Origin of the sequence: Legionella busanensis (assembly GCF_900461525.1) — a bacterium.
Taxonomy (GTDB): Bacteria; Pseudomonadota; Gammaproteobacteria; order Legionellales; family Legionellaceae; genus Legionella_C; species Legionella_C busanensis.
On record NZ_UGOD01000001.1, the window covers coordinates 230,685 to 337,500 of the forward strand.

A 106,816-nucleotide genomic window follows, 5' to 3' on the forward strand; every position below is an offset into this window, starting at 1 on the left:
GCCTCCCTTGAGCGCTTGCGACAAATGACAACACTTGTGGTGGATAAAACAGGCACCTTGACCAAAGGTCACCCTGTCTTAACAAAGATTATCCCCATTGGGACTTGGCAAGAAGAAACCTTGTTAAGGCTTGCCGCATCCTTAGAGCACCATAGCGAACATCCGTTAGCAAAAGCCATTCGAAGTGAAGCCCGGGCACGAAAACTGTCTTTTATTGACGCCACTGACTTTATGGCCGTCACCGGCAAAGGCGCTCAGGCGCAAATCAAGGGGCAGACGGTTGCCATTGGCAATCGACACTGGTTATCGGTTAAGCTAGATGATGTGCCTAAAGAGGCTTTAAACGCACAAAAAGAAGGTGCAACACTTTTATATTTAGCCGTAGACAAGCAATTGGCAGGCGTGTTTATTGTCACTGACCCTGTCAAAGACACAAGTTGCAAGGCAGTCGCATCACTCAGGAAGAAAGGCATTGAGGTGATTATGCTTACAGGTGATAACGAGATAACAGCGAACGCGGTGGCTAAACAAGTCGGCATTCAAAACGTGATTGCCGAAGTGCTTCCGGATGAAAAAAGTAAACTGATTGGCCAGTTACAGCAAGAGGGGAAGATAGTCGCTATGGCAGGCGATGGGGTTAATGATGCAATAGCGTTGGCAAAAGCCGATATTGGACTTGCCATGGGCACCGGAAGTGACGTGGCAATTGAAAGTGCTGGCATGACGCTCCTTACAGGTGACTTAAGTCAGCTTGTAGTGGCTTATGAGTTATCGCAACAAACGGTCAAAAATATCCATCAAAATCTTTTCTTTGCCTTTATTTATAATGCGCTTGGCGTGCCCATAGCTGCAGGGGTGCTCTATCCTGTCCTAGGTTTACTCCTAAATCCCATGCTTGCAGGGGCTGCCATGGCGTTAAGTTCAGTGTCTGTGATTATTAATGCACTTCGTCTTCGCAAACACTTAACGTAAATAAGAGGTAACAGAGGCTTAAAATTTCTCATTTTGAGTTTAACAGGGATGAATGAATGTTTAAAACGAGTCGCAGGTTTAAGTTAAGATTGCTTCTTATGGCTTGGGGATTAACTCTTTGTTCAGCAATGGCTTATGCAGAGCCACCTCTAGGCTTAACTGAGCTAAATCGATTAGCGCTTTCGCAAAATAAAGACTTACGAGCGGCGCGTTTTACCATTGCGATGGCCAAGGGTCGCCTCATTCAAGCAGGGCTTTGGCCTAACCCAAGCTTGGAGCTAACCAATACGGATGACCGATTTTTTAAAGATGAGGGGGAGTATACTCGCAGTGTACTCATCAATCAGCCACTACCTGTTTCAGGTCGCCTTGCCAGGCAAAAAGCCCTTGCTTGCATTGAGCTAGCACGTGCGCAAGCTGAGCTTCGCGAAACAGCAAGGCAGGTTAGCGCAAAAGTAGCCACAGCTTTCTATGCGTTGGTTGTGGCTGAAAACCGCATGCAGCAATTAAATTATTTGCGCCGCCTGAATCAAGTGCTAGTGCGTGTGAGCCATAATCGTTATCATGCGGCGGAAATTTCAGAGCTTGATGATAATGCAGCGCGCATGGAGTATGCGCGAATTGAGCAAGACCAAGCCCTTTTAAAAAGCCAATTAGTTAGCCAATATGCGACCTTAAATCAGCTTATTGGTAGAAAACCGACCTCGCCTTTACGGATAAAAAAAGCCATTCTACTGCCAACGGCACAACCTAAGTTAGCTGACTTGATTAATAAAGCGCTTCGATACCGCCCAGATAGACAGAGTCTTCTCTTGGCAGTCAAGCTTGCAGAAGCTCAAAGAAATTTAGCGCTTGCGGAGCGTTTTGCCGATTGGACACTAGGGGTTGGGGTAGAAAAAGATAAAATTGTAGTTGAGGGCGCACCACCGCAGGAAGCAGATAAGGCATTAACGGTTTCTTTATCTGTGCCGCTCCCCCTTTTTAATGGTAATCAAGGACGGGTTTTGGAAGCGGGTGCAACAAAAACACAAGCACTCATGGCAATGAATGCGCTTAACCTTGCGATTGAAACAGAAGTTGTCAGCAGTTTTAGTCAAGTGAACGTGCTTAAAAGTAGTCTTTTGCACACCAAGGCGACTTCACTTCGCTTAGGGCTTGCTAATGTGAAACTTGCTCGGGACGCCTACCAAAAGGGTCAAATGTCACTGCTTAATGTGTTACAAGTTCAACGCCAACAAAACGATTTACAAACGGCTTATTTAACAACGGTAGAAAAATACTTTCAATCGTATGTGGCGTTATGTACGGCAATTGGCGTAAGTAGTGGTAGTGATTTTTGCGCTTACTTAGCTTCTGCAAAGGAATGTACAAAATGATAAATGGACACGTGGTTTTGCGATATTTTAGCCTTATCCTTTTTACAGGCGCTTTTTTTTATACCGCTCTTCTTTTAGCGCATGGTGAAGAAATTGAGGTCGATACCGCAGGGCCTGCTCAATCGGTCACGTTGACCTCTAAACAATCAACCCTGCTTGGCATTCGCGTGGCTGAAGTAAGCCAGCGTCCTATGGCAGAATTTTTGACGCTAAATGGTCAAGTTCAGGTGCTACCTAATCTTCAGGCCGATGTAAGTGTGCGAATTAGCGGCGCTGTCACCGATATTGTGGTTAATTTAGGGGATAAAGTAACCAAAGGGCAAACGTTAGCTACCGTGCAATCCCGCTTAATAGGAGACCCACCACCCAGTGTTGCTGTTAAAGCCCCGATGACAGGTATTATTGATGCACGTAATGTGAATCTTGGCCAAGCGGTAGAGCCAAATACCGTGCTCTTTCATATCAGCAACCGCGAACAGCTATTGATAGTAGCTCAAGTCTATGAGGAAGACTTAGGACAAGTCAAAGTAGGTCAGGCTGTTCAAATACATGCATTAAGCTACCCAAAAGAGACTTTCCTTGGCAAAGTTATCCTTATTGAGCCTAATTTAGATCCCATCACTCGCAGTATTAATGTCCGAATTAGCCTAACAAATAAGAACGATTTATTAAAACCAGGCATGTTTGTGCGTGCCAAGGTCGTGTTGCGTTTTACAAAAGCTGCGCTAGTTGTTCCTAATAACGCGTTACTTGAAGCAGAAAATGAAACGTTTGTTTTTGTAAAGTCAGGTACGCACTATGAGCGAACTCAGGTTAGCCTAGGCGCAAGCGATGATAAATACACCGAAATTAAAGCAGGTTTAGTGCCGGGTGATGAAGTGGTGATACAAGGGGCTCGCCAATTATACACATTATCCATCAGTGGCGGTGGGAAGCCTAAATCTGGTCATGAGGAGTCCCATTAATGTTTACCCACTTAATCGCTTGGTCACTTCATAATCGCTTTTTAGTGCTCGCTTTAACCCTTGTCCTTTGCTTATTAGGGGGGTATAACTTAAAACAGATGCCGCTTGATGTTTTTCCTGAGTTTGCGCCACCCCAGGTGGTTGTGCAAACCGAAGCACCTGGCATGGCCACTCAGGATGTAGAAACGTTAATTACCTATCCTTTAGAAAGTGCTATTAATGGCACCCCCGGGGTGGCTGCTGTGCGCTCTAGAACGTCTGTCGGTTTGTCCACCATTACGGTCGTGTTTGATGATAAAACGGATATTTTTAGGAATCGACAGTTAGTCAATGAGCGTATACAACAAGTCAGCAGCAGGCTTCCACCCGGCATTAATCCACCTGTCATGCTTCCTGTTATTTCCGCTGTAGGGTGGCTTGTGAAATATGCCTTAATCAGTGATACACTAAGCCCTGAAGCATTGCGCACGCTTTCAGATTGGACAATTAGACCACGACTCCTTGCTTTAGGTGGCGTGGCATCAGTGGTTTCCATCGGTGGTGAAGTTAAACAATATCAAGTACGATTACTTCCTGAGCGACTTCTTGCATATCGCATTACCATTGAGGATGTCCGCCAAGCGTTAACCACAGCCAATCAAAATGTCCCCGGCGCCTTTGTCCATCAAGCAGGCACTGAATTTGTGGTGGCAACACGTGGACGCATACAATCCCTTGAAGACATTAAAAAAACGCTCATTACGACCCGAAAGGGCATACCTATTACGGTAGGCAATGTTGCCAATGTCACCTTTGGTGGTGAGATAAAGCGTGGTGATGGTGCTTTTAATACCAAATCTGCCGTGATTGGCACAGTTTCCAAAGCCTATGGTGCAGACACGGTCACGACAACGGCTAAAGTGGAGCAGACACTAGAGAGTATTAGAAAGGCGCTTCCGCCTGGTGTTGAATTAAAAACAGCCGTCTTTCGGCAAGCGAATTTTATTGAATCGGCAATTTATAATTTAACGCGAGCCCTTCTTGAAGGCGCACTTATTGTCATCGTTGTCCTTTTTGTTTTCTTGATGAACTGGCGGGCCTCTTTCATTACGTTTTTATCGATGCCCCTGTCTTTTATCATTGGTTTATTGGTTTTGCACTATTTCGGTATTGGCATTAATACCATGACCTTAGGCGGCATGGCCATTGCCATTGGGGAGGTGGTTGATGATGCAATTATCACGGTGGAAAACGTCGTACACCGCTTAAGAGTTAATCGTGAGGCATTTTATCCTCAACCTGCTATGGCTGTGGTTTTTGAAGCCGTACTTGAAATTAGAAGCTCTGTTGTTTATGCCACAATTATTGTTTGTTTGGTCTTTTTACCTATTTTCTTTTTATCAGGGATTGCAGAGCGTATTTTTAGCCCACTTGCTATTGCCTACATTGCATCCGTCTTAGGCTCTCTTGTCGTGTCTATTACCATGGTACCTGCACTTTGTTATCTCTTATTGGTTCGCCATCAAGAAAAAATAAATGATAAAGCACTTAACCTACATGCCCTATCCGAGCATAGGTCTTCGGCTACCTTAGAGCAATCAAATACGCAATCAGTTGAGTCGGAAACTCGCTTTGTCCTATGGCTAAAAAGTCATTTCTTAACCATTTTGCATTGGTCTTTGGCCCATAGTAAAACCGTAATCATGCTAGCTTTGGCAGCATTTCTCTTTACGTTGTCTTTGCTGCCTTTTTTTGGTACGTCCTTTTTGCCTGAGTTTCATGAAGGTAATTTTATTGTGACCATGAGTACCTTGCCTGGTACCACGCTTGAGGAGTCCATGCGCCTAGGTCGGCAAGTGCAAACTATGTTATTGCGCTATCCGCAAGTGATTTCCATTGCTCAACGCGCAGGGCGCAGTGAGCTTGATGAAGATGCGCTGCCGCCTAATGTCAGTGAATTTGATGTGCGACTTGATTTTGATAAAGACCGCACCATGCTTCCTGATGAATTATTAGGGAAAATTCGTGCCGATTTAGCCAATCTTCCGGGAGCCGTGTTTAACGTTGGGCAATTTATTGCCCATCGCATGGATGAGGTCTTGTCGGGTGTGCGCGCGCAAGTGGCGGTCAAAGTGTTTGGCGATAATTTAACGACTTTAAACGAGTTGGGCCAAACCCTTGAAGCCTTGTTAAAAACGATTCCAGGGGTGGTCGATGTCAATAAAGAGCAGCAAATTAAAGTGCCACAATTGGTTATTAAAATTGACCGGGAACGCGCGGCTCGCTATGGGGTTAATGTTGGACAAATTTCAGAAGACGTACAAGTCCTTCTTAATGGGGTGACGGTATCAAGCGTTTTAGAAGGGCAACAAACGTTTGACTTATTTCTGCGGATGGATAAAACAGGTCGCGACAGTATAAAAGACATCAAAAACATGCTTATTGATGCTCATGATGAGGCAAAAGGAGGAAGCGCTCAAATTCCTTTGCGTGCAGTTGCTGATATCACATTAGAGCCGCAACCCTTTTCCATTAACCGTGAGAATGCCGGACGTTTGCTGGTGGTTTCTTTTAATGTACAAGGCCGTGATTTAGGCAGTGTAATAGAAGATGTAAAAAGTAAAGTTGGGCAACAACTCAAACTGCCAGCAGGCTACTTTATCCAATACGGCGGTCAGTTTGAAAGTCAGCAACACGCCTCTAATGTCATTTTAATCTTTAGCATTTTAGTGATATTTATTATGCTTATTTTGCTTCATAAAGCATTTGGCACTTTTAGAGAAGCGCTTCTTGTGATGTTTAATCTTCCACTGGCTTTAATCGGGGGGGTGATTTCACTTTACTTAGTCAGTGGTGAGATGAGTATTGCGGCGATGATTGGCTTTATTACTCTATTTGGGATTGCAGCGCGCAATGGCATTATTTTAGTGAGTCACTACAATCAGCTCCACCTACAAGGTAAAACCCGCGAGCAAGTGGTTATTGACGGCACGCTAGATAGACTTGTCCCTGTTTTAATGACAGCAGCAACCACCGCCTTAGGGCTCTTTCCCTTACTGTGGGGCTCACCTGCAGGCAAGGAGTTAGAGCGCCCTTTAGCGCAAGTGTTGTTAGGTGGTTTATTAAGCTCAACACTCCTTAATATGGTTGTTGTTCCTACCGTCTATAATCTGCTCGAAAAAAGGCGAGAGCGAAAAAAATCTTTAGAGCCCACACCATCAGGAGAAGCAACATGAAACGAAATCGATTAAAATCTAATTTTTCTAGCTATGTAAGCCTTATTCTTGGCCTTTTTATTTGGGGCCCCTCCTTAGCACTTTTTGCAGGAACTAGTGAGACGCCTAAAGTAGCAATACCTAAGACGATACCTGCTATTTGGAAGGCTATTGATGCGCATGGCGCTTCAATCAATCAAGCCATAAAAGACAATAAGCTTACCTCAATTCATGACCATGCCTTTGCTATTCGTGATTTAACCCACGCCTTACCACCTTTAAGTGAACGCTTATCAGAAGAGCAAAGACAAACGGTGCAAGATACCTTGGGTTTCGTAAATCAATTAGCGACTCGTCTTGATAAAACAGGCGATGCTAATGACAAAGAAGGCACTGTTGCCAATTGGACTAAATTACAAAAACTCTTAAGCCAGTTGCGTGCCTTTTATAAAGATGATGTTCGTTAAGGATTAATGGATAAGGATTAATGGATTATGAAATTATTTATTGTTTTAAGCGCCACCCTACTCAGTACGGCGGCCTTAAACCCATTGTTTGCAGCGCCAAGCGCTTCACCTAATCAGGCCAAAGCACCTGTTGTGCTTCTGATTAAGAAAAAGACGCTTGATGTTAATGGCAAGACGGCAGATGTGTTTCGCATTGAACAACCTGATGGGACATGGGGTTATCGCGGGATTAAAGGGCAGATGTTTGAAGCAGTGGTTAAAAATCAAACTGACAAGCCTACTGTATTACATTGGCATGGTTTAGTTGTGCCTAATAATCAAGATGGCGTGCCTTATGTCACCCAAAAACCCATTTTGCCTGGTGGTGAATACCATTATCGTTTTAAACTTAAGCAATCAGGCACCTATTGGATGCATTCACATCATGACTTACAAGTTCAACAATTTTTATCAGCCCCTTTAATTATTGAAGACCCTGCCGAAACCGTAAACAGCAAAGAGGTCATTTTTTTCATAGGTGACTTTAGTTATAAAAAACCTGAAGTGATTTTTGCTGAATTAAAAAAGGGGCAAATGACACACATGCATCATCAAGGCGCGATGGCTATGCCTATGAAACCATCCGCCCCTGATTTAGTTGACGTAGCTTATGATGCTTTTTTAACCAATTATCGAACCTTAAAAAATCCTGAGGTTGTTAGAGTTAAGCCCGGCGAAAACATTCGGCTGCGCTTTATTGCAGGCTCTGCCATGACTAACTTCTTTTTAAACACAGGGCAGCTTAAAGGAAAAGCCATTGCCCTTGATGGCGAGCTGATTAAACCTGTAAACGCTAATCAGTTTCAGCTGGCAGTAGGCCAGCGCCTTGATGTGATGGTCACTATTCCTGCTGGCGAAAATGCTTACCCCATTCTTGCACAAGGGGAGGGGACAACCCTGCAAACAGGGCTTATTTTAGCAACACCAAAAGCGTCTATTCCCTTACTTAAAGAACAAGCATCTAGGCAGGCAGGGGCGCTCAATTACGACCAAGAATTTCAGTTTAAAGCCCTAAAGCCTTTAGCGCAAAAAACGCCAGGGCAGAGGTTAACTGTCAATCTAGAAGGCGATATGATGCGTTATGTTTGGACGATTAATAATCAGAAGTGGCCTGAAATTAAACCATTGAAGGTTGATGAAAATAAACGTGTGGAAATGATCTTTAACAATAAAACTATGATGGCTCATCCCATGCACTTACATGGCCATGTGTTTGAAGTAACCGAAATTGATGGTAAAAAAATCAACGAAGGTCTTTTGCATGATACGGTTTTAGTATTACCAAATTCAAGTGTGAAAGTCGTATTTGATACGGATAATCCAGGTAACTGGATGATGCATTGCCATATGCTTTATCATCAAGAAAATGGCATGATGACTATTGTTAGTTATGCAGGTGTTAAGGCGCCTATTTTAACCATGCAACACTAAATGTATTCTGGGATAGCTACCTAAGACCTCTAAGTTTCCCATTTAAATGAAGTCTTGTTATCAAGGTAGTCTAAGCAGACGAGGGAACTTAAATAAAAAGGAGTGTTAATTAAATGAAAAGAATCGTTTACGGTGCTCTACCTGTTATATTGCTTGCTCTAGTTAGTTGCAGCAATAATGCAGCGCTACTGCCTGAAGCACAACAAGTTACTGTTGCTCAATCAGGTGCGGCAATTAAACATTGTAAAAACTTAGGCAAGATAATGGCTTCAGATGTAAATGGTGTAAGTCAAGCTTATCAGTCGCATGAGCATTTATATCAAGATGAAGTAAATATGCTAAAAAATAAAACAGCCGAGTTAGGTGGTAATACGTTATTAATTACTAAGGACAAAGCAACGTATACGGGCAACCCCCAAACACATTCAGTTGACACTCATAGTTTAGAAGGTATGGCTTACGAGTGCAGGCGATAAAAGAAAACAATGAAAGTGGTTGCTTTAAATGCTAAATGTTTTTGTACTTTTGTTTGCTGACATTAGATGAATATTTTATATCTAACCTGAATTCTAAACGCCATTGTCATAAATACAATGGCGCTTAACATTTAAATTAAGAAGCCATCCTTTCACATTCTTCTGCACATTGATAGCACGCTTCTGCACAGCGCTTGCAATGTTCCATGTGCTCATGTTTGCTGCACTCATCACCACAAGCGCGACAAATTTGAGCGCATAAACGGCAAACCTCTTTCGCAAACCCAGAGCCTCTCGCCATCATTTCTACAGCCATTGCACAAATTGCTGCGCAATCGTGGTCAAGCGCTATGCACTGAGCCATCTCTTTGCAATTATCTTCTTGGCTGCACGCAGCTGCACAATGCTCGCATTCTAATGCGCAAGCCTGACATGCTTTAATGCATGCTTCATACTGTTGGTGTGACATGTCATTCTCCTTACTTTAAGGGTTAATGAGACATATGATTATCAGTAGATTGTCCTTTAGACTTATCGTTTGCTTGCTCACTAGATTGCTCGCTTGATTGTTCATTGCCATACCATTGCGAACGCCATGCCTTTAATTGCTCAATTTCTTTTTGCTGGGTGTCAATAATTTTTTGTGCCATGTCTTTAATTTCGGGATGTATTGCATTGTTTAATGCATCTTTTGCCATCATAATGGCTGCTTCATGATGAGGAATCATTAAATCAATAAAGCGCTTATCATATTGATTGTCTTTTTTACCTAATTTATCCATCATCATTTTATCCATCATGGATTGGCATTGTGACATTGGGCCTGACTTGCAAGGACAATTATCTTCAGCCAAGCTAATAGTAGGAATAACCATTGAAAGCGCAAGAGAACTTGCAATCAGTGTTTTCTTAAGCATAAACGCTCCTTGTTTATTTTTAAATTAAAGTCTTTTTAAAAATAGACCCTATCTACGAAATATAAAAGGCTATTTCCTTGACTCATTAACTGTTTTTAAATAATCAATCATTTTCAGGGTGTCGTTTTTTGTCAACGGCTTAGGAAGAACTAACACTTTTTTCTCACCAGGTTTAATCACTGTTTTTGCTTGAGAAGAAGCTAAATAAATAACCTGGGATTCCTTGTTAAGAGGCGAGCTCTTCTTAAACTCATCAATTAAGTAGACTTCCTTTAAATCGATGTCCATTAAAATAAAGTCATAGTGTTTCATGCTGACTCGGTCTTGTGCTGATTCAAGATTCCAGGCCATGTCTAAATGATAATCCAAAGCAGTAAAATGCCAACGCATGATAACACGTGCAGATAAAGATGAATCTATGACTAAAAAAGATAACAATTTGGCCACTGATTGCTCTCAAAATATTAACTGTATCTTCTGTGGTAAGTGAAGCTAAAGTCCTATCAATAGCTATATTTTATAAGTGTAAGCGTTTTCTCAGATTAAATCTAAATTTGAATTTTAAATTCAGATTTAAAAGATGCCTATTCTAACCTTTTAGCGCAAAATAAACATGAGGTTAGACTTTTGGTTTTCTAAAAATAGCTGTTAAAATTAATTTTCAATTCTAGAGAGACAACATGGCAGAGAACTTACTATACTTACCCAGCTTTTCAGTAACCACATCTATTAATTCAGTTTGTTTATACATGCTTTTTCTCCATATTAGATTTTACCCATATAGGTGTGATCACTCCCTTGATTTGCCCTCTGTGAATAGGTCCGTAGTATCGACCGTCAAAAGACCATTCATTTTGGCTGGTCATAGTCATCACTTCATTTTCTTTTAGGTGATAATTTATAGGACGCCATTGGGGCAGCGTCCGATTCATACCATCGTTTAACTTTGGTTGTGAAAAAGGAATAAGTGTTTGATTTACAAAAACTCCTTCAGAAGTAACTGAGATTATATCATTAGATATGCCCACTACTTTTTTCATTAAATATCCATAGCCACCACAATAAAGCCCCTGATCTATATAACCTCTATTCATTGCCAAATTAAAAGCTTTCCTGTCATCAGGACAAAAAATCACATAAGCATTTTTAATGTTTTCAGCGTTTGTAATGCGATACAGACCGATAGGGATAGATCCAGTAAGGTTTACTCGAAGTCCCATAGCTGCCAAAAGAAACCCTATAAAAATAAAACTCATCAGGAAAATAGCAATAATGACCGACAGCTTTTTCATAGTTTGATTATCTCCTCCTCACTTAAACGAAGGCGCAAAAGATCCGAGTGTTTTGGCGCTTCGATGGAGGCTCGTACTATAAAGGTAGGATCTTTGAAATAAAGGGGCTGTTTGCCATAAATAGCAGGAAAGCCCGCTGCATAAATGACCATATCACCAGCTTCAACAATAAATCCATTGGCGTCCTTCTTAGGCCCGGGCATGCGCAGACACTCATCAACTGTTAAAAGGGGTCGAGATACCTCCTGAACAGTTTTGGACATTTGTGTTAAAAATGTTGAAAATCGTTTGCCGCTGGTAGTGATATGTTCTTTAACAATAGTCGTTTGGCCAGTTAATTTGGAGAGGTGCTCTGCTGTTTCTACCCTGTTAGGAGGATAAGCATTTTGAATATGACAGTTAGATGTAATTGTTTCATCAGGTCCATAGCCATTCTCACGGCTTTTAAGCTGATTAATATCCTGGCAAATTAGATAGAACTTTAAGCCATAACCAGCAACAAAAGCCAAGGATTCCTGAAGAATATCGAGCTTTCCAAGACTTGGAAATTCATCAATCATACAAAGCAGCCGATGCTTATAATTTTTTTTAGCTCTAATATAAGAAAACCCATTATTATCAGGCACGCGCTCAAATTCCATTTTATCAGCCAGAAGCCGTACCACCATGTTGATCATTACTCGAACCAGCGGCTGTAGTCTTACCTTGTCATTAGGCTGAGTTACAATATAAAGACTTACTGGACTTTCATGATTCATTAGATCTCTAATGCAAAAATCCGAGGCCGATACATTATAAGCCACCACAGGATCACGGTATAAAGCCAGATAAGATTTCAAAGTTGATAAAACGGAGCCAGCCTCTTCTTCAGGCCGGTCTATCATATCGCGGGCAGAAGCACTGATGACAGGATGCGTTTTACCCTCAATATGCGGATATTGTGTCATTTCAATTAGCAAATCAGCAATATTAATATTAGGATCAACCAGCATCTTATCAATATTAGGAAATGTAGCGGGTTCGCCCTGACTTTTCAATTTGTAAATTGCATGCAGAATAAAACCAACTAAAAGCGCTTGCGAGGTTTTCTGCCAATGAGTTAAAAGGCCTTTACCGTCAGGATCAATCACAAGTGTTGCAAGATTTTGTACATCACCCACTTCGGATTCCGTGCCAACTCTGATTTCATCAAGTGGATTCCAACGAGCGCCACCTTTTAGTGTTGCGGGTTCAAAACGAATGACTTTATTAAAGGCATGCTTTTGTCGCCAGCCAGCGGTCATTGCCCAAAGTTCACCTTTTAAGTCTGTAATGACGCAAGACTGTTTCCAGGATAAAAGCGTGGGAATAACAAGTCCTACCCCTTTACCTGAACGTGTCGGTGCATACGTTAAAACATGCTCAGGCCCATTATGGCGCAAATAATGAATTTCTCCCCGCTCATCTTCAAAAGCCCCAACATAGACGCCTTCATCATGTCCAATTAGGCTGGCATTTTTTAAATCCTCTATGTTGGCCCATCTAGCTGAGCCATGTAGGTACTCGCTAACACTCTCCTTTTTAAAATACTTACTAACTAACACAACGATCATTAACAATACACAGCCACTCATAACCATCATGCCAGAGGCTGCATTAAAATAATTAGGATAATATTGATGAAACTTCCTATCCCACCAAAACACCTGCCAAGGCATATAAATGTGAGACAATGAAAAACCCAGGCCATTAGCATAATGAAACTGATGCGCTATAAATTGAGTACCTATTTGCATGCTAATTAAAAGTGAGCCCAGCACTAAGGAGGCAAGAGGGCTGTTTGTTCTGCTATGATTTTTTTTTCCTACTTGAGGGCCAATGGCTTTATTGGGCTGGCTTGGACTCATTGTGTCCCTCCCGATGCCTTTCGATTAACAAACTGGCTAACTTCGTCCAAGGTTTCATCACCTCGGCTAAAGCTTCCTTCTGGAGCACCCATCGATACGACAGTTTGCGAGTCTGTCTCTTGAGATTCAGATGCTAATTTGCCAGCCTTACTTTGGATTGCATCAGCTATCTTTCCGCCAGCCGTATCAGCGATTCTATTTGTAAATGACGCTTTTATGCTGCCACTTTTCTCACGGGCAACATCCATAGCACCAGATGCTAAATGTGAGCTAAAAGAGCCAGCAAATTTGGATGCTTGGCCCAGAGCCGCTGCTAAGCCGCCAGTTTTTGAACTTGAATTAACACTGGCAACAGAGCCTGTATCGCTTGAGCTAAGCGTTTGACCCGCAGCCTTAAAAGCGGCATGAAGCGCAGACAATCCACCAGCACTTTGCATCATGGCAGCACTTGTTGCTCCTGTCATAGCAGCGCCAGCAATACTAGCAGCGCCCATTGCGCCTCCAATACCAATACCGCTGCCACCCGAGCCACCACCTAATATAATGCCTGATAGAGCCGGTGGAATTTTATTAATGAGAACCAGCAGAAGTACGGCAACCACCAGCATGACAAACATTTCTTTCAGCATGATATTGGATGACATTGCCGCATAGTATTGATCTACAAAGGACTTTCCGATGCCAATAATCAAAATCATGGCAAATGCCTGTAATGCAATACCTAATACTGTTTTGTAGTAGTTAATCGCAATGCCTTGCGTCCAACGTCCGCCGCCAAAACCTAATAAAATGATGCCGCCATACGTTAAAATCCAGGCCGTAATTAGAATAATGAGCATATTAATACTGACTAATGCCAATATAATCAAAATAAGTCCCGCAACAATCAATCCCACAGTAGTAGCGGCTGGAGACCAGATTGATGAGCTGTCAATGGCTTTTGAGACAATATCAAAACCCACATCCACAATATCAGAAGGCGAGACATGTTCATTCATACCAGAGGCTTTTGCCGCAAGCTGGCGCATGGAATCGATGATAGCTGTTGCAAGTGCAGGCCCATTATCTAAAATCCAATAGAAAAATCCGATTACCATAAAAAAACGTATGGTTTCTGCCATAAATTCTTGAATATCTGCTTTACGCAACGCCATAAGACCATAAGTCCATACCATACTAATTAAGGCCAGCGACCAAAAAAGATAACGGGCATAGCTCAAAATAGTTTGGCTCCACATAGAAGATGTATTAGCAAAACGATATAAAATGTTATCCAGCAAATCTCTACTATCCATACGGCTTTCTGCATGGCTGCATGCTGAGAAGGCGACTAAACAGAATAGAATTAAATAAAGGGTTGTCTTTCTATACATGGTATTACCACTTCTTTCCTGAGCTTTTAGAATAATTTCCACCTCTGAAACACGCATCTCCGATTGCTTGGAGCTCTTCTTTTGTACGGTCTTCTCTGCTGCTATCACAGGTTAATGAGGCTAGATTCTCTACCTTACTTCTTGATTTAGTATCAGCCGTGTCACAGCCTGAAAGTAAACAAATTAATATCAAAAGAGGTATGCTTAAAATTTTCATTTTTTGTCCTTAAGGTTATAGTGAGTTACCATTTTTTACCTGAACTTTTATGGTAAGTACCCGCCCTAAATTGCGTATCCCCTGCAGCCTGTATAGCTTCTTTATTTGTGCTAGCGGCATCTTTTACTGCCTGCGCATTTTGTTGCGCCAATAGTAGGCCTCTTATTTGAAGTAATTGATGAGATTGGTTGCTGGCTAATTGAGAAGCTGCCTGGAGTGTTTGTTTCTGGCCAACGGCACTTTGTGCTTGAGATTGTAAAATACGTAGTTTTGCTGAATCCGTTTTTAAGCTCTGTTGTTGCTTATCAATACCTTTGAGCATGGCATCATTGGCACGCTTCTCGGCAACAGAGGCACTTAGTCTACTTTGATTAATTTTCTTAAGTTCTTCAGGTGAACACTGACCATGACCATTAAAGCAAGACGTTTTTTGGTAATATTCTTGGCTTTGAAAACGATCCAAATAGCCTTGCAGACTGCCTGCCTCCTGCTTGTAATAGTCAATTGTATTCGTTGCTTCAAGCAGGTTGTTAATGACAGCATTAGCATTATCCCATTGAAACGACGTTAATGATTTGGTGTTCTCCAACATATTATGATATTGCTGAAGCTGATTTTTATATTGATCAATTTGAGTTTTATACTCTCTAATCTGATTCACAATCATTTTCCCATTTTGAATCCAGTTCGCGATGTCAAACACAGGCGCACCACCTGCCATGATAGTTGACGACCAGAGATAAACAAGCATGATTCTAAATTTCATCCTATTCCTCTTTATTAATAAGCAAATGGCCTATAGGGTTGTTTGAAGGTTAAATCTTTCACAACAATGATATTAAAACGGTAACCCGGGCGAACGTTAATCGTGGGCGAGATATTCAGATTTTTAGAAACCAATTGCGATGTCACTTCACCTAACTGCTGTCCTAATGCCTGGCTTAAAACGCTGCCTGCAGTTGGTTGGCTGTAGCCAAACTGATTAGGCTGATTTAGATTCTGGCTGTAAGTGATACCCGCAACAATGCCGGACATCAGAAGCGCTGAGCCATAAATTCTTGCATAATGATGATTAACTTGATCACGAAATCCGGCAAGTCCTGCACTGTCGGCGCCCGGCATAGAGCCGATATCGAATGCTTTGCCGTCAGGAAACACCAATCGTTGCCAAGCCACTAATACTGAATTTTGGCCAAAACTCACCTCATTGGAATAAATACCCACTATCTTTGTTCCTTGAGGAATTAAAAGATATTTACCTGAAGCGGTGTCATAAACGTTTTGGGAAACCTGGCCGATAATTTGCCCTGGCAGTTCAGAGGTAATACCACTCATCATGACGCCTGGGATGACGCTACCTGCTCTCAGTTCATATCGGCTATTTGGGTTTTCAAGCTTTGAATTTAAATGCCAGCGCGCTTCATCTTCTTTCCCACCTAATGTGTGTGGCATCGGTTTAGTGTTTCTGCCTTGTAACAACAGAAGTTGCTCTTTAAATGCAAGTGATTTATCCGACTCGAAGGTGACATCAGGAGTGCTTAGGGATGTTTTTATAGTTTCCCGGTTATTAAGCCGTTGGTTATCCACCATAATCATTGTTTTCGCTTTGACTGCTTCTTCAAAGGCTTGTGTTTTTTCCTGGCGAATACGCTCTATTTCAGCATCAGGGATATCTTGATTAACGATCTCTTGCTTTCGAGGTAAGTTTTCTTGTCCAGGTACGGGCAGATAAACCTCTTGATTGGTTGTTACGTCATCTTGTGGCGGTATCACAGCAACTTGGTGATTTCCTATCACATCATAAGCCAAAGTCATGGTGCTTTTTCTAAGATTTTTAACCTTGGCCATCTGAACTGGATGTTCTTGTGCCATGGCTCTTTTATTGGCAACGAGCGCTATTAATATGACAAAAACAGTCAAAATACCCACAGCAATAAGCAGTGGCACATTATTGACGCGCTTTACACCGATTGGCTTAAGCTTTTGCGGTGAGTAGTCCTTTGATAGCAATTGAGTATCTTGGTCCATCTGTTTTACTCCTTATGAGACCATGCGCTGACAGGGAGAAGTTTTTTGTTTGTTTGAGCATAAACCTTACTGAGCGTCTGTGAGCCGATATAAAGGCTGGTTCGATAAAGGTTGCGTGGCTCAATTTCATCAACCACATAGAACAAATTGGCTTTCTGCTTTGGACAATTCGTTTCAATCACGCCATACCCTTTCTTTCGCAGTTCGTACATTAGGTTCATGCCGAAGGCGTCCTTTACCTTTTGATTAATACAAAACGTATGTTGAGCAGGCGGATAGACCTGTCTTAATTGAGCTACCGCGTCTTGCGCCAGATAAGCATCTCGACTTTGAGAAACGGGTGTAAAATTCCCATAACGTATGCCAGTACAACTTGAAAGCATCACAGCAAGCCATAAAATACATAATTGCCTCATCATGCGCACCTCGTAATGGTAATTTTTTCTTGTGCTCGTCCACTTCCAACAACTAGGATGGCCTTATCAAAAACGCTATCAACGATGTAGCGGCAACCTTGCAGACGATAATTCACCATGACGGTTTCTGATTTTTGGAATAAGCCACGGCTCCTTAAAACCAATAACGCAGGCGCTTCGCTTTGAGCGATAGCGCGAGGCATCTCAATAATGGTTTTTACGCCATTGTTATAAACTCGAACTGGCTTAAATCGTGCCTTGCCATCAATTCGGTAGTTAAAGTTAAGACTGCCGAAGTACTCATTGATTTCTGGCAAGGTATTCTCTTTGCGTCTTTCTGCCTGAATTTGCTGAATTAAACGCCATTTCGCTTTTGCATCGTCAGGATAAATAAAAGAGACGTAAGGCATAAATTCAGAGCGATCTGACTTTAATCTAAAATGATAGGTTCTTCTGTCTGTGGTCACGACTAATGAAGAATCAAGATCAACATCTTTAGGCTTAATGAGTAGATGGATTTGTTGAGTGGCGCCTGCGCCGGTAATAGATGGCTCGATGATAAAGCGTGGATCGCCCACATTAATATCATTCAACTGCTCGCCTGATTGCAGAGCAATATCACAAACCTGCAAAGGGGCACAGACCACTCTGATTTGTCCTGAGCCATAAATAAAACTTACCGAGCCATCGGAAGAAGCGAAGGGTTTACTGGTTTTATCTCCCTTTTGCCAACGCGCTGCAATGTCTAAAGCCTGTTTTTCTTGGTGTGTGAGCTTGGGATCGCTATCAGAAAAATAACGATTCGCAAGTTCCTTATTATCTAGAGCAAAACTGGCCAAGGGCATCAGTAGACAAAATGAGAGCATTCTTTTTTTCATGTGTTTTCTCCATGCTTTAATTCATATGACCAGTTAAAATCGCGAACATAAATTAAGTGAGGGTTCTTCAAAATAGACGCATTAGAAACATCATTCAGTTCGTTATCTTGATACATCGTGAGCATGGCTTTCATCTTGTAAGGCTTTTCTTTAAGCGTTCCGTCGCGATTTCTCACCGTTTCAACCCAATCAACCTGCCAAGTTTCATCAGACTCCTTAAGCACTGAGCGAATTTCAATACTGACAAGCTCATGCCTTGCTCTTTCAAACGGATTAGATTGTTGTTTATCGTTATAAAAATCCTGAACTTTGGCGAGTGCTGCATCATTAGAATTTAAATAGGAATAAACTTGAAAGATGGCTTTCTTTTGTAGTTCGCTATCAACGCTAACCATGCGAATACTTTCAATGAAGTGGGCCGCTGCTGCTCGATAGTCATCTATACTGACTGGCCCAACCCTATCCGCACGCGTGACTGACAAGGTATTGCCATTAGCATCTTGTTGAAAAACTAAGGGAATAAATTTAGATTGGCTACCAATGGATATCAGTCCGCCAACAGCAGCTAGCGCCACTAAAAGGCTACTTAAACCCACTAGTTGCCAAACCTGTAGCGATTTCATCAAGCCTGCCGTATGAACGTTCCATGCTCTTTTAGCGTTGAGATAGGGATTATCAGTTAACGCTTCGTTCTTCCCTTGAGGTTTTGGAGTATTAGTCAGTTGTTTTATTTTTTTCATGCTGCTTCTCCGTACTGTTTCATCTGGACTCCCTTTTCTGAGAGCCAGTGGGATACCCATTCGTCACCATATTTCGATTCGAGCTGCTTCATACGTTCAATAGAGTCAGGATCAGTCGCCCCTACAAAAGCGAGTGCCATAGGGCCTAAAGCAAGTTGATAAAGCCGTTGTCCTTTTTCGCTGACATAATAGTAATCACGTTTAGGTTGAGCCGATGCAATAATGTCAATTTGACGTGGATTTAAGCCCATACGTTCATAAATCACACGCGTTTCAGGATCGCTTGCATACAAATTGGGTAGAAAGATTTTGGTAGCTGTTGATTCAACAATAATATCTAAAATGCCAGAACTCGCTGCATGTGATAAATGTTGTGTTGCCATAAAAACCACACAATTTTTCTTAGCCATGGAATCAAGCCACTCAGCAATCTTGTTTTTAAAGACAGGGTGCGCGAGCATCAGCCATGCCTCATCCAGTAAGATGAGTGTTGGACGCCCATCGAGTGACGTTTCAATACGCCGAAACAAATAAAGCAACACAGGAAGGGCGAATTTTTCGCCCAAACTCATTAAGTGCTCAATCTCGAAAGTCATAAATGAAGACAAGCTCAAGCCATCACGTTCAGCATCTAATAAATGACCCATCAAGCCATCAATCGTATACTGCTTCAGGGCCTCTCGAATGGATTCATCCTGAATGGTCATAACAAATTCTGATAACGTTTTAGAGCCACTTTGATGCATGCTGATAATGGCGTGAGCGATTTCATTGCGCTGAATAGGTGTGGTATCTAAACCATTTAATGTCAAAATTGTATCAATCCACTCCATAGCCCAAGCTCTGTCTGCCTGGGTATCTAAAAACTGTAAAGGAGCAAAGGAAAGGCGTGAATCTTTATCAGCAATCGTGTAATGCTCGCCGCCCGTCGCTTTGCAGGTTGGATACATAGACAGACCCTTATCAAAAGAATAAATACGAGCATCTTTGTAACGACGCCAGGATAATGCAATTAAGCCAAGGTGAGTGGATTTGCCAGAGCGGGTGGGGCCAAACATAATGCCATGGCCTAAGTCTCTAACATGAAGATTTAGGCGAAATGGCGCATTACCGCCGGTGAGGCAATGCATTAAAGGTGGTGATGAGGGTGGAAAAAGGGGGCAGGGCGCACTATTTTCACCTGTCCATATGCTAGAAGTTGGCAATAAATCTGCTAAATTCATGGTGTTAATCAAAGGCCGCCTGATATTTTCGACACCATGGCCAGGTAGGCTGCCTATAAAGGCATCCATGGTATTAATGGTTTCTGTTCGTGCTGTAAAGCCCAGCGCATTAATGTTTTTCTCAATAAAGAGCGCCGCTCTTTCAACTTTTGCCCGATCCTCATCCATTAATACAACCACTGAGGTGTAATATCCTTGGCCCACCAGCCCTGAATTAGTTTCAGCAATGGCTGCTTGCGCATCTTTCACCATGTCCATCGCATCTTCATCAATAATGCCTGAATTGGTATTAAAGAGCTGATCGAAAAAGCCTCTAACTTTTTGTTTCCATTTTTTGCGAAATTTAGTGTAGTGCGCTATTGCCTCATGCGTATCCATAAAGATAAAGCGAGAATTCCAGCGATATTCAACAGGAAGTTGGGTTAGCGCTGTTAAAATACCCGGATAAGACTCCATAGGAAAACCTTCAATGGCCACGCATTGAATAAATTTTCGACCAAGCTTTGGGATAATGCCTGTAATTAATTCTTGCCCTCCTATCATGGCATCGAGATAGATAGGATTTTTAGATAAATTAACGGGATGATTTAGTCCCGTAATGCAGAATTGTAAATATCTTAAAAAATGGTCGTGCACGACAACGTTACCTTCATTATCAACAAACTTTTCAGCCTTAAGTCTTTCCAAATGAAGGGCTGAACTCATGCGTGATTCAAAATTTCGGCAGGCCTGCTTAAACTCTTCAATGAGCTGATTCGTTTTTGCTTTCTGACTTAAATGCTCGCCTGAATCATCAAACATCAACTCAACAAAACGCTTTTGTGCCAGTACCGGCGGATACCATGTTAACGTGATAACAAAATAGCCTTCATATAAGGTCCCTACACCTTCAAATAGTTGCCTTCTTTCTTCATCAACTGCCATTGATATGGTATCGGGAAAGTAAGAATAGCCACGCTCACTGTAACCAGGAGCAGCACGTCTGATTGCATCCACATGAATCATCCAGCCATTGCCCATGACAGACAACGCTTGGTTGATGCGAAAGGCCATCATTTCACGTGCCTTATCCGTTATATTGGCAATATCCTCACCTTGATAAAGCCAGGCCGCCATAAATGAGCCGTTTTTACCGATAATGACGCCATCATCGACAACTGAGGCATAGTTAAGTAAATCAACCAGTCCCGCTGCATGGCTTCGATACTGTTTGATAGAGGATTTACGGCTTTTCCTACGAACTTCCCAAAACAAAGTACCTAACAGGACAAGTCCCCCGATGCTGATTAAAAAAGTAATTAATTCAATCATGCATAACCTCGTTTATTGTTTCTAAAAGGGGTTGAACGAGCAGGATAATAGGCCTGATAACGTCTTTGTCTTAAATAAATTGCTCTCATATATGCATCAGATTTAGCCATGATTCTTAAGCCCTTCAATGATGCAAACCACAGTAAAATACCCGCGACCGCTGCTAGCCAGTCTTGGGCCGCAAAGACCAAAATGGCGGATAATAATCCTGAGAACATAACCAACTCACGGTCTCCGCCCATAAACAAGCTGGGACGGTTACCGCATCTATGTATAGGGATAGTACGAAGAGTCATACTCTCGATTCCGTTACAATCTTCTCAGCAGAAGGCTTTGAAATTTCTGCCCCTTTGCCAGTAATGGCTGTTAGCGTGTTTTCTGCGGCAACTAAGAATGAAAGCACCAACACAAAAAAAACTAAGGAGCGCATAAAGCCATTCATCTCACCACCAAAAATAAGTGTGGCGCCAGCAGCGACCAACCCAATAATCGCAGCGGAAAAAGCAAAAGGGCCTGTCACTGATTTTTGTATTTTGGTTAGCCATGAGTCGAAGGGAAGGCCGCCACCTGCATTGGTTGCGCATGCAGGATGAGTCATTAACAGTAGCAATAAAAACACTGTTCCTAGCAACCATAAGCTCTTAGAATTGAAGTTAATTACGTGATTCATTCATTCTCCTTAAACAAGTTTTTCAATATTGTAATGACCATTTTTGTAGCCATTTATGGATATGATTTCTTCTACTCGGCGTCCTATGGGGGTCCTGGCGATATACACTACACAATGAACCGCTTCAGCAATTAAAGGTTCGATTTCAGCAGGAGCCGCAGGATTTCGAGTGATAAGAGATTTCAAGCGATAAAGTCCGGAAAGCGCGCTATTAGCATGCAAGGTAGCAGCGCCACCTTCATGGCCAGTATTCCATGCATCAAGTAAATCAAGCGCTTCACTACCTCGAACTTCACCAACGAGAATTCGATCTGGCCGCATTCTAAGTGTGGTTTTCAAAAGTTGGGTCATACTGACATTCAAAGTAGTGTGGTATTGAACAAAATTCTTAGCCCTACATTGGATCTCGCCTGTATCCTCAATAATAAAAACGCGTTCATTAGGAAAATTAATAACCATTTCATTGATAATGGCGTTTACTAATGTAGTTTTACCTGAACCAGTGCCTCCAACGATTAAGATGTTTTGATGTGCAACGACTGCTTCCTTAAGTAATGCATGTTGCGCTTTTGTCATAATTGCCGATTGTACATAGTCATCTAGGCTGAAAACCGCTATGGCCTTTTTACGAATCGCAAAAGTCGGTTTTGAAACCACTGGTGGTAATTGTCCTGCAAACCGAGAGCCATCCAGAGGTAGCTCTCCTTCCAAAATCGGATTAAAACGTGTTACTTCTTTACCATGAAAACCTGCAATTGTTTTGATGATGGATTCTGCACGAGCTTCACTAACACTACCTATGCAGCGCATCGTCTCGCCAAGTCGTTCCTGCCAAAGCCTACCATCAGCATTCAGCATGATTTCAACAGTTTTGGGATCATTTAATGCTTGTTCAATCACATTTCCTAAATCGCGCCTTAGCTTTTCACGAGCTCTGTCTTTAACTGTTATTCCTTGTTCTTCTGATGCTTTCATAGGCTTATTTCCTAAATCTTATAGCTAATCACTGATGGCTTTCAGCCGCTCTGCCGTGTTTGAATTTACTGATTAAACGCTCAACAATGCTTTCTTTATTTGAAGGGTGATCATTGAACCAATTATCCTTCTGCCGCTCCCGATAAATCCGCCTTTGAATTTCATCACGGTGAACTGGAATTGACTGAGGTGCATCAAAAGCGAGTCTAACCTCACCGTTACGATATCCAACCACCGTACAGTAGACATCTTCACTAATCACAACTGACTCTCCGACTTTTCTTGTTAAAATCAACATGCTGTTTCTCCTTTTGTTATAAATGGGCACAAGGCCTGATTTCTCTTTAATCTTGAGCCGCAGAACAATTGAAGTTTTTATCGTTAGCGAGTTTGAGATTGGCCAAACGTGCACTCGCTAATTTGCGCATAAAAATTTGTTTGCCATCGACATCAACATGAGGGGGAGCTTGAATACCTACTACGATGCTGCCTTCATGCTCAAACAAAATTTTGATTTTGATTTGACCTTTATTAATTAAAATTTGCTCGCCAACGCGACGGGTTAAAACGATCATGTGCTTTCTCCTATAGTTTCATGTTTAACTGTTGTTTTATTTTCGCGAGATTAAATGCCGCCACCTCTAAATTACGTGGACGCTCTTTTTCTACCCGCCTAATAAAGTTATGTCTGCGTTTAATATCACGGCACATATCAACAAACTGGGGTAAAGTGGGTGGGAATTCGCGATTAGTACGACACTCTTTAATTGCAAGCTCAAAAGTCCTGTCATCAATTTCGCAGAGTGCTTCTTGCCACTGTTGCTTCATAAATTTAATAAAATTTTCCTCTTTTAATTGGTTGCGCCAGAGTTGCCCATAAAAAGCGCCGAACTGTAAAAATAACCTATTAATACGTTTCGCGTTCATTGGCACGCCTTGCGAAGCTGATGACATTGCTGGCTTCATCTTCGCCGTTTTTTCCAGATTCATCTTCACTGCCGGAACCGCAGCTGCTCCAGAGCGGGTCGTAAGCGGTAGGTTGTGTATGACTTGTTTCATAATTTGCATTTTTAATGTCCTGAGAATAGTGTGTTAACTCATCAGCCCAGCATTGCTGTGCCAGCCAATTTGCTGGGTTTTTCCAATTTGGTACCCAAAGGCCTTGTGCTTTTTGTTGTTGGATAAAATTAATTTGTGCTTGTAGTGCTGAAAGGATCTGCTCAATCAACTCATCCGAAGGGTTAATCTCTTGAAAAACTTTCCAAGCATATTGTTGGGATTTTTTGATAGGATAAAGTTCCCAAAAACGTGAGAATTGCTTAAATAAAAAAATATAATAATTATTATATTGAGGTATGGCGGCTTTTGCGGTTTTTGGTGTGGCGGAATGAATCGAATTGTTGTCGAAAACCCTTATTTCTTCTGCGCTATCTCCATTAATTGGGGTGGCGGTTTGGTGTGGCGGTTTAATGGCTAGTTTATTTTGAACAGACTTATACACTTCCACCAACATGCATTTAAAAATAAGATTTTTCTCAGTGCAAAGTGATTCTAAAAGACCTGCTTTTACTAGTCCTCTAAGTGCGCGTCGTAATTGATCTTTACTAGGGCTACCACTTTGAATGCCAGGATGAGGTTCAATATAAAGAATTTCAGAGATAGATTGGTAACTGACTCCTCGTTTTACCCCTACGATACCAGTTTCATAATCCACATAAGGACGCAATCCCTGCAAGTAGACTAAACGTTGTAGAAAAGGCAGCCCATTCAATGCTGATAATTCCTTATTGTTAATTGTTAAATAATCCATTGCACATCCGTTTTTTAATTCGCCAAATTTCTAATATTGTGATATCTTTTTTAATATTCTTGTCGTTTTAACACAATACGTGCAAAATAATATTGAATTTAACACATATAGAAATATAGTCAATTTATTTTTCCATAATGAGAGAAAATAATAAAAATGAATATAAAAGAAAAAATTGGCCAGAGAATTATGGAAGAGCGGAAAGCTAAAGGCTTAACTAGAAAAGCTTTAGCTGAACTCACAGATGATCTTAAGCAGTCACGTATTAATAATTGGGAGCATGGGGCAAGAACCCCGGGGCCGGAGGAAATTAGGCAATTAGCCAAGGTACTTGAAGTTGAGCCTGCATATCTTATGTGCTTAACAGATATTAAGCATATACAGATACCTAAAACACATGTTGGTGCTTTAATTCCTTTATTAAAGAAAGAAAAGATTTCTCAAGTTAAAAGGTATATTGATGATTTAAAAGATCAAGAAGGGCAGGTTGATCAAGAATTTATTCCAATTAGTAACAAATTAGCTGAAACGGTAGGAAAGTATGCTTTTGCATTGCAGGTGTTTGATGAAAGCATGGAACCAGAGTTAAAGATTGGAGATATTTTGATTGTGGACCCAGATGTAGAACCGAAACCAGGTAATTTCGTTGTGGCTCAACTTGATGGTGAAGAAATTTTTATCCGGCGTTTTAAGCAATTAACAACCTTTAAATCTTTAAGCAGATTTGAGTTATTAGCAATTAATATGCATTGGGCAACAATACAAATAACAGAAGAGATCCCATGTAGGATATTAGGTACAGTAGTCAATTTGAATAGATCATTAATCTAGATTTATCAGTGTCTAAATAAGGTATACCTTAATTGGACATCAGAATAATAAGCAAATCACTGTCAGAAAAATATGGTTTCACTATTTACTGACATTTTTAGTAGAAAGTCATGGAATTCAACCTGACAAATTAATTGGATTAATATGCTTGGAAAAAAATTAGGTTATGTTCGTGTTAGTAGTTTTGATCAAAACCCTGAGCGGCAATTAGAAGGCTTACAGTTAGATAAATTATTTATAGACAAGGCTTCAGGCAAAGATACCAATCGTCCGCAACTTGAAGCGCTTATCGCTTATGCTCGTGATGGTGATACAGTTTATGTCCATAGCATGGATAGACTTGCTAGAAATCTTATTGATTTAAGAAAGCTAGTGAATCAATTTACAAAGAGTGAAGTTAAGGTTGAATTTATCAAGGAAAAATTAACCTTTAGTAGCGATAATTCTCCAATGGCTATTTTGTTACTTTCTGTTATGGGTGCTTTTGCAGAGTTTGAAAGGGCATTGATTAAGGAAAGGCAGCGTGAGGGCATTGAACTGGCTAAAAAGCGTGGTGCTTACGCTGGACGAAAAAAAGTGCTTACGGCTGACCAAGCCCTTAGCCTTAGAGAAAGGATAAAAGCAGGGGAGAAAAAAGTAGCGCTTGCTCGGGAACTAGGTATCAGTAGAGAAACTCTTTACCAGTATCTAAGATTAGGAAACTCTTAATATGATTTGGGAGGAGCTTAAAGAAATAGGGCAAATAGAAGTTGATGGTGAATGCTTTTCTTTGATCCATTTAAGAGATAAAAAATATAATTTTCTTATTGAAAGTCAACCTGGTTATTCGGAACTATCATTTGATCTCCTGGTGCAATATAGCAGCCACTGTGTAAGTTATGGTCAAAAGCATAATGAAGAGAGTATAACAGCTCATCTCTTTGATCATCGAAACAACCCTCGGTCATTTTGTAAACACCGCTATAACCTTTCTCAGCAGTTACCAGAAATCTTTAATAATATTTTAACTAAAGTCTTTTATTTCACAGGGCATGATAATTGGCTTTTAATAGAAATCATTGATGAAAATGGCTTAAAGTCAGATTATGAAATATTTTTCAGACTGCATCGAGAAACTGGAAGGTTTTTACGCCTTTACGTTGAAAGCGCTTATATTCGAACAGAAGAGGGCTTGATTAGGAAGCCTAAGCATTTTGCAAGGCAAGAAAAAGTTAAGGCTAAAACATTATTTTCTAAGAAGCTTAGAAACGAGTCCATACGCAAACCACCGGTGCGAAGATAAAAAAGAAAAACCCCAATTAAGGGGTTCTTCTCTCGGGTATTCTTGGTTATCTCAGCACGGCTGAGACCGACAAGTCGGCGATTGATGAACACCATTTCTAATAGAAATAGCCCCGTACATATTCATCTATGTATAATTTTAATACTAAACATGAGATTTGTAAATATTTTATTTAGTTCTAAACTGTCTTTACATAAAATGTTGTCTCTAAAATTGAATCATCAACAATAATAAGAATTAAAACACCACAATTAGGGTAATCCAAATATACTGTTTACGCCTAAGTGAAGTGGTTCATTAGTTTGAGTTATTACTTTAATAGCTAAAGATTGCAGCTGGCTGGAAAACATTGCTTTGATCTTTTTCTAAATTGATGAGGGAAAATTAGATATGAATAAAGCAGAAAGCTACGGTAGTATTGGAGATAAAATTACTGATACAGCTGGGTAAGCAATTAATATACAAGTGAAAGCTGAGTTGATACGTCAAATTGTAGCGTGTATTAAAAAATAATTGGAAGCAAATCGAAGTGACCCGGTATTGCGAAATTATACAGCTTTATTTAAGTGATATGCTAGGTGGGTGGAACTCTCGGTTTTCATTAGATACAGTGGTAAATATTGCAGCCACTATAAGTCAACGGGTTCATATTTAATTAGAAGCTGCTTAACCTATGACATTTGAATTATAAAATTTGAACATGATGTTGGGTAATAATAATGGTCAAAAAATATGAAATTAAAATTGTATTCGACACTAGTGGCCTACATACCAAAGTAGCCCATGATCTTTTTAATAAAGCAATTTTTGAATTAATACAAAGGGAATCAAATAGAACAGATATAAGTTTAACTTGGTTTTTTCCAAGAGTCGTAATCCAAGAAAGGCAGTATCAAATGCAAAAAGTTGCAGATGATTTGCTTCCTTCGCTTGATAAAATTGAAATTCTACTTGGACATAAGTTAAATATAACTAGTGATATATTAGCACACCGAGTGGAAGAAACTATCGTTAAACAGCTTAAAGATAGTAAAATTCAAGTAATTGAATTAGATCATTCCATAATTAATCTTAAAACAATTATTGAAAATGCTTGTTTTCGGCGTTTACCTTTTTCAAAAGGTAAAGAAGAGAAAGGCTTTCGAGATGCCATGATTGCCGAATCTTTTTTCCAGTTGGTTAACAACTCACCTAAATCTTCTACATCATGTAAATTGGTTTTTTTTACTAATGATACTGAATTAAAACAGTATATAGAAAACCAATTAACTGGTAATAAAAATATAATTGTGTTGTCAAGCGTTGAAGAAATTGAGGGATTAATAAATACTTTAGCTTCTGAAATTGATGAAGATACGATAAAGAGGTATCAAGATTTAGCAGCTGCTTATTTTTTTAATCAGGAAAAAAAAGAGGGCAAATATTTCTCTGAAAAAATACAAAATAAAATTGAAAATGAATTTAGTTCTGAACTAAATAAATGCCCTGAAGGATTAAATATACAGCGACAAAATAAAATTTGGCTCATTTCTACTCCTCAATTTATTCAGAAAGAAAGGACACGATTAAGTTGGGTTTCACGTATCGAGGTAGAATTTGAGCTTTATGAGTATTTATCTGAAAAGTTAGGCTTATTAGAAAATAGTAATAAATTTGATAGGCTTAAGGACTTATCTAATAGTTTGTTTTCAATTGATAAAAACATTAAAATTTTAAATCAAACAGGTTTATTTAGTGGCAATTTACCAAGCAAAAAAATTATTTCCAATGGCAAATCAATTTTTGATGTTAGGTGGAGTGTAACCTTAGGGGCTAAAAATAATTATAAAAATTTTGTTATCGATGAGATAAATTTTATAGATACAGTATTTAATGAATAAGTATTTCTGAAGTAATAATTTCCCCTGAAAATAAGTTAAATTTAATTTAAAATTTAGCGGCACCAAATCGGCACCATTTGCAGACAATTTCAGACCATGAAAGACAACTTGATGTACTTAAAGAAAATGCATTAGCCTAGAATTGGGGTGGTTTTTCATGGTATTTGATTGTATTTCATGAGTAAGGTAAAGACAGTGGTAGCGGGTTCAATTCCCGCCGCCTCCACCATAATTAATTGATTTATAATACAAATAAATCTTTTATTAAAGTGACATTTGCTATTAATAATCAATATAAGTTTAAATTTATCAAGACATCACTTCATCTTTCTGCTTTCTATAGTATTGTCTTGTTTTTATCCTCTATTAAATCAAACGGCTCCTATATAAAAGCCCTCAAAAACGCGCAGCCTAAATCTTCATTGCAAGAATATTGCTTTAAGTAATTTAGGCATTTCTGGGTTTAAATTGCTCTTTATACAGCAACTTTAACTGTTAAATAGAGTTCATTTGCTGATAAAGAACCTGACCAATTGGGAATGGTTTCGGTCATAATCGGTGCACCTGTAGATGCGCTCAATCGGGTAATTAAATTATCATTAGATACAAAAGTTCCTGCATTAAAGTAACGGTATCCAATATCAAAACTGAATCTATTTTTTTTGAACTCAAGCCCCGCATTTAATTGCCAAGCAAAAGATGCGCGGGTTTTATCTTGCATTACAGAAGTCACGCCTGAGTTAGTATCTAAAACAGTATGAAAATTACTTATTGTGTTATATGAAACGCCGATTCCGCCACCAATTACAGGTTGAATCAGGCCAAAATTTCCTATTTCATAAGCAAGTATGTCAGACCACTCTTGTCCATAAAGGGTACCATTAAACATGATGGAATTACTATTTAAGTCAAAATACCTTGTTCTATCACCAAAGGGATTGGGATTATTTGATGATTGGAATCTCTGATGTTTTCTATAAGTATAAATTCCACGAAAGGAATAACTAATATCAACAGAGACTAAAGGGTTAATCATATAACCAATCCCTGCTGTATAGATAGGCACAGTACCTAAAGAACTATCGTAGCCATCTGGCGATGGGTTCCAATGATTTGGATCCGTAACAATGTTAGAGGTATTAGACCAACTGACACCTGATCCAAATTCTAAGAACCAGGGCATGCAAGATAAATCAGGGCAAGGTTTTATTTCTCCCATTGTTCCAGCAAATGAAACATTAAAGGCGGTTGCCAAAGCAGCGTAACTCAGAATTCTAATTCTCGCCATTTGTATCCTTATAGTTTGTTATTTATGACCGTTATTATGATATAACCAATAATCGTTTATAGTTAATGGTTATAAAAAACTATATTACAAAAAAAATAGTTAACCCTGTAAATTAAGGCGTTTATTTATAAGCGTTTATATACAAAACCTTACTTAAACAAAGCAAAACTTATCAAACGGTAACTCTCTATTTTTCTAGCCTCTATATTACTAAACTTTAATTACGGCTGTATCGAAATTACATCGCCTGAGACCTTCTTTGATCTATATTACTTTTTTCAAGTGCTTCAATTTCTATTAGTGGAATCTTTGATATGTCTTTTTGTTGCACATCAAATTTCTCTTGAATAACATCCATTTATATGGTTAATTTTTTATCTCCCATTATTTTGGATGTCAGCTGTAAAGTACTTAAATCCTCTAATACTTCATCCAATTTATCCTTAGAGAAATTTTCTTCGATTTGTTTTATTTTGTAAATTAATCTTATAGAAATAGCTTTTCAGGTAGTCTGGCTAGGGATAGCTATGAATTATTTAAATGCGATTAAAGGTAATTAGGCCATTAATTTAAAGTGGATTTAGTAAGATATTTAATTAAACGATGTGAAACCTATTGGCTATATAGAAGCTTCAATAAGGTAGCCTTATATCAAATTTTGCTAAAGTATGTAATGCTTTGGGGAAATGTTCGGGATGCCAATGATAATAATCTTGGTTCTCTTCACCTTTAGGCGTATCTATTAAATGTGAATTCCCTGGTTGATATTCTCCGACATGGCCTGTTTCAGCAGAGTAAACTAAAGGCCAAGTCATTAGTTTACTTGGAGCAGGATTATTATTTAAATGCACCTCAGTTGAAGTAAACGCTTTAAAGTTTGCTAATGCTTGTTGCCGCCTTTGTTCTGCATATAGCTCAGGATAAATGACGCATTGCGGATTATTTTTAACAAAGTCTTCTCCAAGCGTTACCCGGTAGTTATGGGCCCGTTGTGCAATTATTTGTTCTTGACATGCTACCTCATATCCTTGCTCAGGCCGGTTAATAACCGCGATTTCACTATCGCCACCTTGGCCACGCATACTCCGCTCATTAGCATTGGCACTACCACAAATCATTAAATGATTATCGACAGTTAAAAATTTAGAATGCACATAAATCGGACTGCGTTGGGCTGCATCTATGAGTTCACTTCTTGGTACACCCATCTTAGATGCCAATTGATTATACTCTTCTGTTGGGCCATACCATTGGGCTAAAAAATTAAAAGAGATAAAATGCCACCAAGGCTTATCTGTTCGTTTTTCAATTTCATTCATCATCCATTTTATAGTTAGCCATTGTAGTGTTCTTATAGAATCTACATCTAATTTACCTGGGGCACTAGTCGTGACGTTAGGCAGCATGGGTAAAGTGACAAAAACATGAAATGGCGTGTTTGCTTTAAATCGTTCCAAGATTTTATCTACTAATGCTTGAGGAATAGGATTAAAAGTGGCATGTTCTGGTTTTGCGTGGATTCCGGGCCCGCCTATTAAGTATTGTGTTTCTAGTTCAATAGAGTGTTTTGCCTCGGCAATAGCGTTTTTATAACCTAAAGCAATACTTCGCTCATAAGGTTTAGGCGCTGTCCAAAAATTACCATGAGAAGTTGCCATAGTAGAGCGTAAAAGCTGTGAATGCCATAACGCTTCAGGTTTGCGAAGCTCTGTGTAATTGAGTAGTTGAGTATGGCCTAGATTGCGACAGAAACGCTCTAAGCTGTGATAATGATGTTTATCTTTTGTTCTTTTATTCCAAAACTTTAATCTGCCATTATTGGCATTTTGCCAAGCTGAAACAAAATCGTTAAATATATCTGCAACCACAGGCCCAATGACCTGTTGATGGACATCCCGCCAGCCATAAGCATTAGGTGTCCTTTGCGTTGTATGCTTGGCATCATCCATGCGATCACGCGCAAGGTCTAAACCGCCATAAAAGGCTGTTAGTTTTCTTTTTTTGCTACCATTTTTATGTGTAAATTCTGCATCGGTAATGACTGCTTTTGAATGATGAGTATTGAAGTTATAAGTATGATTAACTGCTCGAAATTGTAAATTAGGAAGATCAGCTAACCCATTTTTAAGGCCCTTCACTCTTGCTAGCGCATCTAAATAGGCAATAGAATCATGATGGTAAGTTAATTTGTTATCCCAAAATTGGGCCCATACTTTAATAGCAATAACTAAGTTAGGATTGTCAATCGCTTTCTGAATTAATATTTTTCCTAAAGTAAAGGGTGAGGATTCATGCTCTGCTATTGTTTTAAGCTTTGGTTGTAAATAGTCAAGGTGCAGATTGATTTCCCATCCTTCTATACAAATTACATATTTTGCATTTTGAATACTTCTAACAATAGCCGGGAAAGCACCTTTAAGTTGCTCTTTAGGTACAGACATATCTTCATAAGCATTTAAAAAATGGATAACTTGATTTTCTGATCGGGCTGGCGCATGAGCACGTTTAATTTCTGGTACCGTCAAGCGCTTATATTTGATATGATTAAATTGTTGATAATTAACATAATAATGATTATTTGCTTGTATTTTTTGAAATTTTTTCACGAATTGTTGATAGTATCCCTCAATAATTGCTCGAGATTCTAGGTTAGATGTATTCTCCATCTGTTTTTTTAAATCTTCTATAAAGGCTTTTATTAATAAAAAAAGCTGATGGCTGTCTAGGGGATTACTAGAGGAAACAACAAATAATTGTTTATGATTTTTTATCAAATCGCCAAAGAGTTTATTATCACGATTGGCATTAATGGTGTCTTTTATTTTAGTTAACAGATGCATACAATCTGTTTGAAGTTTATCTTCTAAAATAACTATTAATTTGTTGAGCGCAGAATTAATATTTTTTTCTTTTTCGGGTAGAAAGCGTGTTATTTTTTCTCGAGTAAAAGTAATAAATTGTTCTATAGCCAGCTTGACTTTATTTAAATAAATTCGCAGGTGGCTGAAACGTGGGTTTAAAAGACTTTGTATTTGCCGAATTTGTTTGTGAAACTCTTTAATTTCTTCATCAGAAAAACGATCTCTATGAGCTAAAAATATAATTTCTAAATTAGCTAGAGTTTGAAATAATTCTTTTTTCTTAAAATCAATTAAGGTATTCAATTGATCTAGTATAGTATGAAGGACTTTACATTTATCTGCGTGCATCTTACTCTTTTTATGACCTATCTTTTGTAAGTGCACTTTTATTCTTTGTTGAAATCCTAATAACTCAAAAATTGTTAACTCAGTTTCTGCCTTCTCAAGCTCAGTTAAAATAGCTCGTGTTTGACTAAACCAGCCTTTATAAGCATTTTTAGCTAATAATGTATCTTCATTATCAGCAAGGCTTAAGTTTGCATTTAACCTAATTTTTGCAATATTAGCTTGAACAGGGCGTATTTTGACTGAAAAAAAATTGTGTGAATACATCAGTTATTTCGCTACAATAAAGAAAATTTTATCGGCTTCTATTCCGTTCTAAAATTAAATAAATATCAAATAAATTATTTTAATAATTAAAAAAATCTGGCTTATTATAACAATATATCTCTAAAGAGCAATTTTAGGGATAAAATAGAGCAAATAGTATAAAGATCTTGAGCTTTTAGTTAATTTAGAATTTAGATTATATTTTGAGGGATGTAGGTATGTATTTCAGATAAACGATAGGGGTAGTGTTTTTATACCTAGTCTAAAAAGTATAAGAGGAAGTATTAGATGATGTGTTGTTCGATGTTGCATACTGAAGCTCACCCAAATTATTATACTTTAATAATAAATCTTTGATTTCAATTAAAGAAGCACTATCGTTTATCCCTAACTCTCCTTCTTTATCCTCAATGATAGTACGAATATCTATAATGAGCTTACTATCAAATAATTGAGTTTCTTTTAATTTTTGTAACATTTGTTCACTAACATTGAGCCAGCTAATTGCGGCAGAAAGCTCTGGATGTAATTCCGATGAATGAGCTTTCCAACGGTATTTATCTCTAAGGGTACCTGAATGCCAATAAAGAGAATGACCAGTTCCACTTTGCTTAATAATTTTAGCTAAATCAATTTCTCTTGTCTCTTCCTTATAATATGAAATTTTCACATCTGAAGGCATAGCAGCTGCAAGACGAATAATTTTATTTTCAAGATCCTTTTTATAATTAATAAATAAAGAATTTAGGTGATTTAAATTATCTAATCTATCTTTAATTTTAAGGTAGTAAGGCACTTGAGTATGGCTGACAGTACCGAAGCCTCGCCCATGATGCTCAGCCAAAACTTTAAGAAAAGTATGTAATTCTTCTTGTGAATAACTATCTCTATCTTCTCTATTTAAAGTGGTTTCTCCTAAAACATTAGCGTCAAACTGTTTTTTTAATAGGCTCATAATGGTTGACCATGTTTTAGTATTACCATAATTGTTAAATCGCCACCAGGCTTGCTCTTCTCTAAGATAAGCATATTTTCCATTTTTTTCATTAATAAGAGTTATCAATTTTAATAGAGTTTTATTCGAACTAATTTTAGGTATGATTTTATTTAGACACTCTCGTGCATGTGCTTTTTTCTGAGCTAAATTTAAGTCATGTGCTTCACCAATAGCATCTAATTGGCTAAAGATAATATCTGGGCCATATTTATTGTAGTCGATTATGGTAGTATCTGAAAATTTAGCGTGGCCCCAATTCACCTTGTTTAAATTAGCATCAGTAAAATCTGCCCCGCTAAGATCAGCGCCTATTAGATTTGCGTTACTTAAATCAGAGCCCTGTAAATAAGTATTTGTTAAATTTGCACCTTCAAAGTTAGTAAAGGAGAGAGAACAATCTACAAGTATTGCATGACTAAGATTAGCTTGAGTAAATTTGCAATTTTGCATAGAAGATCGGTGAAATACTAAATATTGTAGATTTTTTTTTGTATAATCCTGTTTAGGATTAACTTCTGTACTTACATTTAATAGCTCAATATTACGGCTAAGAATTGTAAGAAGCTCTTGGTACAGGGCTTGTTCACTTTGCCTGTAAAGGTAAGTAGCTAGATTTCCTAAACAAGTAATTTTTTTTCTAATAATTTCCAATTTTAGAAGTTTTTCTAGAACTTCAAAGTTAATATTATATGTATTTTTTGGAAAATTTTTCATGTAATGAGTTAGTTTTTTTTCTGCTTCTTCTTTTAATGTTCTTTCTGAATCCTGTCTGGTTTCTCTTACAATTTTTAAAATTGATTGAAGTTTAGCAGTAATTATTTTTCTATGGTCTTCCCTAATTTTATCAATAGCTTCAGGAGTAGAAGTAAAGTTTATACAATCTTCAAGTTTCTCATTTTGAAAAGAGACATCAACAACTACGCTATCAACTTTTTTACCCAGTTTACTATAAAATTCAATACGGAGTTTGTCATGGCCTTTGCGCCACGCTTGAATAATAGCTTCTTGCAATGATTTAGTGTTATCTATACCTAATATAAACTTAATTACGGGATATGCCATAATAGGCTCTGATTTACTTTAATGCTAATTAACCTACATTTTTATTAATTATACAATAATTGAACATATAATTCACTCTATATATTTAATCCAATTTTTTTTAATTGTTTATAAAGTTTTTAATTAGAGTAGTAAACTTTATATCTACAATGACTAGGAAGTAATAAACTAAAAATAATTAATTAAATGCAGACTAAAAACATCATCTTCTTAAGAAAACCTTAAGTTTTCTCCGTTAAGGTAGCTTTCAGCAAAAAATTCGCCTCTCTAAACGCCAACCTCAAATGCAAGGGATTCAAATAGTTCCATTAATAATAAAATTAGGAGTAGCTATGAGAAAAAAACCAAGCATTTTAGCGATTATGTCACTAGTAAGCCTATTGCCTATAACAGCAAGCGCTTCTGATAGTGATACCGCGTATAAATTTGATGGCTTATCATTCAATGCAGCATTAGGGCATTTATCTGGCGAAGCGCATGAATATGTGTATGAGGCAAACAAAAATAAAAAGATAAGCCAGTTAGATTGGCGAATAGATAGCGCATTAATAGCGAAAGGTGAGTTAAATTATGACGTAAAGCCTTGGCTTAGCATTAATGGCAAAGGTTGGGCAACATTGGCCAAAGGTAGTGGCTTTATGGATGATTATGATTGGTTAAATAATTATCAATCGAATTGGACGCATTGGTCTTATCATGACAATACGCATCTTAATAATGCTAATGGCATTGATGTTAGTTTACAAACTTGGTTGCTTAATAAGCCGAGCTACAAACTAGGCCTACTTGGTGGTTATGAAAAAACCTCATTTAGCTTGAGAGCGAAAGGTGGCTGTTTTATATATGACAATGCTCGCCAAATTGGTTGTTTTGAAGATAATGAGCCTGGAATAGGTTACCGACAAAAATTTAAGACGCCTTATGTAGGATTAGCAGGAAAATATGCAATAAACAATTTTGAATTAAATTTATTAATGAAGTTAAGTAATTGGGTAAAATCCGAAGATAGAGATGAGCATTATTCGCGTGATTTAACCTTTAAAGAGTGGGGAACTAAGGCCAAATATCACTCACTTACCTTAAATGCAGGTTATTATTTTACTAAGAATGCTAAGGTTTTTGCTGAAGCCTCTTATGCCAATTATGGCAATACTAAAGCAGATACAGAAATTAAGAATAATAGTTCGGGAAGGCGTTCATATATTCCTAATTCAGCTGGTCTAGATAATAAAAACTACATATTTGCAATTGGTGTACAATATATTATGTAATGAAGTAAAGATTTTCTATTCCTACTGCGGTTTAACCGCAGTAGGAATAGAAAGAAAAGAAACTCAAAATATCAATTTCTTCATTTAGGTTTCAATTCCGTCTTTTTTCCAAGCTATCCAACAGAATCCTTTATTTATATTACTAATGATGTAATTAGTACTGGCAAGAATATGTCTAATGGTTAAATTGGGCTTAGTAATGATTTTATCAACTGTATTTTAACTAAAGAAAATACAAATCGACCATTTGGTACTGATTTAACCTTAAAATAAAATCAAAAGAGCTTTAATATTCCGTTTTAGGGCCTTGAAAGCGTCAAATGAAGAAAAGAAGACTATCCATTTAATAATACTTTATACATTTTTACATGATCAAAAATTTGTACCTAGTGGATCTGGTTTTGATTAAGTGAAATTTATATCTTAATATTAATAAATATTTATGAGCTTAAGGATGAGAGTATATGAAAAAACTTAGTCTAATTATTACAGTAATGTTTCTCTTTTCTCCTATATCCTTTGCAAATGACACAAAATATGTTGCTTGTGATGCAATTGCTAAGGCATGCAGAGCTGCTAATTTCAAAAATAAAGATAAAAAATTCTGGCAAGATTGCATGAAACCTTTACTTTTGGGGAAAAAAGTCGATGGTGTAAGTATCGAAGTTACGCAAGTTAGCGCCTGTCGGGAGAAAAAAATTGCTGAGCTTCAGCAAGAACTAAAAGAATTTCAAGAGGTTAAATAATATTATTAAGCTTTAATAAATCAACTATCTATTTATTAATCAATACTTTAATTCTTAAAAATTAAGGTAAAACTCTTATTGCTATATTCTTAAGTAGCCTTGATGTAGCAGAGCGTAATTAAGGTTTACTAATACCTACTAAGGTTACCCTATAATTCATTCTATTAGTATTAAACGATTTGTTTATAGCCAATTATTTATATAATTTACATCTCCTTTGTTATCTTCAAGCTAATGAATCTACTAATTTTTGGCTTTTTAAAGTACAAAAATGAATTAATTTGTTTATTTATCGAGCTATTAATCTATACTTAAAAATACTGATGTGTTTTGGAGGCTGTTTGTGGATCTTTATGATGCTGACTTTTATAGCATAATAAGGATGTTATTTTTTTTCATGATGATTGGGTTATTTATTATATTAGAAGTTTTTATTCCATTGCATAGTTTGGGAAAAGAAGGAGGACAAAAACGACGCCTATTAAACTGGGGGGTGGGTATGCTAAGTGCTGTGATTGCTATTCCTCTTAGCACCCTTTCTGCCGCTTTATTCTGTGAACAATATAATTTTGGCCTTTTTCATTATTTTACAGTTCCCCTATGGCTAGGTTTCATCTTATGGTTTTTAATTAATGACTTAGTTTATTATTCTTACCATAGGTTAGCTCATGCTCATCGATTTTTTTGGTATTTTCATAAAGTTCATCATTCAGATAAATCATTAAATACTACAACGGCTATACGTTTTCACCCTCTTGAATATCTTGCTGTTAATTTTATTAAAATTAGTGCAATTTTTATATTCGGACCGTACTTTATAATTATCTTTTTCTGTGATGTTATTCAGGCCGTAATTATGTTATGGGCACATTCGAATCTTAAAATTAATAAGACAGTAGAGCGCTATCTAAGCTTATTTATTGTTACGCCCAGATATCATGTACTTCATCACCTTGAAGATCCAAATGCTAAAAATTTTGCAACTGTTCTTACTATTTGGGATCGATTGACCAAAGGTAAGGTAGACCCTATTTTTGAAGAGGAAAAGATCAATAACTTAAAGTTAGGATTAGGTCCAGATAAGTGTTACGACAACCTTACCAGTATGCTCTTGTTAGATAGGCTAATAGAGGCAATAAAAAAAACCAATTTTGCTCATTTTAAATATAGTCTATTAACAATTACGATTATGATTGGATTTTGGATTTTAGCGCTTTTTTATCCTTCAGTAACGCAAGGGATGCTTGGTATTAATGTATGGTGGTCCTTACTTTATCTAGTCTTAGCTTGTCATTTTACAATGATTGTTGTCTCTATCTATTTACATAGAAGCGAAACTCATCGTGCAGTAAGATTTCATCTTATTATACGCCATATTTTTAGGTTTTGGCTTTGGCTTGCAACGGGTACCAACCGCAGTGAATGGGTTGCTGTACATCGAGCGCATCATCAGGCGCCAGATACCGACAAAGATCCACATAGCCCGGCTATCTATGGCTTAAAAACGTTATTTACATCAGGATTTGAACTTTATCATAAAGCCAAATCTGAGCAAGTAGTCGAGAAGTATGGAATTATTAGCGATAATGATTATTTAGAGAAACATTGGTATAGTAAATATTCAATAATAGGGCCAATCATTTTATTAGTGATTGAAATACTCCTAGTTGGTATATGGGCTATTCCTTTGTGGACACTACAAATGATTCTACAAATTATGTTTCAAGCCAGTATTATTAATGGCCTAGGCCACTACTTAGGTTATCGTAACTTTGAAACTAAAGATAAGTCACATAATATTACCAGTTTTGGGTTATTAATTGCTGGTGAAGAGTTGCATAACAATCATCATCAGTATCCCGCTTCGGCTAAGTTTTCATTTTATTCTAATGAAGTGGATATAGGATGGATTTATATTCTTTTGCTTAAAAAGCTAGGTCTCGCACGTATTAAACTAAAGCCCCTGGCTAAAGCAAATCTAGAGTTCAAAAAGTATCGGCTAAAAGAAGAATAATATTATTTAAGCAATCAAAATAAACCTGCTCGTGACTTTTTTCCAAATAGCGCATCTATTAGCTCTTTGTTTAATTATTATGGCGTTATTTATAGCAATCAATTCTTTGTTCAAGCATCATCCTATCGCATTTCTTTTAATGGTTAAATTAGATGATCAAATTGTGATTTTAATGTTTATTATGTATTAGCTATGTGATAAGTTTGGCTAAAAGTTTTTACTAAGAAAAACGTATGCCAAAAATTACTTCTCACATAAAAAAATATGATCGCTCTCAAGCGGAAAACGTTTTCTATCAGGATAATGAGCAACCGTTTGGTTATTTTGAAATTCAAAATTCAAGGTATCGTGGCGAACAAGAAGATGCTTTGGCTTGGGAAACGTTAGAGAATGCTGTAGATACATTAACACCAGAAGAAATTGGTAAGAGGCTATGGACAACTTATCGCAATTTAGATGAACAATTTTTACAGAATGATTGTGGTGATGGCACAACAGCAGCAACGACTATTTATGATGGAAAAGGGAACTTAATTACCGCACTATTAGCAGACGCAGCATCTTTTGCAGCGGTTTATGACAATAATAATCAACTTTTAGGGGTTGTTAGATTAAACTCAGTAATACATAAGGCAAAGGTCCCTATTGAAAAAAAACGTATTGAAGATGCTGGCGGCAGAGTTTATTTTGATCGAGTGGGTGGCCAACTGGCTGTTTCAAGAGGCATTGGTGATAAATACTTTAAAGAAATTGGTGTTTGCTCTGAGGCAACAATTGATATTACTAGTATCAATACACTTGCAAAAACTTTTCAAGTTAGTCCAAATGCAATAAGAAAAGTACAAATTATTAATACCTGTGATGGTTTTACCGATGGTGCAAATGTTCAAACAAAAAAAGGACATGAGGAGTTTCTACTCGAGGCTTTGAAAGAAATTTCAGAAGCAAATGATAAGTTACCTGAAACAGAAATAGCTAAAGCTTTAGTGACTAAAGCAAAAGAAGCTGGCTCTACCGATAATATTACTGTTGCTATCCAAACAATTACATCCAATACACCGGCTTTGCTTCTTGGTGTTTATGATGGTCATGGTGGTTCCGAAGCCTCAATTTATGTCGCGGAAAATATAGGTGAGGAGTTTAGAAAACAATGTGAGCTTACGTCAGAAGTTTACCAGAATCAGACACTTAGTACTGATAAAAATAGCGTGGTTTATAATAGAGATCATGCAAATAAACAAAATACAGAACACCAAAAGAATGATCTCCCTACAACGACTGAGCTCAATCTTGAGGTACAGAGTTCGGATGGCTTAACGTCTAAGGAAGAAAAACGAGAAGAAAAAGATTTGCCTTTTCCTCAGATAAATATTCAGGTTCCTAACCTTAATGATATAAATACGAAGGCTACAGAACAAGACTTAGATGAAGAGATAAATGCTGGGGTGGAAAATTCTGATAACCAAGAAGAGTTTGGGTTAATCATTAATCAACTTGCAGAGGCCACCAAAAAATATCAAGCAAGTTTATCGCTAAAAAACCGAGAAATTCATGCAATAATTGCAAAGCTTCTTAGCACCTTAGATAATTCAGAAAAAAATCAAAATACTATAAAAAGGTATTTTGAGCTGCTTAATGCAAAAGAGCCAGGCAAACAATTTACCAATATTGAGATTATTCAAAATAATAAAGATATACCGACAAAACGCTTTATTTCTGGGGTTGCAATTATTGTAGCTACTTTAGCGACTGGCATTATCCCAGGCCTTGCTGTCATGGGTATCGTCTATGCTTTAACTGGTAAATCACTCTTTAATTTATTTAAAACAAATAGTGAGCTTTTTAAATCTGATTTAGCTCAGATTAAAAAGGAGCATCATTTACAAGAAGAACCAAGCCAGGGCGGTACCCTTCAGCCCTAAATTTAAATAACTAGCTCTATTATAAGGAAAAATTTAAAATTTTCGCCTTCTTATATTAAGCCCATTCTAAAAAATTGAGTTAGGCCTTTAAAAATTGAACTTTTAAAATTCTATAAAATGCAAAAAATAAAAATAACTTTTGATGAGCAAGAAGTAAATCAGACCGCTAAGGAAATTGGTGAGAATTTAAGAAAATTTAATGAATCTAAGATAGGACCTTTTGAATTTAAGCCCTTTACTCTTTACCTTGCCGATGAAAAAGACAATATTAGTGCAGGTATTAAAGGTGAAATATTTGAACAAGTTTGTATGGTACAAATGGCATGGGTTACTGAAAAGGAGCGGCATAAAGGTTTAGGTCAAAAATTATTTAAAAAATTAGAAGAAGTTGCTCACAATTATGACTGTGAATTTATCCAACTTGATACTGCTCAATTTCAAGCAAAACCTTTTTATGAAAAATTAGGCTATCGTATCGTAGCTACGCTACCAAGAAATTTTAAAAGCTATACAACTTACATAATGAGAAAATATTTAAAATACACTTAGTTTTGAATAAATATCAACGAGTAAGAGTTAATTTTTATTATTCAATCCTGAGGTATTGGCAATCAGGTTATTAGAGAAATTAACCTAATAGGTGTTATCTATATCGTTTTACTAAACTCAATTTTAAGCTTTTTCTTCGATAAAATTTTTTATATTTAATAAATATGGGTAAAATTACCCATATTAATTTTGGCTAAGATTATTTAAAATCGCGACTTGATTGAAAATAAACCAGTTGTGAGGTTTTCAAGGTATTAGCGATGAAGTTTTATAATAATCTTGAGTCATTCTTATTCGCTTATGAGCTCGGGTCATTCTCCAAAGCGGGTAAAAAATTAAATATTACACAAGCGGCTGTGTCAACTCAAATAAAAAATTTGGAAATTTATTTAGGTAAGACACTTTTTATACGTGAAGGTAAATATATTAAGCCTACGTTTGCTGCTAAAAAATTAGCTGTTTTAGTTTCTGAACCTTTTTATAAATTAAGGGGCGCTATCGATAGCTTTTCCAAATATACCAATACACGAGAAGGTATAATAAAAATAGGTTGCATCAATGAATTTGCTCAAAAGATTTTAACCCCTAAAATAGGTATCTGCCTTGAGCATGAAATTAAACTTAGAGTAAATTATATTAATAACAATCAAGAAGTAATTGATGCATTGCAAGATAATTTAATAGATTTTGGAATTACGTCAGTTAAATTTGATTATCCTAATCTCAAATTTATTAAATTATTTGATGATGAATTAATTTTTGTTGGAACTGAGCGTTGGAAAAATTACTTAGATCAAACAAATGTGGCTTCATTTGTTTCTAGCCTTCATTCATTACGCTGGCTTGCTTATAATAACGATTTGCCATTCATCAAAAAGTATATAGATTCTATTTTAGATACAGTACAATTTATTGAACCCTATCTTACTTTTACTGATTTTAATGTGTTGATTGATCTAGTTGCGCGTGGTTATGGAGTGGCTTGTTTGCCAAAAACATATGTCCAGTCTTATATCGACAATCAATCAGTTATTCAAATGCATTTTCCTAAAAATCCGCCTCGATACACAGTTTATCTAGTATATAAAGCAGGTAGTTTGCTAAATAAACGAATGAAATTTTTCAAAGAGCTTTGCGATAAGATGTCTGTAAAAAATTTAATAGGCGTATATTAGAGTGTGCTACAAGCCTACAATGAAATAACGTGTTAGGGAAATTTTCAATCAATAACCAGAAGCTAATTTAAGAATAAGCTGGTTTTTTGATTTACAATCATATTTTTCCCGTAAGTTTTCAAAGTGTCTTTCTACGGTACGTCTTGAAATTCCAAGGAGAGATGCGGTCTCATCCGAAGTTTTTCCCCGTATATGCCACCATAATACTTCTTTTTCTCTTAGCGTTAAATGAGTGTTGTGATGAAAGCTTTTTTTATTAAAAGGAATGGCAAGAGTAATCGATTCTTTAATAAAGGCTGTACTCATGAGTTGCATAAACTCAAGTTGATTTGCAATTGAAAGTTTAGGCAAAAGAGGGCGGATTGAAGCTAATTGACTATCAAAATAGTTATTAAATTTAGACAACATATCAAGGTTGTTTAAATAAATATGATTTATATCTGGCTTATCTAAGGGCGCATCAAAGCAGTAGAATTTTAATACTTTATCCTTACTATTAAGAATCTCAAGTATGCGAAATGAATGGCCGAAATTAAAATCTTGCAACAATTTACCGGCATCCTTATAAGTTTCCTGCTCATTTTGCGGATAAGTATCTAAAAGATAGAACCCTTTTTTAGGATAAGATTTTAAAATATTTAGAGGTTTATTCTTAATAATGCCCTGTAAAATACATTGATGTAAGTATTCATCATGACTGTCTAACCAAAAATAATTACCTGTTTCATCCGCTTCAATGTAACTAAAATGATTAATTCCTATCGCTTTAAATAATACGGCGCATGTGTTTTTTACAAAATTAGTGTAATTAAGTAGGCGCAAAGGTTCATTTTCTAAGTTGATATGCATTTTTAAATAAAATAATTAAAATCAAATTAATTATATTGATTAAATATATTACATTAAATAAATATAATATTCAATATTTATACAACTACTTAGCCCGTAATTCTTTAATTATGTTATCTATTAACAATTTTTTAAGGATATAAATAAATTTAGGGGTATAGAAATTTTTCGTTAATAACAAATTGTTACTCTTCCTGTTAGTAACAAAGAGCATTTATAGTAATAAAATTAATAAAAATTAAAGCAAGAAATAATAAGAATAAAACAACAATAATAACAATTATTGTCTCAAGGGTTACTTATAAAAATAAAAATGGTTAGTAAAATCGAAAAGGAAATTTTTAATAAAAATAAAACAATAAAAATAAGTAATAAGAATAAAACAATAAGAAAAAGAGATAGGGATGTTATTTACTAAAATATGATTTTATGGATTTAAGGTTGCTTATTTAATCAATAAAAATAATAAAGATTAAAGAAAAATTAAAAAAAATAAAATATGGATGTTCTAAATAGGTTAAATTTATATCCCTATTTATTGACTCTTTAAACGAAAAGAAGAAAAACTAATAAAAACAATAAAGACTGCACTTTAAAGATAAGAATAAAACAAGGAAGTTATTCCTTTTTAATCCAAAATTAATTAAGGCAAAATATTTGGCTAAAAGGTTACAACTTGAATACATAATTTAAGCTTGTTATTATTTGTTTAAGCTGTAATAAAATCTTTATCAATGTCCTTAAAAATTGATTTAAACCATCCAATCTTTTTACTAAAGAATAGAGTCTGCGAAGTTAGTAAAAATTTTTTAAATATATTTGGTTTTAATTATTTTCAGTATTTACGTTGTTTTGCTGATGGTTCTATAAATTGCCTCGTTACAGATACAAACTTATTTGAATATTTTCAGAAAATTGAAAATGAGCCTGTTGTTTTTTCATCTTTTGGTAATGAACATATAAAATCTCATTCATATTGGTTTTTCTGGGATGAAGAGCTACCAAGTATGCCGGTGGAGATTGCTCGAGAAAAATATAATTTCCATAATGGGATTACGTTGGTGAGGCGTAACAAAAATTATTACGACATGATTGCTGTAACGCTTCCTTATGAGCACCCAAATCCGGGTGCATTTTACCTCAATAAATTAAAAGCCATAGAACAATTTATTTTTGATTTTGAATTACAAAATAAAGAATTAATAACGTTATTGAATAAAAATCCTTTAAGCCTTCCTACCGCTTATCGCGATGTGAATTACAAAGATATTTGCTTGCATCAAGATCGAATTACAGTAGAAGGAAAAACTAAATCGACCTATATCACTACCCAAGAATTAACTTGCTTAAGGTTATGGTTACAAGGAGCAACACATAAACAGATTGCCAGGTGTCTCGATCTGTCACATCGAACCGTTGAGACTTATTTAGTGAGGATTAAACAAAGGACAGAATTTTCCTCCTGGTCTGAAATAGAACGTATGTTATATTCTTGTTCTGCTGTTTAGAAGATTTGCTAGATGTAGGTATTTATAACGGACAGACAAAATAATTATATCTATTAAACTCTGCAAAAAGTAAAATTAATTTTGGAGAGTTTGATGAAATTAGCTAAACCTGCCCAACATCTATTTGAACAATTTTGCGAAGGTTATGCCATGCGTGATTTATCTTTTACACTTAGCCTTTTTACAAAAGAAGCTAATGTTTGGGGATCAGGTCTTGACGAATATCGAGTAGGATCAAAGGAAATTGAAGAACAATTAACGAGAGATTGGAGCCAGTCGGAGAGCTCTAAAATAGAAGTCGTACGTTTTGTACCGACACCTGATAATGCTTTGTGGGCTGCGGCAGTTTGTAATGCCCGAATTATAGTTGCTAATAAGAATTATTTATTTGAACATTTACGAGGTACTTTAATTATTGAGCAAGATGAAGGTATTTGGAAAATAGCACACATGCATGCCTCTTTCCCTGACTACAGAAATGTAGAGAATAACTCTTTCCCAATTAATTAACTTTGATTCAATTAGCAAGATAAATTACCACCTGCCTTTACGCACAACCTTTTTTGCATAGATAAGGAATGTCTTTCCCGCGTAGGCGGGAATCCATGCAGAAATTAGCTTCAGTGCTCATTGATGGATAGATCCCCGCCTACGCGGGGATGACAAAAGTGTTTGTAGTAGATGTAAAAGAATTTATAGAGGATAACATAGACATACTTTTGTTATATTTATTTCTCAAACACATAGAATGGATTCCCACCTGCCTTTACGCACAACCTTTTTTGCATGGATAAGGAATGTCTTTCCCGCGTAGGCGGGAATCCATGCAGAAATTAGCTTCAGTGCTCATTGATGGATAGATCCCCGCCTACGCGGGGATGACAAAAGTGTTTGTAGTAGATGTAAAAGAATTTATAGAGGATAACATAGACATACTTTTGTTATATTTATTTCTCAAACACATAGAATGGATTCTCACCTGCTTTTACGCACAACCTTTTTTGCATGGATAAGGAATGTCTTTCCCGCGTAGGCGGGAATCCATGCAGAAATTAGCCTCAGTGCTCATTGATGGGTAGATCCCCGCCTACGTGGGGATGACAAAAGTGTTTGTAGTAGATGTAAAAGAATTTATAGAGGATAACATAGACATACTTTTATTATATTTATTTCTCAAACACATAGAATGGATTCTCACCTGCTTTTACGCACAACCTTTTTTGCATAGACAAGGAATGTCTTTCCCGCGTAGGCGGGAATCCATGCAGAAATTAGCTTCAGTGCTGATTGATGGATAGATCCTCGCCTACGCGGAGATGACAAAAGTATTTGTGCGGATGAAATTGTTTTGCAAACTAGCCTATTTCTTTTGTTATTTCCTGTAGACAGAAAGCTATTTTATAGTTAACTCTAAACTAGGCGTGGAGTTTGGGCTATTACCAAATTTAATTGAGCATTTTCCATTAAATTGAAGTATTCTTTCCTTTATTTTTATGTTTAAACAAATAAACAAAGTTAAGGTTATATAATAGTTATTTTTATGAAAAATTCAGAATCTAGTGATTGCTACTTTATTTTTGGTTTCGGCTATACCGCCAAGTTTTTAGCAAAAGAGTTAATTAAGCGCAATTTCAAAGTCATTGGAACTACCCGTGATAAGCAAAAATTTTTAACTTATGATACACAGCCAAACTATTCTCTTATTAATTATCAATTTGATGAAGTCTCAGCTTATTTAAAAGAAGCAACTCATCTTCTGATAAGCATTCCTCCAGTTCCAATGGTAGGTGATCCTGTATTGTCTGATTTTAATAATTTAATTAAAGACAATAGGCATCATTTAAAATGGCTAGGTTATTTATCCTCAACCAGTGTGTACGGTGATCATCAAGGTGATTGGGTAGATGAAGAATCAGTCTGCTTAGCGAAAGATACTCAAAGCACTTTAAGGTTAAATACTGAGAAAGCCTGGACGGCTTTTGCAAAGCAATATCAGCTACCACTACATATCTTTAGATTGGCCGGAATTTATGGACCAGGTAGAAATGCCATAAGTCGTATCAAGGCCGGAAAAAAATTAAGTATTTATAAAAGTGGGCAATTTTTTTCTAGAATCCATGTCTCTGATATTGTATCAGTCTTACTAGCGTCATTAGAGTATCCTAAATCTTATTCAATTTATAATGTTGCTGATGATGAGCCAACTGCATCTCATATTATTGACGCGTATGCTTGTAATTTGTTAAAGCAATCACCTTTGCCCCTTATCAATTATGAAGAAGCGAATCTCTCACCTTTTGAAAGACATTTTTACACCAATAATCGTCGAGTAGCTAACGCTAAAATTAAAAATGAATTAAAAATTAAACTTAAGTACCCAACCTATCAAGAAGGACTCCAGCAGTTAATTACAGATAATTATTAAAATAGAAATCTTATTAAGAGTAGAGCATTTATTATAATATCTTCGAGCTAGTCTAGTTTATCAATTACTTAAATACTCTCTATTTAAGTATAAAATTAATGCTAATAATAAACTATACATTAATCCTATTAATAAGGCGCAGGAAAAAAAAGTATCTGGAATTAGCGCCACTAACACTGTAATTAAGCAAATCACAATGATCTTCATTAAGCTTAGAAGTGAGGTTGCATCTATAATAAATAAATTAAAATTTTTAAATCCACGAGCAATAAAGTTAGGGTATAAAACACCTAATCCTAAAGAAGAAATAGCCATAGGTATAACAAAAGCTAAAATTGACTTAGCAGTAAACCAGCTGGCAATTAAAAAATTTACTGTACCCAGTAGACTTATTATTAAGCCAATGTAAATCAAGTTTTTTGGTAAATATTTAACAAGCAGTATACTATTAAAGAGAGAACCTAAACTAAATAATAAACTTATTAAAGCTCCTATCCAGCCAAAGAGCCTAGTAGATACACCTAACTGTAGCTGTAAGATAAAAGAACTCATAATCAAATAACATACAATAATGCTTACACAAATAATGGCATATATCATATGCATCATATAATATTTATTTTTTAGTAGAATTTTCATCTTTTTAAAAAAAACCTTTTTTTCTTTTTTGGGAGCGATAGTAATGTCTGGTAAAAACCTATAGCTAGATAATAAAAGTAAAAAAGCTAATATAAATAAAAATATAAAATTGCTTTGCCAACCATAAAGCTCCTGTAAGTATCCACCTAAAATTGGGGCTATAACATTAGCAGTTGTTAAAAAAAACACAGTATAAGAAACGAATATTCCTAATTTATTGGAAGGCAGAAGAAGATGAATAAGTGCAATGATAATTGCTATAGAACCAAACCCCGCACCTATCCCCTGTAAAAACCTCAAAGTTAGAAAATAAGTTATATTAGTTGAAAAGATAATTAAAAGAGTAGATAGTAAAAATATACTATTACAAATTAAAAAAGTATGACGATAATTTATTCCTCTATTAGTCCATCCATTTAAGAAAATAGAAAATCCAAATCCTAACATAAAATAAAAATAACTCAGCTGAATAGTATCACTGATAGTATTAAAAAATTGGATTAAAGCAGGCATAGAAGGAATATAAATATCCATTGCAAACTGGGCAATCAATCCATTGGCAATAGCAAATATAATTAATTTATTTGGTGCTGATATAGTAATAGACATTTTAATTTTTATCTTAAGTATTAATAAATTATTTCCTAATAATAACAACAACTTGTCCGGGTTCACTGATAAAGTTATTATTTATTCTGTGCTTAATTTGTTTCAATTCCCATAATAAATAGTGATTTTCCTGTAATTGAGTTATATATTGCTGTTGTATTTTGAAAAATTCTTCTATATTTAGCTCATTAATAAAAAGCTCATAATAGACTTCAATGCCAGAAATTTCATGAGTGATGGCATTAATGATTTCACCTGCACTAAGCCCTTCACGATGAAAATAACCTAGGCTCTGATGTAGCTTTTTACACCAGGCAGCTAACGACGCGCTAAGTTGTTGGGAATAAATAGTTTTATCATACCAAGGGTCAACTACAATTACGCCATATTTAGCGACCCTTAGAGCTTCTGCCAAAGCATCTTCTGGGTTAGGTATATGATGTAGAGAATTAGCGACTAAAACCCAACTAAAATTATCATTCGCATAAGTTAAAAGTCTGGCATCGCCTATTTCAACACTAATATTTGCTTGACGTAATTTCTCTACATAAGGCTCATAAAGATCAATACCATAAACTTTCATAAAATATTTATTTTTTAAATAGATTAATTTTTTGCCATCACCACAACCTACTTCAAGTAAGGAATGAGCTTTTGGTTTTAAATTTATTATTCTTTCAACAAGTTTCTTTTCAAGGGTTGATAGTTTTGGAAAAGACATTTTTGCTCTCCAAGTTAAGTGAGTGTAAAAACGCCGCGCCAAATTCAGTTAATTTAGCATGTTTTAAAAGGATTTCTTCACCCTGTTTAAATTTAATATGATATGCATTTAAACGGTCCTGATAAAAATAAGGCAAGTCTCGAATGGGTCGATTCGAATAATTTTCATGATGGCCACTATGTTTAATATCTATTAAATAATCTTCTGCTAATCTATACATGACAATTAATCTAAAAAAGACAAAATGTGCATGAAAAATTCCCTTTAAAGGTCGTAATACATTTCGTGCTGGAGAATGATATAGTTCAGTAGAATTTAGAATTATTGGGTCTATGGTCATCAATAAATTTAGAAACACATGAGATGTTTCATGGATTATACTGTCAAAAAAATATAAAAATTGTTGTTCTTCAGAATCAAGCAATTTATAGCGAAGGATAATCATGCCAAAATACTTTAAACTCGTTGCTGCTGTAGCAAAAAAAATTCCTTTCGATATATGTAATACTGCGAGTATTTCTTGAATTTCGTTATACAATTTTTTATTTGTTTTCTTAATAACACTAAATACTTTAGCTATTTGTTTTTTAGCTAAATCATATTCAGTAGTTGAAAGTTGCTCAAATGTTTCAATTTTATTAGATACAGACCGAACATAATTTAGTTGGTTCTCTATAATTGGGTTATTTTGATCATTATCAATCAGAAATTCTTGTATATAAAAATTATCAATACTGAATTCATTTAATAAATGACAGAGATTATCAACTTCATCCTTCTTTTGGCCATAAAGAGCTTCTAAAACAGAGTAGTAATAAAAATACAGCATAGGAGAGAAATGTTTATTAACATCTAAACTGTTTATCTTTTTTAAAAGCAAATTGAAATTTGCGTTAAGTCCCTTCTCTGCGGCAAGAATAAGCTCCAAAAAACTTTTCCTTGTTCGTTTTCTAAGGTAACAATGCATAACCTTTATATGGGTTTTGCCCATAAAAGGTTGCATTGGAAGTGTGTATAATAATTTTTGGTTAATAGTCATATGTTATTCCTGTAAGAATTATACAACTGTAACCAAGTTTAATTTTAACTATAGCTCGCTCATATCTTATGCAGGCGCTTGTACTGTAGGTATTTTATCTGCGCCGTCTTTGACAGTATTAGAGGGAACTTTAAATGCCGAACGTTGCTCTGACAATGATTCATTAAGCCTTTTCTTAGACTCACCTTGGTTATGCTTTGCTCTTTTATTCATAATAAACCCCTAAAAAGATAAAACAAATAAGCAGAACTTAATCTACTTAATTATGATTATAGACTATGAGTTTTCTTAAGGTTTAGTTAGCGAAATTAATTTCAGAACCACTATCTTTAATATTTTCATAACTACTTGAATTTAAATTAGTAATAAAGAATAAATAATTAAAATTTAACTAAGAGGAGATTAAATGAATAACACTGAGCTATAGCAATATATAGCTCAATGTTAATAATTAAATAAGTAAAAATAGCCTAATATTATTTTAAATATTATGTAATAAATAGCTACCTAATTTGTGGCGTTAATTGAGTACTTTGCTCTTCTTTTTCAGGCCAAACCCGCTTAAAAAAATTAAACGAATATTGCCGACTGTCAGGTTGTATAGAGTTACATGCATTAGGGCAGGTCGGTACTAATAAATGTGAGAGAACAGTATGGCCATTTGCTGTATCTGCATTTTTATATTTTTCTGCAGAGACATAAAATTTATGAGATTTAGGATTATCCTGTAGCCATTCCTCTTCAATAGGAGAAAGTACCTCACCTTGTTGCTTTTTCGCCTTTAATGCTTTTGTTTTTTCTTTTACTAATGCATAAATTGATGCTTTGTTATAAGGCACTAATTTATCATCTGCAAAACGTTTGCCCTGCTTATCTTTTTTAGAGCGAACGACAACATAGTCCCGATTATGGGGAGGAATTGCTGAAAATTGTTTTTCTACATTTAAAGACCAGCCGCTCACAATAATAAGAGGATTTAAAATAAATTTAACAGAACCATAAATAAGCCAATTTAACCAAGTTTTAGGGTGAAGCGGATTTGCTTCTTTAGGAGGGCGACTACGCTGTTCAATAATAGCAGTTATAGAGCGAAACGATCGAGCATCATATAATTTAACGGGTAATTTATCTTCTGCATTTAATATACCCGCGGTATGTGCAGCAACATTTCCGCCTAAGCACTCACCCATAAAAGCAATATTTTGGGCATTCGCGCCTAATTTAATTAAACGTTGGGCCTGAGCAAGTGCATCATCATAAAGATCTTGCTCGCTTTTTATAATTCCTTTACTTAAACCTATGCCGCGATAATTAAAAGCAATCACAGTGACATTTAATTCTCTAGCATAAATTTGATAAAGTTTAAGCCAATCTACAAAATTATTACTTCTAGGCATTGCTGTAATAATGAACCGCCGTTTACTTATGTCTTGATTCGCTGATTTTGGATTGCGGACTTCTACGGAATCAAGGATAGCATTATCTGGCGTTTGTAACTTATAGAAATAAAGGTGATTTCTATTTTGGCGAAAATCATACCTTAAACGTTGCTGTAATTTCTGAAAAAATCGCTCTTGTTGGTCTTCATTAAGTTGTTCAAGACCGCGAAAATGAATTTGCTCAAATTTAAACTTCGGATTATCACCTTTAATCTTAGCCTCAACTTTGTTAACTAATTTATCTAAATAATTATCAATATACTTTTCAGCACGTGGTTTAGGAAATAAGTGAGTTACCCCGCTTAATAAAACATCTAAAATTTTTACTGTAATCGTATGGTTAACTAAAAAATTTCGCCAGTTTAATAGTTCTCTGATTAAAATATGCTTTTTTGGTAAAATGTTAATAATATCCATTTCTTCCGAAGGCATAAATAAGGGATCAGGGTATTTAGGATTTTGTACGATAAGGGCATCATCTTTTTCTTCTTTCCGAAAAAGAGGATTGATGACTAGATAACTAAGTAGGCGACCCACAAGTATTTGGAAAAGGGTGTAAGGGAGTTTAATTAAATGTTTTAAAAATTGGCCAATTTGCTCTAAAGGTTTTTTCTTCGGATTTTCTAAACGATAAAACCCACCGTATTTACTTTCAGACTTTTTAAGTTTTACATTTAAATTTGTCATAAATAATACATTTGCGTATAAAAATGCGCAGTCTATACTATTTTATAACTTTTGTGCAACTTTATAAGAAGCTAGCAATGCTGAGCCTTAGAAGTCAGGAGCTTTATTTAAGATAATTAACTTGTTAAATACTATATTGCTGGTTATTTCAACATTAGAAAATACTTAAAATCATTTTAAAAGAAATCTCTTAAGTTAAACTATTTATAACTGACGGTTAGACTCGATTGATCTTAATTAACTTTCTTTATTAAAAAAATACTCTCCCATATTCTCAGTAAAAAAATCCGGTGTTTCATAGTGTTGTAAAATTGCTTTAGCTTTTTCTAATAAAGATTCATCCTTAAATTCTTTTAATAATTTAATGTCCTTATCAATATACTCTGGTCTATCAGCACCAATAATAACAGAGCTAATATGAGGATCTTGATAAAGGAAGGCGAGAGCAAGGCTGGTGAGTTGGTTATAATCCTGGTGAGTTAATTCAAGTAAAGCGCGTATTTTTGGACCATAGGGTAGATTAGGGTCATCGATATGTTGTTTGACATAAGGCGTTAATAAGCCTGTACCGAGCCCGCCCCTTATAATAATCCCCATTCCTTTAGCATAAGCTGCATCAATATAAGGTTTATTGCGTTGATTAATTAAACTATATTCCATTTCTATGACATCAAAAAGATCCATATCGATCGCATATTGAGCAGGCTCTCCATTAACTGAGACACCAATAAAGCTTAACTTTCCCAGTGCCTTTAATTCCTGTAAAGCTTTCACCGCTTCGCCTTTTTTTAAGACTTCAATCGCTGTTTTATTATCTAAATGGAGTAATACTATATCCAATTTATCTGTCTTTAATTTTTGTAAGCTCTCATGCACATCTTGAAAAATGGCTTCTCGGCTAAAATCATAATCAGCCGCAGGTTTTGCACAATAAATTTCATCATAAGCTTTTTGCTCACAACGTGGATCATTGGCTTTAATATTATGCTCACCTGGTTTAGTAATTAAAAGGTAGTTATAGGCTGTGCGTGGAATATAGCGTCCAATACGCTCTTCACTTAAGCCATAAGAAGATGCTGTATCAATGACGGTAATATTATTTCTTAGGGCTTGCAGTAATACTGCTTGTGCCACTGATTCTGATGGATGTAAGCTTTCTTCACCTGCGATACCCCAGGCTCTTCCTAGCTCAACGGTCCCTAAACCAATAAAAGAAACTGCTCTATCTATTTTTTTTATATAGCGCTTAGGCAATTCAGATGGCGGGTTAGATTCAGCCCTTTTAGAAAAGGAATAATGTCCTATAACGAGTAGTAACAAACTTAAGAGAGAGAGTAAAAACTTCATTGTAAATTTCCTATCCTAAAGTAACGTCTAAACTAAAAATCGCTTTATATGCAATAAATCGTTAAATCTTAAGTATGAAATGCCACCATTAATATTAATGGATTATAAATAATTTTATTTAACACTGCTGCGCTTTATCTTGTTAGTTCCCTTTTTATTAGTCACTCTATTAAATATTAATCAATTAGTGTATAATAAGTACAATTTTATTATTTTTTATAATGTAGGTTGCCTTGATAATCTTAACCCCAGAACAAGATCAAAACAAGGAAGCATTGATCCGATACATTATTATTAAAGCATTTAATATGACTGTTTATTTTAAAGGATTCGATGAATTATTAATTATGATGGATGTTGCTGATGAATTCGAAAAGTATGATCCTGCGTCAACTTTAACATATGTAATAGAGCATGTTACTGAAAGCTGGGAGACTTATCATACAGGCATTGACGCAAATTATAGTAACGATGGGCATTATCATTTTAGAAGAAAAGATGAACTACCGCTTAGCTTTGCTGATATTCAGTTATTATTAGATACTCTGTATAAATATTCGCTGCTTACGAGTCAACAACATAATAGCTTATTACACCAAATTCTTAAAATTCAGAATATGAATAGTACTTCTACTCAAACCTATACTGCAACAGCGCGCTTTTTTGTTTATCTAGAGGAGTCAATATCAGAGAAAGAAGATAACCTTGCTAATGGTTCAGCCCCAAGTCGTTAGCGGGTTAACTAGAGCAAAAGCAGAAAGCGAACTTAAAGACATGGTTCTATAATGGGTTGACATAATTTTATATAAAGAAATGAGTTTGATCATGCTAAACTACGCGATTGAAGCTGCTATATTTAAATTACCTATTCCATTTTTTAATTTCACTCATAATTTTTGGATTTTAAAAGATCTTAGTAAAAACAAAATTATTGCCCAGTTACATGGCCTCGCGATGTCAAGAACGACAGGTAGAATTGTACCTATTGGATATCGGCATGATCATAGTTTACGTGCCTATTGCTTTGTGTATGATAAAAATGTTGCTAGGCAGTTGAGATTAACAGTGAGTTCTTTTGCTCTGCCTATCCATGATTGTAATACTATATATACTAAAGAAGATTCTCTTGAACGTTGGTTAAAAGCGCTAGCAGCCTTAGAAGCAATTAATAACCTAAATCTTGACTATCCTCGTGGCGGATTTTGTATTCCTTTATCAAAAACAATTAATAGTAATTCTGTGTATCATACATTTGGGCAGGTAATGGATATAGAAGTATATCGTTTTACTGGCTTTTTACAAATTGGACTCCAAACTTCTGTTTATGAGCAGATTAAAAGAAGCTTTAATTTTTAATATCCAATAATTCAGGCCGAACTTCATATCCGGCCTTAAGTAATGCCAGTGTGTTTATTTTAATAATAACCAACACTCAGTAATTAACTCTGTTTCAGCAACTTCATGATCAAAATTGTAATAGCAAAAAATACAAGGTAAATCTGCAAGTTCTTCTCCAGAATTAGGTAACCAATCGCGATATAAATGATAAATTGTTTTATCAATGTCATCCCGCGAGCCTTTATGAACCGCTACGGCGTAACGTCCCTTAGGTAAATATTTCTCTTTTACAATACCATCAATTTTTAATTGTTTAGGTACGGTAATACCTAGATCAAAGCGAAATTCTTGGGTAGGAGTCGTTTTCGGATCATCATAAGCGAAACCAAAAGCCTCTCCCGGACTAGGCTTTAAATTAATAGTTTGAGATTTAGCCCAGCCAATTAATTGATTTACACTTTCACCAACGCCGGCAGGATCACCTCTATGTTCTAAAACAGCTAAGCGCCGATCATTAATTAGTTCTTTAATAACTACATTCATTTTTTTATCTCGTTTAGGCAAGCAATAAGGCAAATTCTCCCATACGTGCCAATTTGGCTGGGATCTAAATAAACTGGGCGATTTACCATAAGTTTGTTTAAAAGCCCGGGTGAACGCTTCATGGGATTCAAAGCCTGCATTGAAAGCAATATCAATAATTGTTCTATCTTTTTCATAGATTAATTGATGTGCTGCTCGTTTAAGTCGCAGCCAACGTATATATTGTTGTAAAGATAGTCCCGTATAAGCACTGAATATGCGATGAAAATGATATTTGGAGAAGCAAGCAACCTCACTTAACTGAATTAAAGTAAGCTTATCATCCAGATGCTTACCAATAAATTCTGTGACTTTTCCTAATTGATGCTCGTAATTCATAATAATCTCATCATATACTTTTACCTACCCAAACAATAATATTAACTTTTGAATTTTGATGTTTGACCAATCTTGCTAACTAAAATTAAATTTTAAAAAATTAGTAGTTACCGCTTAATATGAAATATTATCTTTAACAAAATTATTATTACAAATAATAAAATAAATTAATCGTAAACTGCCTTAAGTCCTTTTAAATTTTTATTTAATATTAAATTTTTAATAAAATTATTTATGCTTAAATAAATGAATTATAAATATCAAAGAAAAATATTTTAAATAAACCAATAAATTCAATCACATACTTAATAAAATAGCTTTTGAAAATATTTTTTTAGTAAATTTTAAATTATGATTTCTTCAGGTTCTCTTAATTTTTCTTTGTTAAAGTTGTGAAAATTTTAAGAAAAATTAGAGTAGACATGAAAACCTTGATAAAAAAGAAAGAAATAAATCGTTATAATAATAAGCAAAATTTACCTGAGGAATTTGAAGGCTTAATAATTAATAACTATTCCTCTTATTTAAAAAATGATGAAGTGAACTGGAATAATATTGCAGTTCTTATTTTGCAAGATTTAGAGAAAAAAGGGGTTAAAGTTGCTGATAAAATAATTGAAAAAATAAATTCTAACACTTCATATAATGACTTTATTTTGCAATATATCATTAAGCAATTATATAGTTATCCAAATTATCATTTATTTTTAGAAAAATTTGCTTTTAAACTGGGTGCAACAAAAGATCGAGTAATTTCTTTAACTGTTTTAAAAGAAGCAGGGATAACCGATATAAAGGAGTTAGAAAAGATATTTAAAGAATTCTTACTTGAGCAAAAAAAATTAGCTAAGAATGCGCCAAATTTAGTAAAAATTAAAGACGAAGATGATTTTGAACAATTAATTAGTTTACTTGCAGCCAATCCATTATATGAAAATTTGTTACACGCCTTTCTTCAGCAATTAATTAATGAATTTAACAAATACCCAGAAGAAGGAATAGGCTCAGTTACAACTGAAGTTCTCGAGGCTAAATCACTACAACAATTTTTCCAATCTCTAAGTATTGATATTACACTTCAGCCTCCTAAGGACGGCCAGTATAGGAAGGGTACTCTTTATGCGTCGCTAGACTCTACTAACTTAAATTATACTGTATGTAAAAATAATGGCGAATTAGTTCGGGGGGTTATTCCTTTAAGCGGAATTAATGGGAAATTTAATGACCAAACTACGGAAGAAGAATTAAAAAAATATTTACCAAATATTCTCAAAATAACAACAGCAAGAAGGCATACAAGTCAATTAGCTTTAAGTAGTACGCTTTCATTAGCTGAAGCTTTGTTGCAATTTATTCAAACTTTAAGCATAGATGCTACACTTCAACCGCCTAATAATGGTTATTATAGAAAGGATATGCTTTATGTCACCCTTAATTATGGGTACTTAAATTATAGTGTATTAAAAGATAATGGAGAACTGGTTAGCGATACTATTCGTTTCAGTGAACTTAGTAATCAAATTGATGAGCAAACTACGGAGGAGGAACTCAAACAATATTTACCTAATATCCTTAAAATAACAGCAGCAAGGGGGCATACTACTCGCTTAGCTTTAAATAATACAGCTTCGTTACGAGATAGAGCGATAGATTTCATTAAAAAAGAATTTAATCCTGAGCTTCATTCAACTAATTTACCATCCAGCTGTTTTATACAGAGAGAAGAGGCTAAATTCCTATTAGATCAGTGGCTAAATGCAGGAAATTTACCGCAAGTGATTAGTCATTTAATTGACGATAGTTACCTACGTTGTATTCAACAATTAGATCATGTTACAGCGCAGGCCAAAAATCATAGTGAAATGAGTACTTACATTAAGGCAGAAATTGATGCTGTTAGAGATTTAATGGATAACTTTATTCACCTTGCTGGAGCTATGGATAAGCAAGATAGCGCATTTGATATTCAGATTTTACAATTAATTAGCCACTTAAAAAACTTAAAAAATTTTTATGATAAAACGCCATTATTATTTTCTAATGAAGTATTTCCTAAGACAGATGGAAATTTTAACGAATTTGTTAAAAACATTATTTTGCAAGGTCGTAAAGATGAGCTCATTGAATTTAGTAATAACCAAGATGAGATATGGTGCTTAAAGTGGGATTCCTTAATAAACGCTTTAGTTGAAAATAGTCCTGTAGTTAAAGTCTTCAATAAAAAGACATCTAAAAGTGCATCTTTGACAGATGAGTCAGGTCACCTAATTCCTGCAAAAGTTATTTTTAGAGAAGAACTTAAAATGAGCTTGTTAACTCATTTAAAAGAAAATTGTTTGCACTACCATAGACAAGCTTTACAAAACTATCAAAAAGAACAAGCAGCAAAGCCAGCTGTGCAAACAGATGTGGATGATTTTACCAAGCAATTAAGTATTCCTACTAAGCCTTTTAAATTACCTACCATCACTTTAGAAGAAGCAAGGACGGAAGCTTATCGCCAGTATAGTATGCGACATATATTGACGCTTAAAAGCTATAAAGCTTGGACTAATAAGGAAAAATATTTACAGCAAGTCCATAATCGAATTTTACAGCCTAATTTTATGGAGGGCCTACTTGATGAGCAGCTCAGATATGCTCAAATTGCTCAAGAAGAGTGGCTGACGGATGTATTAGTGCCTAAATTTTCGACTGCTCTTTATTTAAATATTGCAGCAAGATTAATTACCGATTATCGCGTTGATATTGAAGCTATTAATCAAATAGCTCAACAACTGTGGCATAAAATATTGTCTTCAAACATTTCAGATAAATTAATGATGGATTGGCAAGAAATATCAATTAAAATGGCGCCTTTGGCTGAAACTGAAACAACGCATTATTATAAAGATTGCCAGGAAAAAGCAAAGCTGCGTATGAGCCAACTTTATCCTACTGTTGCTGAAGATACCTCTGAATATGAATTTAAATTCAAATCTTGCTTAGAAATGGAAAAAAATAAAGTTCGCAAGAAACTAAGTAACCAAGTTATGGCAGCATTTTTGGATAGGTATTTCGACCAATTTGCCAGTCAAGAGGACTTACACAAAAAGCCACAATTTACAATTGGTGAAAATAAAGATTACGTTTTCATTGGTCCAGCAGCAAGTGGTAAGAGTACTATTTCTAACCAATATATTCATCAAGATCAGCGACTAGATTATGTCTCAATGGCTACTGATGATTACCGTGGTATTCGCTTACCTGGTACCGATGATTTTGAAGGTCAGCAAACGGATCAAATGTTTATTCGTACTCAAGATAGCGCTTATTTAGTAAGTGAAATTGTTGAAGATAGGATGCGTTCTTTAAAAGATAAAAGACCGAATATGATTGTGGATGGTGTTACTTATAAACCAGCTCACCGAGCTTTGGTAGAAACCAATAAAAATTCGGTTATCGTTTGTGCCTGTTTAGATGATGCATCTGAAGTGGTAAATCGTTCTTATAATCGAGCTATACAGGAGGATTCTAGTTCAGCTGACAAAGGACGCCATGTAAATACCTCGAGCTTGCTGCATATGCATAAAACAGCAAGTATTAGTTTAATTAAATACTGCCAGCCTAATTCAAACATTGATGTTTACAATACGAACATTCGCCGTGGTGAAACACCACCTTTAATCGCAACGATAAACACTCATGGTGTAAAAAATTTAATTATTCATGATGAAAAAGACGCACTTTCACATTTAACCTCTTTCTTTAATAAAAATCGATTAAATGTAAGCGCACGTAATGCTAGTGGTTTATTTATCGCCCAGCTGCAAAAACCAATGTTTCAAATTGAATCTTTGTTTACTGTGTTAGACCATGACTTTAATATAGTCCTTAAAGATAAAGATGGGAATGCCTATTTAACGTTTAGAAAAAATGGTAAAGATAGTATTGAGATGACCATCCCTAACCCTGAGCAAGTTAAAGAGAAATTATCGCATCCAGGTAGAGAGTGTGAGTTATTAAAAATGATGTTGCTTTATGGGCAGTATGGTTGCTTAAAGGAAGTTCGCAAACAATGCTTAATTCAAGAGACTGATAGACTTGTAGAAGATATTCTAAGTAAAGCAATAGCCGCAAATCAGTACGTAGGTATATCAAATCAAATGGTATAAAAAATCATCAAGAAGGGCCGAAATTAGGCCCAACTTTTTAATTAGTTTTTAGCTTAGCTAGGGTTTAAATATTTTCCCTAGCTTAGATAACCTCTCTTAATTTTAATATTGATTTGCACTCACTTATCCTTAATTAATATACAAAATACTGAATAACTTGCTTTTTGAATTAGCACGATGTTTTTTTACTAACAAGTATTGCTGTCAAACCTAATAACAGATAAAGTCAGTAGGGAAATATCCTTTCAAAATCTTAATTTGTGAGTGGTTTAATCAGGAGTACTTAATGACTAGGTTTAACAAAATAGACTCATATGTAAAGCAGAAAAAAGAATTTATTAACTCTGTACGCGATATCTTAAATAAAACCCCTGATGAAAGCGAACGCATGCGGCGGATGTCAGTATTTAATACATTATTACTGGTTGCAACTTATGCTAACCCGGACGAATTAGAGAATGAGCTTAAAAATTGTTTTGCAGAGTATGATGTTAAAGATCAAAAGACTATTAATTATATAAGTGATGGACTGCGAGATTTAAATTATTTATGTGTTACAGTTTTAAATGATAATAATATAAACCAACAAAATTCTAGACGCATAAATAGCTTTTTCATACCTGAGTCAGAAGTTAATGTAGAATTAAGTCAAGCGTTAAAAGAAATGGTTTTTGCGAAAACAAGACATAATCCTGAAATATCACATTCATGTATGGAGCCCTAGTTAAAATTTAGATAATGTTTTAAATATAAATAAATTAATATGTTTATTTGAAAATTGAAGCGTTATTATCATTCTAATTTTTAGAAAAAAATTAAGAAAAACTCAAATTTCAAGTAATTCATAATTGTAATGATAATAAATATAAAAATTTCATACTGCCTAAACTGATATTGAGGCAGCACTTGGATTAAATCTCCGTTTTCAAGCTATTGCTTAACTAATGTATCGTCAGTTAAAAACAAACCGATACCAGCTAAGCAAGCTTGGTTATTAAGGGTGTATGGAGGTCAGTTCTTTTGATTGGTTATCAAGAGGATAAATATGTTTACTTTCAAGAAATTTTTTAGCAATTTCAGCTATTTCTTTCGGATTTAAAGTCGATGCATTAATCCTTAAGGTATTTTTTGATTCTGATAATATTTTATTTGCCATAGGGCGAGTATTATTAAAATAATCTTCAATTCTATAATTAATAACCTCTACCTTATCATCTTTGCGCCCTCGGCTTAATAAACGGCTACGCATAATATCCTTAGAAACTGATAAGTCTATGACAGCAGCAGGTGATCCATAGTGATTTTTAAAAAGATGCCATTGCGTTAAAGTTCTTGGAAAACCATCAAGTAAAATAGGTTTGGTTTGCTTGAATGCATCAGCTTGATTCATTACATCAATAACTTCTTGATCATTTAAAAGTTTGCCCTGCTCGATACGCTCTTTAAATAACTGAGCCTTAGGATGCTTTGGATTATTAATAATTGTTCTTAATGATTCACCGATAGAAAAATGATTAGCTTTAGATAGCTGCTTAGCTAATACACCTTTACCACTGCCTGGGCCGCCCATCAATAAAATAATCTTGGGTAAAGTTGATGTAGAAGAACTTCCTAAAAATTTATTAAAAAATAGTGCGCTATTTATCATTTTTATTTTTTTCTTGTTTGTTAATATTAACTAGGTATTGCTAAAGATTAAATTCAATTAATAATACGCAAGTTTATTTAAGGCATTTTGCATTATAGTAATTCTATAAATTACTTATAGTCAAATAAGTTTTATCTAAAAAGTTTTAAGGTATTACACTTCCTCAGCTGGTTGCATAATGCTTTCTAATAGTGCATGTTTATTGGCAAAATTAATATGATGAATAGTGCGAGTCATAAATTGACTTTCACAGAATACGCGCCAATGAATACGGCAAGCTTGCTGATTATTTTCAATAATGTAGTAACTATTTAATCCATCTTTACTTCGCTCACACATCAATGAGCCGGCATGAAGCACGAGGCAGGAATAGTTATCGTTTTTTTCGATTAAGCCTAAATGGGCATAATGTAGGTGGCCAGTACATACAATATCAACGGTACTTTGTTTTAAATAACGCAAAAACTCTTGATCATTTTCTAACGGTTTATGTAATCCTTCGAGATAATCAAAATTATGATGGAAAAATAATATATTTAATTTGGTATCTTGACTATCAAAATAACGCGTAATAGTCGCTAAATTTTTATGTGAAAGTTGCCCATCTTTTATTTGATAAGGATTTACACTGTTAATACCTAAAATACGTACTTCATCATTACTATAAGTAATAGTTAAGTCATTTGTGACGTAGTGTTTATAATTTTGGAAAGGAAAAAATAGCCGTGCTATTGGATTATGAAGCGGAATATCATGGTTACCTGGTACAGTCAGTACTAAAGTTGATAATCGACTAATAAACTCTTTAAACTGTTCAAATTGCCAGACCTTAGCTCTTTGTGTTATATCGCCTGAAATGATAACTGCATCTGGTTTATGCTCTGCTATATCCTCCATAAAAGCATTTAAAATTTGCTTATTGTGCATGCCAAAATGCAGATCAGAGATGTGAGCTATTTTCATAATTTTTAGTTAATAAGTTAAGAGATTTAGGGAGACTTCTATACGTTAAGGGCGTCGTGACACTAAGCGTATCACCATCAAGAGAAATAGTTATTTTTTCTTTGTAATGCACAGTGACTTCAACTGGGCATCGCGTTTCCTTAATTTCAAAATTGTGCTTTCTTGTAAATAAAACACGAAGAATTTCAAGCAAACGTAGTTTGCCATGCTTAAAATAATAAATACCTAATTTCGCATCGTTAAAGCTATCGCGAACATAACTTAAAGGAAATTCATACGAGTAAAGATTATTACTAATCATAAAAAATGATGATTTAAGTAAGATATTAAAATCATTGCATTTTATGAGAAGGGAGTAGCTTCTATGATAAAAGAGCGCTTTAATGAAACTGGGTATATAGCTTATCCACTTGTTATAAAATTTCGTGTAATAATCTCGCTTTTCAGCAAGTTTTGGATAAAAACCTATTGAAGAGTTGTTAATAAAAACATTGCCATTCACTTCGGCGCAGTCGATAAGGCTAGTTGAATTTTTTTGTATAGCATCTATTAATTCATCTACTGTAGAAGGTAGGTCTAACTCTTTAGCAAAATGATTTAATGTACCTAAAGGTAAAACACCAAGTATTGTTTTAGTATTTGCACACCATTGCGCGGCACTGCGAATGGTACCATCTCCGCCACCTACTAATAGAATAGGATGATTTAATTGGCACTGTTTTATAGTTTCCTCTAAATTTGCAGGATGAGTTTTATAAAGTTGATAAGCAATCTTTTCTTTAGTTAATCCCTCTAAATAAGGCGTAAGTTGATTTGCATTTTTTGCCTTACTATTGACTATAACAGCAATATCAACCATAAAATCTCCAAGAAAATATTTAAAGCTAGGCTAAGAGAATAGATCTTTTTCTATAAACAATACTATGGTATTTAACAGTGATTCTACAAGATAATTTTCAAAGCTTTGATATCCTGGTAATATAATGCAAAAAATTTCTTAGAAGAATTATGCCCTCTTTTGATATTGTTTCAGAAATTAATACTGTTGAGCTACGCCATGCTGTTGAGAATACGAATCGTGAAATGGGGACACGTTTTGATTTTCGCGGTGTACAGTCTAGTATTGAACTCAGTGATTTAACTGTAACTCTAAAATCTGAATCAGATTTTCAGGTTCGTCAGTTAGAAGATATGTTTCGTAATCATTGTACTAAGCGAAATGTCAGCGCAGCTGGTATAGAGATAGAAGACGAGCCTATTCATAGTGGTAAAACCTATTCTTTGAATATGAAATTTAAGCAAGGGATAGATCAACCTACTGCGAAGGAAATTATAAAGCTAATTAAAGACCATAAACTTAAAGTGCAAACCTCTATTCAAGGCGATAAAATACGCGTAACAGGTAAAAAGCGTGATGATTTGCAAGAAACAATTGCGTTACTTAAAAAATCAGATGTCAAAATACCGTTACAGTTCGAAAATTTTAGGGAGTAGAATTACTTTTGTTAAATAAAATCGTCTTCAACTATGAAAAAGATTGGTAATTTATTATCCTTGCGAATAGTGAAATGGGTATGAGACTTTTAGAGGCACTTTAGTAGAGGTAGTTTAATGAAAGCGACACGGTTAAAAATTCCAGATGTAGTCTTATTGCAGCCTAAAGTATTTGAAGATGCTCGCGGATTTTTCTTTGAAAGTTTTAATCAGGCCCATTTTGAAGAAATCATTGGACATTCAGTTTCTTTTGTTCAAGATAATCATTCACGTTCAGGAAAGAATGTTTTACGTGGCCTTCATTATCAAATTAAACAAGCGCAAGGTAAACTAGTGCGAGTAGCTTCAGGCACCATTTTTGATGTGGCTGTCGATATTAGATCTTCTTCGCCAACCTTTGGTCAATGGGTAGGCGAAATGCTTTCTGCCGAAAATAAAAATCAGCTCTGGATACCCGAAGGTTTTGCACATGGTTTTGTTGTTTTATCAGAAACTGCAGAAGTACTTTATAAAACTACTGATTATTGGGCGCCTGAACATGAACGTTGTATCAAATGGAATGATCTTGATCTGGAAATTAACTGGCCTACTGAAAAGCAGCCTCAAGTTTCATTAAAAGACGAGCAAGGGTTACCGTTATGTTCTGCAGAATTATTCCTTTAAGAGGAACTTAATAATAGTGATGAATCTAATTTACTTAGTACACAATGTTTCTCGATTTGGTAAACTTAAGCATTTTTTAAAATGCATTTAGCTTTTTTAGCTTATTGAGAAGCGGAAATTTGAACTTAATAAAGATAAAATTGAACAATATGCTGACCTTGAAGGAAATATATAAAGAAATTACAGAATTTGATATTAATAAAAAAGTAGGCTGGTCTTTCCTAGATGCTTTGCTTCCCATAATCTAAAGCAAAGTTTAAGCGCTAAAGATGAGGAAAAAGCTATCTTAACTTATGAGCTTGAATAATTAAATAATCAATAAATGAATTATTATATCAACATAGCAACTTAAGCTAACATTATGAAAGTCAGATTGACCAAATTTTAGAATATCGAAAACCAATTGAGGCAATTAAAAACTTATCAAGTTAAGGGCTTTCTAAGCCAGTTTGGATAATAGGAGGTGCTATGTTAAATTTGCAAAAGGGCATTAAGTTAGCTAAATCTGGTTATGCTGTCTATAAAAAAGAGGGTTTTCAAAGTTTTAAAGACAAAGTGAAGGCTAGACTAATACACCGACTTTCTTACCCACGAACTCTATTATTTTTTAGAGGCTCTCTAAAATTTGCCAAATTTTTAATTAAGGGCCAACTATTACAAAAATTTCGAGCTTATGGTGGTGTTAGGAAAACTATCTATAATTTTTTGAAAATACAATCTACTCCTATTGGTGCCGGCGCGCCTTTACACTATTGTCTCAGAGTGCCTTTAAGCTATTCATTTAAAAAATGGACAACGCCGCCTAGCATTGCAGTCATATGCCATATGTATTATGTTGATCTTATCGAAGAAATTTCAGCCTATTTAAATAATATTCCTTACTCCTTTGACTTATTTATTACAACTGATTGTCCAGAGAAAAGAGATAAAATCGAGAAATATTATTTAAATTGGCCGAAAGGCTCTGTGACAGTCAAAATAGCTCAGAACCGTGGAAGAGACATTGCGCCTAAATTAATTGAATTTGCTGATGTTTATTCCTGCTATGAGTTTTTTCTTCATATTCATACAAAAAAAACACCACAGATCCAAGGTAATGGATGGCGTAATTACCTTTTTGAAACATTATTAGGATCGGAGAAAATTATTTACAGCATTTTTGAAATTTTTAAGCAAAATAAAAGTTTAGGAATGATAGCGCCTGACCATTCTCGCTTAGTTCGCCATTGTATTGGCTGGGGCGGAAATTTTGAAATATGCCAACAATTCGCTGAAAGATTAGGAATCGAATTATATGTAGATAATCAATTAGATTTTCCTTCTGGCTCAATGTTTTGGGGTAGGTCAGCTAGTATAAAATCCTTAATAGAAGCTAACCTTAATTATGAAGATTTTCCTCCTGAAGATAATCAGATGGACGCTACACTAGCCCACGCTATTGAAAGATTATACTTTTTAATCTGTGAGCATAATGCATATAAATGGATTAAAATTGGTATAAATCATGTGGATACTGATAATGAAAAAATGACGTCTGTAAAAAGCTCGAAAGATTTGATTGAATTTATAAATACACATCAGTATGAATTACTGCATCAAAGAGTTCGGGTTAAACCCTATCTCTCACACTTAGAAAAAATAGCCTATGAAAATTCTGACTATAATTTCTTGAATTTTTTAGATTTTCAATATGAGCTTATTAAATTACGAGAAGGGAAACCAGGTATCATTGATTTTGATGAAAAATTTTATTTAAGTGCTCATAAAGATGTAGCAGAGGCAGTTTTAAATAAAAGCATTCCTTATGGATATATTCATTATTGTTTAAAAGGCAAAGAAGAAGGAAGGGTATGGAGTAATAATCAATTAAAACATACATTTGCTATGGAGCCTCATTATCCTAAAGGTTTTTTTTCGCCTGTAAATATTTACTCTTCTGATGCACAACCCAAGTCATTACCGATTTTGCCAGAGAGCAATGTACCCTTTTTACTTGTTTTATTTTCTCATCTGCAAGATGATATTTTTTACGGAGGGTATACCGCTTTTTTTACTGATTTCCTGCCTGTATTCGGTCAGTTTAAAAAAATAATTTTATCGGTTGAGGCTGAAGTATTTAATCCTGAACTTGCTAAGCGCTATGCAAGTCATATTGAAGTTATTCATCAAAGTGAGCTGGGTACCCTTAATTGTACGCCAACTTTAATTATTTGCTTTAATTGTGATCTTTTTCATAGAGCATTACGTTTATTTAAGAATCCTGGCAAAATTATTTATTATTGCCAGGAGTTTGAGGCTTGCGCGCACCCTTTAGGGGATAGATATATCGAAGTTGAGAGAGCAATTTATAAAGCACAAAATATTATCCTATCTACAGAGATTTTAAAGAAATACTTAATAAGTAGAAATCTTATAACTGAAGATAAAAAACTTTATATTACTAGTCCTAAAATTGAACCCATAGATGTAATTCAAGAGAAAAAAAAGAAATTATTTTTCTATTTTAGGCCAGAACGTTTTAATTTGAGAAATTTATCAAATTTATTACGAGAAACTGCGGAGGAATTTTGTAAAAAGCATCGAGGTTATACCATTTATATGGTGGGTACAGTCAACACTCGCTATTCGTATGAAGTAAACGGTACCCAAATTTTTGTATTAAGCAAGCTTTCAAAACAACAATATTTTGATCTAATTGCTTCCTGTGATGTAGTTATATCTATGATTTATGCAGCTCATCCTGGCATTATCGCCTATCAAGCAGCCGCCTCAGGAATTCCTTCAATCACCAATACTTTCGACAATCGAGATAAAGCTTTTTTAAAAAAGATATCAAAAAACATCGTGCCTTATGATCCAATTCGAGATGATCTTTTAGAGTTAATTGAGTACGCTTTAACTTTGCCAAAAGGCCATAAACATTTTAATGAAAAACTTTATACAGGCCAGCAAGAAGGTACATTGCTAGAATATGTTAGTAAAATATGCGACTGGCCTAGACCTAATCAACCTAAATTCTATTTAAAAAAAGAATTTCATACCAAAACAGAGATATGCCTTGAGGAAGTAGAGGAAGTGTAAGTGACTTAAGTCAATAATTGAAACGATTTTGTATATGAAAAAAGTACTTCATTAGAAAAATTAAAAATATACTTATGGGGTACATTCGTAGTCTGATATATAAATAAAAATATAGGACTTTTATTCAGCCATTAAAGAATTTGATATAATAAAATGGTATAGAGAGATTGATTGATTAATAATTAATTTTGAATTTATAATGCAGCAAAATAATCATAAAATAATAATTAAGTATGGAACACATTAACAATCTTTCAAAAAGAATTGATAACTATTCAGTGAAAATTCAAGCAGCAATTAATCGAGTCTTATCTAGCGGATGGGTAATACTAGGTCCGGAAGTTCATCAATTTGAGCAAAATTTTGCGGCTTATCTTGGATGTGAATATTGTATTAGCGTTGCTAATGGTACAGATGCATTAGAGCTTGCTCTTAAAGCAATGGGGATATCTAGCAAAGATCGTGTTGCAACAGTAGCTAATGCTGGTATGTACGCTACTAATGCTATATTAGCGGTGGACGCAGACCCCATTTTTATGGATATTGATGCCACCACTTATGTTGTAAGCTTTAATGAAGTAGCGCGAGCAATTAACCTAGGTGCAAAAGCAGTTATTGTGACTCATCTCTATGGTTTAGTCATTCCAGAAATTGAAAAAATTGTTAATTACTGTAGGGAAAAAGGTGTATTAGTGTTAGAGGATTGCGCACAAGCGGCCGGCGCTTGTCTTAATAATAAGCGAGCTGGCTCGTTTGGTGATACGGCTAGCTTTAGTTTTTACCCAACCAAAAATTTAGCAGCTTTAGGGGATGGCGGTGCCGTAGTTACTAATAATTCAGCAATAGCTGAAAAGTTAAAATCCCTAAGACAATATGGTTGGTCATCGAAATATCAAGTAGAATTACCTGGCGGTCGTAATAGTCGTCTTGATGAAATGCAGGCAGCCATTTTATCTATGTTTCTGCCTGACCTGGATCATACTAATGCACGTAGGCGTGAAATTGCAGCACTTTATAATGATGGAATTTGTCACTCTGATGTCATTGTTCCTCTGTATAAGAGCACAGAGTATATAGCACATCTTTATATAATTCGTACCCATAGACGTGATGAGTTACGCAAACATCTTCGGCAACTAAATATTGCTTCAGATATTCACTATCCAATTCCAGATTATCGTCAGCCAGTTTTTGGTGATAAATTTTCTGCTATTTTTCTTGAAAATACGGAGCTATTAGCCAGTGAAATAGTTACCTTACCTTGCTATCCAGAGCTAAGCAATGATGAGGTTAAGTTTATTATTAATGCCATAAATAGTTGGTGAATATGAAATATACGGTGATAGTCCCTGTTTATAAAAATGAAGCATCTATACCACGTTTATTGCAAGCATTAGCTAAAATGAATGATGAATTAGGTGGAGATTTAGAAGTAGTGTTTGTTGTAGATGGCAGTCCTGATAAATCATATGCTTTGTTAAGGGAAGCTGTTGACAATCTTCCTTATGCAAGTCAGCTTTTATTACATTCACGTAATTTTGGTTCTTTTCCAGCTATACGTAGTGGCCTTAAAGTTGCAAGAGGAAAATATTACAGTGTTATGGCAGCTGATCTTCAAGAACCTATAGACTTAGTAATTAATTTTTTTAAAGTGTTAGAATCTAATGAATGTGATGTGGCCATTGGTACTCGTCTCAGTCGTAATGATCCATTTATGTCACGAATGGCTTCAGGGCTTTTTTGGCGCGTATATAAGCGTTTAGTTGTGCGAGATATGCCTGAAGGCGGCGTTGATATATTTGGTTGTAATCAGCTATTTCGAGATCATTTATTAGAACTTGACGAATCACGATCGTCTTTAATTGCGCTTATTTTTTGGCTTGGATTTAGACGAAAATTAGTTAGTTATGAGCGTCAAGTACGTGAAGAAGGGAAATCAGCTTGGACACTTAATAAAAAAATAGAATATATGATGGATAGCATTTTTGCTTTTACTGATTTTCCCATAAAATTACTAATGAGAATTGGTGCCATAGGTACTATCTTATGTGTTTTTTTCGGTTCAGTTGTTTTATTCGCTCGCCTTTTTCATGTTATTGCTGTACCAGGCTATGCTGCAACAGTATTAATTATTTTAACAATGGGCGCTTTTAATCTCTTAGGTTTAGGTTTAGTTGGTACGTACGCGTGGCGAGCTTATGAAAATAGTAAACGTAGGCCATTAGCTATTGTGTCTTTACAATATAAAAATAAATTGAGGGCTAATAATGGTTGAACCTATTTATATTCATCCTACTGCAGATGTGCAATCAAAACAAATTGGGGAAGCAACCCGTATTTGGCAATTCGTTGTTATTCTTGCCGACGCTAAAATTGGAAGTCATGTAAACATTTGTGCTAATTGTTTTATCGAAAATGATGTTGTAATTGGTAAGAATGTTACTATTAAATCAGGTGTGTATCTGTGGGATGGAATACAGTTAGATGATGATGTTTTTATTGGTCCAAATGTTACATTTACTAATGACAAATTTCCTAGATCAAAGGTATATCCAGAAAAATTTCTTGTAACCAAGGTAGAACGAGGTGCTTCTATCGGGGGCGGAGCCACTATATTACCTGGATTAACTATTGGCATGGGAGCAATGGTTGGAGCAGGGGCTGTTGTTACTAAATCGGTTCCTCCTTATGCTATTGTAACAGGCTCACCTGCAAGGATTGTAGGTTATGTAGAAAGCGACTCTTCAAATAATGATTTTTGTCAAAGTAGTTCTAATGCTTTATCTCCATCTGTTTTCCCAAAGCAGCTCAATGTTGGTAATGTTAAATTATATCAACTCAAGCTGGTCAGAGATATGCGAGGTGATCTTACAGTAGGCGAGTTTCTCAAAGTTATTCCTTTTATTCCTAAGCGATATTTTTTAGTATTTAATGTTCCTAGTGAAAAAACTCGTGGTGAGCATGCTCATTATAATTGTCATCAATTTTTAATTTGCGTAAAAGGAAGTTGCTCTGTAGTAGTAGACGATGGCAAAGCGCGGAGTGAAGTTACATTAGAGTCGCCTGATGTAGGATTACATTTACCACCTCTCATTTGGGGAATTCAATATAAATACTCTAGTGATGCTGTATTATTAGTATTTACATCAGATTACTATGATCCCAACGATTACATTCGCAATTACAAGGAGTTTATTAGTGTAGTTAGTAAAAAGGAAAATCAGTGCAGCGAAGTGGGTTAAAACAAAAAATAGAGCATCTGCTGCGTTTTCTGTCAGGCGGTTTTCTAAATACAATTTTTACCTACACTATTTATTTTTTTTTGAAATTAGTTATCAATTATCAATGGGCTTATTTATTTGCTTATATAGTAGGTATTATTTTTTCCTATTGCTTTAATGCAAAAATAGTTTTTAAAGTAAAGTATTCTTGGAAAGTTTTTAGCTATTACCCACTTATTTATATTTTTCAATACATAGTGTCATCATTATTACTATATATCTTAGTGGAAGTTGAATATTTAAATGATACGGTGGCACCATTAATTGTTATTTTGATAATAACTCCCTTATCTTATTTTATGAATAAAGTAGTTTTATTATATAAAACGTCATAGAAGGATCATGTGCAATTATAAATCAACCAAAGATATATATAGTTTGATAACTCTCCCAAAATTAAGCTTAATGTTTAGCGCCTATTTTACTAAGGGATTAAGTAGGTGGAACAGGGATTATTATATTTAAGTCGATTAATATATTTTCACAGTCTCACATTACAAAGCTTGATAAAGCAGTTTAAATTTAAAATAGGCTCAATCCAATCTATTTCAAGGCTACCTTACTAAATAATATAATGTGCAGCCTTAAATAGTAAGCTTAGATTACCCTAACTTAAATATTAGTAAAACTATTATCTTTAAGGGTCTGAATTGAATGCTTAGCCTTTAGGTGGCAAGGCAAAATTATAAGTAAGCAAGGCTCTCAAATTTTCATTATGTGTAAAAGTACCTTACTTAAATAATACTCTTTATAGTAGTTTCAAATAAATTTCTTTATATCTATTTTAAAAGTTACTTTCTTTATGCCTTTTGTAGCTCATTGGTATCATTTTTTTTGGTTGGTATGGTAAGAAGAGTAAAAAGCCGCCAATAAGAAGCTCCTATATTTTTTCCATATATGACTGAAGATAAAGGTGGAGCATAAGACTTAGGACAAGGCAAATCTTTTCCTGCTTGTACGTTTTGTACTAAACATTCCATAAGATCCATTCTAAAAAAAAGTATTTTTTTAAAAAACTTCGAATGATTAAATCCACCTGCATAGATAATAAAAGGAATTATTATTAAAGGTATAATGAGAGAAAGCCTATATTGGATATTGAATAAATTAAGTGATTTTAAAATAGTAAAAAGTAAAGCCACGACCCAAGGCCATAGCAAAGTTACCCAAAAATAGTGAAAGCGAAGATAACCTAAAGAAAATATTCCTAAAGATTTATGAAGCTCAGGAGAATGTAAATTGGCGCGGCCAGCAGCAACAATTAAAAGATAAGTAAAAATGATACCAAAGAGGGTTACGAATATCAGAGCAGGCCTGGCTTCTATTAAAGACGGTCTCTTTCTAAGTAAAAAAGAAAAGGACCAAATTAAGAGGCTAATACAAAAAATTAAAACAACACAAGTTAAAGTTAGCGAAAGAAGTGGTGTTTTATAAGGTAGCATTAGCGATCGAGCTACCTTCCCAAAAAGATAGAGCCAAAAATCAATCTGATTAGGGTATGCCATAGGCGCGTCAGGGCGATGAGTGCCATGTTGTATAAAGATTATTACCGATAGTTGAGCTAGCGTCGTAAAAATACCTATAATTAAAAGCGCGAGGCATCCCATGAAAAGAGATTTTTTAATCTTAAGTTTTAAAATTTTATTAAATAATAGAAAAACTAAACTTAATGTAAGGACAGCAATAGCACCACTTATATAAGAAAGCCCGGAGATTAAGCCTAACGCACATAAAATTGGAATTATTAGCCGGTTATTATGCCATTTATCGTTTATAACAATATAAATTATAGATAAAAGGCACACTAAAGGTATGGCTTGATGATAGGCTACATTTTGCAAACCCCAATAAGTGTCGGGTCGCATCATTAATAATGTAAGCGTGAAAGCAGAGGCTGCTAATAAGCGGTTATTTAAGGCAAGGTGTAATAAGCGCCATTGTAAGAGTAATAATGCACCTAAAATAACAAACATAGAAACAAATTGGTAAACAATAGTGTTTCCCTGAAAAGCTCGATAAGCAAGAGCGTCTAATACTTTACCAACAGGATATAAAGTATCATTAGCCGAAGCAAACAAGTCCTTTAGTTTAAAAGAACCGACCTCCTGTATTATATAGGCGCGCCAATCATCTAATAAAGGAATATCAATGCTATAACGAAGCCATGCAATTTCTTGTAAGATTAAACTTAAAATTGGTAGGAAAAGAAGTATCCATATGATTTTATTGTACTGTCTTATTTCCATAAAATCCCCAATTTATAATCTACTTATTATTTATGCGCATATATTATAAGTGTTTAAATAAACATTGACTATAGGAAAGATTTTAAGGAGCTAACGATAAAGCGCTTCTTTTGTTATGCAACTAGAAATTATTTAACTTCTTTTAAATAAGTCATGTTGAGCTATGCTCAAGTGCGTGACTAAATAAATTATTTTTAATAAACAGTTCAACTTTAGGTAAAAAGCTTTTAAGTTGAAAATTAATAGACTCTATATGTGATCTGGATGAGTCATTCGAGCAAATTTTATTTTACTGATTTGCTTAGCAAGGTTGTTATAAACTTTTCGACCTAATTTAATAGCAGGCTTTTCAATAAATTTAACAAAAAAAGTACAAATCAAAATTAATAGAATTAAGGTACAAGTTGTTTTGACAAGAAAGCTGCCATTGAAATTCTGTATAATTCTATCGTATAGCCAATTATGAAACAAATAAATAGAGTAAGTTAATTCGGAAGTAAATATAATAATTGCATTAGAAGTTAATTTTTCCCTAAATTTCCATGTGATTAAGAAAAGTAAAAATGCGCGTAATGAAAGTAAAGTATGCGACCAGTAAGGCTGGTAAACTACATTTAAATGCCAAAGTTGAACAAATACTAAACCGGTAAAAGCCATTAAAGTGCTTAATTTTATACGCTGATTTTCATACAAATAGATAAAAACACCTAGGAAAAGAAAAGGGCCATACATATTCAAGTAAGCCATATTCCAAGTGTTGACTCCAGGAATAGGGGAAAGCAAATTAAGTAGAAGTGTAAGGAAAATTAAAGTAAATGGTAATGCTATAGTATCCTTGTTAGTAAGATTTAATAAGCGCATAAGAAACATAATAAAATAAAAAATAATTTCTACACGTAAAGTCCATTCTACACCACCAAGAACATTAGGCGCTTGAAAAAAATCACCGATTAAAAGAAGTTGAGGAATTAAGACATAATAATTTGGAGAGCTATGATCGATAATTGAATTAAGAAACACTTGTAATAATAATGCTATTACAAAAAGAGGGTATATTCTAAAAATTCGTTTAACTAAAAATTCAAATGGTAATTCAGCTTGGAGTACGTAGGTAATAACATATCCTGAAACTAGAAAAAAGACTACTACCCCAGTGTTACCAGCAAGAAAAAATGGTAAAGTTAATTTTACTAGAAATCTAAACAAATGAGGAATTTTGTGATTATGTGCTATATGATGTAATAAAGGATAAAATTTATGGCCAATCAATACACTAATAAAAGCAAAGATTCTTAAATAATCGAGAAAAATCATACGGTTTTTGACTTGCTGCATAGTGTATTTATCTAAATATAAATGAGAAGTACTATAATTTTTTATAAGTAGAATAGCAATACTTACCTCTAAGATAGCTCTTCCGGAAAATAGCAATTTTAATTATACATTTTTAACTTATTGCTAGTTTTATGAAAGTTAAAACCAATTAAGTATCAAATTTATAATTTTACTTGACTTAAGTTTTCAACACTGTTTAACAGCGCACTACTAATTAACTAGAATAAGTAGTCAAAAATACTAGCCCCTAAGTATTCCTAAATTATGTAAACTTGCCGAATGAGAATATAAAAGTTAAGCGCGTTATATATTAGCTACCTATCGCCATATAAATCTAATTTGATCCATTTAGACAGCAAGAAGCAAAGCTTATCTTAAAATGAAGCGTTATGATTTAGTAATGACGTTCTACATTATAGTAAGTCAATAATAGCTTTTATAAAATTCACTTCATTTATATTCATAAAGAGATCTCTTTATGATGCCAGAATTATTTATTTGACTTTAAAAAGCCTTAACTTATTAGTTAACATTTTTATTAGATTAATACTAGGATTGAAGGTCGTTATTATGCAACAATTTACACAATTTAAATTAGATCGATGGAAATAAATATGAAAATTCTAATAACTGGTGGTGCTGGATTTATCGGCTCTGCTCTAATACGTTATATTATTGCAAATACCAACGATAGCATTTTAAATATTGATAAATTAACTTATGCGGCTAACTTACAAGCACTTGCATCAGTTAAGAATAATGAAAATTATTCTTTTAAACAAATTGATATTACAGATGCAACTAAAATTAATGAAGTGATATCTGCTTATCAACCCGACGCAATTATGCATTTAGCAGCTGAAAGTCATGTTGATCGTTCGATTGATGGACCAGCAGAATTTATCAATACCAATATTATCGGAACCTACACTTTGTTAGAAGCAGCAAAACAGTACTGGCTATCGTTAGCTAGCGACAAAAAAAACAGATTTCGTTTTCATCATATTTCAACAGATGAAGTTTATGGCGACTTAGAAATTGAAGATGAAGCCTTTACAGAAAGCACACCTTATGCACCCAGCTCTCCCTACTCAGCAAGTAAAGCAAGCTCGGATCATCTTGTGAGAGCGTGGTATCGAACTTATGATTTACCTGTGTTGGTAACTAATTGTTCTAACAATTATGGCCCCTTCCAGTTTCCGGAAAAGCTTATTCCTAAAGTAATTTTAAATGCTTTATCAGGTCAATCAATTCCTGTTTATGGGCAAGGAACGCAAATTCGTGATTGGTTATATGTAGAAGATCATGCCCAGGCACTCTATCAAACGCTAACTCAAGGTAGCATAGGTGAAACTTATAATATTGGCGGTTGTAATGAGAAAAAAAATATCGAAGTTATTTCGACTATATGTAATCTATTAGAAGAGTTAGCGCCACATAAACCTCAAGGAGTTAAATATTATAGTGATTTAATTAAACATGTAACTGATAGGCCAGGACATGATAAACGCTATGCTATTAACGCTAATAAAATTAGAAGTGAACTTGGTTGGCAGCCTAAAGAAACTTTTGAAAGTGGGATACGAAAAACTGTAATTTGGTATGTTAATAATTTAGCACTACTTAGGTAATTTAAATTTTTAAGTGATTAAAGTTGATTGCTCGTTTTTTATAAGAATAATAGGATTGCAGCGTCTTTAACATTAGTCAAAGCAACTAAGTTGTTTTATGACGACTGCATTTTTCTACAATATTTCATTTTTTCATTGAAAGGCTATATTTGGCTGATTTTAAACACAAAAGTAAAAAATCAGGTCTTTCTTTGAGATATAAAATATTTCTGCTTGCTCGCGTTATTTGTAATAATATTATGTAACTATTTCTTCTTCGAGATGGCGTAGGAGGTATTGTCCGTAAGCAGTTTTCTTAAAACGAAATGCTTGTTCTAAAAGTTGATCAGAAGTAATCCAACCAGAAGCATGCGCAATTTCCTCAAGGCAGGCTATTTTTAAACCTTGTCGTTGCTCAATGGTATGTACAAAATGGCTTGCTTCCAATAAAGAGTCATGTGTACCTGTATCTAACCAAGCAAACCCTCTTCCTAGCAGCTCTACGTGAAGTGTCTCATCTTGAAGATAGAAGCGATTGACATCAGAAATTTCTAATTCTCCTCGCGCTGAAGGTTTTATACCCTTAGCAATTTCTACAACACGGTCGTCGTAAAAATATAAACCTGTAACGGCATAATGAGATTTAGGCTTCTTAGGCTTTTCTTCAATACTGACTGCCTTACCTTTTTCATTAAACGCAACAACCCCAAAGCGTTCAGGATCGCTAACATGATAACCAAAAATAGTGGCGCCTACTTCTCGGGTAGAAGCCTTCTGTAAATTAGCTGAAAAATTTTGACCATAAAAGATATTATCGCCTAAAATTAAACAACTATTATCACCATTAATAAATTTTTCCCCGATTAAAAAGGCTTGCGCTAAGCCATCAGGAGAAGGTTGTTCTTGATAGCTTAATTCAATACCAAATTGATGGCCATCGCCTAACAGTTCTTGAAATTTAGGTAAGTCATGAGGAGTTGAAATAATTAAAATTTCTCTCATACCAGCTAACATTAGCACTGATAAAGGATAATAAATCATAGGTTTATCATAGATAGGTAGCATCTGTTTAGAAACGCCTAATGTAATAGGATGTAATCTTGTACCTGAGCCGCCGGCTAAAATAATTCCTTTACGTTTTTTCATAATGTTGATCCTAAAATTTCTTTAACTGCTCTTGCAACACCAAGTTGCCAGTTTGGTAGATAAACAGAAAATGTTTCCTGTAATTTATGAGTATTTAATCTAGAATTTAGAGGCCTTAAAGCAGGCGTAATATATTCTTTGCTTGGAATAGGTAATAAATCTTGAATTTTAAGTGCTGTCCCTAATTTTTTTGCTTCATCTAAAATAAATTGTGCAAAACCATGCCAGGATGTATCACCACTTGCTGTTAAGTGATATAGACCTGTTAAGTTAGGATTTAAATTTATTGCTTTTAAAAGATGAGCGGTCACATCTGCTAAAAGTTCAGCACCGGTTGGGGCGCCTATCTGATCATCAATAATTTTAAGTGTTTCTTTTTCTTGTCCTAAACGAAGAATGGTTTTAATAAAATTTTTACCATAAGTGCCATAAACCCAGCTGGTTCTTAAAATAAGATATATGCAACCAGAGTTTATAATTTCCTGTTCGCCTTGCAGCTTACTCATTCCATAAAAATTAAGTGGTTTGGGCTTATCAGTTTCTTGCCAACTTTTATTGCCAGAACCATCAAATACATAATCAGTAGAATAATGAACTAGTAGTGCACCAAGTTTGGCACTTTCTTGAGCTAAAATAGCTGTTGCTTTGGTATTAATTAAAGTAGCTAAATGCTGTTCGTTCTCTGCTTTATCGACAGCCGTATAAGCTACAGCATTAACAATTATATCAGGCTTAATAAAGCGAATCGTTGTAGCAAGCCCTGTTAGATTTTCAAAGTTAGCAACTAACTCGCTATGTCTATCAAGAGCAATTAATTCACCTAGGGGCATTAATGAGCGCTTTAATTCCCAACCTAGCTGACCACTTTTTCCAAAAAGAAGAATTTTCATTATTAAACTTAAAGATTATGTGTTAAAAAGTATTAATCACTTTAGTAAGCGATTAGCTACCAATAATTTAAAGTAAAAATAGCATTCTTTTGCCACTGAAGGAAGTTATTTAAAATGACTCTGCTATTTAAGATAAATTAAAGTCGGCCATAGTTATCTTCAAATCGTACAATATCATCTTCACCTAAGTATTCCCCACTTTGTACTTCAATAATAACTAAATTTAAAACACCGGGATTTCCAAGCCTATGAATACTACCTGCTGGAATATAGGTTGATTCATTCATCCTAACCAATAACTCTTTATCACCATTAATTACCTGTGCTATACCACTAACTACAATCCAATGTTCACTACGATGGTGGTGCATTTGTAAACTTAATTTTGCACCCGGATTAACTTCAAGTCGCTTAATTTTAAAGTTTTTTCCTTCATCTAGGATAGTGTAATTTCCCCACGGGCGATGGACAGTTTGATGTAATTTGTATGCTTTATGATTGGTCTCTTTTAGGGCTGTATAAATATGTCTTACATCCTGCGCCTGTTCTTTGTCAGCAACTAAAACAGCATCAGGTGTATCAATAATAATAAGATTTTTAAGGCCAACAGTACTAATTAAACGGTCATTACTCTGAATATAACAATTTTCTGTATTATATAAGAGTGTTTCCCCCTGGATGCGATTGCCCTGCGTGTCAGCTGTCGATAGATCACCTAAAGCACGCCAAGAGCCAATATCACTCCAACCTATATCGCAAGGAATTACAGCAATAGCATCTGTACTCTTAGCAGCGGGCTCCATTAGCGCATAGTCAAAAGAATTACTAGGTACTTTGGCAAAATGCTCTTGTTGCAATTGAATTTGTGCTACCTTAGTGTTTTCTATGGTAATGGATTGTTCTAAACAGGTCTTAGCTGTTTCATAAATATCACTGCAGTAATGTTGCAAATGCTTAATGACAGTTCCTGCGGTAAAGCAAAACATGCCTGAGTTCCAAAAATAGCAGCCAGCTTCTAAGTATGTTTGTGCTATTTCTATAGTTGGTTTCTCAACAAATTGTTTGGCTAAGTATCCAAGCGTTTGTTCTTTCTGCTTAACGGAAGTTAATGGAAAATCTTCATCAATTTGAATATACCCATAGCCGCTTTCAGGCAGAGTTGGTTTAATACCAAAAGTTACTAACTTTTCATCTTGGGCTAGCTGAATTGCTTGATCAATAGCGCTTTGAAAAGCATCTGGCGCATTAATTAAATGATCAGCAGGTAAAATTAATAAAATAGCTTCATTCCCATATTTATTTGCTACTTGTAATGCTGCTAAAGCAATTGCTGCTGCTGTATTGCGACCAAAAGGCTCTAAAATATAAGATAGAAATAAGCCTTGTTGATTAACACCTCGGTATTCATCTTCTGTTTTAAAAAATAACTCTCGGTTCGTAACAGTTAAAATCTCATTAATTTTTGGAATAGAGGCTGCGCGTAAGAAGGCCTTTTGCAAAAAGCTTTGCCCATCACTTAAACAAATAAATGGTTTTGGGTGTAGTTCACGAGAAACTGGCCATAACCTCGAACCAGCTCCACCACAAAGAATTGTTGGAATAATATGCATGTAATTGTCTTAAGTTGGGTTCTTACTTATTATCATAAAGTTAAACAGCACCTTGTTTAAATATAACTTTAAGTAAAGTTGCAAATAAAATTTTAATATCTAGCCATAAGCTATAATTTTGTACATAGTCTAAATCGAGTTTTATTTTTTCTCCATGGTTGATGTGACTGCGACCATTAATTTGTGCCCAACCGGTAATACCTGGTTTTACCTTTAGGCGGATAGCTTGTTCTTTATTATAACAATTAGCAATTTCTGTTAATTCAGGACGAGGACCAACCAGACTCATATCGCCAAGTAAGACATTAAAAAATTGCGGTAGCTCATCTAAACTCCATTTGCGTAAAAATGTGCCTATACCAGTAAAGTTTGCAGTATAAGTCTTATCTGCTGGTTGTTTAAAGACAAAATCATCTGGCACGCCATTTTTCCAGAAATAAGTGATAGGACTTGTTTGCTGTAATTTCATGGTACGAAATTTATAAATGTAAAAAGGCTTGTTTAAATAACCTGCTCTTTTCTGACGAAATAAAATAGGAAAGCTATCATCAACCATTATCCAAATAGCCACAATTAAATAAATGGGTAAAAATAAGATAATTGCAAGCAAGCTTAATAGGATATCTATTCCACGTTTAACATAGTCATAAGGTTTTTTTGATAACTGTGAGGTGGTGCTTATCCCAGTCTGTATATTCTTCATGTTTTTTTAATCCGCCTGTGCCATTGGCAATTCCAATAATATGTTTTGGTTGACAAACTGTGTCAAGCACTACATCACCTGCTTTACCAATGATTCCGCCAGCAACACAGCTAACGCCTTGTAATACTAAGTTACCTGCCGTTTTTTTAAAAAAAGGGAAATTTGCAATTTGTGTATGTGCTTGTAATATGGGTGTCGCTATTCTAACATCAAGTCGCATAATACTAATATTTCTGGTAGGCGCCTTTTCAATAAAATTTGGTGTTAAATTATTAATCCCTACATCAATAACAAAAGTATTATGTTTTAAGTAATCAAGATATGAGTAGTCAAGAACATGATCTGCTGAAACTGCAGAAATTAGGACATCATACTTTTCTGTTTGACTAAATGTCTTTATCTGATGCGTATTATAAGAGGGTAAAATAAGATTTAAGGCATTAATTAATTGTCTGGCTTTAGTTTTATCTCTACCGGTTAAAGCGATTTGAGTGTCTACCTCTGCTAAGCGTAATGCTAATTTAGTCGCGATGTTGCCAGTACCGTAAATTAAGATCTTCTTTTCATCCAATTTATAATTAAAATATTGGTTAACTAAATGATAAGTTGCTTCAACAGTAATATCATTTGGCTTATGTGGAATAATTTTTCCTTTTTTTATTGTATTTTGTGCAATTTTCCATAAATTAATATTTTGCTTTTGTTCAACATCAACGAGAAAGATTGGAATATACTGATCAAGATAATGTAAGACTTGCTTTGCAATTTCTCTGTCGGTTAAAATTATGCACAAAATTTGTTCACTGCCAAACTGCCTAAAAGGCAGCAGTCGGTTTTCGCCATGCTGTTTTGTAGTGGTACTAATAATCGCTTTGGCAAAATCTTTGCAGTTTAGCGCTTTAAGTTCTTCTTTTAAAGACATCGCTTCACTTACTATTGTCATAAATCAAGCATTCTAACATGTGTTATTTCTTACATTACACAGCTTTTTACCGAAGTTATTATTATTCAATTTGTTCGATAAGATTTTATTTCAATCCTTTTGTAAAAATATAAATACTAACGTATAATTTATATACATAACAAGGATGGACAAATTTATGAAAAAAGTCATGATACCTATAGCTGTGTCATTGCTTACTCTACTAGGATGTACAACTACTGAATCAATATATAATAAGCGTTATAATAGAGATTATATTTATTCAGTAGGTTTTTATGGTTATCAACCAGAATGGACTTCACGTTATTATTCAGGCATTCCAGCTCAAAATTGTAGTTCAGGGTATTGTAGTGTTTACCCACGTGGCTGGTATATGCGTAAGTGGTAATTTTTAGAGCTTTTTTAATTAAAGCTTTAGGTTCTAAAAAAGTTAAGTTAGCTTTTTTAAGCTAACTTAACTTTGCACTTTAACTTATTAATTTCAATATTGTTAGTAAGGGTTATCCTTAAATCTATTAACAGCCTTAAGTTTCTTTAATTATTTTCAGTAAACTCCATTTAAGACCATTAATTCTCCTTGCAGTCCTTGATATTATACAAAATAATATTGCTTTCAAATATTAATATTAGAGTTTAGTTAGATAATAACAACCATTACTTTTCCATCTAATGTAGCAACAGTTTGCGAGGTAGGCCATGAAAGGCTGGATACTTTATAAAAGAAATAGACAAGAATTAACGGCAAATGATCATGGTGTAAATCGCTTTCTGGCTGTTGCAAATAAACTGCAAATTGAACTTGAAGTGTTTAAGCCAGAGCAGTTTGAACTTATTGTTGCTAAACCAAAAGATCAAATAATTTTGCTTGATGGAAAAAAAACTTCTCTACCTGATTTTATTATACCACGTTTAGGTGCAGAAACTTCTTATCATGCGCTTAATGTTATTCGTCAATTAGAATTATTAGGGGTTTGTAGTATTAATACGTCCAAAGCAATTGAAACTGTAAAAGATAGAATGCGAGTTGGGCAATTATTAACCTATTATCAGTTACCAGTTCCTAAAACAATGACCCTTAATTTTCCTATTCCGTTAGAAACTATAAAAAAAGAAATTGGCTTCCCTTTGGTAATTAAGAATATGACTAGTGCGCGAGGTATTGGAGTTAGTTTGTGTGAGACTATTGAGTCTTTTCAAGATTTAATGGGACTTTTAGGTAATCAATTTAATCAACAGCTAGTAATTCAAGAGTTTATTGCAAACAGTTATGGAAGAGATTTACGCGTATTTGTAGTAGGGCAAGAAATAGTAGGTTGTATGCAACGTATTTCAAAATCAGGTTTTAAAGCTAATTACTCTCTTGGCGGCAATGTAGAACCTTTTGATATAACGCCTGAAATTGCTAAGTTAGCATTAGAATGTACAAAAATTGTTAATCTAGATATTTCTGGGGTCGATTTATTATTTGGCCAAGACGGATATCTGATTTGTGAAGCGAATTCATCACCTGGCTTTAAAGGAATGGAGCTAGCTACAGAAGAGGACATTGCAAAAAAAATTATGCATTATGCGATTAGTAAAGCGAAAAAGTTTAAAACTGAAGCCACTAAATGAATAATTAGCACGTCATATAAGAGCAATGAGTATTTTTTATTCTGAGTTTAAATTTTAAAGAAAGGTTAAATTAAGCACATCTTATGCTCCAATTCAACCTTTCGCCTAAATACGACATGTCAACTTAGTCATTATATTATTCTTTAGCACGAGAAACGTATTCACCTTTACGGGTATCTACTTTAATTAATTCGCCTGTTTGTACGAATAGGGGTACTCTAACTACAGCACCTGTTTCCAATGTGGCAGGTTTACCGCCACCACCTGAGGTGTCGCCCCTTACACCTGGGTCCGTTTCGGTAATAGTTAAAATAACAAAATTAGGTGGTGTAACTTGAATAGGTTCATTATTCCATAAAGTGACAACACAGATATCTTGTTCTTTTAACCACTGTTCAGCATCAGCTAAAATTTCTTTATTCACAGCATATTGCTCAAAGGTGTCCTGGACCATGAAATGCCATTGCTCACCATCATTATATAAGTATTGCATTTCAATATCTGCTACATCAGCAGAGGGTAATGTTTCATTTGATTTAAACGTACGTTCGACCACACGGCCAGTTTTTAAGTTACGAATTTTAACGCGAGTAAAGGCTTGCCCTTTACCAGGTTTAACAAATTCACAATCAATAATGCTACAGGGGGCATTATCAACCATAACTTTTAGACCGTTTTTTAAATCATTAGTACTATAAGTGGCCATCAGCGCTCCACGGTTGAGATTTGGTTTTAAATTAGATAGAGTGCACCAGTTTATCAAGTATGTCTAACGAATGCGAGATTCCTTTGTGAGTTGGAAAAAAATATTGGCTGAAAGTTTTACTTCTTCCCATGAGTTACTTAAATTTCTAGAGTTACCTGTTGAAACTGCTAGCACTGTAGCAGATAAACAGTTTAAAACTAGAGTTCCTTATAGCTTTGCTGCACGTATGCAAAAAAGAAACCCTCAGGATCCCTTATTATTACAAGTATTAGCTACTGATTTTGAAATGGATAAGGCTGCAAACTATACAGAAGATCCTTTAAAAGAAACTGAAAGTAACCACCTACCTGGTTTAATTCATAAGTATGAAGGTCGTGTTTTACTAACCTTTACCAGTATATGTGCCATAAATTGTCGTTATTGTTTTAGAAGACATTTTCCTTATCAAGATAATAACCCCGGGCAAGCAGGTTGGAAGAAGGTGATTGATTATCTTCAGCAAGATAAAACTATTCATGAGGTTATCTTAAGTGGTGGCGATCCATTACTAGCTTCTGATAACGTTTTAGAGGCTTTTATTAAGCAGTTAGAAACAATTCAACATATTAAAATATTACGCTTTCATACTCGAATTCCAATTGTCCTACCTGAGCGAATTACTGAGGATCTATTAAAAATTTTAAAATCCACATCCTTGCATAAAGTCATGGTCTTACATTGTAACCATGCACAAGAATTAGATAATCAAGTCAAATTAGTATGCCAGCTGTTAAGCCAAGCAGGCTGCACTTTACTAAATCAAGCGGTGCTTCTAAAGGGAATAAATAATCATATTGATGCCTTAGTTAATTTAAGTAAGTCTTTATTTGATTGCGGTATACTGCCTTATTATTTACATTTATTAGATAAGGTATTAGGTGCTGCGCATTTTGACTTACCTTTAGTAGAAGCACGGAAGCTTTATTTACAATTGCAAGCTAAACTTCCCGGGTATTTAGTACCAAAATTAGCTTGTGAGGAGCCGGGGAAAGCGAATAAGACATTAATTGGCAATTAATTGGAATGCCGTGCTTAAAAGTGATGACTGTTTTTTGAGGGTTCCCTACAGGAAGAATTATTACCCATTACCGGCTTTATTACGTTTATAAATCGAAAGACAATTTAAAAATTTTCAGGTAGTAAATTGTTTTTTAAATGATGTGGTTTAATTTAATAGTTCTAGAGTTTTTTAAATAAAGATCCAACGAATAAACCTAAATTGCCTAAAGATGTTTGCCTATAAAGACCAATGCGATTTATTTTAAAAACATTTAAAATAAGGGCAGAATTTCTCGCAGAAATGAATTTGTGGAGTATCAATCTATTTTCTTTTGTTAAAATATCCTCAAGAGGAAGCAATGCTTCAATATTCTTATCAATCCACAGTTTCAATTGTCCCTGAAACAGTCTTTTAATTCTATTAATTCGTGCCCGCCATCCTCTATTGCCACCAATTAAATTGGCTTGGTGTTGCCGATAGTTAACCGTAGGATAGGCGTCATAAAATGTTTCTCCACCTGCTCCTGTAATTAATAAGTATGTCCACCAATCATGTGCAATTAGCGAAGCGTCCTTATTAGTTAATTTAATAAGATTAGCGGCAATATAATTAAATACCATGGTATTACCACCACCAATATTCTGAACTAATGCATTGCGAAACCCTGAATCTTTATGAAAAAAGGGGGAAAACCCTATTTCTTGACCCTGTTCATTAATAAGCCTGGTTCTAGAACAATATAGGGTAGGAATAGATTGAGGTTTGGTTTCTAAGCAGTTAAGTGCCCGAGTTAATTTAGATAAATCCCAAATATCATCCTGATCAGCATATGCAAAGTAGTCACCAATCTTATCAATTCGAAAGATTAAGGATAGAAAGTTAGCTGCAAATCCTTTTTTAGGGCCATTAAAAAGATAAAGCTTACCAGGATAGCGATGCTGATAGTCACTTATAATATGCAGGGTGTTGTCCGTTGAGCTATCGTCTGAAATCCAAAGCTCCCAATTATCATGCGTTTGGTTCACAATAGAATTAAGTTGCTCAACCAAATAACGTTCGCCGTTATAGGTACACATGAGAATGATAACTTTTAAATTAGAATATTTTTTGATAGCAGTGGCTTAAAAAATAATTAGATAGAAATCATAAAATAATTATTACTTTTTTGTAAATATTTTAATTAAATATAATTTCTTAAAGAAACTAACTGCATATTTTACAAAAGCTACTTTCTTATGAAATTAAATTATGCTAGCTTATGCTCTCTCTCTAGAGAGACTTGTAATAGGGCTAAAAGGTATTGGTTATTTTTAGCTCTTAACTGGTTTGATGATCAAAAGGCAACATCGGATGGTTTTTTCCTCTTTAATATTCTTATTTCTTTTTCTGCCGAGTGTTAATTTAAGTTATTTTCTTTTTCTTAAACGTATAAGAATTCAGAATCTTATACTAGCCTTATCAAGTTTAGTTTTTTACTATTGGGGAGAAAAAGATCATATTTTTATCATGTTGGCCTGCATTATTATTAATTATCTCTGTGGGATATTAATTAATGATAGTCAGGATAAAAAGTATCGAAAGTTTTATCTGATTACTTCAATTGTTGCTTCTTTAAGTTTATTAATTTATTTTAAATACTTTAATTTTTTTATATCAACTGCTAATCAATTTTTAAATTTAAATATTACCAATTTTGGCAAAATTGCCTTGCCTCTTGGTATTAGCTTTTATACTTTCCATTCGTTAAGCTATGTCATTGATGTTTATTGGAAAAAATTTCCAGCTGAAAGAAATTTTATTAATTTTGTTGGTTATGTATCTTTGTTTCCCCAGTTAGTTGCTGGTCCTATTGTGCGCTACTGTGATATTAGGCATTCTTTTTATCGACGTTATATTACTTTAGCTGGTTTTCGTAATGGCATCCTACGGTTTTGTTTCGGATTGGGTAAAAAAGTCCTTATTGCTAATGAAGTTGGCAGAATTGCAGATATAGTTTTTAACTTACCAACAATGGATTTAACATTTGGCATAGCTTGGCTAGGTGCTATTGCCTACACTCTCCAAATTTACTTTGATTTTTCTGGCTATTCTGATATGGCAATTGGGATTGGCCTTATGTTTGGTTTTAGATATAAAGAAAATTTTAGATTTCCTTATAATGCGTTATCTATTCAAGAATTTTGGCGTAAATGGCATATTTCTTTATCAAGTTGGTTTAGAGATTATGTGTATATTCCGCTTGGCGGAAATCGTAAATCAAAAATGCGCACCTATTTAAACTTATTGCTTGTTTTTGGCTTATGTGGCTTTTGGCATGGAGCAAGTTATACCTTTATTTTTTGGGGTCTTTTTCATGGATTATTTCTAGTTTTAGAAAGAACTTCTTTTGGTGTTTTTCTTAGTCATTTACCTAAGTTTCTACGGCATGCTTATGTATTGGTGATTGTAACAATAGGCTGGGTATTTTTTAGAGAGGAACAAATAGGTCAAGCCTTTTCCTTTCTTAAAGTTATGTTTTTTACTAATGATTTGAGTCTTACAGTCATAGAAGAATCATTAAATCAGATGTTAATGTTAATTTATTTTATAGGTGCTTTATTAGCATTTGGCACAACAGAAAAAATAAAAGATTTTTTAGTTGCTAAACAATATAAAAAGTGGATTGTGAGTTATAGACAACTAAGTATCTTTATGGCTTTAATAATCTTATTTATAGCGACCTTGTCGTTAAGTAATAATTCTTATAATCCATTTCTCTATTTTAAATTTTAAAAATATAAATTTTCTATGAAAATAACAGATAAAATACTAATTCTAACTTTTATAATATTTATTTTTGCCCCAAGTATAGGCTTATTTATTAAAAAAGATCCTGAGCAAATTCGAACCATGCTAAATCGAGAGCCTAATAATTTCCCTGGTATTAATATTAAACGGCTAGGAAAAACTAACTTTAAGGGGATAGAAGGTTGGTTTGCTGATCAGGCATTGCTAATAACACCTCTTAGTAAATTATGGAGCCATCTAAATTACTCTTTATCAATTAGCTCTAAACCGAGAGAAACTATTATTGGTAAAAATGGCTGGCTTTTTCTAGGTAATGCTTATAATTTAGCCTTAGATCAATATAATGGTAAAAAACCACCTACAAGTGAAGAGATAGCCAATACGTTAGCTCAATTTAAGAAGATGGATGCAATTGCCAAAGAGAATAAGATTCTCTTTGTAGTTACTATTGCACCGGATAAACATACTGTTTATCCCGAATACTTACCCACTTATATAAAAAAATCCCCCCTCCCTACTCGATATGATCTTATTGCTAAAGAATTAAAAGCAAATAATATTCATTTTATTGATTTAAGAGAAATTGAACAGCAAAGCAAACTTACTTTAGGTAAAAAATATGGAGATATTTATTATAAATGTGATAGTCATTGGAATTTTTTAGGCGCTTATGCTGCTTACCAAGCTATAGCTAATTACCTCAATAAACTGGGTATAAAAATTGATAAAATAAATTATGGTTTTATACCTAAGAAATATAAATCTGGCGATTTAGCTAGTTTCTTACAAATAGATAGTTGCGAGTCAAACTCTCCTACCCCCGATACTTCTAATTTAGCTATAAATCTATGGGAAAAAGGCGAAACGGGACTTAAAAAAGTAGAACCTTTTAATATTGTTGATAATTTTATTATTAAGCCGCATCAGGTTATTAATAAAGCAGTAAATAATAATTTAACTTCTCTTGTAATAGGTGATAGCTTTTCATACGCCTTAATGTTTTTTCTACATAATAGTTTTCACAGTTCTGTACGAGTTCATGTTTATAATAGGAATACAAAGTTTAGTGAATTAGTTAAAGATTACCATCCTGATGTCATTATATTTGAATTAGTAGAACGTTCCTTAAAGAGCTTTTCCACAGAGCTGTTATAGTAAATTCTAGATAAAACGAAATAACATTCAAGTAGAATGGTTTTAATTTATATGAGAGCTGTATCAAAATTTCACTTAAATAATTTGACTTTTAGGGACCAATTAGTTGCAAACTTTTAAATACAGGCCTGATATTGATGGGTTAAGGGCTATCGCAGTTTTGGCCGTGGTAGGCTTTCATGCTTTTCCCCACCTTTTTAAAGGTGGCTTTATAGGTGTTGATATTTTTTTTGTTATCTCTGGATTTTTAATTAGTCAAATTATTTTAAATCAATTATCACAAGAGAGTTTCAGTTTTAAAGAATTTTATATTAGGCGCATTAAACGTATTTTCCCCGCTTTAATTTTCGTGTTAATCATTATTTATGCATTTAGTTGGTTTTATTTGCTTAATGATGAATTTAAGCAGCTTGGTAAACATATAGCTGCCGGCTCTATATTTATTTCTAACTTTATCTTAAGTCATGAGGTCGGGTACTTTAATAATGCTGCAAATACTAAACCACTATTACATTTATGGTCCTTAGGAATTGAAGAGCAATTTTATATAGCTTGGCCTTTTTTACTATGGTTTGCTTGGAAAAAAAAGTTTAATTTACTTATTCTTTGTTCTTTACTGTTAGGGATTTCTTTTGCTTTAAATATCTTTAATATTAAGCATCATGGAGAGCAAGTTTTTTATTCACCCCTCACAAGAATATGGGAATTGTTAGTAGGTAGTGCTTGGGCTTATGTTGTTATCTATTTTAATAAAATTCCCCCTATAGCAAATTTATTATTAAATCAAGTTTTATTGACATCTAAATTTAAAAAATTAAAAGACATACAATCTATTTTGGGTTTTACCCTTTTATTAGGCTCACTTTTTTTTCTTAACGATAGAATCATTTTTCCCGGATGGTGGGCACTAGTACCCACTCTAGGTGCATTACTTATTATTGCAGCTGGCCCTCAGGCTTGGGTCAATCAAACTATTTTATCACATAGAATATTAATATGGTTTGGGTTAATTAGTTTTCCTTTGTATTTATGGCATTGGCCACTACTTTCACTAGCCCATATTATTGTAGAAGTAAAGTTATCGGAGGGATTACGTATTGGTTTGGTTTTTCTGAGCATTCTGCTTGCATGGTTAACTTATATTATCATTGAGAAACCACTGCGGTTTCATAAAAGCAATAAAATTGCGCTTGGTTTACTTAGCTTTTTATTCTTAATTGGAGTAATAGGTTACAGTACTTACATTAATAATGGTTTTAAATTTAGATTAACCGATCGAACAGAATTTTTAGATTTTTTTGATAACACGCCACCTCAACTACAATATATAACCTATCATGATATATTTAAAAAATATAGAACAGAGTGCGATTTCTATAATATCCCAAATTCTTCAAATCAGACGAATTTTAAAAAGTCAATTGATCCAAACTGTTATAATCCAAAAACTAATAAGAGTATATTTATTTGGGGAGACTCACATGCGCAGCAACTTTATTATGGATTATCCTCTATTTTACCCAAGGACATTAGCATCCTTCAGGTAGCGTCTTCTGCATGTCTTCCTCGTTTAGTTTCTAAAGTAAATTCTAATAATTACTGCGATTATTCTAATCAGTTTGCACTCGAAGTTATTAAAAGGGAGAGACCCCATACAGTTATTATTGCCCAAATTCAAGGGCATGAAGTAAATGATGATATACCTTTGTTCTCTGCAAAATTAAAGGAGCTAGGTGTTTCGCAGGTTTTAATATTAGGGCCGGTCCCACAATGGAAACCATACTTATATAAAGTAATTGCTAAAAAATTTTGGTTTAACACCCCTAAACGTATTTCTGCCAACCTTGATAAAAATGCACTTAGGACAGACAAAATAATGAAACAGCGCTATGCAAATAATCAAGACATTCAATATATTTCTCTAATTGATTTTTTCTGTACAGCAAAAGGATGCTTAACTTATTTAGGTAAAGATAAAAAAGCAGGATTAGTGACATTCGATTATGGCCACTTAAATCCATCTGCTTCCATTTTCCTAGCAAAAAAACTTCTAGCGCCTATTATTATTAGTCAAATTAATAGTACACAACCTATATATGCTAAACAGCAATAGCATACAGTTATTTGTGATATTCAAGCCTAGTATTTTAATTAATTTTGGTGTTAATTATTCATCTACGGGGCTATATAAATGTAATAATTTTTCTTGAGCGCTATGTTGACCATTTCTGAACGCTTTATAGTTTCCATCTGACTGCATTTCCCAAGCAAATTTATTGTCTTTAAAATAATTTTTAAATATTTCGTTTTTAATTCTTTTACGGTTTTCTTCATCTAATATAGGGAATAAAATTTCAATACGATTGTAAAGATTACGTTCCATTAAGTCAGCACTGGAACAATAGACATATTCTTTATCATCCGCAAGAAAATAGTAGACTCGATGATGCTCTAAAAAGCGTCCTAGAATAGAAATAACTTGTATGTTGTCAGAGACACCTTTTATATTAGGTTTGAGACAGCATAGGCTTCGGACTATCAAATTAATTTTTACCCCGGCTTGGGATGCTTTATAGAGAGTTTTAATCATAATTTTGTCAGTTAAACCATTAACTTTGATATTAATCTCACTTTCTTTACCTTTTTTGGCCGCCTCAATACATTCTTCCATGTGATTTAATAAATCTTTTTGCAATGTAAAAGGTGAGTGGCAAAGAGCTCTCAGTTTAACTGTTCTACCTAACCCGGTTAATTGCTGAAAAATAATTTGCGTATCAGAGGTAATATTGGGGTCACTCGTTAGTAAGCCAAAATCAGTATAAAGCCTGGATGTTTGCTCATGATAATTACCCGTTCCTAAATGTACATATTGTTTTAATTTTCCATGTGTCCGTCGAACAACTAATGTCATTTTCGCATGTGTTTTATAGCCTACTACACCATATAGGACCAGCACGCCTGCGTCATGCAAACGATTTGCTAATCTTAAATTTGATTCCTCATCAAATCGGGCCCTTAGCTCAATAACTGTAGTAACCTCCTTGCCTGAACGTGCAGCTTCAACAAGCGCCTTAACCATTTGAGATTCAGAGTGAGTACGATAAAGTGTTTGCTTAATCGCTAAAACATTCGGATCAGCGGCAGCCTGTCTTACAAAATCAATTACGACCTCATAACTTTGATAGGGATGGTGTAATAAAATATCTCGCTCATCTAAAACATTAAATAATTGTCGCTTACTTGTAATAGAGGGAGGATATTGAGCTCTAAAGGGAGGATAAAGTAAGTCAGATCTGTCTAGGCGATTAATGGCATTATAGTAGCGCTGCAAATTAACAGGCCCATCACAATAATAAGCATCTTCATGATGAAGATGATGCTTTTGTAAAAGAAAATCTACAATTTTTTTTGGGCAACTTTTATCAATTTCTAGGCGTACAACATGACCATAATGACGAGAGAAAAGTTCACGCTGCACAGCCGCAGCTAAATCTTCAATTTCTTCCTCACGTAAAAAAAGATCACTGTTTCTAGTTAAACGAAAGGGATAACAGCCCTTTATTTCCATACCTGGAAACAAACGATGTACGTATGTTTGTATAATTGATGAAAGATAAACTAAATAATTACCGCCATCTACACATAATTCTGAAGGTAAAGATATTATTCGAGGCAAAGAACGAGGGACGTGAATAACTGCATAATCAATATTTCGGTCAAAAGCATCTTTTCCTTGTAATGAAATTATAAAATTTAAGCTTTTATTAAATAAGCGGGGAAAAGGATGTGCTAAGTCTAAGGCAATTGGACTAACTACTGGTAAGATCTCGTTTTTAAAATAGTGTCTTGCCCATAAATAAATATCTTCTGTCCATTCATCAACATCGAGCATATAAATACGTTCTGCTCTTAGAGCAGGCAGTAATTGTTTATTAAAAGTGGCGTAAATATCATCAGTAATAGCATGTGCTTTTTTACTAAGTTGACTAAATAAATCGCTTGTCCGTATACCATCAACAAATTTAGGTACGGCAAGTGCCAGCTTTTCCTTTAAGCCAGCCATACGAATTTCAAAAAACTCGTCTAAATTTCCACTGCAAATACATAAAAATCGTACTCTCTCTAATAGAGGAATACGCTCATCTTTAGCAAGCTGTAAGACACGTTCATTAAATGCTAGTGCTGTAAACTCTCGATTAATGAAATAATCTGGATTGTCCAGCGTATTAGTCAATTTATGCTCCCTGCAATATCTTTAAATAGTCTATGGGTGAGATCATTACCAAATTTAAATTCGTGACCATTTTCCAGGTTATGCAATACCTATTTTGAGGTACTTTTCCTACTTTCAATTATCATTCTCCAATGCTAACTTATTTTGAGAATAAGACTAAGTAATTATAAAGTTAGGAAATTTAAGTTAACTGGTAAAACTTTAAATCGACTATTACTATTCATTATAGAGTAATGCAATTACTTAATTAGGTGCAAGAGCTCTAATAGCCTTCTTTCCAAACTGCATTAATGGCCAATCTTGGCCGAAAAAAGGTCTTTAAAGGCTATCCCCATGTAGATTGGGATGCTCATGTACTTCATTTACACTATGCTTTTTCAGCCCTTTTTCTCATTATTGCCACTTAGGAAAGAAGGCTAGTGAACCAGAAAAAAACAAATACCAATAAAAGCAATAAAGCCCCAGAATGGCGATAGCTGCAAGTAGGTTAAAGCTAAAAAAAATACCATACTCATAATGACCATTGGTATAGAATAATAAACATTTACAATACCTTGCGCGACAGAAAAAGCGGTAGCAGCTAGTAATACTAAAGCGCCATATTGCACGGGCACCATTATCTTCTGAATAGTTGGCCCGCTATGCTGATTTAAAAATTGATAACCGATTGCTGCTAATATTAAACCAGGTAAATTAATACTAATAACAGCAAATATTAAGCCTAATATTCCAGCTGCTTTATAACCAATTAGGGCTGATAATTTTACAGCCGTTAAACCTGGAAATAAGAAACTGGAACCAAGCATAGTTATAAATTCTTCGTTACTTATCCAATGGCGATAATCAACAGCTTCGACTTCAATTAATTTGAGCATTGAATTACCTCCACCAAGTGAGATAAGTCCAATTTTTCCAAAGCTCAATATTAAAGTTAATAAATTACTGATCATAGTTAAGTTGATTTAAGAAAGTTACATAGTCGCAGGAAAACTGTTCTTTAAGCAAGAGCTGACTTAGCTTTGATACTAACGTATATGAACGACCCTCTATTGATGCACTAAAATAAATTTGCTTGTTAATTATTAGGCGTGATAATTCCAGTTTAATTGTGGGTGTACAGGAAAATTTATAGATTAACGCTGTTTTATCAACATTAACAATTGTGCCCTGTAACTTAAGTAGATTTACTAAAGCGCCTACATCTAAAGAGGAACATCCAGGTAGAGCTTGTTCAGCTGGAAGTGATTTTAAACTCATTTTCTTTCCGAAGCCAAAGCAATGATCTTTTCGAGCTAATAAGGGTTTGTAAAATAATTCCTCTCTTCGCTTTTTAATATTTAAATGCATTTGCGGCAATAAATAATAACTATCATAACGTTCTTTAATTTGAACATTAACAAAGCTTAAAATAGTAGAATTTAAATGGTATAGAGTAATTGGCTGGTCTTCTGACCAAAAATATCGAGCTTCCCAACGGATTAAATCATGCGCTCTTGCTGATAATTGTTCTGCAGCAAATGGTTTATCTAAGTTAACTTCAAAATTCCAAACAAGTCGTTTATTCATAGTTAATACAACGTAGAGAGACTTTTTTTACGCTATTGTATTTACTTAAATAAGGCAAGTTTTATAGGTAAAAACGTAAAAATTAATTTCCATTTGCAATTTGTTCACTCTGTTATAAATATGATAATTTTGCCTAACTTAGGAAAAAATTAATTAATTAAGAATCGTTTAGATGATATATCAGGAGTATATAGCGCTTAATTTTCCTGGTAGGATCTGTTTATTGCATTAAGACAAGGAAAGAGTAGAAATGGCCATACTTTTATTTTTTATTTATTTGGTTTTTACCTTATTAGTTCTCTATCATGGTCTAAAATCGCCAACTTGGGAGATAGGTAGTATTATCTATCTTGTAATCGCTACCTTTATTGTTGGCATGCCTTGGATTATTGCTCTAATTTTGTGGGTCATCATCTTAGCTATTATTGCAATAATGTATGTGCCTGCAATACGAGCTCAAATTACAGAGCAATTATATCAAAGAGCTATTAAATCAATTCCTAAACTTTCAAAGACAGAAGAAGAAGCCTTAAATGCAGGCGATACTTGGTTTGAACAAGATATATTTATAGGCGAGCCTAATTGGTCAAAACTTTCTTTGCCTTTACCTGAGCTTACAGCTGAGGAGCAAGCGTTTTTAGATAATGAAACACAAACTTTATGTCATATGATAGATGATTGGACGATAGGTCAGGAAGGCGATTTACCTAAAGAAGTATGGTCTTATATTAAGGAAAATGGCTTTTTGGGTTTAGTTATTTCTAAAGAATTCGGTGGAAAAGGCTTTTCAGCTCGTGCCCATTCGGAAATCGTTCTGAAAATTGCAAGTCGTTCAGGAGCAGTTGCTGTAACAGTAATGGTTCCTAATTCACTGGGTCCGGGTGAATTGTTACATTATTATGGTACTGAGGAACAAAAAGCACGGTATTTACCTAACTTAGCAAAGGGGATTGATATTCCTTGTTTTGCTTTAACCGAACCTGGTGCCGGTAGTGATGCAACCTCAATTCAATCAGAAGCGATTGTTACTAAAAAAACGATTAATAAAGAAGAAATTTTAGGTTTAACTATCAATTTAAATAAACGCTGGATTACTTTAGCCCCTATTGCTACTTTAATTGGGCTGGCTGTGAATTTAAAAGATCCGCAAGGTCTCTTAAATGGTATTGGCCAAGAGGGGATTACTTGTTTATTAATTCCACGCGATACTGAAAATTTAGAAATAGGTAATCGACATCTACCAGCAGATCAGCCATTTATGAATGGTACTTTGCGAGGGGAAAATATATTTGTTCCTATTAGTTCAATTATTGGTGGACAAGAAAAAGCAGGGCAGGGTTGGCAAATGCTGGTTGAATGCCTGTCAATAGGCCGCTCGATTTCACTACCAGCGCTTGCAGCTGCATCTTCTTCAGTATCCTATATTACAACGAGTGCTTTTGCCCGTATTCGTCGACAATTTAATGTAGAAATTGGACAATTTGAAGGTATTGAAGAAAAACTAGCTGAAATAGGGGGCCTAAATTATTTAATTAATGCAACAAGATTATTAACCGTTGAGGCAGTAAATCAACATAAAAAACCTTCTGTCGCTTCTGCTATTACTAAATATTTTAATACAGAGTTTGGACGCATGGCTGTTAATAATGCTATGGATATCCATGCAGGCCGTGCTGTTGTTGCAGGGCCCCGTAATTATCTTATTAATCATTATGTAAGTATCCCTATTTCTATTACAGTTGAAGGGGCCAATATTATGTCCAGAAATCTACTTATTTTTGGTCAAGGCTCTATGGCTTGTCATCCTTTTATTCGAGATGAATTTTATGCTGTCTCCCACAATAATAAGGAAGCATTTGACAAGCTAATTTGGCAACATATTTATTATTTTATGCGTAACTTTGCTAAAACAATTTGCTCAGCTTGGACAGGCGGAATTTTTATTAGCGCGCCTGCAAATCCTTTAAAAAGAAATTATCAATATATAGCTCGTCTAAGTCATGCTTTTGCGTGGTTAGCTGATTTATCGCTAATCTATTTAGGAGGTGATTTGAAACGAAAAGAACGTTTATCAGCACGTTTAGCTGATGCCATGTCTTATCTTTATATGGCTATGGCGGCCCTTCGTTTTTATAATCATCATAATCAGCATGCTGATTTAGAAATACATGCCAGATGGGCTGTTACTTACTGTCTATTTAATGCTCAGAAAGCAATGCTACTATTTTGTGATAATTTTCCTTCTCGAATTTTAGGTGGCATCATGCGCTTTTTTGCTTTTCCTTTTGGCCAATCTATTGCTTACCCGCGTGATCGCCTTGATCATGGCTTAGCTCGATTAATGAGTAAAAACAATGCTTATCGCAACATATTAAAAAAATGGATTTATTTAAGTGGTGATCCTGCACAGGCCATTGATAAAATGGAACATACATTACAGTTAATAATAACTAATGCTGATCTTTTCGCTAAGGTAAGTGACTTAAAACGCTACTCATTTGCAAACCTAAAATCTAAATTAGCTGAGAAAGTTAGTAAAGGCGAACTTAGTCAACAAGAAATGGATGCAATAGTTGCGGTTGAGCGCGCTAGATGGGATGCTATTCAAGTTGATGAATTTAAAGCTGATTCTATGAAAGCAAAAACCTTTAAGTCTGTTACGGATTCTTTAGTAAATCCCCTAGATTAATTTACATTTTTTTAACAGCTAAATTTTTGAAATGGTGTCCTACAAAGGACACCATTTTGTTATAATATTGAAATATGTTTTTAAATATTAATTTTTTTGATTAAAATTACAGCTAAAAATAGCAATTATATTTTAATAATTTTGTCAGGTAATTCATATGAGCGCTTATCTCCAGGCACCTAATAAAGACGCTATACTAAAAGCTCTTGAAGTAGCAAGTTTATCACCAGAAGCAGCTAAATATTTATGTGAGCGTTTGTCTGAAACATTTAGTAAGGTAAAGATTGAGGCAAGTAATGAAGTATGGGAAAGAGTAAGGCAATTTGCAGAAAATGTATCGATAAGATATGGAAAAAGTTCAGATCCCTGGACAGGTAGACCTGATGATATTAAAACTGACTTTGAAAATGCCCAACATAATATGGCTGTTGCTCTTTTAGATGAAGTGAGCCCGTCATTAGCAGATGGCCAACTAAATATGGATTTTGCTATAAGTGATGACGCGCAGCTATTACGAGCCTTTTCTTTAAATGAAAAACCGCTAGACGCTAAAACAGCAACAGCTATGGATACTTTGTTTAATAGTTGGCTTGCTGAAAATGAAATGGTCAGCCAAGATAGTGTCATTTACGAGGCAGATAGAAATGGGCGAATAAAGGAAGATAAAAATGGCCAGCCAACTAAGGCAAATGCTGAGAGAGTCAGACAACTGATTGCTGATAGGGATAATGGATTTGCTCCTTTTCTAAATGATAAATTTAAGGCTCATACGCCACATCAGAATTTAAAAGCATCAGTTCAACAGCATGCTTATCCCGAACAAGCTCCAGTTGTTGAGCAGCCTGCTGAGCCAGTTAGTACGCCGGCACCAGAAACAAGATCGCCAGCGCCTACGGCAGCTGAAGCCGCTCCTACGGCGGAGGCAGATAAACCTGAACCCGACACAACGCCTACCGCGCCTTCCTCTTCTTCATAGTATAAATTATGGGGTGGTATGCTTTGTATATGATGTAAGCTCATTTAATTGCTTTGGTGAGCCAATATCAGCCCAAACCCCTTCATAAACTGAGCCACTTATTTTTTGTTGGGTGGTAAGCTCACGTAGTAAAGGAGTGATAGAGTAACGGCCGATAGGGCATTGCTGAAATAGCTCAGGCCGATAATAGGTAATGCCTGCAAATGTATAACAACGTTCATTTGTTAAACGTAAACTTTCTAAGTTAAAGTCACCTTTAGGATTATGGGCAGGATTGGCAACCAAGATTACATGCGCTAAAAAATTAGGTAAACAATTTAGGGTAGTAAAATCGAAATCAGTATAAATGTCTCCATTAACAACTAAAAATGGTTCTTGGCCTAGAAGAGGTAATGCATTAACAAGGCCACCCCCAGTTTCCAAACCTCCCGGTGGTTCAGGAGAGTAGCAAATTTCAATATTCCATCGTTTACCATTGCCAAGATGCTGCCGTATCTGCCCCCCTAAATAAGCATGATTAATAATAATACGATTAAAGCCTGAGCGAGCTAAATTAATTATATGATGTTCTATTAAAGGTTTCCCATAAATCTGGCACATTGCTTTAGGAATGAAATTTGTTATTGGTTTAAGTCGTTCCCCTCGACCTGCAGCTAAAATCATTGCAGTTTTCATGGTAGTCGAATCCTTTTTTGTAAAAAGTAATAGAATGCTTCAAGCTCTTTATAACTTTCTAAACAAGCAGTTAAATAATGTAAAGTAAGCGGCAGATCACCTAGATAATTAGGTTTTTTATCACGCAAATATAAACGACAAAAAATACCTAGGATTTTTAAATGACGTTGTATCCCACATACATCAAAAGCACGAACAAAAGAAGAAAAATTCCAGTGTTTTAACTTAGGCGATTGCTCATAAAAAACGGTTAGCCATTGACTTATTTGTTCAGGAGGCCACTGAATATAACAGTCTTTAAGCAGTGACACTAAATCATAGGTGATAGGTCCTTGCATTGCATCTTGAAAATCAATAAGAGCTAATTGATGGTTAAATGCTGCGCCTGGAAGCATAATATTTCTTGAATGATAATCACGATGAATAATTACTTTAGGCTGTTTTTCAATTTCAGTTATTAACCAATTAAAAGTAGTGTCAATTAAATTTTTTTCTTCTGGGGTAAGTGTTAATTTTAAATAGGCATTTAAAAACCATTCAGTAAATAAATTTAATTCACCCAACATAAAGTTTCGATCAAAATGGGGAAATTGATATGTACTTTTAAGAGGACATTGCTGCAATACCAATAATGTTTCGATTGCAGATTTATATAAAAAATCTGCCGTATCAGTAGATAATTGACTTAAGAATAGGGTGTCACCAAAATCATCTAGAAGAGCAAAGCCATCTAAGTCATTGACAGCATAAACTTTCGGTGTTAGTAATCCATGGGCACGAAAAAAATCGGCAATTTCAATAAAGGATTTTAAATTTTCTTTGCCCGGTGGGGCATCCATAATAATGTAGCTATTACCTTTAAAATTTAGACGATAATATTGCCTAAAACTAGCATCGCCGGTTAAAAGGAATAAAGAAAATTCATTGGAACCAAGGACTTGTGTTAACCAATTGCTCAGTGCGTTTTGGCGGCTATGCATGCTATACTCCCTAACCTTTTTTGTTTAAAGGGTAATTATGGATATGACAAATTATCAAGCACACTGTGCTTACAGGTATTTAATGATATGACTATGGCTTTTAGGTTTACCCTTCTAAAAACAAACAGAAAGAGGCTAAATTGTATTCTTTTTACAGTTACATTTGTAGGTATTTTAAGTCTAGCGAGTCTCTATTTTAAAAATGCAAGTGCGTCAGAGGTATTAATAGAACCAATAGAGGCTTGTGTACTACCACGAGATACTTATCTAAATAGTGCTATACGCGCTAATTTTGCCCACTGCTTAGGGTGGCAAGAGGGTCCTTCTTATTCTAGATGTCAAGGTAGCTATCTACCACTTGATGTGCAACCTCTAGATAGAGAGGATGAAGTTCAGATATTTGCTAATACAATGTCACTTTATAATGCTGGTCGTTCTGAGCTAAAGGGTAATATTGAAGTAAGGCAAACCACGAGAATACTTAATGCTCAAACAGCTTATATTTATCGAGATACTAAAACTAATCAGGTAACCAATATTGAATTACTTGGCTCAGTTAGATATCAAGAGCCAGGCCGCTTAATGATTGCTAGAAAAGTCACCATAAATCCACAAACAAAAGCAGGGACGGCGGAAGATGTATTATATCGCTTTAATTCAGTTCGTCGTGGTTCGGCATTGCCGGCATGGGGGCGAGCTGGCTTAATTGAGCGCTTTCCAAATAAAGATTATTTTCTAGCGAAAGCTACTTATAGTACTTGTGCACCGCAAGATAATGCTTGGCATTTAGAAGCGCGAAAAATAAATTTAGACGATGCTAATTCCGTTGGAGTAGCACGTGATGCACGTTTATTAATTGGCGATATTCCTGTCCTTTATACGCCATATATAAGTTTTCCAACGTCTAAGGAAAGAAAATCAGGTTTTTTATGGCCTACTTTTGGTAATTCAAATGTCGGAGGGTTTGATTTTTCTATTCCTTATTATTGGAATATTGCCCCAAATTATGATGCAACCTTTTACCCTCATTTATATACAAAACGCGGTGTTATGCTGGGAGAACAATTTCGTTATTTAACAGCAAGCTCGGTAGGAAATATTTATGCCAGTTTTTTACCGCATGATCGAGCCTATATTAACTTTATTCGTAATAATGAAGTTAGTTTTCCCCAACTGCAAGGATCTTCAAAAAATAGGTGGTCACTCCAATTTCAAGATTTGACATATTTTACGCCAAACTTGAAATTACGTGTTAATGCACAACAAGTTTCCGATGATTACTATTTACAAGATTTTAGTAGCAACTTAGCTGTACTTACAGAAAGGCAGCTCGTGCGCGAGGCAGAATTGGCTTATAAGCTTGATAATTGGCTTTTTCGAGGTTTATTACAATCTTATCAAACCTTACAACCAATTAATTTAACACCGGTAAGCGATATTTATCAGCGCTTACCTCAACTGTCAGCAAATGGGTTTTATGACGATTTACCTTTAAATGGGAATTTTTTTCTATTGGGACAATACGATAATTTTCGTTGGCCTAATAACTTAACCAATCCGCCAGAAGGACCACGTTACTATTTAAATCCAGTTTTATCCCTACCTCAAACACAGCCTTGGGGATATTTCACCCCTAGTTTCGAAGTAGTGCAGAATGCTTATGATGTTAGACATAATGACCCATTGCCTAATTCACATTATAGTAATACCATTCCACGTTACAGCCTTGATAGCGGTTTATTCTTTGATAGGCCTACTCAAATTATGGGTGAAGGGTTTAATCAAACACTAGAGCCCCGGCTTTTTTATTTGTATGTGCCTTATCATAATCAAAGAAGAATTCCTGTTTATGATTCAGCTTATCCTATATTTAATTTTGATCAATTATTTCGTGTAAACCGTTTTTCGGGTTTTGATCGAATTGGTGACGCAAATCAATTCTCTTATGCAATAACGACACGTTGGATATCCGATGTGACTGGCACGGAAAAAGCACAATTTTCAATAGGACAAAGTTATTATCTTTCAGAACGAAGAGTCCAATTATGTCGTAGCTTATTAGAAAATTGTTATGATGATCCGCTAGCTTTAGGATATGTCTCACCATTTCCTCATAAGTCACCCATTGCTTCGCGTTTTTCATATAATTTTAATCCTGCTGTCACTTTTATTGGTGATTATGTATGGGATGTTAATACGCATTCTACTAATAATGGCCATCTTGATCTTTCTTATCAACCTGGGCCTAATGAATTAGTAAGCTTAGGTTATACCTACTTAGTTAATGGTGATATTACTTATATTAATAATATTTTTGATGTTAATCCGCTACATCAAGTTACTTTCGCTTACGCCTGGCCTTTTAATGAAAAATGGAGTACTTTGGGGGCTTATAATTTTAATATTAGTAAAGGCTATGAAATGATGTCCTTCTTGGGTATCCAATATGATAGCTGTTGTTGGGCAGTAAGAGTAATGGGGGGAAGAACATTTAAAGATTTAAATCAACGATCTTCGCCACGTTATAATAATAATATTTATTTCCAAGTATTACTAAAAGGGCTAGGCTCATTGGGTAATAGTGGACCAAGTACTATTATTCGTACATTTTTGCCAAGTTATGTAGATAGTTTTCATCGCTAGCTATTTAAGAGACCTCTTTCCAAATTGGCCTTGATGGCCAATCTCGGCGGAAAAAAGTCTTCAAAATGCTCATGTACTTCATGTACACTGCGCTTTTTCAGGCTTTTTTCTTGACCGACCTTGTCTCATCACTGCCAATTTGAAAAGAGGTCTAAGGTATAAGGTTGCTAGGAATTTATACCCTTAAAGTCAATTTGCTTGTATTTTGGGTATAAATCGCCTAAATTGCCGCTCTAAAACAAAATGAGGAATATCGCATGCTAAAGCGTATTGCATTTTTGCTACTGTTGTTACCTGCATTTACGTTTGCTGAACCTTTAGATCGTGTTGTTGCGATAGTAAATGATAGTGTTATTACTGCAAGTGAGTTAAATACTCAAGTAGAAACCCTTCGTCAACAAATACTTGCCCAAAAGGTAGAACTTCCCTCTGAAAGGGTTTTAAAAAAACAAGTTCTCCAGCACTTAATTAATACTGATCTGCAGTTACAGTTGGCAAAACAGCATAATATTACTGTTGACAATGCTGAGTTAAATGATGCAATTGCTAAGATTGCTGAACAAAATAACTTGTCTTTATCTCAATTACGAGAAGCGTTACAGCAACAAGGTCTAACTTGGCAACGATATCGTGAAAATCTACGTAAAGAAATTATTATGGCGCGCCTTCAGCAAAAAGCTGTTGGAAAAGATGTTAAAGTGACGCCGGAGCAAGTTGAGAATTACTTAAAGTCAGGTGCTTATCAGGATAAAACCAAATTTACTTATCACTTACAAAATATGATTATTCCTTTACCAGAAGAGCCTACCTCTGCTGAGCTTAAAAAAGCGCAAGAGAAAGCTAATCAAGTCTTAGCTAAATTACAAAAAGGTGCTGAGTTTAATAATGTTGCTACAGAAGAATCAAATAATGGATTTATTTTAGAAAGTAATGATTTAGGTGATAGATATTTGGCACAATTACCTGAGCTTTTTGCTAAAGAAGTAATAAAAATGAAGCCTGGCCAAGTTGCAGGTCCATTACGAGCAGGCAATGGATACCAAATCATTAAACTAATTGCTGTTGGAGGTAAAGATGAAAAACATGAGGTTATAAAAACTCATGTTCGTCATATTTTAATAAAGCCCGATAACCGCATGACTGCAGAAGAAGCAAAACGTCAAGCTAATAATATTTACCAGCAATTAAAATCAGGAAAGAACTTTGCAGAAATGGCTAAACAATATTCGCTTGATATAGTCAGTGCCACAAAAGGTGGCGACTTAGGGTGGGTTAATACAGGAGAGCTAGTACCGCAATTTGAAAAGGCAATGAACTCTTTACCATTGCATAAAATTAGTAAGCCTGTTAAATCCATGTTTGGCTGGCATATTATTGAAGTTCTTGAACGTAAACGTGTTGATGATTCCGCTACTTTCCAACGCCAGCAAGTCATGCAATTTTTACAGCAACGTAAATTTAGTGAAGCTGTTCAAAACTGGCAACAACATTTAAGAACGAATGCTTACGTTAAAATTCTTGATAAGGAATTAGCGTGATAAAACCACTGTTGATAAGCAGTGGTGAACCCGCAGGTATTGGCCCAGATATTTGTCTTGCTCTTGCTAAGCTTAATTTGCCTATTGTTATCTTAGCTGATAAAAAATTGTTGCAAGAGCGAGCTGAAAAACTGCAATTAGCTGTTAATTTTATTGATTATGTCGAGTCTACTAATTTTAGTACTAAGCCAAATAGTTTAGTTGTCCTTTCAATTCCATGTAATCAACCCGTTGAAGCGGGAAAATTAAACACTGCAAATGCTGACTATGTTATCCGTATGTTAACTAGAGGCGCAAAAGATTGTTTAGAAAATAGATTTTCTGCACTTGTTACAGCCCCTGTCCATAAGGCAGTTATTAATGATGCTGGTATTCCTTTTACAGGCCATACTGAATTCTTTGCTAATTATTGCAATATAGAAACAGTTGTTATGATGTTAGCTTGCCCTGCAATGAAAGTTGCGCTGGTAACGACACATTTACCACTCAACGAAGTTCCTAAGGCAGTAACTAAACACCTCCTTTATAATGTTTTACAGCAATTACAAGAATCTTTAAAAAAAGATTTTGGTATTGAAAACCCACGTATCTGGGTTGCAGGTTTAAATCCACATGCAGGTGAGGGAGGATATTTAGGGCGTGAGGAATTAGATATTATTATTCCTACTCTAGACAAAATGAAAGAACAAGGAATGAATGTAGAAGGTCCTTTTCCTGCTGATACAATGTTTGTTCCACACAATACAAATACAAAAGTGGATGCCTATGTTGCTATGTATCATGATCAAGGATTACCTGTATTAAAATATGCCGGCTTTGGCCAAGCGGTAAATATTACTTTGGGTTTACCTATTATTCGTACATCTGTTGATCACGGAACAGCACTTGAGTTGGCTGGAACTGGACAAGCCAATGCTGCGAGCTTAATTGCGGCAGTTAAAACAGCGTTATTTATGTCAGAACAAAGGGCTAAGAAGCATGTCTAATTTTAGTTTAGTTGCAGCAATTGATGAAAATTACGGCCTAGGGAAAGATAATCAATTGCTTTGTCATTTGCCAGCTGATTTAAAAAATTTCAAACAGTTAACGATGGGTAAACCTATTGTAATGGGTAAAAAAACTTACCAATCCATTGGAAAACCTTTGCCAGGACGCCAAAACATTGTATTGACTACACAGGATTTACAAATTGAAGGGGCGGATATTGCTCGTTCATTAGAACATGCGATTGATTTAGCAGGTAAGGCATCCGAAATAATGATTATTGGCGGGGCAACTATTTTTGAACAATTCTTACCTTTAGCTAGTCAAATTTATTTAACGGTAATTCATCATCAGTTTAACGCAGATGTCTTTTTTCCTAAATTCGATTTAGCGGCCTGGCATTGTATGCAGACACAATACCGACCGCACGATGAGAAAAATCTATATGATATGACATTTTACCATTATAAACGTTCTAATTAATATTCAGTAACTATCACTTGGCTTGATGTAGGGCCATGAGAGTGGTTGTTAGGATTATGAGCATGCGCATGTTGATTCACTCTACCATTTCCTAATACTTGGAAAATATTTAGAACAACCTCTTGACCGGCATATGAAATATTGCAGCGATTATAGCCTGGCCACGTTTTACCTGGTTGCTTACTACCTCGATAAAGAGCTTGACATAAAAACAAGGGTTTACCATTTGTGTCTCGTCCAATTCTAACAGGACTTCTGGTATCTTTTTGCCAGGAAGTATTATTAAAGAGATTTCGCGGCGGGACCTTAAAA

93 protein-coding genes (2 of these 93 only partly in view) are annotated in these 106,816 nt (G+C 34.9%); 44 read left to right on the plus strand and 49 right to left on the minus strand.

Annotation, left to right across the window (positions count from 1 at the left end):
• From DYH30_RS01090 to DYH30_RS01120, 7 genes are all read left to right on the plus strand, one after another.
• On the plus strand, positions 1–972 hold the end of the coding sequence (locus DYH30_RS01090) for a copper-transporting P-type ATPase (protein WP_115329709.1). 1,212 nt of this gene lie to the left of the window's left edge; the window shows 972 of its 2,184 coding nt (coding positions 1,213–2,184); its start codon lies beyond the left edge, outside the window; its stop codon occupies positions 970–972.
• Positions 973–1,028: 56 nt separating this feature from the next.
• On the plus strand, positions 1,029–2,348 hold the full coding sequence (locus tag DYH30_RS01095; RefSeq protein ID WP_242604797.1) for a TolC family protein: 1,320 nt from the start codon (positions 1,029–1,031) through the stop codon (positions 2,346–2,348).
• Positions 2,345–3,313 (plus strand): efflux RND transporter periplasmic adaptor subunit, encoded by a 969-nt coding sequence (locus DYH30_RS01100; protein WP_115329711.1) that lies wholly within the window; start codon positions 2,345–2,347, stop codon positions 3,311–3,313. Before DYH30_RS01095 ends, DYH30_RS01100 begins: the two co-directional genes overlap by 4 nt.
• Positions 3,313–6,528, plus strand: a complete 3,216-nt coding sequence (locus DYH30_RS01105; RefSeq protein ID WP_115329713.1) for an efflux RND transporter permease subunit — start codon at positions 3,313–3,315, stop codon at positions 6,526–6,528. The genes DYH30_RS01100 and DYH30_RS01105 overlap by 1 nt, the downstream gene beginning before the upstream one ends.
• Positions 6,525–6,974 carry a transporter gene (locus DYH30_RS01110; protein WP_115329715.1) on the plus strand — a complete coding sequence of 150 codons (450 nt, stop codon included), beginning with the start codon at positions 6,525–6,527 and terminating at the stop codon, positions 6,972–6,974. The genes DYH30_RS01105 and DYH30_RS01110 overlap by 4 nt, the downstream gene beginning before the upstream one ends.
• 27 nt (positions 6,975–7,001) lie before the next feature.
• Positions 7,002–8,444, plus strand: coding sequence for a multicopper oxidase family protein (locus tag DYH30_RS01115; protein ID WP_115329717.1), 1,443 nt, complete (start codon positions 7,002–7,004; stop codon positions 8,442–8,444).
• Between the two features lie 113 nt (positions 8,445–8,557).
• Positions 8,558–8,920 carry a DUF4156 domain-containing protein gene (locus DYH30_RS01120; protein ID WP_115329719.1) on the plus strand — a complete coding sequence of 121 codons (363 nt, stop codon included), beginning with the start codon at positions 8,558–8,560 and terminating at the stop codon, positions 8,918–8,920.
• Positions 8,921–9,056: 136 nt separating this feature from the next.
• Here DYH30_RS01120 and DYH30_RS01125 read toward each other — a convergent pair whose 3' ends face one another.
• The 20 genes from DYH30_RS01125 to DYH30_RS01220 all read right to left on the minus strand — a co-directional run bounded on the left by DYH30_RS01125 (position 9,057) and on the right by DYH30_RS01220 (position 24,656).
• Positions 9,057–9,389 (minus strand): four-helix bundle copper-binding protein, encoded by a 333-nt coding sequence (locus DYH30_RS01125; protein ID WP_115329721.1) that lies wholly within the window; start codon positions 9,387–9,389, stop codon positions 9,057–9,059.
• Between the two features lie 22 nt (positions 9,390–9,411).
• Complete coding sequence (locus DYH30_RS01130) at positions 9,412–9,837, minus strand: DUF305 domain-containing protein (protein WP_115329723.1); 426 nt, start codon at positions 9,835–9,837, stop codon at positions 9,412–9,414.
• Between the two features lie 69 nt (positions 9,838–9,906).
• Positions 9,907–10,284 carry a hypothetical protein gene (locus DYH30_RS01135; RefSeq protein ID WP_115329725.1) on the minus strand — a complete coding sequence of 126 codons (378 nt, stop codon included), beginning with the start codon at positions 10,282–10,284 and terminating at the stop codon, positions 9,907–9,909.
• 296 nt (positions 10,285–10,580) lie between these two features.
• The gene (gene traF / locus DYH30_RS01140) at positions 10,581–11,129 is read right to left on the minus strand and encodes a conjugative transfer signal peptidase TraF (RefSeq protein ID WP_115329727.1); all 549 of its coding nucleotides are present in this window, start codon (positions 11,127–11,129) and stop codon (positions 10,581–10,583) included.
• On the minus strand, positions 11,126–13,015 hold the full coding sequence (locus DYH30_RS01145; protein WP_115329729.1) for a type IV secretory system conjugative DNA transfer family protein: 1,890 nt from the start codon (positions 13,013–13,015) through the stop codon (positions 11,126–11,128). Before DYH30_RS01145 ends, traF begins: the two co-directional genes overlap by 4 nt.
• On the minus strand, positions 13,012–14,388 hold the full coding sequence (gene trbL, locus DYH30_RS01150; RefSeq protein ID WP_115329731.1) for a P-type conjugative transfer protein TrbL: 1,377 nt from the start codon (positions 14,386–14,388) through the stop codon (positions 13,012–13,014). The genes DYH30_RS01145 and trbL overlap by 4 nt, the downstream gene beginning before the upstream one ends.
• Before the next feature lie 4 nt (positions 14,389–14,392).
• Entirely contained in the window at positions 14,393–14,605 is a 213-nt protein-coding gene (locus DYH30_RS18230) for a hypothetical protein (protein WP_115329733.1), read from the minus strand.
• Between the two features lie 25 nt (positions 14,606–14,630).
• Positions 14,631–15,371, minus strand: a complete 741-nt coding sequence (trbJ, locus tag DYH30_RS01160) for a P-type conjugative transfer protein TrbJ (protein WP_115329735.1) — start codon at positions 15,369–15,371, stop codon at positions 14,631–14,633.
• Between the two features lie 14 nt (positions 15,372–15,385).
• On the minus strand, positions 15,386–16,633 hold the full coding sequence (locus tag DYH30_RS01165; protein WP_115329737.1) for a TrbI/VirB10 family protein: 1,248 nt from the start codon (positions 16,631–16,633) through the stop codon (positions 15,386–15,388).
• Between the two features lie 5 nt (positions 16,634–16,638).
• Entirely contained in the window at positions 16,639–17,049 is a 411-nt protein-coding gene (locus DYH30_RS01170) for a conjugal transfer protein TrbH (RefSeq protein WP_115329739.1), read from the minus strand.
• Positions 17,049–17,927, minus strand: coding sequence for a P-type conjugative transfer protein TrbG (gene trbG, locus DYH30_RS01175; protein ID WP_115329741.1), 879 nt, complete (start codon positions 17,925–17,927; stop codon positions 17,049–17,051). The genes DYH30_RS01170 and trbG overlap by 1 nt, the downstream gene beginning before the upstream one ends.
• Entirely contained in the window at positions 17,924–18,667 is a 744-nt protein-coding gene (locus DYH30_RS01180; protein WP_115329743.1) for a conjugal transfer protein TrbF, read from the minus strand. Before DYH30_RS01180 ends, trbG begins: the two co-directional genes overlap by 4 nt.
• Complete coding sequence (locus DYH30_RS01185) at positions 18,664–21,201, minus strand: VirB4 family type IV secretion/conjugal transfer ATPase (protein ID WP_115329745.1); 2,538 nt, start codon at positions 21,199–21,201, stop codon at positions 18,664–18,666. The genes DYH30_RS01180 and DYH30_RS01185 overlap by 4 nt, the downstream gene beginning before the upstream one ends.
• Positions 21,198–21,497 carry a conjugal transfer protein TrbD gene (locus DYH30_RS01190; RefSeq protein ID WP_115329747.1) on the minus strand — a complete coding sequence of 100 codons (300 nt, stop codon included), beginning with the start codon at positions 21,495–21,497 and terminating at the stop codon, positions 21,198–21,200. The genes DYH30_RS01185 and DYH30_RS01190 overlap by 4 nt, the downstream gene beginning before the upstream one ends.
• Positions 21,494–21,871 (minus strand): TrbC/VirB2 family protein, encoded by a 378-nt coding sequence (locus tag DYH30_RS01195; RefSeq protein WP_115329749.1) that lies wholly within the window; start codon positions 21,869–21,871, stop codon positions 21,494–21,496. Before DYH30_RS01195 ends, DYH30_RS01190 begins: the two co-directional genes overlap by 4 nt.
• A 9-nt stretch (positions 21,872–21,880) precedes the next feature.
• The gene (gene trbB, locus DYH30_RS01200) at positions 21,881–22,846 is read right to left on the minus strand and encodes a P-type conjugative transfer ATPase TrbB (RefSeq protein ID WP_115329751.1); all 966 of its coding nucleotides are present in this window, start codon (positions 22,844–22,846) and stop codon (positions 21,881–21,883) included.
• A 28-nt stretch (positions 22,847–22,874) separates the two neighbouring features.
• The gene (gene csrA, locus DYH30_RS01205; RefSeq protein ID WP_115329753.1) at positions 22,875–23,144 is read right to left on the minus strand and encodes a carbon storage regulator CsrA; all 270 of its coding nucleotides are present in this window, start codon (positions 23,142–23,144) and stop codon (positions 22,875–22,877) included.
• A 46-nt stretch (positions 23,145–23,190) separates the two neighbouring features.
• Complete coding sequence (locus tag DYH30_RS01210; RefSeq protein WP_115329755.1) at positions 23,191–23,421, minus strand: carbon storage regulator; 231 nt, start codon at positions 23,419–23,421, stop codon at positions 23,191–23,193.
• Positions 23,422–23,431: 10 nt separating this feature from the next.
• The gene (locus tag DYH30_RS01215; RefSeq protein ID WP_115329757.1) at positions 23,432–23,773 is read right to left on the minus strand and encodes a Vir protein; all 342 of its coding nucleotides are present in this window, start codon (positions 23,771–23,773) and stop codon (positions 23,432–23,434) included.
• Positions 23,754–24,656, minus strand: a complete 903-nt coding sequence (locus tag DYH30_RS01220; RefSeq protein WP_176579736.1) for a hypothetical protein — start codon at positions 24,654–24,656, stop codon at positions 23,754–23,756. The genes DYH30_RS01215 and DYH30_RS01220 overlap by 20 nt, the downstream gene beginning before the upstream one ends.
• A gap of 156 nt (positions 24,657–24,812) precedes the next feature.
• Between DYH30_RS01220 and DYH30_RS01225 the strand changes: the two genes are divergently transcribed.
• The 4 genes from DYH30_RS01225 (at position 24,813) to DYH30_RS01240 (ending at position 28,649) form a co-directional block, all read left to right on the plus strand.
• The gene (locus tag DYH30_RS01225; RefSeq protein ID WP_115329759.1) at positions 24,813–25,487 is read left to right on the plus strand and encodes a helix-turn-helix domain-containing protein; all 675 of its coding nucleotides are present in this window, start codon (positions 24,813–24,815) and stop codon (positions 25,485–25,487) included.
• Positions 25,488–25,631: 144 nt separating this feature from the next.
• Positions 25,632–26,195, plus strand: a complete 564-nt coding sequence (locus DYH30_RS01230; protein WP_115329761.1) for a recombinase family protein — start codon at positions 25,632–25,634, stop codon at positions 26,193–26,195.
• 1 nt (position 26,196) lies between these two features.
• Entirely contained in the window at positions 26,197–26,769 is a 573-nt protein-coding gene (locus DYH30_RS01235; RefSeq protein WP_115329763.1) for a hypothetical protein, read from the plus strand.
• 719 nt (positions 26,770–27,488) lie between these two features.
• On the plus strand, positions 27,489–28,649 hold the full coding sequence (locus tag DYH30_RS01240; protein WP_115329765.1) for a PIN domain-containing protein: 1,161 nt from the start codon (positions 27,489–27,491) through the stop codon (positions 28,647–28,649).
• 475 nt (positions 28,650–29,124) lie between these two features.
• Here DYH30_RS01240 and DYH30_RS01245 read toward each other — a convergent pair whose 3' ends face one another.
• The 3 genes from DYH30_RS01245 to DYH30_RS01255 form a co-directional block, all read right to left on the minus strand.
• The gene (locus DYH30_RS01245; RefSeq protein ID WP_115329767.1) at positions 29,125–29,937 is read right to left on the minus strand and encodes an outer membrane beta-barrel protein; all 813 of its coding nucleotides are present in this window, start codon (positions 29,935–29,937) and stop codon (positions 29,125–29,127) included.
• Between the two features lie 632 nt (positions 29,938–30,569).
• The gene (locus tag DYH30_RS01250) at positions 30,570–33,410 is read right to left on the minus strand and encodes a hypothetical protein (RefSeq protein WP_115329769.1); all 2,841 of its coding nucleotides are present in this window, start codon (positions 33,408–33,410) and stop codon (positions 30,570–30,572) included.
• Positions 33,411–33,672: 262 nt separating this feature from the next.
• Positions 33,673–35,469, minus strand: coding sequence for a pentapeptide repeat-containing protein (locus tag DYH30_RS01255; RefSeq protein WP_115329771.1), 1,797 nt, complete (start codon positions 35,467–35,469; stop codon positions 33,673–33,675).
• A gap of 332 nt (positions 35,470–35,801) precedes the next feature.
• On the opposite strand from DYH30_RS01255, the gene DYH30_RS01260 reads away from it, so the two are divergent.
• The 6 genes from DYH30_RS01260 to DYH30_RS01285 all read left to right on the plus strand — a co-directional run bounded on the left by DYH30_RS01260 (position 35,802) and on the right by DYH30_RS01285 (position 43,146).
• Positions 35,802–36,740, plus strand: a complete 939-nt coding sequence (locus DYH30_RS01260) for an omptin family outer membrane protease (protein WP_115329773.1) — start codon at positions 35,802–35,804, stop codon at positions 36,738–36,740.
• Positions 36,741–37,204: 464 nt separating this feature from the next.
• A complete protein-coding gene (locus DYH30_RS01265; protein ID WP_115329775.1) occupies positions 37,205–37,486 on the plus strand; it encodes a hypothetical protein in 282 nt (93 codons plus the stop codon).
• 343 nt (positions 37,487–37,829) lie between these two features.
• Positions 37,830–39,500 carry a sterol desaturase family protein gene (locus DYH30_RS01270; RefSeq protein WP_115329777.1) on the plus strand — a complete coding sequence of 557 codons (1,671 nt, stop codon included), beginning with the start codon at positions 37,830–37,832 and terminating at the stop codon, positions 39,498–39,500.
• Positions 39,501–39,733: 233 nt separating this feature from the next.
• Entirely contained in the window at positions 39,734–41,422 is a 1,689-nt protein-coding gene (locus tag DYH30_RS01275; protein WP_115329779.1) for a PP2C family serine/threonine-protein phosphatase, read from the plus strand.
• A 93-nt stretch (positions 41,423–41,515) separates the two neighbouring features.
• Complete coding sequence (locus tag DYH30_RS01280; RefSeq protein WP_341273198.1) at positions 41,516–41,971, plus strand: GNAT family N-acetyltransferase; 456 nt, start codon at positions 41,516–41,518, stop codon at positions 41,969–41,971.
• 260 nt (positions 41,972–42,231) lie between these two features.
• Complete coding sequence (locus DYH30_RS01285) at positions 42,232–43,146, plus strand: LysR family transcriptional regulator (RefSeq protein ID WP_115329783.1); 915 nt, start codon at positions 42,232–42,234, stop codon at positions 43,144–43,146.
• A gap of 48 nt (positions 43,147–43,194) precedes the next feature.
• Here DYH30_RS01285 and DYH30_RS01290 read toward each other — a convergent pair whose 3' ends face one another.
• Positions 43,195–43,995 carry a helix-turn-helix transcriptional regulator gene (locus DYH30_RS01290; RefSeq protein ID WP_115329785.1) on the minus strand — a complete coding sequence of 267 codons (801 nt, stop codon included), beginning with the start codon at positions 43,993–43,995 and terminating at the stop codon, positions 43,195–43,197.
• A 734-nt stretch (positions 43,996–44,729) separates the two neighbouring features.
• Between DYH30_RS01290 and DYH30_RS01295 the strand changes: the two genes are divergently transcribed.
• The 3 genes from DYH30_RS01295 to DYH30_RS01305 all read left to right on the plus strand — a co-directional run bounded on the left by DYH30_RS01295 (position 44,730) and on the right by DYH30_RS01305 (position 47,928).
• Positions 44,730–45,503, plus strand: coding sequence for a helix-turn-helix transcriptional regulator (locus DYH30_RS01295; RefSeq protein ID WP_115329787.1), 774 nt, complete (start codon positions 44,730–44,732; stop codon positions 45,501–45,503).
• A gap of 93 nt (positions 45,504–45,596) precedes the next feature.
• Positions 45,597–46,013 (plus strand): nuclear transport factor 2 family protein, encoded by a 417-nt coding sequence (locus tag DYH30_RS01300; protein WP_115329789.1) that lies wholly within the window; start codon positions 45,597–45,599, stop codon positions 46,011–46,013.
• Positions 46,014–47,043: 1,030 nt separating this feature from the next.
• Positions 47,044–47,928: an SDR family oxidoreductase gene (locus tag DYH30_RS01305; RefSeq protein WP_115329791.1), complete on the plus strand. Its 885-nt coding sequence runs from the start codon at positions 47,044–47,046 to the stop codon at positions 47,926–47,928.
• A 60-nt stretch (positions 47,929–47,988) separates the two neighbouring features.
• On the opposite strand, the gene DYH30_RS01310 is transcribed toward DYH30_RS01305, so the two are convergent.
• From DYH30_RS01310 to DYH30_RS01330, 6 genes are all read right to left on the minus strand, one after another.
• Positions 47,989–49,176, minus strand: coding sequence for an MFS transporter (locus DYH30_RS01310; protein WP_115329793.1), 1,188 nt, complete (start codon positions 49,174–49,176; stop codon positions 47,989–47,991).
• Between the two features lie 28 nt (positions 49,177–49,204).
• Positions 49,205–49,897, minus strand: a complete 693-nt coding sequence (locus tag DYH30_RS01315) for a class I SAM-dependent methyltransferase (protein WP_115329795.1) — start codon at positions 49,895–49,897, stop codon at positions 49,205–49,207.
• Positions 49,869–50,936, minus strand: coding sequence for an aKG-HExxH-type peptide beta-hydroxylase (locus tag DYH30_RS01320; protein WP_115329797.1), 1,068 nt, complete (start codon positions 50,934–50,936; stop codon positions 49,869–49,871). Before DYH30_RS01320 ends, DYH30_RS01315 begins: the two co-directional genes overlap by 29 nt.
• 66 nt (positions 50,937–51,002) lie before the next feature.
• The gene (locus DYH30_RS17880; RefSeq protein WP_160116134.1) at positions 51,003–51,149 is read right to left on the minus strand and encodes a hypothetical protein; all 147 of its coding nucleotides are present in this window, start codon (positions 51,147–51,149) and stop codon (positions 51,003–51,005) included.
• A 290-nt stretch (positions 51,150–51,439) separates the two neighbouring features.
• A complete protein-coding gene (locus DYH30_RS01325) occupies positions 51,440–53,062 on the minus strand; it encodes an alpha/beta hydrolase family protein (RefSeq protein WP_115329799.1) in 1,623 nt (540 codons plus the stop codon).
• A gap of 237 nt (positions 53,063–53,299) precedes the next feature.
• Positions 53,300–54,409 (minus strand): aldo/keto reductase, encoded by a 1,110-nt coding sequence (locus DYH30_RS01330; RefSeq protein WP_115329801.1) that lies wholly within the window; start codon positions 54,407–54,409, stop codon positions 53,300–53,302.
• A 308-nt stretch (positions 54,410–54,717) separates the two neighbouring features.
• On the opposite strand from DYH30_RS01330, the gene DYH30_RS01335 reads away from it, so the two are divergent.
• Both DYH30_RS01335 and DYH30_RS01340 read left to right on the plus strand, forming a co-directional pair.
• Positions 54,718–55,143, plus strand: coding sequence for a hypothetical protein (locus DYH30_RS01335; RefSeq protein WP_115329803.1), 426 nt, complete (start codon positions 54,718–54,720; stop codon positions 55,141–55,143).
• A gap of 91 nt (positions 55,144–55,234) precedes the next feature.
• Positions 55,235–55,765: a hypothetical protein gene (locus DYH30_RS01340; protein WP_115329805.1), complete on the plus strand. Its 531-nt coding sequence runs from the start codon at positions 55,235–55,237 to the stop codon at positions 55,763–55,765.
• Between the two features lie 54 nt (positions 55,766–55,819).
• On the opposite strand, the gene DYH30_RS01345 is transcribed toward DYH30_RS01340, so the two are convergent.
• Positions 55,820–56,668, minus strand: coding sequence for an AraC family transcriptional regulator (locus DYH30_RS01345; RefSeq protein ID WP_115329807.1), 849 nt, complete (start codon positions 56,666–56,668; stop codon positions 55,820–55,822).
• Positions 56,669–57,090: 422 nt separating this feature from the next.
• Between DYH30_RS01345 and DYH30_RS01350 the strand changes: the two genes are divergently transcribed.
• Together DYH30_RS01350 and DYH30_RS01355 are read left to right on the plus strand one after the other, a co-directional pair.
• A complete protein-coding gene (locus tag DYH30_RS01350; protein ID WP_115329810.1) occupies positions 57,091–60,822 on the plus strand; it encodes a hypothetical protein in 3,732 nt (1,243 codons plus the stop codon).
• A 286-nt stretch (positions 60,823–61,108) separates the two neighbouring features.
• Positions 61,109–61,546 (plus strand): hypothetical protein, encoded by a 438-nt coding sequence (locus DYH30_RS01355; RefSeq protein ID WP_115329812.1) that lies wholly within the window; start codon positions 61,109–61,111, stop codon positions 61,544–61,546.
• 270 nt (positions 61,547–61,816) lie between these two features.
• Here DYH30_RS01355 and DYH30_RS01360 read toward each other — a convergent pair whose 3' ends face one another.
• From DYH30_RS01360 to DYH30_RS01370, 3 genes are all read right to left on the minus strand, one after another.
• Positions 61,817–62,470: a nucleoside monophosphate kinase gene (locus DYH30_RS01360; RefSeq protein WP_115329814.1), complete on the minus strand. Its 654-nt coding sequence runs from the start codon at positions 62,468–62,470 to the stop codon at positions 61,817–61,819.
• Positions 62,471–62,623: 153 nt separating this feature from the next.
• A complete protein-coding gene (locus tag DYH30_RS01365; RefSeq protein WP_115329816.1) occupies positions 62,624–63,433 on the minus strand; it encodes a metallophosphoesterase family protein in 810 nt (269 codons plus the stop codon).
• Positions 63,411–64,292 carry a diacylglycerol/lipid kinase family protein gene (locus tag DYH30_RS01370; RefSeq protein ID WP_115329818.1) on the minus strand — a complete coding sequence of 294 codons (882 nt, stop codon included), beginning with the start codon at positions 64,290–64,292 and terminating at the stop codon, positions 63,411–63,413. Before DYH30_RS01370 ends, DYH30_RS01365 begins: the two co-directional genes overlap by 23 nt.
• 149 nt (positions 64,293–64,441) lie before the next feature.
• On the opposite strand from DYH30_RS01370, the gene DYH30_RS01375 reads away from it, so the two are divergent.
• From DYH30_RS01375 to DYH30_RS18670, 7 genes are all read left to right on the plus strand, one after another.
• Positions 64,442–64,927, plus strand: coding sequence for a YajQ family cyclic di-GMP-binding protein (locus tag DYH30_RS01375; protein WP_115329820.1), 486 nt, complete (start codon positions 64,442–64,444; stop codon positions 64,925–64,927).
• 117 nt (positions 64,928–65,044) lie between these two features.
• A complete protein-coding gene (gene rfbC / locus DYH30_RS01380; protein ID WP_115329822.1) occupies positions 65,045–65,590 on the plus strand; it encodes a dTDP-4-dehydrorhamnose 3,5-epimerase in 546 nt (181 codons plus the stop codon).
• Between the two features lie 468 nt (positions 65,591–66,058).
• Positions 66,059–68,671 carry a rhamnosyltransferase WsaF family glycosyltransferase gene (locus DYH30_RS01385; protein ID WP_115329824.1) on the plus strand — a complete coding sequence of 871 codons (2,613 nt, stop codon included), beginning with the start codon at positions 66,059–66,061 and terminating at the stop codon, positions 68,669–68,671.
• 233 nt (positions 68,672–68,904) lie between these two features.
• Complete coding sequence (locus tag DYH30_RS01390) at positions 68,905–69,996, plus strand: DegT/DnrJ/EryC1/StrS family aminotransferase (RefSeq protein WP_115329826.1); 1,092 nt, start codon at positions 68,905–68,907, stop codon at positions 69,994–69,996.
• Positions 69,997–69,998: 2 nt separating this feature from the next.
• Complete coding sequence (locus DYH30_RS01395; RefSeq protein WP_115329828.1) at positions 69,999–70,946, plus strand: glycosyltransferase family 2 protein; 948 nt, start codon at positions 69,999–70,001, stop codon at positions 70,944–70,946.
• Positions 70,939–71,913: a WxcM-like domain-containing protein gene (locus DYH30_RS18520; protein ID WP_115329830.1), complete on the plus strand. Its 975-nt coding sequence runs from the start codon at positions 70,939–70,941 to the stop codon at positions 71,911–71,913. Before DYH30_RS01395 ends, DYH30_RS18520 begins: the two co-directional genes overlap by 8 nt.
• Positions 71,895–72,287, plus strand: coding sequence for a GtrA family protein (locus tag DYH30_RS18670; protein ID WP_207385811.1), 393 nt, complete (start codon positions 71,895–71,897; stop codon positions 72,285–72,287). Before DYH30_RS18520 ends, DYH30_RS18670 begins: the two co-directional genes overlap by 19 nt.
• A 465-nt stretch (positions 72,288–72,752) precedes the next feature.
• On the opposite strand, the gene DYH30_RS01410 is transcribed toward DYH30_RS18670, so the two are convergent.
• Entirely contained in the window at positions 72,753–74,198 is a 1,446-nt protein-coding gene (locus tag DYH30_RS01410; protein ID WP_115329832.1) for a hypothetical protein, read from the minus strand.
• Between the two features lie 249 nt (positions 74,199–74,447).
• Entirely contained in the window at positions 74,448–75,629 is a 1,182-nt protein-coding gene (locus DYH30_RS01415; RefSeq protein ID WP_131740748.1) for an acyltransferase family protein, read from the minus strand.
• Positions 75,630–76,147: 518 nt separating this feature from the next.
• On the opposite strand from DYH30_RS01415, the gene rfbB reads away from it, so the two are divergent.
• Positions 76,148–77,164 (plus strand): dTDP-glucose 4,6-dehydratase, encoded by a 1,017-nt coding sequence (rfbB, locus tag DYH30_RS01420; protein WP_115329836.1) that lies wholly within the window; start codon positions 76,148–76,150, stop codon positions 77,162–77,164.
• A gap of 237 nt (positions 77,165–77,401) precedes the next feature.
• Here the strand turns inward: rfbB and rfbA are convergent, their stop codons facing one another.
• The 5 genes from rfbA to DYH30_RS01445 form a co-directional block, all read right to left on the minus strand.
• A complete protein-coding gene (gene rfbA, locus DYH30_RS01425; protein ID WP_115329838.1) occupies positions 77,402–78,289 on the minus strand; it encodes a glucose-1-phosphate thymidylyltransferase RfbA in 888 nt (295 codons plus the stop codon).
• A complete protein-coding gene (gene rfbD, locus DYH30_RS01430; RefSeq protein WP_115329840.1) occupies positions 78,286–79,179 on the minus strand; it encodes a dTDP-4-dehydrorhamnose reductase in 894 nt (297 codons plus the stop codon). The genes rfbA and rfbD overlap by 4 nt, the downstream gene beginning before the upstream one ends.
• Before the next feature lie 137 nt (positions 79,180–79,316).
• A complete protein-coding gene (locus DYH30_RS01435; protein ID WP_115329842.1) occupies positions 79,317–80,789 on the minus strand; it encodes a mannose-1-phosphate guanylyltransferase/mannose-6-phosphate isomerase in 1,473 nt (490 codons plus the stop codon).
• Positions 80,790–80,829: 40 nt separating this feature from the next.
• On the minus strand, positions 80,830–81,492 hold the full coding sequence (locus DYH30_RS01440) for a sugar transferase (protein ID WP_115329844.1): 663 nt from the start codon (positions 81,490–81,492) through the stop codon (positions 80,830–80,832).
• Positions 81,434–82,435, minus strand: coding sequence for an NAD(P)-binding domain-containing protein (locus DYH30_RS01445; RefSeq protein ID WP_115329846.1), 1,002 nt, complete (start codon positions 82,433–82,435; stop codon positions 81,434–81,436). Before DYH30_RS01445 ends, DYH30_RS01440 begins: the two co-directional genes overlap by 59 nt.
• A 157-nt stretch (positions 82,436–82,592) precedes the next feature.
• On the opposite strand from DYH30_RS01445, the gene DYH30_RS01450 reads away from it, so the two are divergent.
• Both DYH30_RS01450 and DYH30_RS01455 read left to right on the plus strand, forming a co-directional pair.
• Entirely contained in the window at positions 82,593–82,823 is a 231-nt protein-coding gene (locus DYH30_RS01450; protein WP_115329848.1) for a hypothetical protein, read from the plus strand.
• 308 nt (positions 82,824–83,131) lie between these two features.
• On the plus strand, positions 83,132–84,049 hold the full coding sequence (locus DYH30_RS01455) for an ATP-grasp domain-containing protein (protein ID WP_115329850.1): 918 nt from the start codon (positions 83,132–83,134) through the stop codon (positions 84,047–84,049).
• Positions 84,050–84,185: 136 nt separating this feature from the next.
• Here DYH30_RS01455 and efp read toward each other — a convergent pair whose 3' ends face one another.
• A complete protein-coding gene (gene efp / locus DYH30_RS01460) occupies positions 84,186–84,755 on the minus strand; it encodes an elongation factor P (RefSeq protein WP_115329853.1) in 570 nt (189 codons plus the stop codon).
• A 70-nt stretch (positions 84,756–84,825) separates the two neighbouring features.
• Here efp and epmB point away from each other — a divergent pair, with 70 nt between their 5' ends.
• Entirely contained in the window at positions 84,826–85,812 is a 987-nt protein-coding gene (epmB, locus tag DYH30_RS01465) for an EF-P beta-lysylation protein EpmB (RefSeq protein WP_115329855.1), read from the plus strand.
• A gap of 161 nt (positions 85,813–85,973) precedes the next feature.
• On the opposite strand, the gene DYH30_RS01470 is transcribed toward epmB, so the two are convergent.
• On the minus strand, positions 85,974–86,870 hold the full coding sequence (locus tag DYH30_RS01470) for a glycosyltransferase family 2 protein (RefSeq protein ID WP_115329857.1): 897 nt from the start codon (positions 86,868–86,870) through the stop codon (positions 85,974–85,976).
• 274 nt (positions 86,871–87,144) lie between these two features.
• Here DYH30_RS01470 and DYH30_RS01475 point away from each other — a divergent pair, with 274 nt between their 5' ends.
• The 3 genes from DYH30_RS01475 (at position 87,145) to DYH30_RS01485 (ending at position 91,849) form a co-directional block, all read left to right on the plus strand.
• Positions 87,145–88,566 (plus strand): MBOAT family O-acyltransferase, encoded by a 1,422-nt coding sequence (locus tag DYH30_RS01475; RefSeq protein WP_115329859.1) that lies wholly within the window; start codon positions 87,145–87,147, stop codon positions 88,564–88,566.
• Positions 88,567–88,581: 15 nt separating this feature from the next.
• A complete protein-coding gene (locus DYH30_RS01480) occupies positions 88,582–89,736 on the plus strand; it encodes an alginate O-acetyltransferase AlgX-related protein (RefSeq protein ID WP_115329861.1) in 1,155 nt (384 codons plus the stop codon).
• 106 nt (positions 89,737–89,842) lie between these two features.
• The gene (locus DYH30_RS01485; protein ID WP_115329863.1) at positions 89,843–91,849 is read left to right on the plus strand and encodes an acyltransferase family protein; all 2,007 of its coding nucleotides are present in this window, start codon (positions 89,843–89,845) and stop codon (positions 91,847–91,849) included.
• Between the two features lie 54 nt (positions 91,850–91,903).
• On the opposite strand, the gene ppk1 is transcribed toward DYH30_RS01485, so the two are convergent.
• The 3 genes from ppk1 to DYH30_RS01500 all read right to left on the minus strand — a co-directional run bounded on the left by ppk1 (position 91,904) and on the right by DYH30_RS01500 (position 95,536).
• Positions 91,904–93,970: a polyphosphate kinase 1 gene (ppk1, locus tag DYH30_RS01490; protein ID WP_115329865.1), complete on the minus strand. Its 2,067-nt coding sequence runs from the start codon at positions 93,968–93,970 to the stop codon at positions 91,904–91,906.
• Between the two features lie 416 nt (positions 93,971–94,386).
• Entirely contained in the window at positions 94,387–94,920 is a 534-nt protein-coding gene (locus tag DYH30_RS01495; protein ID WP_115329868.1) for a chromate transporter, read from the minus strand.
• Positions 94,910–95,536, minus strand: coding sequence for a hypothetical protein (locus DYH30_RS01500; protein WP_115329870.1), 627 nt, complete (start codon positions 95,534–95,536; stop codon positions 94,910–94,912). Before DYH30_RS01500 ends, DYH30_RS01495 begins: the two co-directional genes overlap by 11 nt.
• A 250-nt stretch (positions 95,537–95,786) precedes the next feature.
• Here DYH30_RS01500 and DYH30_RS01505 point away from each other — a divergent pair, with 250 nt between their 5' ends.
• Together DYH30_RS01505 and DYH30_RS01510 are read left to right on the plus strand one after the other, a co-directional pair.
• A complete protein-coding gene (locus DYH30_RS01505) occupies positions 95,787–98,225 on the plus strand; it encodes an acyl-CoA dehydrogenase (protein WP_115329872.1) in 2,439 nt (812 codons plus the stop codon).
• 157 nt (positions 98,226–98,382) lie between these two features.
• Positions 98,383–99,201, plus strand: coding sequence for a hypothetical protein (locus tag DYH30_RS01510; protein WP_115329874.1), 819 nt, complete (start codon positions 98,383–98,385; stop codon positions 99,199–99,201).
• 6 nt (positions 99,202–99,207) lie between these two features.
• Here the strand turns inward: DYH30_RS01510 and murU are convergent, their stop codons facing one another.
• Both murU and DYH30_RS01520 read right to left on the minus strand, forming a co-directional pair.
• On the minus strand, positions 99,208–99,876 hold the full coding sequence (gene murU, locus DYH30_RS01515; RefSeq protein ID WP_115329876.1) for an N-acetylmuramate alpha-1-phosphate uridylyltransferase MurU: 669 nt from the start codon (positions 99,874–99,876) through the stop codon (positions 99,208–99,210).
• Complete coding sequence (locus tag DYH30_RS01520) at positions 99,873–100,856, minus strand: aminoglycoside phosphotransferase family protein (protein WP_115329878.1); 984 nt, start codon at positions 100,854–100,856, stop codon at positions 99,873–99,875. The genes murU and DYH30_RS01520 overlap by 4 nt, the downstream gene beginning before the upstream one ends.
• Positions 100,857–100,943: 87 nt before the next feature.
• Between DYH30_RS01520 and DYH30_RS01525 the strand changes: the two genes are divergently transcribed.
• From DYH30_RS01525 to DYH30_RS01540, 4 genes are all read left to right on the plus strand, one after another.
• Positions 100,944–103,499, plus strand: a complete 2,556-nt coding sequence (locus DYH30_RS01525) for an LPS-assembly protein LptD (RefSeq protein WP_423202848.1) — start codon at positions 100,944–100,946, stop codon at positions 103,497–103,499.
• A 257-nt stretch (positions 103,500–103,756) separates the two neighbouring features.
• The gene (locus DYH30_RS01530) at positions 103,757–105,037 is read left to right on the plus strand and encodes a peptidylprolyl isomerase (RefSeq protein ID WP_115329880.1); all 1,281 of its coding nucleotides are present in this window, start codon (positions 103,757–103,759) and stop codon (positions 105,035–105,037) included.
• On the plus strand, positions 105,037–106,023 hold the full coding sequence (gene pdxA, locus DYH30_RS01535) for a 4-hydroxythreonine-4-phosphate dehydrogenase PdxA (protein WP_115332464.1): 987 nt from the start codon (positions 105,037–105,039) through the stop codon (positions 106,021–106,023). The genes DYH30_RS01530 and pdxA overlap by 1 nt, the downstream gene beginning before the upstream one ends.
• Positions 106,016–106,504: a dihydrofolate reductase gene (locus tag DYH30_RS01540; protein WP_115329882.1), complete on the plus strand. Its 489-nt coding sequence runs from the start codon at positions 106,016–106,018 to the stop codon at positions 106,502–106,504. The genes pdxA and DYH30_RS01540 overlap by 8 nt, the downstream gene beginning before the upstream one ends.
• Here DYH30_RS01540 and DYH30_RS01545 read toward each other — a convergent pair.
• On the minus strand, positions 106,501–106,816 hold the 3' portion of the coding sequence (locus DYH30_RS01545; protein WP_115329884.1) for a DUF3421 domain-containing protein. Its footprint extends 248 nt past the window's final position; 316 of the gene's 564 nt are visible here — the last part of the coding sequence; its start codon lies beyond the right edge, outside the window; the stop codon is at positions 106,501–106,503. The genes DYH30_RS01540 and DYH30_RS01545 overlap by 4 nt on opposite strands.

Coding starts and splice junctions, on each gene's coding strand:
- DYH30_RS01120 (WP_115329719.1), top strand. CDS start 8,558: ATGAAAAGAATCGTTTACGGTGCTCTACCTGTTATATTGCTTGCTCTA.
- traF (WP_115329727.1), bottom strand. CDS start 11,129: ATGAAAAAGCTGTCGGTCATTATTGCTATTTTCCTGATGAGTTTTATT.
- DYH30_RS01320 (WP_115329797.1), bottom strand. CDS start 50,936: ATGACTATTAACCAAAAATTATTATACACACTTCCAATGCAACCTTTT.
- DYH30_RS01170 (WP_115329739.1), bottom strand. CDS start 17,049: ATGAGGCAATTATGTATTTTATGGCTTGCTGTGATGCTTTCAAGTTGT.
- rfbA (WP_115329838.1), bottom strand. CDS start 78,289: ATGAAAAAACGTAAAGGAATTATTTTAGCCGGCGGCTCAGGTACAAGA.
- rfbD (WP_115329840.1), bottom strand. CDS start 79,179: ATGAAAATTCTTCTTTTTGGAAAAAGTGGTCAGCTAGGTTGGGAATTA.
- efp (WP_115329853.1), bottom strand. CDS start 84,755: ATGGCCACTTATAGTACTAATGATTTAAAAAACGGTCTAAAAGTTATG.
- DYH30_RS01325 (WP_115329799.1), bottom strand. CDS start 53,062: ATGACAAATTTAAATGTAAAACTTAAAAAGTCTGAAAGTAAATACGGT.
- DYH30_RS01115 (WP_115329717.1), top strand. CDS start 7,002: ATGAAATTATTTATTGTTTTAAGCGCCACCCTACTCAGTACGGCGGCC.
- DYH30_RS01240 (WP_115329765.1), top strand. CDS start 27,489: ATGGTCAAAAAATATGAAATTAAAATTGTATTCGACACTAGTGGCCTA.
- DYH30_RS01375 (WP_115329820.1), top strand. CDS start 64,442: ATGCCCTCTTTTGATATTGTTTCAGAAATTAATACTGTTGAGCTACGC.
- DYH30_RS01370 (WP_115329818.1), bottom strand. CDS start 64,292: ATGGTTGATATTGCTGTTATAGTCAATAGTAAGGCAAAAAATGCAAAT.
- DYH30_RS01330 (WP_115329801.1), bottom strand. CDS start 54,409: ATGAAGTTTTTACTCTCTCTCTTAAGTTTGTTACTACTCGTTATAGGA.
- DYH30_RS01505 (WP_115329872.1), top strand. CDS start 95,787: ATGGCCATACTTTTATTTTTTATTTATTTGGTTTTTACCTTATTAGTT.
- DYH30_RS01235 (WP_115329763.1), top strand. CDS start 26,197: ATGATTTGGGAGGAGCTTAAAGAAATAGGGCAAATAGAAGTTGATGGT.
- DYH30_RS01390 (WP_115329826.1), top strand. CDS start 68,905: ATGGAACACATTAACAATCTTTCAAAAAGAATTGATAACTATTCAGTG.
- DYH30_RS17880 (WP_160116134.1), bottom strand. CDS start 51,149: ATGAATAAAAGAGCAAAGCATAACCAAGGTGAGTCTAAGAAAAGGCTT.
- trbB (WP_115329751.1), bottom strand. CDS start 22,846: ATGAAAGCATCAGAAGAACAAGGAATAACAGTTAAAGACAGAGCTCGT.
- DYH30_RS01300 (WP_115329789.1), top strand. CDS start 45,597: ATGAAATTAGCTAAACCTGCCCAACATCTATTTGAACAATTTTGCGAA.
- DYH30_RS01345 (WP_115329807.1), bottom strand. CDS start 56,668: ATGAATTACGAGCATCAATTAGGAAAAGTCACAGAATTTATTGGTAAG.
- csrA (WP_115329753.1), bottom strand. CDS start 23,144: ATGTTGATTTTAACAAGAAAAGTCGGAGAGTCAGTTGTGATTAGTGAA.
- DYH30_RS01190 (WP_115329747.1), bottom strand. CDS start 21,497: ATGACTCTTCGTACTATCCCTATACATAGATGCGGTAACCGTCCCAGC.
- DYH30_RS01310 (WP_115329793.1), bottom strand. CDS start 49,176: ATGTCTATTACTATATCAGCACCAAATAAATTAATTATATTTGCTATT.
- DYH30_RS01295 (WP_115329787.1), top strand. CDS start 44,730: ATGTCCTTAAAAATTGATTTAAACCATCCAATCTTTTTACTAAAGAAT.
- DYH30_RS01335 (WP_115329803.1), top strand. CDS start 54,718: ATGACTGTTTATTTTAAAGGATTCGATGAATTATTAATTATGATGGAT.
- DYH30_RS01145 (WP_115329729.1), bottom strand. CDS start 13,015: ATGAGTCCAAGCCAGCCCAATAAAGCCATTGGCCCTCAAGTAGGAAAA.
- DYH30_RS01265 (WP_115329775.1), top strand. CDS start 37,205: ATGAAAAAACTTAGTCTAATTATTACAGTAATGTTTCTCTTTTCTCCT.
- epmB (WP_115329855.1), top strand. CDS start 84,826: ATGCGAGATTCCTTTGTGAGTTGGAAAAAAATATTGGCTGAAAGTTTT.
- DYH30_RS01395 (WP_115329828.1), top strand. CDS start 69,999: ATGAAATATACGGTGATAGTCCCTGTTTATAAAAATGAAGCATCTATA.
- DYH30_RS01180 (WP_115329743.1), bottom strand. CDS start 18,667: ATGAAAAAAATAAAACAACTGACTAATACTCCAAAACCTCAAGGGAAG.
- DYH30_RS01450 (WP_115329848.1), top strand. CDS start 82,593: ATGAAAAAAGTCATGATACCTATAGCTGTGTCATTGCTTACTCTACTA.
- DYH30_RS01355 (WP_115329812.1), top strand. CDS start 61,109: ATGACTAGGTTTAACAAAATAGACTCATATGTAAAGCAGAAAAAAGAA.
- DYH30_RS01520 (WP_115329878.1), bottom strand. CDS start 100,856: ATGCATAGCCGCCAAAACGCACTGAGCAATTGGTTAACACAAGTCCTT.
- DYH30_RS01255 (WP_115329771.1), bottom strand. CDS start 35,469: ATGGCATATCCCGTAATTAAGTTTATATTAGGTATAGATAACACTAAA.
- DYH30_RS01385 (WP_115329824.1), top strand. CDS start 66,059: ATGTTAAATTTGCAAAAGGGCATTAAGTTAGCTAAATCTGGTTATGCT.
- DYH30_RS01230 (WP_115329761.1), top strand. CDS start 25,632: ATGCTTGGAAAAAAATTAGGTTATGTTCGTGTTAGTAGTTTTGATCAA.
- DYH30_RS01510 (WP_115329874.1), top strand. CDS start 98,383: ATGAGCGCTTATCTCCAGGCACCTAATAAAGACGCTATACTAAAAGCT.
- trbL (WP_115329731.1), bottom strand. CDS start 14,388: ATGTATAGAAAGACAACCCTTTATTTAATTCTATTCTGTTTAGTCGCC.
- DYH30_RS01470 (WP_115329857.1), bottom strand. CDS start 86,870: ATGTGTACCTATAACGGCGAACGTTATTTGGTTGAGCAACTTAATTCT.
- DYH30_RS01220 (WP_176579736.1), bottom strand. CDS start 24,656: ATGGATTATTTAACAATTAACAATAAGGAATTATCAGCATTGAATGGG.
- DYH30_RS01495 (WP_115329868.1), bottom strand. CDS start 94,920: ATGATCAGTAATTTATTAACTTTAATATTGAGCTTTGGAAAAATTGGA.
- DYH30_RS01245 (WP_115329767.1), bottom strand. CDS start 29,937: ATGGCGAGAATTAGAATTCTGAGTTACGCTGCTTTGGCAACCGCCTTT.
- DYH30_RS01340 (WP_115329805.1), top strand. CDS start 55,235: ATGCTAAACTACGCGATTGAAGCTGCTATATTTAAATTACCTATTCCA.
- DYH30_RS01260 (WP_115329773.1), top strand. CDS start 35,802: ATGAGAAAAAAACCAAGCATTTTAGCGATTATGTCACTAGTAAGCCTA.
- DYH30_RS01530 (WP_115329880.1), top strand. CDS start 103,757: ATGCTAAAGCGTATTGCATTTTTGCTACTGTTGTTACCTGCATTTACG.
- DYH30_RS01165 (WP_115329737.1), bottom strand. CDS start 16,633: ATGGACCAAGATACTCAATTGCTATCAAAGGACTACTCACCGCAAAAG.
- murU (WP_115329876.1), bottom strand. CDS start 99,876: ATGAAAACTGCAATGATTTTAGCTGCAGGTCGAGGGGAACGACTTAAA.
- rfbC (WP_115329822.1), top strand. CDS start 65,045: ATGAAAGCGACACGGTTAAAAATTCCAGATGTAGTCTTATTGCAGCCT.
- DYH30_RS01100 (WP_115329711.1), top strand. CDS start 2,345: ATGATAAATGGACACGTGGTTTTGCGATATTTTAGCCTTATCCTTTTT.
- DYH30_RS01210 (WP_115329755.1), bottom strand. CDS start 23,421: ATGATCGTTTTAACCCGTCGCGTTGGCGAGCAAATTTTAATTAATAAA.
- DYH30_RS01285 (WP_115329783.1), top strand. CDS start 42,232: ATGAAGTTTTATAATAATCTTGAGTCATTCTTATTCGCTTATGAGCTC.
- DYH30_RS01130 (WP_115329723.1), bottom strand. CDS start 9,837: ATGCTTAAGAAAACACTGATTGCAAGTTCTCTTGCGCTTTCAATGGTT.
- DYH30_RS01095 (WP_242604797.1), top strand. CDS start 1,029: ATGTTTAAAACGAGTCGCAGGTTTAAGTTAAGATTGCTTCTTATGGCT.
- DYH30_RS18230 (WP_115329733.1), bottom strand. CDS start 14,605: ATGAAAATTTTAAGCATACCTCTTTTGATATTAATTTGTTTACTTTCA.
- DYH30_RS01525 (WP_423202848.1), top strand. CDS start 100,944: ATGACTATGGCTTTTAGGTTTACCCTTCTAAAAACAAACAGAAAGAGG.
- DYH30_RS01125 (WP_115329721.1), bottom strand. CDS start 9,389: ATGTCACACCAACAGTATGAAGCATGCATTAAAGCATGTCAGGCTTGC.
- trbG (WP_115329741.1), bottom strand. CDS start 17,927: ATGAAAAAAAGAATGCTCTCATTTTGTCTACTGATGCCCTTGGCCAGT.
- DYH30_RS01305 (WP_115329791.1), top strand. CDS start 47,044: ATGAAAAATTCAGAATCTAGTGATTGCTACTTTATTTTTGGTTTCGGC.
- DYH30_RS01500 (WP_115329870.1), bottom strand. CDS start 95,536: ATGAATAAACGACTTGTTTGGAATTTTGAAGTTAACTTAGATAAACCA.
- DYH30_RS01315 (WP_115329795.1), bottom strand. CDS start 49,897: ATGTCTTTTCCAAAACTATCAACCCTTGAAAAGAAACTTGTTGAAAGA.
- DYH30_RS01440 (WP_115329844.1), bottom strand. CDS start 81,492: ATGAAGAATATACAGACTGGGATAAGCACCACCTCACAGTTATCAAAA.
- DYH30_RS01360 (WP_115329814.1), bottom strand. CDS start 62,470: ATGATAAATAGCGCACTATTTTTTAATAAATTTTTAGGAAGTTCTTCT.
- DYH30_RS01275 (WP_115329779.1), top strand. CDS start 39,734: ATGCCAAAAATTACTTCTCACATAAAAAAATATGATCGCTCTCAAGCG.
- DYH30_RS01225 (WP_115329759.1), top strand. CDS start 24,813: ATGAATATAAAAGAAAAAATTGGCCAGAGAATTATGGAAGAGCGGAAA.
- DYH30_RS01480 (WP_115329861.1), top strand. CDS start 88,582: ATGAAAATAACAGATAAAATACTAATTCTAACTTTTATAATATTTATT.
- DYH30_RS01365 (WP_115329816.1), bottom strand. CDS start 63,433: ATGAAAATAGCTCACATCTCTGATCTGCATTTTGGCATGCACAATAAG.
- DYH30_RS01290 (WP_115329785.1), bottom strand. CDS start 43,995: ATGCATATCAACTTAGAAAATGAACCTTTGCGCCTACTTAATTACACT.
- DYH30_RS01250 (WP_115329769.1), bottom strand. CDS start 33,410: ATGTATTCACACAATTTTTTTTCAGTCAAAATACGCCCTGTTCAAGCT.
- DYH30_RS18520 (WP_115329830.1), top strand. CDS start 70,939: ATGGTTGAACCTATTTATATTCATCCTACTGCAGATGTGCAATCAAAA.
- DYH30_RS01215 (WP_115329757.1), bottom strand. CDS start 23,773: ATGAACGCGAAACGTATTAATAGGTTATTTTTACAGTTCGGCGCTTTT.
- DYH30_RS01475 (WP_115329859.1), top strand. CDS start 87,145: ATGGTTTTTTCCTCTTTAATATTCTTATTTCTTTTTCTGCCGAGTGTT.
- DYH30_RS01455 (WP_115329850.1), top strand. CDS start 83,132: ATGAAAGGCTGGATACTTTATAAAAGAAATAGACAAGAATTAACGGCA.
- DYH30_RS01350 (WP_115329810.1), top strand. CDS start 57,091: ATGAAAACCTTGATAAAAAAGAAAGAAATAAATCGTTATAATAATAAG.
- DYH30_RS01435 (WP_115329842.1), bottom strand. CDS start 80,789: ATGCATATTATTCCAACAATTCTTTGTGGTGGAGCTGGTTCGAGGTTA.
- DYH30_RS01110 (WP_115329715.1), top strand. CDS start 6,525: ATGAAACGAAATCGATTAAAATCTAATTTTTCTAGCTATGTAAGCCTT.
- DYH30_RS01105 (WP_115329713.1), top strand. CDS start 3,313: ATGTTTACCCACTTAATCGCTTGGTCACTTCATAATCGCTTTTTAGTG.
- trbJ (WP_115329735.1), bottom strand. CDS start 15,371: ATGAAATTTAGAATCATGCTTGTTTATCTCTGGTCGTCAACTATCATG.
- DYH30_RS01195 (WP_115329749.1), bottom strand. CDS start 21,871: ATGAATCACGTAATTAACTTCAATTCTAAGAGCTTATGGTTGCTAGGA.
- DYH30_RS01445 (WP_115329846.1), bottom strand. CDS start 82,435: ATGACAATAGTAAGTGAAGCGATGTCTTTAAAAGAAGAACTTAAAGCG.
- DYH30_RS01410 (WP_115329832.1), bottom strand. CDS start 74,198: ATGGAAATAAGACAGTACAATAAAATCATATGGATACTTCTTTTCCTA.
- DYH30_RS01185 (WP_115329745.1), bottom strand. CDS start 21,201: ATGATTGAATTAATTACTTTTTTAATCAGCATCGGGGGACTTGTCCTG.
- DYH30_RS01540 (WP_115329882.1), top strand. CDS start 106,016: ATGTCTAATTTTAGTTTAGTTGCAGCAATTGATGAAAATTACGGCCTA.
- rfbB (WP_115329836.1), top strand. CDS start 76,148: ATGAAAATTCTAATAACTGGTGGTGCTGGATTTATCGGCTCTGCTCTA.